This window comes from Mesorhizobium sp. M0139 (assembly GCF_040322455.1).
Lineage (GTDB): Bacteria > Pseudomonadota > Alphaproteobacteria > Rhizobiales > Rhizobiaceae > Mesorhizobium.
In genome coordinates this window covers 53,168-162,978 of record NZ_JAMYTN010000013.1, presented here as the reverse complement: position 1 = coordinate 162,978, position 109,811 = coordinate 53,168, and the positions used below count along the sequence as shown (strand labels likewise).

Below are 109,811 nucleotides of genomic sequence, written 5' to 3'. Positions count from 1 at the left end.
CGCTCCAGCGTCTCGCGTCGGTTGCCGTACTTCGCGATCAATTCCTTGACCTGCTGCGGGGTGATGCCGGCCTTGGTGGCGAAATACTCGACTTCATAATCCTCATCGGCAGAGACGCGGTCCCGATCGCGGAAGTCCGTCTTCGTTTTGTCGTCGGCCATTTGCTTTGCTCCTGGTTGAATGATCAACCGCAACGTGCAGCCGCAGCCTTTTGTTGCAGCGGAGCCCGGATTTCCGAAACGGTCACATGGGAAAACGACCCTCAGTCGCAGGAGGTGCTGGTGTTGCTGTAACTTTGAACGGAACGGTTCTTCTCCTTGACGGTTGTGACGTGAAGGAGATGCCTCATGTTTGAAAGTGTGATGTGGTTGATCGTCGTTGCTGGTGGGCCACTGTTGCTGGCCCTATTGATGGGATACGTTCTTATGACCCGACGCCACCGTGGTCCTGCAGAACGCATGGAAAGCGACCGCGCGACCAAACGGCTCTATCGCCAGGACGAACGTTGATCCTGAGGCTGGCGCAACGTTTGCGCTCACGCTGGCCCGCTGCCTCGCGGTGGCAGGCTTCTTCGTTTTAGGAAGTTAGGAATAACTTAGGAAAGATTTGGCCCTCTCTGAAAATACAGAGGCAATTCAGCACGGTAGCCAAATATCTGGCGGAGGGAGTTTCCGCCTTGCCCCAGTGGCATATCGGTTCAATCAATATAGAATATCATTTAAATTCAGTCCCATAGGCTTATGCAGCGTTTTATGCCATTGCATGCGCCCTCACCGTGTTGCATATTTTTTGGTGGGTCTAATGATGGGTCGTGGAGGTAGGATTGCCGCGCAAAGCTAGAGAGCTTGGGCCGTTGGAGGTCAAGCGCCTTTCGAAACCGGGGCTACATGCCGTTGGCGGCGTGGCGGGTCTGGGATTACAGGTCAAGGATACCGGTGCACGCTCTTGGTTGCTTCGAATCTCCATAGGGCAACGCCGGCGAGAGATTGGTCTTGGTGGATATCCGGATGTCACACTCGCCCAGGCTCGCGAAAAAGCGCGGGAGATGCGTGCAGCGGTTGATCGCGGGGGGGACCCCGCCGAACAAAGGCGGGCAGCCAAGCGTGCCCTGATGTCCGCAGCCGCAAGTGAAATTACCTTCGATGAAGCGGCGCGGCGATGGCATAAGTCGAAGCGCCGTGAATACAGGAACGAAAAGCACGCCGCACAGGTCCTGACGACGATTCTGACTTACGCGTCTCCGGCATTGGGTACTGTACCGGTGGGGTTGATCTCACTTGCGCACATTGTTCAAGTTCTCGAACCCATCTGGGCTGAGAAGACTGAGACGGCCACCAGGCTTCGGGGTCGAATTGAGAACGTTTTATCCTGGGCCACAGTGTCGGGTTTTCGATCCGGAGAGAATCCTGCAAGGTGGAAAGGGAACCTTGATTCAGTACTTCCAAAGCCGAAAATGCTGAGGTCGGTATCGCACCCTTCAGCCCTGCCATTTGATCGAGTTGCAGCGTTTCTTGTTGCTTTGAAGCGGATCGAGGGGATGGGGTCCAAAGCACTCGAATTTGCTATTTTGACAGCTGGCCGGTCGGGCGAGGTGCGCGAAGCGAAGTGGAGCGAATTTGATCTGCAGAAATCTGTCTGGACAGTCCCGGCCGATCGAATGAAGGCGGGGAGGGAACACAGTGTGCCCCTTTCGCGGCAAGCTATGCTTGTTCTCAATGGCATTCCAAGGTTCTTGCATTCGGAGCTCGTTTTCACGGCGCCGCGCGGGGGGGCACTTTCGGACATGACGCTGTCGGCAGTGATGAGGCGGATGGCTGTTGCAGCTGTCCCGCACGGGTTCCGGTCTACGTTTCGCGACTGGGTGGCCGAACGCACTGCATATCAAAGTGATGTAGCTGAGATGGCACTGGCACACAGCATTCGCAACAAGGTTGAGGCAGCCTATCGGCGCGGTGATCTGTTTGAAAAACGCCGGCAGCTTATGCAGGACTGGGCGGATTTTTGTGCGCCGTAGTGTGGGTCGATATGGCATGTTGACTGACGCAATGGAATCGCTTCTCCTAAAGTGCCTCTTGTAGGTCAAACGCATGCGTTGATTGAGATCGAGGAGCAACTTCTGCGCATGACGTGCGGGCAAATGTCGAGGCGAGACCTCGGCAGGGTCCTGCAATCCATGTCGATATTGCCCAAAGAGGTATTCTATTCAGTTCACGACGTTGCGGCGCGCTATCGCATCTCCGTGAATAGCGTTTGGCGATGGGCCTCACATCGCAAAGATTTCCCTAACCCTGTCAAGATCGGACCAGGCTGCACGCGTTGGCGTCTGACCGAACTTGAAGCTTTTGAGAACAGTTCAGGCGCTTGCCCGGCGGCTTCGGCTCGCGCGTCGGACAAGATTGCCAAATGAAGATGCCAAGTTGGAACGCTTCGACAGCAGCAGGTTTGGCCTACACGGCCTCAAATCTTCGGCAGGCAGGGCTCGACCAGACCTCCGTTGACAGCTTCCGTTCTGTTCCCGTCAAAAGCCACGCAGCCTCTGACTGGAACTCGGCAAACCGTACGAGGGTTGCGTGAGTTCGGAACCTACCATCAGGCGTGGGCCACGCACTACGAATTACACAACCGTTCCGAACCATGTCTTTGAAGACCAACGCCTATCGATGGAGGCGCGCTGGCTACTGGGGTATCTCCTTTCAAAACCCGACAACTGGAAGGTTGTCATAGGTGACATTCGCAACAAAGGGGGATGTGGCCGTGGCAAGGCACAGCGGATGGTCAGTGAGCTTGTCGAGCTTGGTTATGCGGTTAGAGAGCAACCTCGTGCCGACGGACGATTTGCTCCCCTTAGCTTGGTCATTTTCGATGAACCTAGGTCTAAGCGAGGCGACGAGACGTCGGAAAGTGTTGCATTCTTACCGCAGCCCGAAAAACGGTCGACGGCAAATCCGTCGACGGAAAATGCGGCACTAGTAAAGACTGATCCTAAAGCAATTACGGATTATCAAAAGAGAGAGCAAAGCCGCGACGACAAGGGAGAATGTGAGCCCCAGGCGGACGATCCGGCGGGGTTCAAAGCACGGGTTACGCATCTCGCCGAAAGCTTGAATTGGCCGCATTGGGCGAAATCGCCCCTGGATTGGACAGTAGCGTGCTTCGCGGAATTGTCAGATACGGAAAGAGCCGAAGCAGAGGCGAAAGCATCTGCCTATCTTGCCCATTGTGGGCGCAAAGCGCTGGCGCTTGGAACGTATTTCAAAGATCGGAAATGGAAGCATCTTCGCACTTCAGCATTATCAGTGGCCAAGGGGTCATCTGTACTAATGGCCCAGCCATTCGGGAGCATTTGGTGCGCGATCAGGCTTTGTTGGCTACTCCTTCCGCCGCAGCAGTTGCCCAAGCCAAGATCTTTCCTTGGGAAGTTGATGGCTGACGACGGTGCAGCCGGACATCGTGAGCGTTTGGCATACCAGGCGCGGCATGGATGGCCGATGGTCAACCGCATGGATGTTCAGGCTGACAACGGCAACGGAACACCCGTTCCCGCAGACATGCCAATGCTGGAAGTCGTTGGTTCATCTCTAGAACAAGTTCGCCCCGGAACGCCGCTCTGGGCTGCCTGGGAGGCTGAACACCAGAGGCGAGGCTGGCCTTGGTTATCGTCCCAAGGCGATCAGCCAGTGGCCTATTTTCCAGCAGGCGGGCCTGTCAGATTGAAGGCTTTCGAGGAAGCCGTGAAAGGGAAACACGAACATTCAGCTCGTTGGGCTGGCGGATAAGGCGATCTGGAAACGCACATCTTTCGCTTGAAGTGAGATAGCAGCCGACGGGCTGGCATCCCCTTGGAATGTTGGGGAGTGCCATCCACGGATGGAGCTCGAGTTTGGTAAAACGGTTGGGAAAAGTTAGGTTGTGAAAAAACTCACCGAGAAGCAGCGGCAGTTTGCCTACGAGTACCTCGTCGATCTGAACGCGACGCAGGCCGCTATCCGGGCCGGCTATTCCGCAAAGCGAGCCGATGTCGAAGGCTGTGATCTGCTCAAGCATGCTGGCGTAAGCGCGTTCATTGAAGAATTAAAACGCCAACGCTCCCAGCGAGTCCAGTTTAGCTCGGACGACCTCCTTGAGAAACTGAGGGACCAGGTGAATGCCGACCTTGGCGATCTCTTCAATCGGGATGGGACAATCAAGCCAATTCATGAATGGCCTACCGTCTGGCGCCAAGGGTCTTGTCCGGGGTATTGAGTCAGAGGAGCGTTACGAGCGCGGTGAAGGTGGCACGAAAGTGCCGGTAGGGCGCATTACTAAGATCAAGTTCGGTGATCGAGCTCGGATCCTTGAGCTCATCGGAAAGCACACCAAGGTGAATGCCTTTGGTGTCAAAGGCGAACACCCGACGGGTGACGCCATTGACCAATTCTTTGCGGAGATAATGGGCAATTCGATACGACCGAAGATCAATTGAAAGCGAGCTCGGATGATCGACTGAACTCGCATCTCTGCATTCCTAGGCTACGCACAGGCGGTGAGGGGGCAGAAATTGGATCCTCGTGGTTCCAGGAAAGGAGGTGTGCATGATCGTTCTTGTGTGTGGAGGGCGCCAATTCGGAGTGCCTCTCGATCACGGGCCAAGTTTACCAAGCGATGTCGATTTGATCAGAGCAGACCAAGACCGGAAATTCTTGTTCCAAGCTCTCGATCGGCTACATCAGGAGCGCGCTATTTCGATAGTCATTCATGGCGATGCTGACGGTGCCGATCGTCTGTCGGGTACGTTGGCCGAAAGCCGGCAAATCCCCGTACGGGCTTTCCCAGCCGATTGGGAAACTCATCGTCGCGCAGCCGGGCCGATCCGAAACAAGCAAATGCTAGACGAAGGCACTCCCGATCTAGTCGTCGCGTTTCCCGGTGGAAGAGGCACGGCCAACATGGTGCTTCAATCAAGAAGTGCCGGTGTTTCGGTCATGGAGGTTGACGCGTCTCATGCGGGCCAGACGGATAGATGATAGGACGCGTAGAAAAGCCGCTTCCGGGACAGGGCATCGGCGAACGCCTTGCGTTGGGCCTGCGGACGCGTGGGATCAGCGCCGCCGCGGCCTGGTTTGGAGTAGGTCTCGACGACGAGCGCAACCGAAGAGGCGAGGAGGTAGTCAGCGCTGCAAATTCCCCCGTCGATGTCCTTGTCATTCCAGCGGATGAAGAAAGCGCTGTGGCCGCGGAGATGCTCGTCTTTCGATCTGCCACGCCCACAACGGCCCGGAAGGGGCAGCTAAGCGGCTGATCGCGCCCCCAGCTCCCGCCGAACCAGGACAAGCGTCGCATCGTCGGGATCGGTCGTGACGGTGAAACCCATGTCGCGCTCGACCTCGATCGCAGCACGATTTTCACGACTCTCGATCGACTCGATCGCTTTGAGGCCGAGTTGTTCGGCATATTTCGCAACATAGGCGAGGAGCTCCCAGCCAACGCCCAGATGCTTGCGATCCTGGCGAATGCAGATCGCGACCTCGCCGCTTCGATCGGCTCGATCGCTTGCCAACGTCGCAACCGCGATGAGCATCCCGTCAATTGAGAATGCTAGAAAATTATGGATATGGGCGTCGTCTGAACGCGTCATGGCGACCAGCCGTTCATGCGAGACTTCCTTCACAGCGCCGAGAAAGCGGAAGCGCAGGTCGTCTGCGGTCACATGGGTGAAGAACTCGACCAGCGTTGGCTCATCATCCGGGCGCGCGCGGCGCACTTCAAAGCGAAAGCCGGTATGGGTGGTCAGTGTGTTGTCCATCGTCATCTGGTCCTTGAACTGAGGCCGGTTTGCGGCGTCATTGTCGTCTCTTGCGCAGGCAGGCGCTTCATTCGCTCATGCAATGGAGCGCGTCGTGTTTGACAATTTCAATGCTGCGCAGGTTGAGCAGCCGGATGACGCCCTTGTCTTTCAGCCGGGTGAACACCCGCGATACGGTCTCGATGGTGAGGCCGAGATAGTCGCCGATGTCCATACGCGACATTGGCAACTCAACCTGCCGCAAGCCGCCCTGCCGCTCCGCCATATCCACGAGGAAAGCGGCTACGCGTTCGATAGCGTTCTGGCGGCCAAGCACCAGGAGGTGCTCCTGCGCCCTCGTCAGGCCCTTGAGCGCCAGGGGCAACAGCTGATGGGACATGTCCGCTCCAGTGCCGATGCGGAAGGCGCGTACCCCGGTGGCGTTGATAGCCTCGGCGAAGAAATGATGCTTCGTGTCGGCTTCGAAGCCGAAAGTCTCTCCGGCGAGGTGGAAGGCGCTGATCTGCCGGCGGCCATCCGCGAGCAGGCGGTAGATGCGCACGGCGCCGAATTCGACCTGGTAGAGAGCGCCGGCCTTCTCACCTTGAGCATAAATCTCCGAACCGGCGGGAAAGAAGTTGACGGGCAGTTGCGGTTCCGAGCCAAAGACCGCTGGCAGGCTCGGCTGAGCAGAATGCGTCGGCAATGAAATTCTGGAAGCGGTGTAAGCGTGCATGGCTGTTTTCCCGGTTGTTCCGTGACACAGCAATCGCGCGAATCCGCGGGTCGCGAAATTCGGTTATATCCCTACGGGAAACTACCTAGTCGCGCGGATTGTTGATCCACATCAAGTGGCCAGGCGCGCCGGTCGCTTAAGACCTCGTTCGCTTTGGGCGACAGCAATAGAGTCGTTTCGAAATCCTTCGTCGAACGGCTGGGTGGACCGCGATGTATCTTGCGCAATTCCTGCTCGGAATGTTTTTGACCTCGGGTATTGTGTGTCTGTGGGCTTACGCGGCAACCGGGTCAATCTGGACCGCGGTAGGCTGGGCGATTATCGACTTTGTAGTTCTGCAGGTCGCATACTTCGCCTTTGTCATACGCCTTGTTTACAAACGCACGACTGCAGACGCTGCAGCAAATTCGGCACCGCCAAGCCACGTTAAGCCATTTCCGCCGCGACGGCATGCACTCTTAGAGCCGCCAGACCGTGTGACTCATCCGCCAACGGCCTTCCCAAATCCAGCCGCGGCTTCAAGAGATCAGGTCCCACAGTCGCGCCGCCATATGCCCTGGTCACGCGCTAGTTGCCGTCATCGAACGGGTAAAAGTGGACTACCTTGAGTGTGACCGGGATGTCGTGGCCCTCGATCAGAACCGTGGCCCACCGGTCCCCCAGATCGTCTTGCCAAGTTTCGGTAACGCGGCACCTCGCGGCCAGATCCATGCCAACCTCGACCTTGTCCGTTCTCTTTGCCATCATTGGTCTCCCGCTCGCATTCGCCTCGACTCTGCGTATCCCTGCTCCCAGTGGGTCAGTTCGAGAGCAGCCGGTTAATCGCCCCTTGCTTCAGCAAGGAGCGGGTCATGCCGCCAAAAGCCCATTCGCGGATACGACTGTGGCCATAGCCGCCCGCGACCACAATATCTGCACCCATCGCCCGGGCGACTTCGGACACGGCTTCGCAAGCGTCCGCTTGGCCGACGTCCAAAACCTCCGATCTTGCCTCGACGCCATGTCTCATCAGGAACCGGATGACGTCCCCGACGCTTTCGCGTGCGTTTCTCAGGTTCTGTTCCTCGATCGTCGCCACAAGGACATGTTGTGCACCGGTCAAAAAGGGCATCGCATCGGTGACCGCGCGCCTCGCCTCGCGGGTATCCTTCCAAGCCACCAGAACATTTTCGGACTTAGGCGGCGCAACCTTGTCAGCCGCAAGCAACACGGGCCGCCCGGCCGACAGTACCAACGTTCCGACATCGACCATCCGGTGACGGTCGCTCGGAACTCCTCGTGCGGGAGCCCCGGTCACGATGAGGTCGGCTGCGCGCGCATGCATCGCCAGCATACATGTTGGATCGCCGACCTCCTCGCGCCAGGAGGCATCGTGTCCGACAACGACACTCAGGAATTCTTCCTTCAGGATCTTCAGGCGATCCTCGATCCCGTTCCGGCGCTGCCGCATAATTTCAGCCGCCGCCGTGTCGCCATCGTCACCAGGAACAAACACATATGCATCAGCCGCCGCAAAACCGATCAGCGTAGCCTCGAAGCGTCGCGCCAACTCCAGCGCGTAGGTCGTTCGCGGCACTGCCGGGGAATCGACATCGAGTTGGACCATGATGGTGTTGAAGGTCATTGTCGTTCCTCCGATGAGCTTTATTGCAGGATCGCCCGAGGTGCGACCTTCCGCCTTGATGCGCATCAAAGCCTGCACATCTTGCCAGTCCCTCAGGCTACATCGTCATGGACCCGTCGCACCGCCGGGATGGTCCGAAGCGAAGCCTGATGCCGGCACCGCTCATGGCACTAGGCGTTCAAGCGGCCTTGAAACGCATCAATCCACGCTCCAACTGGCTTTGAACCAGGTACCGCGTTCGCCCCTGACAATTTCGACGGCGTCATCGAGCTTGCCGATAGCGGCAGGTTTGCCCATTGCTTCAGCGAACTCCGCCGCAGCGCTGACTTTCGGTCCCATGGAGCCGGCGGGAAAATTCCACCCCGACACCTCCTTCGGATCCACGCGCCGGAGCGCCCGAGCAGTCGCCGTTCCGTAATCGACATAGACGGCGTCGACATCGGTCAACAGGAGCAGCATGTCGGCTTTCAATTGGCGGGCGAGCAGTGAGCTTGCCAGATCCTTGTCGATAACTGCTTCCACGCCGAAAAGACTGCCGTCGTCGCGGGCTATCACTGGAACACCACCGCCACCGGTGCAGATGACGATCACGCCGCGCTCGACCAGGAACGAGATCACTGCAGCTTCCAGGATCTCCAGCGGCCTGGGCGACGGCACGACGCGGCGCCATTTGTCGCCATCGGGTGCTATCTGCCAGTCGCGCTCGCTGGCAAGCCTGGTTGCGGTTGCCTCATCGTAGACCGGGCCGATAGGCTTCGTCGGGTGAGCGAAAGCGGGATCGTGTGGATCGACCTTCACCTGTGTCAGCAGGGTCGCAAACAGCCTCTCTTTGAGGAGGTTGCCGAGTTCCTGCTCAATGACGTAGCCGATCATCCCTGCGCTTTCGGCGCCAATCACGTCGAGTGGAAATGTGCGGCCATCCGAGGTTGCAGCTGCCTGCAGGGCCAGAAGTCCCACCTGCGGACCGTTGCCGTGCGTGACGACAATCGAATGCCCTTCGCTGACGAGTTTGGCCAGCACGGACGCAGCGCGTACGATGTTGGCGCGCTGGTTGCCGGCCGTCATCGGTTCTCCACGACGCAGCAGTGCGTTTCCGCCGAGTGCAACGACAATAAGCATCTCAGTTGCCGATCGTTGCCACGAGCAGAGCCTTGATCGTGTGCATCCGATTTTCGGCCTGATCGAAGACGACCGACGCGGCCGACTCGAACACCTCGTCGGTGACCTCCATGCAGTCCATGCCGTATTCCTTCGCTACGAAGGCGCCGATCTCGGTCTCGGTGTCGTGAAATGCCGGCAGGCAATGCATGAATTTGACGTGGGGGTTGCGGGCGGCGGCCATCACTTCGCTCGTAACCCGGTAGGGCGTCAAAAGGCGGATACGTTCGGTCCAGCCGGATTTGTCCTCGCCCATCGACATCCAGACATCAGTGTAGATGAAATCAGCCTCCTGGACGCACCCCGTCACGTCCTCGTCGAGTCGGAAGCGGCCACCGCTGCGCTCCGCCAGGTCGCGGACATGAGCGCAGAATTCCTCATCCGGCCAGAGTTCCTTTGGCGAGGCGATGCGCATGTCGATGCCGACCTTCGCTGCCCCCAACGCCAGCGACCGTGCGACATTGTCCCGGCCCTCGCCAACAAAGGTGACGGTCATGTCCGAAAGATGCTTGTGCGTGAATTCACGCATGGTCATGAGGTCGGCGAGGATCTGCGTCGGATGCGCCTCGTCGGTGAGGCCGTTGTAGACCGGCACGCCGGCATATGTAGCCAGCACTTCGGCCTGGTGCTGGCCAAAGCCGCGAAACTCGATCGCGTCATACATGCGGCCGAGGACGCGAGCGGTGTCCTTCATGGATTCCTTGTGGCCGATATGGCTGCCGGTAGGGCCAAAGTAGGTTACGTGAGCGCCCTGGTCATAGGCCGCCACTTCGAACCCCGTCCGTGTGCGTGTCGAATCCTTCTCGAAGATCAGAGCGATGTTCTTTCTGACAAGACGCGGGATCTCGTGTCCGGCCAGCTTGGCCGCCTTGAGGTCTGCGGCCAGCTTGAGAAGAAAGCGGATTTCTTCGGCGGTGAGGTCATCGAGGGTCAGGACGGAGCGGCCGTGAAGATTGATCGACATCGTATTTCCTTTCGGGTCAAATCGGGTCGCGGGCAATCGGGCAGGTCATGCAGTGACCGCCGCCGCGGCCGCGACTAAGCTCGGCGCCTTCGACCGTGATCACTTCAATTCCGGCACGGCGCAGAAGCGTGTTGGTGTAGACGTTGCGGTCGTAGCCGATGACTACGCCGGGCTCGATTGCCACGACATTGTTGCCGTCATCCCATTGCTCGCGCTCGGTCTCGTAGCTGTCGCCGCCGGTGGCGATGATCCGCAGCGAATTCAGGCCAAGGGCTTCGGCAACCACCGTCGTGAACGGTTTCGTCTCATCGGTGACCTCGACTGCCGCCGCTCCATCGCCCGGCCGCAGCGAGAAGGTACGCAGCCGGTCAACCACCGGCGGATACAATGTGACAAGGTCGCGATCGCAGAAGGTGAATACGGTATCGAGATGCATAAAGCTGCGGTCCCGCGGCATTAGCGCGGCAATCACACGCGTCGCTTCACCCGCCGCGAACAGGCTGCGCGCAAGGCCGCCGACGGCTTGCGGGGTGGTGCGCTCCCCCATACCGACGAGAACCGTTCCACCCCCGATCGGCATGACGTCGCCGCCTTCCAGGCTGGTGCCGGTTCCCAAGTCTGGCGACACGAATGGAATGCCACTGTCGCGAAAGTGGGGATGGAAACGATAGACGGCTTCGACATTGGCAGCTTCCGGACGTCTGGCCGGCCAGTACATGGAATTGACCGACACCGACCCGTAGATCCAGCAGGAACTGTCGCGGGTGAAAAGCTGGTTCGGTAGCGGCGGCAGCACGAAATCCTGGGGGGCGAGCGTCCTTCCCGTCAGGCCTTTGGGTCCGAAAGAAAGCTCGGCGCGGGCAATGCCCCCGACAAGGTAAGATGACAATTGCTCTGACGGCATCTCGTTGAGCCATCCGCGCAGCTCGTCGACCATGTCAAGCCCGACGACGCCGGGATGAACCCGGCGGTCGAGAAGCCAGTCGCGGGCTTTGGTCAGGCTCATCGTCTGAGCCAGGAGTTCCCCGAAGGAATGCACCAACACACCGCGTTCGCGCAACGCATCGACGAAGACATCGTGTTCCTGGCGGGCCCGCTTGACCCACAACACGTCGTCGAAGAGCAGCGCCTTGCAATTTTCCGGTGTCAGCCTGCGCAGGCTGAGATCGGGACGATGAACCATCACTTCACGCAGACGGCCAACTTCGGAGTGAACACCCAGGCTTGTCATCGTGCCGACCCCTTCACAGCGCGCTGACAGCGCCGGTCCACATCTCGTAGACGGCGAGGAGGGCGACTGCGACCAGGGCTGCGGCGAGAGCTGCTTCAACAGGATGGAACACGCGTTGATTGGTTTCCCGGCGAGCCCAAATGTAGAAAATGATGCCGGGCGCATAGAGGATCGCACACATGAACAGGTATGCAGGGCCCGCAGCGTAGACGAGCCACAGCCCGTAGACCGTTGCCAGCAACCCAGCAAATAGCGGACCGACGCGCTGCTCGCCACTCGCGTAGCTCTCTCCCATCAGCGCGAGCTTGGCCGCGTAAGCGCCGGAAAAGATGTAAGGAACCAGGATTGCGGCCGACGCGATGTAGAACAGCGCCTGGTACGTGCTCTGCGCGAAAAGGGTGATCACCAGGAAGGCTTGCACGAGCAGGTTGGTGATCAGAAGCGAGATCGACGGCACGCCGCGGTCGCTTTCGCGGCCGAAGAATTTTGGCATCGTCCCGTCCTTGGCGGCGACATGCGGTATTTCGGCGGCGAGCAGTGTCCAGCTCAGGAAGGCGCCGATCACGGACACGACCAGCGCGATGTTGATCAGGATGGCGCCCCAAGGGCCGACAATCGCCTCCAGGACACCGGCCATCGATGGGTTCTTCAACGCAGCGAGTTCGGGTTGGTTCAGGATGCCAAGCGACAGCAGCGACACCAGGGCGTAGAGCGCGAGACAAGTGAAGAAGCCGAGAACGGTCGCCGTGGCGATGTCCTTGCGGCGCTCGGCGCGACCGGAAAAGACGCTGGCTCCTTCGATGCCGATGAAGACCCACAGGGTCACCAGCATCGTGCTTTTCACCTGCGCGGTGATCGAGCCGAGACTGGCGTTGCCGAGACCGGTGAAGTCGAGAGACCAGACCTGAAGTTTGAAGGCGACGGCAACAACCCCGACGAACAGCACGATCGGAGCGATCTTCGCCACCGTCACAATGAGGTTGATGATCGCCGCTTGCCGGATGCCGGCGAGAACCAGCATGTGGATCAGCCACAGCAGGATCGACGCGCCGAGCACCGCCTGCCAGGTGTTTCCATCGCCGAAGGCGGGAAAGAAATAGGACAGGGCGCTGAACACGATCACAGCGTAGGAAACGTTGCCGACCCAGGCGCTGATCCAGTAACCCCAGGCGCTGTTGAAGCCGATGAAGGGGCCGAAGCCGGCCTTGGCGTAGGCGTAGGGCCCGGCGTCGAGCTCCGGCTTGCGGGTGGCAAGCGACTGATAGACGAAGACCAGCGCCAGCATGCCAACCGCAGTGATGGCCCAGCCAATCAGGATGGCGAGAGGACCGGCACCGGCTGCCATGTTCTGCGGCAGGCTGAACACGCCGGAGCCGACCATGGAACCGATGACCAATGCGGTCAGGGAACCCAGTCGAAGTTTCGTTGGCGCCGCTGTCGCGACTTTCGGAACAGGGATGTTGAAATCAGCCGTAGTCATGATGCTCTCCCAGATTGAGGCTCTGATGGGAGGCAATGAATAGGAAGAACGAGCCGGCAGCTTTGATGCGGGTCAAATGAAAGTTTGATTTCCAAAGGTGAAGTTGAGGGTCCACGCATGAGTGACATCCCAGCGATGTCCTACGAATTGCTCTGGGAAGAGCGGGAACTAATATCGGTAGAAACCTGACGCGCCACGACGCGGAAGAGTTCTTTCCCGTTGCGAAGAGTGCGCGGGCTCGCACTCATACCAAAGCCTATCCGCTGGAACAGGCAAATCGGGCGTTGGACGATCTGAGGCAAGGGAGATTGAGCGGCGCGGCTGTCCTGGTACCGTGATTGACAATCTACGAGGATTATCTGGCCGGTTCTCCCACCGTCCATGAAAGATCGTGATGTACCTTGCCGATCCCGGCAAGCCGCTTCCGTATATGTTTAGTCCGAAAATCGGGTGGATGAAGATAAGCTGGCGACATGGCGATGTATCAGAACTCGGCCCGGCAAGTCAGGCACGCCGACCGTCGATCTAGGCTGGAAAATACCTCCTTGTCTCTAACGTGACAGGTCACTACGCGCGGGCATGTGGACGGAGTTCACGGTCGATCCATAAGTCCGTGAAACACGCAGCGCTTCGGGTGAAGGTCCATCGCATCTTGGTCGCCGTTTGTATCCGCTGTCAGCGTGTTGTCAGCTTGGCTGTTCTAGCCGGGTGCGGCGACCGGGAATGATTCCAAAAACAGCGCTCACGGGGTCGCCGCGAGCGATCAGGAGCATTTAGACATGAAGCCTTTCAAGACCGGACTGGTCCTCGTTCTATTAACAGCCTCGGCACCCGCCTTCGCCAACACGACCGTGAACGTCAAGCTATGGGACAAGGAAGGGTGGTGAACGCCGATGCAAAAATGGGCATGGGCATGCCGGCCAACATGAGCATGGCAACCATGAGGGTCAAGCTGGACAAGACCTTCGTACCCGCAGGCAAGGTGACCTTTCAAGTCCAGAATACCTCCAAGGATACAGTCCACGAGATGATCGTCGTGCCGATCGCCGATGCCAAGAAGACAACCCTGCCATATGTGCCGAATGAAAATCGTGTCAACGAGGATGCGGCGGGCCATCTTGGCGAGGTTTCCGAACTTGATCCGGGCAAGACCGGATCTCTGACGCTCGACCTCAAGCCCGGCAGCTATGCCGTCTTTTGCAATATTCCGGGCCACTTTATGAACGGAATGTGGGCGACAATCCTGGTCAAGTAAGGCGCGCCTTGATGAGACGCCCGTCGCGCCAAGGTGTGGCGGGTTTCTCATTTCGCATGCGTATCCCCGCGTCATCCAAAACTCGCGCGATTTCCGGTTGGCGGCCGCATAAGCTCTGGCTTGTTTGTGGCTCCGGCAAAAGATGCCTTTGAACCGCTGTCCCGGCTTCTGGGTTACCAGCTAAAGCCCACGCTCACCAAGCGTGCGCATTTGTCCGATCCATTTCGCACGGGTCGCATCGTTGCCGCCAGCGACCATGCCGAACAAGGTCTCGTGCACAGGACTGATGCCGACAAAACGCAGAATGCTTCGTTTCATGCCCGCGATGCCGTGTCCGAGGAACCATAGCCGGTAAACAACGGAAGGCATGCCCATCGTAACCACGACGCGCGCAGAACGGCCGCGAAGCAGCGTCTTGGTGAATCCATCGCCCTTGTCCGGGTAGGCAAAAGCCGTTCCCGGCCGCATCACCTGTTCCAGGAATGCCTTGAGCATGGCCGGCATGGTTCCGAGCCATAGCGGGAAGACAAAGACAATGTGCTCGGCCCAAACGATCGATTGGGCGGCGTCCTTGAGGCTGTCGGGCACAGCACCGTGCTCAAACTCCTGCATCGTGCGTAGCATCGGAAAGTCGAGTGCTGCCAGATCGACCCGTCGGACGGCGTGCCCCGCCCTTTCCGCGCCCTCGGCATAGGCGTTGGCAAGACCGCGGCAGAGCCGGTCGGGGGATGGGTCGGGATGGCCGACCACAATCAGGATGCGTCGTGACATGGTCTTCTCCCAGGGAGCTTGGCGTTGCTGTCAGGGCCGCTCGACCCTTGCTACCTGGTAGGTGTGCATGGCGCCGTTGCGCTCGATCGACACATATTCACCGGTCACGAACCGTTCGTCGCCGAGATGGAAGCCGATTTCGTCATCGCGGTCGCCTTCCGCGTAGTCGAAATACCACTGTCCGCCGGGCTTGCGCCTCAGCCGGCCGATCAGATCCTGCTCGCCAGTGCGAAACCGGCGAACACGGCAGGAGGCGCTGTGCGATTTCCACTCTTCCGCATCGATCCGCCCTTCGCCGGTCAATGGAGCCAGCACGTCATAGCCCTCCTCGCGGTTCCCTTCCGGATGGCCTTTCTCGCGCGCGAGCAACAGCCGGACATGGCGGAATTTCGGGGTGAGATCTTTTTGATTGGTCATTGCGAACTCCTTTTCATGGAGTCCCATAGAACGGTGTCAGGGCCTGGCCATTGATCCGCATCAAAGATGGATCGAGAACAACGCTTCTATCCAGGAGCAAGCAACAAAAGGGCGCAGATACCAAGGGTGACGGCGATGAGAGTTGCGACGGCCATTGGCAACCAGAACCTGACCGGCCCGGCAAATACCGCAAGCGACAGGCGACCAATGGCGTTTGCCGCCAGTGCCGCGAGCACGGCCTGGCCCACGGTCTCGACGGAGACGGAATGCTTGACCAGGCGCAGCGCGCCAAGCACCGAAACATCGACATCGAATGCGCCGGCCAGCGCCGAGCTCGCCAGCAAACCGCGCCCACCGAATTGAGCGGCCAGCCCCGCACTCGCGGTCGCGACGATGGCGAAGAGCAAGGCGAAGAGCAGCAACGGGCCCAGTTCGAATGGATTGCGCGCGATCGCGCTGCCTTCACCGTTCCCGCTGTCGCGAGACAGCAGCAACGCGCCGCAGACAGCGAAGGCGAGCGCCGCGGCAATCGCCGGAATGGCGACCGATGCGAGCACGCTTGGCTCGACGATCAGAACCACGGCGCATACGCGGAGCACTGAAACCATTGCAGCCAGGGATGCCGCCCCGGCGAGCGGTAGCGGATTGCTTGCCGATGCGGCATTGCGGGCAAGCGCCAAGGTCACCGCTGTGGAAGAGACGATTGCACCGGTGAGCGAACTGACCAGCAGACCACGCGTGTTGCCCAGTATGCGAACAGCCACGTAGCCGGCGAACGAAATCGAGGCCATCAGCACCGTCAGGAACCAGACCTCCCAGGGATTGAAACCGCCCCATGGGTCCATTGTCCGGTTTGGCAGCAGGGGCAAGATGATTGCCGTCATCACCGCCAGGATCAGCGCCGAGCGCAGTTCGACCCATGTCAGGCGCTTCAGAAGGCCGTGCAGGACTTCTCGGCTGGCCAGGATTGCCGCCAGTGCCGCCCCACCGGCAGCGGCAGCCCGATAATCGCCGGCGACCGAAAGCGCACCAAGCGCAAAAACGCCAAGGCCAGCGATCACGCTGGTGACGCTGAAATCCTCGTCATGGGCAGCCTCACGCGCCTTGTACCAAGCGAAGATTGCCGCAAAGGCGATGAAACCGCCGACCAGTACGGATACTGCGCCGAGTGCGTTGGCGAGTGCGGCGAGCACGCCGCCAAGCAGGCCGGATATGCCGAATGTCCGGATGCCGGCTGTGCGAGTGCGAGCGGGTGCATCCCGCTCCTGCCAGCCACGCTCCAAGCCGACAAGCAGACCTATTGCGAGGGCAAGTCCGAGCCGGGCGATGAGCGGATCCATTGGCCGGCGACGTTCAGGCGGCAACCGTCGGCAGGCGGTCGCGAACCCACCTGACGATCTGGCCTGCCGTCATTGCGCCGGATGTGCGCGCAATCTCGCGTCCGCCATGAAAGAGGATCATGGTCGGGATGGCTCGAATGCCAAACTTCGCCGCAACGGCCTGCTCATTGTCGGAATTGAGTTTGATCAGGCGGACATGCGGCTCAAGTTCATTTGCTGCCGCCTCATAAGCCGGAGCCATCATCTTGCAGGGGCCGCACCATGGTGCCCAGACGTCGACGACAACTGGAAGGCTGCTGCGCCCGATCTGATTATCGAAGATCGCGGCATCGACATCTTCGGGATGTCCCGAAAAAAGCCTGTTCCCGCACTTTCCGCATTTCGCCTCCATGGCATTGCGGCCTAGTGGCAGGCGGTTGACCCCACCGCATTTGCTGCAAACCACCAGATTCTGCTGTGCCATGGCAATTCACCGATCAACTGTTCGTCCACTATGCGCGCCACCGATGGCCATCGCCAAGGCTGCGCAGCGCGTTCAGGATGACCGCCACGTCAATCCCTTCCTGCAGCAGCGCTCCGGCAACCGGGGTAATCTGCCCCATGGCCGCCGCGATCATTGCCAGCCCCGACAGCGCCAGCCCGGCAATGATGCTTTGCAAGGCGATCGATCGCGTTCGCCGTGCAATCCGAACTGCATCGGCGACCGGCTGCAGCCTGTCGGTCAGTACGATGACGTCAGCCGCCTCGGAGGAGGCGGTCGCACCACGTGCGCCCATGGCAATACCGACCGTTGCGGCCGCAAGGGCAGGGGCATCGTTGATGCCGTCGCCGACCATCATCGTCGGTGCCACGGACTTCTCGGCTTCGACCGTCGCGACCTTATCGGCAGGGGTCGCATCGGCGACTATGGCGTCGAGGTTGAGCAACGCGGAAATGCGCTTGGCAGCCACGGCGTCGTCGCCTGTGAGCATGATCATGCGCCCAATGCCAGCGGAGCGCAGCTTGCCGAGTGCATCACGCGCATCAACACGCAGGGCGTCGCCCAACGTGAAAACACCGGCAAGCCGTCCGCCTAGTGCTACAAAAACCCTGAGCACCGGCTCTTCCCGGTATTTCTCCTCGCCGCTTTTCGCCCAGCCGGGCAGCGGCTTGTCGGCGAGCACGAGATCCCGCGACCCCGCGGTGACCGAGATGTTGTCGACCCGGCCCTTCAGGCCCGCACCGCGACGCTCGTGGACATCACGCGGATGCGAAAGCGTCAACTGCTTGCCACGCGCCGCCCGGATAATTGAGTCGGCGAGCACATGGTGCGAGGCCTGTTCCAAAGACGCGAGTAGCCGCAGCAGATTGTCGGGGTCGCGACCGGTCGCCACTTCGATTTCGATGAGCTCAGCTCCGCCGATGGTCAAGGTCCCCGTCTTGTCGAAGATTGCGGTCCGGACTTGTGCAAGCGCCTCCAGAGCCGCGCTGCCTTTCATCAGAACGCAGCTGCGGGCCGCCCGTGACACGCCGCCGATGAAGGCAACGGGCGCAGCAAGGATAAGCGGACAGGGCGTCGCGACGACCAGCACGGCCAATGCTCTAATCGGATCGCCAGACATGTACCAGGCGCCACCGGAGACAAGCAGAGTCGCTGGCAATAGGAGCAGCGCGAAGCGGTCGGCCATGCGGATGAAAGGCGCTTTCACGGTCTGCGCTGCAGCAACCATGCGAACGATCGCTGCGTAGGTGCTCTGCTCGGACTGAGCAGAGGCCCGCATCCTGAAGGTCTCGCCCGCATTGATGGTGCCGCTGCGGAGCATATCGCCCGCTGTCCGCCTTTCCGGCAGCGGTTCTCCGCTCACGGCGGACTCGTCGAGAGAGGCCGAATCATCAAGCAGGATGCCATCGACGGGAAGCAGTTCGCCGGCCCGAACCAATAGCTCGTCGCCCACGGCAACGTCTTCAACGGAGATGGTCTCGGTCTCCAGCTTTGACGTTCGATGGGCGACACGCGGTGACCGGTCGGTCAAGGCCTTGAGGTTGCGTTCCGCGCGGCCGCGGGCAAAATCCTCAAGCACCGTGCCGCCGGCATACATGATTGCCACCACCACGGCCGCCAGGGGTTGTCCGAGCAGAAGCGCGGCGGACATCGATACCAAGGCAATCGCATCGACGCCGAAGCGGCCGATCCAGAAATCACGCAAAATGGAAATCGCGAGAGCTGCCACCACGGGCAAGGTGGCCACCGTCCAGATCATGTCGGCTTCAAAGGGGCCGAGCCTGGTTCGCCAGACCCCTAAACCAATGGCGAGGCCCAGGGTGGCGATGACCAGCAATGTGCGTCGTAGAGTAGACTCGTTCATCCGATGTCTTCCGATCTGGTCGATGCTCGCCAATTTTAGCCACCGCCGACCGGCGCGTCGAACTCGGGCAACAGCTAATCGCGAGAACTGGAGAACGCTTTGATTCAGCGCAATGAACGCCCCAACCCCTCTCGCTTACGCTTCAGCATCAACTGAACCTTCACTCGAACTGAGGAGTTGCTGCTGTGACTTTCAAGACGCTGCTTACGGTTACCGGACCGAACCAGGGGGAGGGCGATCTGAAGCTCGCCGCTGACTTGTGCGAACAAATCGGTGCCCATCTCTCCGTGCTCGTTCTCGAGCTGGCCGCACCGCCCTCGGGTGTTGAATATGGTGCTGTCGTCTCACCGGCCTGGCTGGAGGAGCGTCAGGCCGAGATCAAGAGGCTCAAGAAGAGAATTTCCGACGTCGCTGGCTTTCTCTCCAAAACCGGGGTATCGGCTGATCTGAGCGACGACTATCCCGACACGGGATGGGCGGACGATGTTGTTGGCAGACGTGCCCGCTACGCCGATCTGACCATTCTGGGACCAGATCTGCTGGCAAGCCATGCGCTGAAGGACAAAGTCATCGAGGGCACGCTGTTCTCGTCGGGGAAGCCCATTCTGCTCTTTCCCGATGGCTCGCGCCCGACCCTTAAACCAAAACGCATCCTGGTCGCTTGGGACGCCCGCCTTGAGTCATCGCGCGCCGTCCGCGAGTCGCTCGATATGTTGAAGGGCGCCGAAGAGGTTCACCTCGCTATGGTCGACCCGATCGAGGACGAGTTCCATCACGGTGCGGAGCCGGGGGCAGATGCCGCTGCCTATCTCGCCCGGCATGGCGTGAAGGTTACTGTCGAACGACTGCCGAGCGCGAACCATTCGGTCGCCGACGTGCTTCGCCAGCGTGCCGGCGACATGGCTGCCGAGCTCCTGGTCATGGGCGCCTATGGACACTCCCGGCTGCGCGAGCGGATTTTTGGCGGGGTGACTAAGTCGATGCTTGAGAGCTCGTCAGTGCCTGTGTTGATGGCGCGATAGCAGTTCAACAGGAGAAAAGCCGGCGCAGATTGCGCCGGCCCTTTGCATTCTCGCAAGATCCGATGGGACGACTACTCGCTCGCTTCCCGGCCGGATACCTGTTCGACTAGGATCCGAAAGAAGACGTGCGGTGCACTGTCGGCTGTGGGAGGAGTGACGGGCTTGAGTGCACCAGGTTCCCACCAGTCGGTATGCTTGCTCAACAACGACCAGGCATGGTCCCGCTCAAGCTTGTGGCCGATGTGGTCAGGCAGTTCTTCGTACCGGCCATCGGCAACCACGCTTCTCCATCCTCGGCCCTGGCCATGTTCGTCGACCTGGAGGGACACCAGCGGATTGACTCGCATCCATTCGATCTTCTTGCCCGGCATGGAAAACGCATAAAGATGAGCATCCGAATGGGCGTAGTAGAGGGGCACGACATAAGGCTGCCTGTCCTTCGCGCATGCCAGGCGGCCAACGCGATTGGCCGTCAGAATCTTGGTGCATTCCAAGGCAGAAAGTGTTCGGACCAGCATGAGGTGATCTCCTACGTCTCTGGGTTGTTCCGTGGCATTGATTTCGTGGCGACTTTCGAACCGGCTGCGTGTTGCGCACTGACTTGTTGCCTGTCGGTTTGCGACCGGACAGCCTCGCCCATGGCAGCGACGACATCACCGTCCGAGAGCTGAGGAAACCGGATGTAATGGTAGCTCAGGGCACGGAACTGTCCTGGTTGACTTAGGCAAACCACACGGTCCGCTTCGCGTGCCAGTTCAGCGACCGTCTCTTGCGGCGAAACAGGAACTGCCACGATGATTTCCCTCGGTGACCGGCGCTTGATGGCGCGGATCGCGATTTTCATGGTTGTACCCGTCGCGGCCCCGTCATCGACGATGATCGCGGTCTTTCCCGCGATCGAGATCGGTTTGGTCTTCCCTCGATAGGCAGCGCGCCGGCGTTCGAGTTCTGGACGCTCATTTGCAATCAACACGCGTAGCTCGCCTCGATCGAGCGCATAGGCCTCGACGATCTCCCGGTTCAACACGACCTCCCCGGGGTCGCCATCGACGATTGCTGCAACAGCCAGCTCGGGATTACCTGGGGCGCCGACCTTGCAGACGATAAGCAGATCAAGAGGAGCGTTGAGGATCTTTGCCACTTCCACAGCGACAGGCACGCCGCCACGCGGCAAGGCCAGTATGATGGGGTGATGCAATTGAAGCCTGCCGAGCTCCAGGCCGAGCTTCGCTCCAGCGTCTTCGCGGTCGCGAAACATCGGTCAATTCACCGGCCACAGGTTGCGCAGTGACTTCTTCATCGAGTTCCTGACCTGGACGATCTCACCATGCGAAATGTGACGATCGAGGAGCTTGAATACCGCGTTGATGGCGACGTCGAAGTCGATCTCGTCATCGTAGCCAAAACTGTTCCTGACGCTGAGAATAAAGTCGCGCTTCGTGCGTTCACACGCAGGCGCAGATGGCTTCCAGCCTTCGAAGTAGATGCCACGAACCAGAACAGGCAGCTGCGCTGACAGATCAGCCATCTCCGCTTGAGACAACCAGTCGCGCACCGAGTGCAGAACGCATCGCAGGAGGCGGCAGGAGCTCGGTTCGCTCCAGGAGAGATCGCCGGCAAGCTCCCTGACCCATTGCTGGGCCTGCTGGGCAGCGTGCGTGAAGTCAGCGAAGGATGTGTGAGAATTATGGCCCATGATGAAGCTCCTCAGCAATTTGAAGCTCATTGTGAGGCATCGAGACGCTCTCAGCATTGAGCGGGATCAAATAGCTGAAAGCTGGACTGGCTAGGCATCGGTTTCCCGGCCGGCGGCTTCAGCCGCCCGACTTCGGCACAAGCAGCGGCACAATCCGGTCGCTCTTGGCGACAGTGGGCCGTCCGGCGGAGCCGTAGGGAATGCCCAGCGCATCCCATGTCTCGACCAGCGCGTCCTGCAGTCCCGCAATCAGCGCATCGGTATGGAACGGCGTCGGCGTGATGCGCAGCCGCTCGGTGCCGCGCGGCACGGTCGGATAGTTGATCGGCTGGATGTAGATGCCGTGCACGCCGAGCAGACGGTCGCTGGCCATCTTGCAGAGTTCGGGGTCACCGACCAGCACCGGCACGATGTGTGTCGGCGATTCCATCACCGGCAGGCCGGCTGCAGACAGAACCTCCTTGGTCCGCGACGCCTGGCGCTGTTGCGCATCGCGCTCGGCTTGCGACCGCTTGAGGTGGCGGATGGACGTGGTGGCGGCGGCGGCGATGGCCGGCGGCAGCGCCGTGGTGAAGATGAAGCCCGGCGCATAGGAGCGTACCGCGTCGATGACTGCGCTGTTGCCGGCGATATAGCCGCCCAGCGTGCCGAACGCCTTGGCCAGCGTGCCTTCGATGATGTCGATGCGGTCGGCCAGCCCCTCGCGCTCGGTGATGCCGCCGCCGCGCGGTCCGTACATGCCGACGGCATGGACCTCGTCAATATAGGTCATGGCGTTGTAGCGTTCGGCCAGTTCGACGATCTGCTTGATCGGCGCGATGTCGCCATCCATCGAATAGACGCTCTCGAACACGATCAGCTTGGCGCGTTCGCGGCCCGCCACCTGCAGCAGGCTTTCGAGATGCGCGACGTCGTTGTGGCGGAAAATCTTCTTTTCGGCGCCCGAGCGCCGTACGCCTTCGATCATCGAGGCATGGTTCAACTCGTCCGAAATGATCAGGCAATTGGGCAAAAGCCGCGCAATGGTCGAGATCGAGGCCTCGTTGGAGACGAAGCCGGAGGTGAAGACGAGCGCGGCTTCCTTGTCGTGCAGGTCGGCCAGTTCCAGCTCGAGTTCGACCAACGGGTTCGAGGTGCCGGAAATGTTGCGGGTGCCGCCGGCGCCCGAACCCATCTTGCCGGCCGCGTTCTGGAAAGCGGCAATGACATCGGGGTTCTGGCCCATGCCGAGATAGTCGTTGGAGCACCAGACGGTGATTTCCTCGGCGCGGCCGTTTGAACGCCAGATGGCGCGCGGAAACTTGCCGACAATGCGCTCGAGATCGGCGAAAACCCGGTAGCGCCGCTCGGCGTGGAGCTGGTCGATCGCTTCCTCGAAGAACCGCTGATAGTTCATGTCGCCAATCCCTATTGCTGTCGAGCAATCCGTTGGTGCCGCCACACCATGCCCGCCGCCTGGATTTTCATCCGTGGCCCAAGGACAGTGCGGCGGCCCCTTACCAAGTCTTGTCGTCTGCATGATGATCGCTCTGCGCGCCCGCGTTTGCCCGCGGTGTCTTGCGCCCTCAATCAGCGGCTACGCTCAACTTGGGAGGGTTAATGTAGCTGTTCGCCGGAAAGGCCAACCTTGATCCATGTCAACGTCAGGGAGCCAAGACGCCTTATTGCTTAGTTCGAGATGAAGCGGTGCAACGATCCGCTGCGCAGCACTGAACGCGTGACGCCGCCAAAGGTCATTTCACGGACACGGCTGTGGCCATAGCCACCCAGGACAATCAGATCAGCGGCATTCTCCCTACCAATCTGGAGGAGCAGGTCCGCCGGCTCGGAGAAGTGCGCATCCAAAACTTCCGATCTCGCCTTCACCCCGTGGCGTGCCAGGAAGCGCTCGACGTCCGCAACATCGTCCGGAGGCGCGGCGTTTCCCCTGTTTACGGATACGACCACAACATTTCTGGCCTCGACCAGAAAGGGCATTGCGTCCACGACAGCGCGGCGTGCTTCCCGCGTATCGTTCCATGCTATCAGGATGCTTTCAGCTCTGATCGGGGCAGAGGTTTCCGACGCCACAAGTATCGGGCGGCCGGCTGCAAGAATGAGACTTGCCGGATCCAGCATACGATGATGGTCGACGATCAGGTCAACCGCCGGCGAGCCAGTTAGGATCAGGTCGGCGGCACGCGCATTGAGTGCGAGCTGGCGAGTGGGATGTCCTATTTCTCCGCGCCACGAGGCGCGATTGCTGCCGTTGACCGTGCTCAGGAATTCCTCTCTCAAACAGTTGAGGCGGCCCTCTATCTTCTCCGCCTGACACCACAACGCCTTGGTCGCGGCCTGGTCATCGGTGCCGGTTGGCATGACAAAATGCGGCTCCGCTGCACAGAATCCGATCAGATCGGCATTATGTCGTTGAGCAAGATCCCAAGCCATGGAGATGCGTGGCGCAGCGATGGTGTCCACGTCCAGTTGAACCATGATCGTTTTGAAAGTCATCGCGGTAGCCCCTTTGTGTTCAACCGAGCTAGCCACGAAGAACGGGCAGCGACCTTGATGCGTGTCAAACGCGGGAACGATATCGGCAGGCCCGATAGCATCTGTTGATCCGGATCAACGACTTGGCGACGAACAGTGTTAGCGTCGCATGACGAATACTTTTGTTTGCACCAATCACAATGGAGTGCCGATCATGCTGACCCATCCCCGACCGTCGCAATTCGGCATGCAGCAATCGAGGACGCTGCGGCGAAGACAGTCGCGTAAATCGAAGGGCGCAACCATGAGCAGCAATATGGGCAAAGGGCGTTGCTGGCGGCGGTGGTTTCGATCGGTTTGCGCCCCTGCGGTGGTGTTGGTTGGTTCCGTGCTGCCCGCACAGGCCAACAGCCTGACGGAACGCGGTCATACCTTGGTCGAGTTCAATTGTGCCCGCTGCCACTCCATTGGAAAAACCGATAAAAGCACCCATCCCGACGCACCGGCGTTTCGCACCTTGTCGAAGCGCTATCCGATCGCGGATCTCGAGGAAGCCCTCGCCGAGGGAATTTCGACGGGCCATCCAGACATGCCCGAATGGGTTGCGAGCCCTGACCAGATCGAGGCGATAATCGCTTACATCGGCAGCTTGCAGCAACCGTGATCGAGGTCATAGGCGCAGCGACCGACCGAGCCTGACAGATCGCAGCGCGATCGGAGTTTATCCAGGTCGCTCTGTACCATGTAATCGACCTTGCAGTCTCCATCAGAGCAACTCCAGATGGAGCTAGCGCAACATCCGGTCAGCGGCACGGAAGAACGACCGCGCGTGCGCCACGATCTGGGCCTCCGTAGGATGATCCGCGGGTTCAACACCGAGAATGCGGTCCTTCAAGTGCGCATGGTGGTCGCGGATATGCCTGGCCAGCTCATCCTTTGCCGATCCTGGTCCCACGATCAGCCATTCCTTGGCCGGCTGCAGGGCGTTGACCACATCGTGGTAGAAGGCTTCGTTTTCCGGCGCACGCTTGCCGTCGATGCTGCCTGCCTTGTTATGAGTCTGATGATGCGCCAGCGTAGTGGCAAGCCTCACGCTTTCGGCTGACTCACGATTGAAGAAAAACACCTTGGCTTCGCGATGGTCGAGCCAAGCGACGGCATGTTGGGTCTGCATGTCTTAACGTCCTTGAGTTATTGTTGATGAGCGCAATTGTCGCGCTCGAATGCTTCACGCGGATTGGAACTCCAGCGTTGCCAGGATCGAGCCGGGTTTGATAACGGCATTTGCTGCGGCGACAATCGTCGCGCGGCCACCTGCCGGCGCGACAATCTCGTGAAGCGCGTCTTCGACGCGAACTCGGCTATTCGCTCGCTGGCCTTGATTGTGTCGCCGCTGGCAATGAACCAACGCTCCGGTATATGCCCTCGGGCAACATACTGGACGCCCACAGCGCCCCGTCGACCTTGATGTTCTGCATCGCAATTCTCCTTTGAAATGGAACGATAGACTGCTCGACGGAAGCGTCTTTGATCAAGATCAAGGCAGGGTGCCGTCTTGCGGACAAAAGTTCAGCAATCCTCGAAAATGATCCATGTCAAAGCGCGCTGCGCTGTTTTCCTCAAAGCTAAGACGATGTGGAACCCAATCCTAAGCGCACCGTATGGTCGCGACCTCGAACTCGCCGTCTTCGACGAAGAGGGGACGCATGCACTGGTATTTCCGTGCGTAAGGAGTCGAGAAGGCTGGAAGAACACCACCACCGGCGCCCGTGTTGACATCCGGCCGACGCACTGGCGCGAGTGGGAGTCTGAGAAGGTTCAGGCCAGAACTGGCAATCCTTTAGAAGGTTCTCCCTAGGGTCTGGATTCCACGATCAACGCCATGCGCACAAGATGTGATAGACTGCCGGCGCCCATCTTGCTCATGACATTGGCACGATGGATTTCGACTGTACGCGGGCTGATTCCTAGGTCATAGGCGATCGTCTTGTTCGGCAGACCCGACACGAGCCCGTCGAGGACCTGCCGCTCGCGTTCCGACAAGGTCGACAGACGCCCGCGGATATCGGCTGACTGCGGATGCGCCGCATTGAGCTGATTGCGGTTGGCCAGAGCGGAGTGAATCGCTTCGATCAGCATTTCATCGTCGAATGGCTTCTCGATGAAATCGGAAGCGCCTTCCTTCATCGCTTGCACGGCTAGCGCCACATCGGCGTGGCCAGTCATGACGATGACCGGGATTCTATGCCCGCCTGCTCTGAGCTGGCGCAGGAACTCGATGCCGTCTATGCCCGGCATGCGCACATCGGTAACAATGCAGCCGTCGAGACTGCCCGTCGCCGTCGAGAGGAAAGCTGTGGCCGATTCGTGCAGGCGTACAGCGAAGTCTGCCGTGGCCAGCAGAAAACCGAGCGACTTGCGAACGTCGACGTCGTCGTCGACCACGTGTACCACCAGATCACTCTCGGCCATTTGTGACCTCTTCCTTATCTACGATGCGCAAGGTGAAGCGGAAAGCGGTCCCGCCGGCCGGCATTGCCTCGGCCCATATATGACCACCGTGCGATTCCACGATGGTGCGGCAAATGGAAAGGCCGACACCCATGCCTTGCTTCTTTGTGGTGACAAATGGCTGGAACAGTTGAGCCGAGACCTCCGGCGCGAGACCTGGGCCGGTATCGATCACGCTTACCTCTGCCATCCCATCATCCCGAGCAACGGTTGTGACTTTCAATTCGCGGCGCGGTGCATCCTGCATGGCCTCCACCGCGTTGCGCATCAGGTTGAGCAGAACCTGCTGAATCTGGATGCGGTCGGTCAAGACCAGTTCGGCGGCAGGGTCAAGCTTGTAGCTGACGAGGACATTTGTCTCCCTCGCCCCGACCAGGGCCAGCGATGAGGCTTCCTCAATCAGCGCTGGCAATCGTTCGACCTGACGCTCGCTTTCGCCCCTTGCAACAAAATCCCTGAGATGACGGATGACGTCTCCTGCCCGTAGGGCCTGCTCAGCTGCCTTTTCCACGGCATCCCGCAGCATAGGCGCGTTTTCTTCCGTACTCTTCTCGAGCAGCCGACGACTGCCTTTGAGGTAGTTGGTGATGGCGGTAAGCGGCTGGTTGATCTCATGAGCAAGCGTCGAGGCCATTTCGCCGAGTGCGGTAAACCTCGCCATGTGAAGCAACTCCTGCTGCTGCTCCTGGATTCTCGCTTCCGCCCGGTGGCGTTCAGTCAGGTCGCGGCAAAAGCCGGTAAAGAAGCGTCCGGTTCCAGGATTCATTTCGCCGACGGAAAGCTCCATCGGGAAGGTCGAACCATCCTTGCGCATCCCGGTGACGGTGCGCCCGAGCCCGATAATCCGGCGCTCTCCGGTGGTCAGGTAGCGAAGCAGATAGGCATCATGCTCGTCGCGGTAGGGCGGGGGCATCAGCATTTTCACGTTTTGGCCAATGACCTCACCTGACTGATAGCCAAACAATGTTTCGGCGGCTGTGCTGAACGATTGGATCCCGCCTTGCTCATCGATGACGACCATTGCATCCGGCACTGTTGCCAGGATCGATCGTAAATGGTCCTCACGCAGCCGAAGAGCTGCGTTTGCAAAGGAGAGTTCGCTGACATCCGTGCCTTCGATGAAGATCGCGGTGATACGGCCATCGTCGGACTTGATGGGCTGATAGACGAAATCAAGGATGCGCTCTTCGAGCGGCCCGTCGGCCTTGTTGCGAAGGCCGACCTTTACGCCCTGGCCTCTGTATGGCTCGCCGGTCGTGTAGACCTGGTCCAGATGTCCGAAAAACTCATCTCCTTCGAACTCGGCAAAGGCTTCCCGGACTGTCTTTCCAATCACCTGCCTGTTGCCGATCAACCGCTGGTAGGCGGCATTGGTCAGTTCGAAAACGTGACCCGGCTCGCGCATGAGCGCGATGAAGCCCGGAGCCTGATCGAACATCCGCGACAAGAGGGCTTTCAGTGTCGTCCCACCGGGCGACAAACTGAGCGCTTCGTCTTTGATCACCTGAAATTCCTGGGTTCGAGACGGTGCTACCGGGGCTACCTATCACTTCTCATCGCACAGGCAAAACAGATCGCGACGGCGGTTCCGCAAGAGATTCCGTTGGTAGGCGCAATTGGCGGGTCTTTGACGCGCATCAAGGCACCGGACGCTGACGAATGCGATCCATCACGCAATTGCACCGTTTCATCGAAAGGCATCCGCAATGTCCTACAAGTCAATTATCGTAAACCTCGCCATCGATGGGGCTCCTGCGCCCATTGTTCAGGTTGGGATCGAACTTGCCGAACGATTTGGAGCGCATCTGATCGGCCTGGCGGCCGCTGACGTCCCGCCTCTGGTCGCAACAGGCGACGGCATGGTCTACGAGGGCGAGGTCATGCAGATCCAACGAACGGAAATCGAAAAGCGGCTCGCCGAATTACGTGACGTGTTCGAGACGCTTGTCCCAGCTTCGATCACAAGCGAATGGGGGCAAGCGGTCTGCAGTCCAACCCGCCTGCTCAGTGCAAAAGCGGCCGCGACCGATCTCATCGTCACCGGTGGTGGCGATGGAGACAATGTCTTTCGCGCAGTCGACATTGGCAGCCTAGCACTCGGGACCGGGCGGCCAGTTCTGGTCACTGCCGGCAATATGGAGCATATCCGCGCGAAAACCGTGCTGGTTGCCTGGAAGGATACCAGGGAGGCACGGCGGGCGATAGCCGATGCACTGCCGTTTCTGGCCAAGGCGAACGAGGTTGTCGTCGCCACAATTGACAACAGTCGTGACGAGAGCATTCGTAACAGCCTCGACGATGTCGCCGCCTTTCTTGGGCACCATGGCATCAAGGCGCGAACCGAGTTGATCTCCGGCGAGGCTGATGGCGCCCGGCTGGTGACTTTCGCACGCTCGATTCACGCGGACCTGATCGTTTCGGGCGCCTACGGCCACAGCCGCTTGCGGGAATGGGCGTTTGGCGGCGTCACCCGCACGCTGATCGAAGAGAGCCGCATCAGCCGCTTCCTGTCGTATTGATGACAGGCGAAGCTGACCAGCAATCCGTGCCGCCGGACGGCGCCGCTTATTGGTCGATCGAGACTGATGACCTCCTGCGGAGCCTCGAGACGTCGCCATCGGGGCTTGCCGCCTCCGAGGCCGCATCGCGGCTGGCAAAATTCGGTCGAAACACACCGGCGTCGAAGTCGAGCGCGTCGGCCATGGTCATGTTTGCCCGCCAGTTCCGCAGCCCGCTTGTCCTGATCCTCATTTTCGCAGCCAGCGTGTCGGCTTTCGTCGGTGAGGGCCAGGAGGCTGCGATCATCGGTGCGATAGTGCTGGCAAGCTGCATCCTGAGCTTCACCCAGGAATATGGCGCGTCGCGGGCGACCGAGGCCCTGAAACAGCGTATTTCGCGCAAGGCCATTGTGTTGCGTGACGGCGTCGAGTGTTCGATTGCTGCCGAAGACATCGTGCCGGGCGACGTCATCCGGCTTTCAGCAGGAAACCTCATCCCCGCGGACGGTATCATTCTGGACGCGCGCGATTTCAATGTCAGCGAGGCCCTGCTGACCGGTGAAACCTTTCCCGCGGTGAAGACACCGGGGCGGTCGGGGCCAGAGGCTTCGCTTTCCCAGCGCACCAATGCAGTCTTCACGGGCACATCGGTTCGCAGCGGTACCGCGACTGTGCTTGCCGCGGCGACAGGCGCCCGCACCGAATTCGCATCGATCGCCGCGGCCCTGGAGCGAAAGATCCCCGAAACGGGGTTTGCCCGGGGGATAAGACAGTTCGGCTATCTGATGACCGAGATCATGCTGGCGATTGTCATCCTGGTGTTCTTGGCCAACCTGATGCTGCATCGACCGCTGATTGAATCGCTGCTGTTTTCGCTGGCGCTCGCGGTTGGCCTCACGCCGGAACTCCTTCCGGCCATCATCAGTGTGACGCTGGCTCGAGGGGCTCGCGCGATGGCTGCCAATGGCGTCATCGTGCGCCGTCTCGATGCTATCGAAAATCTGGGCAGCATGGACCTTCTATGCACCGACAAGACCGGCACACTGACGGAAGGCGTCATCCATCTCGACGGTTGGCTCGATGTCGACGGCAATGCGTCAGCCGACATCCTGCTGTGGGCACGTCTCAACGCGACCTTGCAGACCGGATTGAAGAACCCGCTGGACGAGGCGATCGCCGGTGCGCCGGGCGAGGGCGCATCATTGGCTGCCTTCACGAAGGTCGATGAGATCCCCTACGATTTCATCCGCAAGCGTCTATCCGTCATTGTGCGGAGCACCGATGACCTTCTGATCACCAAAGGCGCCGTACAAAATGTCCTCGAAATCTGCGCGTTCGTCCACACAGCCAAGGGGTTGGAACCCCTTGATGCAACGCACCGAGCGGCGATCGACGACAAATTCCGGCGCTGGAGCGCGGACGGCTACCGCGTGCTGGGTGTTGCGATCCGACGATTTGAGAACCGGAAAACGTTCAGCAGGAAAGACGAAATCGATCTCGCCTTCGCGGGCTTCCTGCTTTTCCTCGACCCGCCGAAGAAAGGCGTCAAGGAGACACTTGCAGAGCTCGCCCGTCGCGGCATCGCGGTAAAGGTCATTTCGGGCGACAACCGCTACGTTGCCGCGCATCTTGCCCAGGCGGTCGGCCTGCGAGCCGACAGGATCATGACCGGCGAGGAGCTGTCGAAATTGACCAAGAGCGCGCTTTTTGCAGGCGTGCAGCACACCGATCTTTTCGTCGAGATCGATCCCAACCAGAAGGAGCGCATCGTTCAGGGCTTGCGGAGCAGGGGCCATGTCGTTGGTTACCTTGGCGACGGCATCAATGATGCGCCCGCCCTCCATGAGGCTGACATCGGCATCTCGGTCGACACCGCTGTCGATGTCGCGCGCGAGGCCGCCGATATCATCCTCCTCAAGCAGGATTTGGGCGTGCTGGTGCGCGGCGTCGACGATGGCCGCAAGACATTCGCCAACACGATGAAGTATATTTCAATCACCACCAGTGCCAATTTCGGCAATATGATCAGCATGGCTATCGCCTCGCTTTTCCTGCCTTTCCTGCCGCTTCTGGCAACACAGATCCTGCTCAACAATTTCCTTTCCGACGTTCCTTCTCTCGCCATCGCAGGCGACAACGTGGATCCAGACCAGCTGCACCGGCCGCGCCACTGGGACATCCGTTTCGTGCGGCGGTTCATGATCAGCTTTGGCCTGGTCAGTTCGCTGTTCGATTTCGCCACGTTCGCGTTCCTGCTGTTCGTCGCGCACGCCACGGCGGCTGCCTTCCAGACGGGCTGGTTTGTCGAATCGTTGCTGACAGAGCTTGCGATCGTGCTCATTGTGCGCACGCACAGAGCTTTCTGGACCAGCCGTCCGAGCCCATTGCTCGCCTGGCTTACGTTGGCTGTCGGGGTTGTCGCGATCATCATCCCCTATCTGCCGTTTGCTGCCTGGTTCGGCTTCGTGCCTTTGCCGCTGCCCGTGCTTGCCGGGCTTGTCGCAATCACTGCGCTCTATGTCCTGGCCTCGGAGGCGACCAAGCGCTGGTTCTTCGGGCAAGAGAGCCGCCAGTCGCACCGGAGGAGGGCGGGGCAGCTGATCGACGGAGAGCTCAAGCCTCACGTGGCCTATCCGAGATCATAGGCCATGAGGGAAGGCTTCAAGCGATGATGAAAAGAAGCGCGGGCATTCTGCCCTTTCGCAGATCGATCCATGGGCTGCAGGTGCTGCTTGTCCATCCAGGCGGCCCCTTCTGGCAAAGCCGAGATCTTGGCGCCTGGTCCATCGCCAAGGGCGAGTACGGTGAAGGCGAACTGCCGGAAGCGGCAGCGCGGCGCGAATTCCAGGAAGAGACAGGCTGGGAGCCCAAAGGGATCCTGCTCAATCTGGGAGAGTTGCGCCAGCGAAAGAGCAAACTCATTACTGCTTTCGCGCTGGAAGGCGATTTCGACACCGCGACGTTGCGCAGCAACATGTTTGAGATGGAATGGCCACGACGCAGCGGCCGCGTGCAGTCGTTTCCCGAGGTGGATCGCGGTGAATGGCTGGATCTAGATCTGGGCCGGACAAAACTGCTTGCCGGTCAGCGACCCTTTCTCGACCGCCTTGCCGCTTCGGTTTTGCGCCACACAGCCTGTTGATCGAGATCAACGCCACCTGCCGCCAACATGGCAATAATGGCGAGTAGGCAGGAGTGATCAATATGAGCTTTCTCGATTACCTGATTTCGGTCGACGCCAGAACGGCTCTGATGGGTCGCATGATGCGGACGCTCGGCGTCGACAGACACCTGAAGGTCGTGGCAGACCATGCCGCAGTCACCAATCGGGCGGTGAACCGCTGCCGTGCCTGCGGCCATCAGGACGAATGTATGACCTGGCTCGATGAACACGAGCATGCGAGCGAGCCACCGGACTATTGCCACAACCGTGACCTGATTGCCCGGTTGCAACACGTATCTGGCGAGCGATAGCGGCTCCTACACAGGACACGGCCGCTCGACGGACGTCATCGCTCAATTGCAGCACTGCTGTGAATGATGACAAAACTGATGGATTTAACGCCGACCCCGCTGCGTTTGGCGTGGCGGCGCCGGAGTAACCTGGCGTGACCCGCAAGCAGAAGCGACTGTCTGTGATCATCGGAGGGCTGGCCTTCCTCGGCGCGGCCACCGGGTTGACCTTTTATGCGCTCGGCCAGAAAGCCTCCTATTTCTACATGCCAGCCGAGCTGACCACTGCCAGTGTGCAACCCGGCCAGCGCATCAGGCTGGGCGGTTTGGTCGAGAAAGGCAGTATCACCCGCGGGCAGGGCGCAACCGTCGCGTTCTCGGTCACCGACACGCAAAAATCGGTCAAGGTCACCTATATCGGTATCCTTCCTGATCTGTTCCGTGAGGAGCAGGGCGTCATCACCGAGGGCTCCTTCAATCCGGATGGCGTATTCGTCGCAGACAGCGTTCTGGCGAAGCATGACGAGCGCTATATGCCCAAGGATGTGGCCGACGGACTCAAGGCCAAGGGCGTCTGGCAAGAAAGCAACGGTGAGTAGCCTGGTGATTGTAAAAGTCGCCGCTCAGCGCGACACTAATCGGTCGCAGCCAGTGGCTCGGCCGCCAGCCTGGTTTACACCGATCTCGCGGTGCGTCCGCGACGCACGGTTCCCCAGTTCAGGAAACCAGCAGCACGGACATCGGCCCGGCGCAGAAGAGATTGTCCTTCACCATCTTGACGCCGGCGACGTTTTCCGCGGCGACAATGGCCGCCTGGCGCTGGCGTTCGTCGAATATGGCGCCACTCAGTTCGACCGCGCCATTTTCCACGACGACGCGGATCAAATCGGCATTGGCCCATTTCTGTGCCGAGAACTCCGCGACAATATTCTGCCGGATCTCGTTGTCGCTGACGGTGTTTGACGCCGCGCTTGTCGAAACACGCAACAGCGCGCGGAGCAGATCGGAGCGGGCAATCATGCCAACGACCATTCCGTGCTCGACGATCGGGATGCGTTTGACGCGGTGCTTGGTCATCAGTTCGACGATCTGCTCGATCGACGCGATGGGAGGAGCGGTCAGGACGCTGTCGGTCATAACCTCCTCGACCAACCGTCCATTGGCGAGGACATACTCCTGCGCAAGGCTTCCCGGGCCGACCAGAAATTCCAGCCAGCGTGGGCGCTGGCGCTGCGTGCCCAATTCTCTGCGGCGAAGAAAATCACCTTCACTGACGATCCCCACAAGGGCACCGTCGCTGCGAATGACGGGAAGGCCGCTGATCTTGTTGGTGAGCATCAATCCGGCCGCCTCCGCGATCGATGCGGACGGATCTATTGCGATGACCGGCTTGCTCATAATGGCTTCGGCTTGCATGTCGCTCTCCGGAGTTTCCAATTCTCCGACTTCTTAGAAGTTTGCTGAACGAGGCGCCTTGATCTGAATCATTTTGCCATCGAGGCAAATGGTCCAAAGGTTGGCTCGCAAGTAACGGGCGCGTTCCCGTTAGCCAGCGATCGCGGCCTTGGCGACGTTCACGCCAAGCTCGTAGACAAGCAGTCCACCATAGTAGGCCGTCGCAGTGACCAGAATTGCTCCGCAAATTTCGATTAAAGGTATGGCGATCGTCACAGCCCGAAACTCGCGATTCCGCATCCAAAGCGCGAGCCGCACCAGTCCCCAGATCAGGAAGGCAAAGGCAGTGATACCCCCCAGGCTCTCGTGGATTTCCGCGATATCGCTGCTGAAGCCGGCTGCTTCGGCGTGATCGAGGGCAAGACCGCCGAAGAACCAGGTCCCAATGGCGAACACTCCGGCAGCCAGGGCCACGAAGGTTGAGATCGTGCCGGCGCCCGATTTCCTGGTGACGGCGCTACCGCCGGCCAGCGCCACAAGGTCGATAGCCGCAAGCGTGTAGATCAGAACGATAGGAAAATGAACAAGAATGGGGTGGATGTGCTGAATGGGAACCACGAAAACTCTCCAGAAGTTGGTAGGGACTTGGGATAATGGCCAGCCTTGCAGCGAGCCTTGGTCGATGACATTTGTGCGCGTTATGTGCTGTGACGGGTCACGCACTGCGAGCGAGAGATCTAGTCGTTTTCGTCGGCCTCATCGCCCTGCCGGTCATCACACGCATCGTCATCACCCTTGATGGCTTTCGGAGTGGTGGCGTCCTGCATCGGGATGGCCTGCAGGTCGATCGGGCCGGACTGGTCGACGGACGATGGCGCCCCACACGATCCTTCGTCCGATTCAGCGACCGCCGGCAGGGCAAAGATTGTGAGGCCTGCAAGTGCTGCAAGGACAAGCATGGAATTGCGCATGGTCTGGTATCCTTCTCGGCGCGGCCATGATTGGACGCGATAATGCCTTGATATGGACCCTTCGCTTGCTGCGGGCTGAGGATGATTGACAGCAAATTGAAAGCTTGAACGTGCGACATGCCTTGCCGATGAAAAGCCGGTTGAAGCGTTTGGCGGTGCTGGGTCTCGCTGGATTTGTCCTGGCCATGCCTCTCGCTGCTCGCGCCGATGAGGACGATGACGGCGACCATGACCGGGCGCGCGATTTGTACGAGCACGGCGAAATCAAAGGCCTTGCCGATATACTGGACATTGTCCGCGCCAAAGCTCCCGGCGATGTCGTGGCGGTCGATCTCATCCGCAAGGCCAACAAATGGGTCTACCGGTTCCAGGTCGTCGGTGCCGATGGCCGGCGAAGGACCGTCGACGTCGACGCCGGTGCCGGTGTCATCATGCGCGATGGTGAGGGTGACTGATGAAGATCCTCCTGGCCGAGGATGAGCCCCGTATCGCTGCCGATATCGCGACCGCCCTCAAGGCATCCGGAATGGCCGTCGATATCGTAAAGGATGGTGAAGCTGCCTGGTTCGCAGGCGATGTCGAGAATTATGACGCCGCGATTCTGGATCTCGGATTGCCCAAGCTCGATGGTCTTACGGTCTTGAAGCGCTGGCGGGCCAATGAGCGCAGGTTTCCGGTTCTCATCCTGACCGCCAGAGGCATGTGGACCGAACGCGTCGACGGCATCAATTCCGGTGCTGACGATTATCTTCCCAAGCCCTTTGAAATGGAAGAACTGCTTGCTCGGTTGCGGGCGATCCTGCGTCGCTCGGCGGGGCAGGCGGCACCCGTGTTGAGGTCCGGGCCGTTGCTCTTGGATACGCGCCAGATGCGGATATCGCTGCGCGGTATTCCCGTTTCCCTGTCGCCGCTGGAGTACCGGCTCGTGGCGTTTCTGATGCATCATGCAGGACGGGTGGTGGCGCCGACCGAACTGGCTGAGCATCTTTACGATTCAGGCAACGACCGCGATCCGAACGCGATTGAGGTCATTGTAGCGCGATTGCGACGGAAGCTCGGCAGCGATGTCATCGAGACAAGGCGAGGGTTCGGGTATCTGATGCCCGACGATGCCGCCTGATGGGTAACTCGATCCGCTTCCGGCTGTGGTTGGCGGCAACCATCTCGATTCTTGTCGCACTGGGCATCGCCGGCGCCGGCTTGCGCTATCTGTTCGAATTGCACGTCGAGCGGCGCGTGGTGGGCGAACTGACAGTCGACCTCAACGAGTTGATCGGCGCGACCACCTTCACAAGCGATGGCCGCCTTGTCGTGACGCCGGTGCTGACCGATCCCCGGTTTGCCAATCCACTGTCCGGTTACTACTGGCAGGTGGAGGACATCGCCACCGGCAGCCTCGAGCGTTCGCGATCTTTGTGGGACGCCAAGCTGCTCCTGCCTGCCCGGAGCGCAAGTGGTGGGCTGCGAACGGTGGAGGAGTTCATGGGCCCGGGCGGAGAACTCAGTATCGCGGTCGAGCGTACGGTCATCGATGCCGGAGGTCGATCCTTTCGTGCCATCGTGGCGGAGGATCATCGAACCGTTGAGGCGTCTGTAAGCGAATATGTTCGTGATCTCGCTCCGGCTCTCCTGATGCTCGCTGCAGTTCTCATGGCCGCGTTTTTCATCCAGATCACCATTGGCCTTGCACCGCTGGAGACCTTGCGGGCCGCCGTCGGGAGCGTGATTGCGCAGCGATCAGCGCGGCTCGATGTGGTGGCACCAAGCGAGGTGCAGCCGCTCGCTGAAGAAATCAATCGTCTTCTCGATGCGCAGGAGAAGGCTCTGGCGCGAGCCCGCTCGCGCGCCACCGATCTTGCGCATGGCCTCAAGACGCCGTTGCAAGTTCTGTCGGCAGACATCCGTGCCTTGCGCAAGAAAGGCGAGACGGATCTGGCCGACGAGATCGAGAAGAGCGCTGCAGCGATCCGGCGCCATGTCGAGCGGGAGCTCGCGCGTGCCCGCCTCGCGCCCGGGGTCTCAGGCAAGGCCTCATGCCGCGTATCGGAGGTCGCGGCTGGCGTCATCGCAGTCGTCAGACGTACGCCGAGTGGCAAGCTGCTTACCTTCAGGATGGACATCGCAGAGGACCTGACAGCACCGATCGACGAGGGTGATCTGTCCGAGATCCTCGGCAATCTGGTCGAGAACGCCGCACGCTACGCAAAGTCGTCGATCCGTGTCGACGCATCCACCACCTCGGGCGAGGTGATCGTCGCTGTCGCCGATGATGGCCCAGGTATACCGGATGCCGATCGCGAATCCGCCTTGTCGCGTGGCGTCCAGCTCGACAGCAAGGGCGGCAGCAGCGGCTTAGGCCTGGCCATCGTTTCCGACATCGTCGAAGCTTATGGCGGACGCCTTGCCATGGCCAACGCCGATCCGGGACTGGTCGTGACCATTTCCTTGCCGCGACACAGTTGAGCCTGCTTCAGGCAAAACCCGGGAAGTAGTCGACCTTTATCTTCGAGCGGCGAATGCCCATGGCCAGCAGCTTCTGACGCAGCGCCTTGACCATCGCCTGCGGGCCGGAAATGTAGAAAGTGCGCTCGAGATAGTCGGGTACGGCCAGACGTATCAGGCGCTCGTCAATGTAGCCGGGATACTGCCCGCGCTCGGCACCGCGCGCCACGGCGTGGACCGTCTTGATACCAAGTTCCTGCCTGGCCGCGCCAAGCACGTCGCGATATGCGATGTCCTGCTGTCCCTGCGTTCCGTAGAGGATGACGATCGGTCGCCGCTCTTTGCGATCGAGCAGATATTGCAGCATTGAGCGGAACGGGGTGATGCCGATGCCTCCGGCCAGGAACGCGATCTTGGTTTCACGCCGGGCGGGCAGCGTGAAGCTGCCGGCCAGTTGCGCGGCGTGGATCGTGCCGCCGGGCTTCATGTTCATCAGTTCGCGCTTGAAGGCGCTTGATTGCGGATAGAACTTGACGCCGAGGCGGACCGTTCCCTCCGTCGGCGCCGAGGCGACCGTGAAATAACGGCGGTTGCCGCGATTGTCGGCACGATCGAGGCCAAGCGTCCATTCGAGATACTGGCCGGCCTCAAAGGCGAGCTTGCGCGGTGACCGGAAAACAAAGTCATAGCTGTCGACGGCCGATTGCTCGATGCGTTCCAAAGTCAGCACGAAGCGTCCCTTCGGGCCTGCCGCGTAGGCAAACAGGTTGCCAGCCAGCAGGGCTAGTTCCGGTGTGAAATAGAACGAGCCGATATGGATGTTGGGAGCAAACAGAAAGCCGACAATCGCGGCAAAGGCAATGCGCGGCCAACGCATCGTCGGCGCCGTCAGCGGCTCGGTCAGCATCACAAAGGCAAAGAACAGCATGGGCGACGAACCCAGGGTCTCCGTAAGCGCGGTCCCGTACTGCGACGGATCGCTTGTTGCCAAAATGGTCGCCAGCGCCACGACAACAAAGGTCGACACAAGATCAAGCCGGCGCAGTTTCCGCACAATGAGCATGCCGCCGAAGAGAACAAGCGGAAGCAGCGGCAGGTTGCCGCCAACCCACCAGGTGGCCGGTTGGTCGAGCAGCAGCGCGGACAGCGCCACGCCCAGCGCAGCCGGATTGAAAAGGTGCTTTCGGCCGATGGTGAGAATGAATTTGGACGAAATCGCCCAGACGGCTGCGAATGCCACCGCCGCAATCCCCTTTATGTCAGTGACTGCTACCGGATCGAGAATGAGTGCCAGGATGAGTGCGGTGATATAGACGGACTCGTTGTTCGCCGGCACTGCAAAGACTTGCGCAAAGACCTTGTTGGTGATCCAGCAGGCGGCCAGCGCAAGCGCTGTCGTGAAGGCAAGCGCAATCGGATCATGTGGCACCAGCTTGACGAAGCCGAGCACAAACGCCGCCCCGACCAGCGCCATCAGATAGTAGAGGACCAGCCTGTACATTGTCAGGTGATCGAGGAAACGGTCGATGGTCTTGATCATGGCAGGCAAAGGGCTCCGAACCCGGTCGTCGGCGTAGCGCGGCCATTGGTGTCTATGACATAGCCCTCCATGCCAGGCGTCTGCTCGATGAAGAGAATGCCGTCCCGCCCCATGGCGAAGGCAGCGGTGGCGAAACGATCGGCTTCGAGCACATCGGCGCCGATCACGGTCAGGCTGACGATGTCTTGAATTGGACTGCCAATTGCATGCGGGTTGTAGATGTGTTGACCGCGGACATAGGTGCCGGAGGTCGCGACACCGCGGCCACGGGGATAGACGATCTTTACGATCTCGTGGCCGTTGAAGGGATTGCGGATGCCGACGCTCCAGTCCTGGCCCGAGCCATTCCTGCCGCCGGACTGGACGTCGCCTCCCGCCTCGATGAAGAAATCGCTGATACCGGCTCGCTGAACGATGGCTGCCGCGTTGCGGATGGCCCAGCCCTTGACGATGCCGGAAGGATCGAGCGAACCGTCGGGCTTGCGAATGTCGAAGTAGCCGTCCGTCTCGTCTTTCGTCTGCCGTGCGAGAGCAAACACTTCGGTCATCTCGCCGCTCCACTCGACGACGGGAATGTCGCCGCGGTTGATGGCTGTGATCTCGCTGTCGGCCCGGTATGTGCTGAAGCGCAGGTCGATATGCTCGAAATAGCCGAAGGCCGTGTCGATCAGCTCCCCGTTCGACGCGCCGCCGACATCGACCGTGATGGGCATGCCCATCAAAATCCGCGTTTCGCGCATGGACCTACGACGACGCTTGCTTCAGCGCGCCGCGAAGCGACTGGATGAAAGCCCTGCTGGTCAGCGTCGCTCCCGAAATAATGTCGACATTGGCGCTCTGTGCGCTGATCGCTTCGTCGCGCAGCATGGGCAGCGCCTGCCTGTTGATGCTGACGGAGGTGCGGCGGTCGGATGGATATTTCAGCACTTTCAGCGCTGTAAGCTGCCCGCCTTGTACGAGGGCCTGAATCTGGATGATGCCGTAGTAGGCATCGGCCGTGGGGCCGGTGTAGACGCCATCGGCATAGCCCTGTGCGGCGAGCTTCATGCCCACCCGGACGACACGTGCTGGTGCTTCCGGATATGCCGGCCTCGGCTGCGCGACTGGTATGTAGACGGGCGTTACGGCGAATGAAGGCGCTGACGACGCAGTATCTGTGACAGCCGGCGTCACTGGCTGCGCCGGCGGCATTGGTAACGGTTGTGGTGCCACTGGAACCACTGTCTGCTTGACTGGATCATTTGACCGTTCGGCGGGCGCTGCTATGCCAGCCGTCGTTTCCCTGGCGACCGGGAACCTTGTTCTGAACTGGGGTGAGGGCGCCGGCAAGGTCCGAAGCACCGGCGAAGCAGCAGCGGATGCCGGCTCTGTTGGCTGCACGGAAGGCGCTTCGGCTGCGTTGGCCGGCAGCGCTTCGCCAAGCATATCGTTCGCCGGTTCCTTGCCGGCCTGATCCCAGACATAAGCGCCAGAGGCGGCGATCACGAAAAGTGACAAGGCAATCTGTTTCATCGGAATTTTGTTTCCACGTTGAATCTCGCACGGCGATCCGTCTGGCCCGCTTCGGATGCAATATCCCACGACCAAGCTGACAACTGGCTGTCAGCCGAAGTCGAGCTGCGAGGGGCCCGTGAAAGCTCAAGGGAGGCGGCAAATTGACTTGTCCTGGATCAAGGTTGTCGCATAAGCAGCGTGGTAGGAAGGTTCTCTCAAGCGAGGTACTGCCTGTGACTGTTGCCAACGAGCCGACCGGATACTCCGGAACCCAGATAGTGCTGCATTGGACTATCGCAGTGCTGATCGTCCTTCAGCTTTTAATTGGCGAGGACATCAAGCCGGCTTACCGGGCATTCTCGCGCGGCACCGAGCCGGCAGCTGACGACATCTTCAACGCGAACCTTCATGTCTATGTCGGTTTGGCCGTTCTGGTGCTGGCCATCTGGCGGTTTGCGGTCCGTCTGCGGCATGGTGTACCGGCGGCGCCGCCCGAAGAAAGCGTCTGGCTGAAACGGATTGCCGCGGCCGCCCATTTCCTGCTGTATCTTTTCATTTTCGGGATGCCGATCACTGGGGCGCTGGCATGGTTCTTCAGCTTTCGAGCGATGGGTGAGATACACGAACTCGCCAAGCCGGTGATCATCATTGTCGTCGGCCTCCATGCCGTAGCGGCGCTGTGGCAACATTTCTATGTGAAATCGGATGTGCTGGTGAGGATGCTGCGACCCGCCGGACGGCGCGCGCCGTGATGTCATGAGCCGCCTGCACAGTGAAAACCATCTTGTATCGCGCATCGGCTGGCTGCGCGCCGCCGTGCTTGGCGCCAATGACGGCATCGTGTCGACGGCCAGCTTGATCGTGGGCGTCGCGGCGGCCAATGCAGCGGCCGCCAACGTTCTGGTGGCCGGCGTCGCCGGGTTGGTCGCCGGTGCGATGTCGATGGCGGCCGGCGAATATGTCTCGGTCAGTTCGCAGTCCGATACCGAGCGAGCCGACATCGACCGTGAGCGAGGCGAGTTGGCAACGCAGCCAGACTTCGAGCGACAGGAACTTGCAGACATCTATGTCAAGCGTGGTGTGGAGCAAACGCTCGCATTGCAGGTCGCCACCCAGTTGATGGCGAAGGATGCGCTTGGCGCCCACGCGCGCGACGAACTCGGCATTTCGGAAGTGACGACGGCGCGACCAATCCAGGCGGCGCTGGCTTCGGCGGCGGCATTTTCGGTTGGCGCGGCCATGCCGTTGTCAATGGTGTTCGTTTCACCAGCCGCGTGGCTTGCCGCAACCGTGTCTGTTGCCTCGCTCCTGTTCCTGGCGGTTCTCGGGGCCATTGGAGCCAAGGCGGGCGGCGCCAAGGTGTTGAGGGCAACTGTTCGCGTCACCTTCTGGGGAGCGCTGGCCATGGCGCTGACCGCCGGCATTGGCGCCGCGGTTGGTACCGCCATCTGATCCGCTTGTCCGGCGTTGATCTCTGTCGATGACCGAACACTTGTTCCTCGCGCAAAACAGTCCTGCTCAGAGAGCGGTTCAGCGCATTTGCTGTGAAGTTGCGTAAGCGCAACGAAGGCAGTCCGAGCCGGATTTATGAAGAGGGCTTCGCAAATCGCGGAGACGTCATCATGAAACAGCGCAGTTCGATCAAACCCGATACGGTCGTCGACGAAATCATGAGGAAATGGCCGGCAACGGTCGCTGTGGTGCTGAGACACAAGATGCTCTGCGTCGGCTGTCCGATAGGCACTTTCCATACGGTGACTGAGGCATGCCGTGAACATCAAGTCGATGAGGGCGACTTTCTCGTCGAACTCGAATTGGCCATTCGAGGAGAACGATGACGATCAGTCTTTTACCCGGTTCTCGGCCAGAACCACAAGGCGATGCGCATCTTTGACCGTGACTCTCTGGCGCCCGCTGACAATTATTCCGTTCTCTTCCCATTTGCTGAGGAGCCGGCTGACGGTGTGCAGCGTCGTTCCCGTCATCTCCGCAATGTCCTGCCTCGAAATCGGGAAGTCGATCTCTATGCCACTGTCGGTCTTTCGGCCGGTCTGGTTAGCCAGTCGCAGCAGCGCATGCGCAACCCGCTGCTCCACCTGTTCCGTGGACATCTCCACCACCCGCGTCTGCGTCTCCTGCAGCCTGCTTCCAACCGTCCTGTAGGTGGCTGCCCCAAACACGGGGAAGCGTCTCGACAGATCAGGCCATAGGGCGTTGGGCCAAGCCAGTACCACGCAGTCCACCGCCGCGATTGCGCTGGCGGGATAGGTCGTCCGGCCAAGGGCTGCGGCGACGCCAAAGATCTCGCCTTCGCTGATGTACCTGGCGATGACCTGCTGTCCATCCGGCGTGGTGCGGAAGACGCGTATGTGGCCAGAGATCAACACGAAGAACGAATGGGCCTCGGTTTCCTGCTCGAAGATCGCGGAGTCCTTGGCATAGCGTGACGATCTCGCGCTTTGGAGAAGCTCGCTCTGCTCGTCAGGGGTCAGTCCCTGGAAGAGCGGCAGCTTCGATATCAGCGATCGATCCAGCAGAACCAAGCGGATTTCCCCACGCCCCAGCGTTCAGGTCAGACCTTTCTTATCCCGAGTTTGCGCCAGCGCAAATTGTCTCGGGCCGCATCAAGCTAAATGGCATGGAACGGCGCAACGCCGCGAAGACGAAACAAAGGACAAATCGATGAAACTCACCATCCTCGCTGCCGCAATCTCCCTCTTGGCGCTCGCAAGCGGCGCAAGCGCTGAAGAGCATGTGGTGCAAATGCTCAACAAGGGCGAAAAAGGCGCAATGGTTTTCCAGCCGGCCTTCGTCCAGGCGGCACCCGGCGACACCGTCAAGTTCGTGCCGACCGACAAGACACACGACGCCGAGTCGATCAAGGGCATGCTTCCGGATGGCGCTGAGCCTTTCAAGGGCAAGCCCAGCGAGGAAATTACCGTCACGGTGACAAAGGAGGGCGTCTACGGCGTCAAATGCGCGCCCCACTACGGCATGGGGATGGTCGCACTGATCGTTGTCGGCAAGCCGGTCAATCTCGATTCCGCCAAGGCGGTCAAGCATCCTGGGAAGGCAAAAACGGTGTTCGCCGACCTGTTCACCCAGGTTCCTGCGAACTGACAGCAATCGATACAGGCATGCCTGCCGCAAAAAGGGCGGGCACGGGCCGGACGGACCGAGGGCGGCGGTTCATCCGGCCCTGTTCATTTGAGGATACAGTCATGGGGATTCCACGCCTGCAGGCCTACGCCGGGCCTGCATTTCTTTCCTACGGGTTCAGGCCCTTCTTTCTCCTCGGGTCGCTGTATGCTGCGCTCTCCATTCTGCTTTGGCTGCCGATGTATGCCGGCGAACTCGATGCCCACAGTGCGTTCGTTCCCGTCGACTGGCACATTCACGAGATGCTGTTCGGCTATCTGCCGGCGATCGTTACCGGGTTCCTGCTGACAGCCATCCCGAACTGGACCGGCCGGCTGCCCGTGCAAGGCCTGCCCCTGCTGGCGTTGGTGGTCCTGTGGCTTGCCGGCCGTGCCGCTGTCTTCGTCTCGGCGGATATCGGCTGGGTAGCGGCAGCCGTGATCGACGGTTCATTTCTGCTTGCTGTCGCAGCCGCTGCGGCACGCGAAATCATCGCAGGGCGGAACTGGCGCAATCTCAAGGTGCTGCTGCCGCTCGCCGTCCTGGCGTGCGCCAACGGTGCGTTCCATATCGAGGCCCACCTTCAAGGCACATCTGACATCAGTCGCAGGCTCGGCATGGCTGCGGCGATCATGTTCATCTCGCTGATCGGGGGGCGCATCATTCCAAGCTTCACCCGCAACTGGCTCGTCCGCGAAAATCCTGGGCGGCTGCCTGCGCCGTTCGATCGTTTTGACGTCGCCTCGATAGCCATCTCAGCCATTGCGCTGGCTGCTTGGACGCTCGCTCCCGACCACGAAGTGTCGGCAACGCTCGTGGCCGTCGCGGCAGTCTGCCAGGCATGGCGTCTGTCGCGTTGGGCTGGCGAACGCACGTTGCGGGATCCGCTGGTGCTGGTTCTGCATCTTGCCTACGCCTTCGTGCCGATCGGTCTTGCCCTGGTATCGGCGTCGATCTTCTTTCCCGATGCCGTGCCGGCGGCGGCAGGACTTCACGCGCTCGGGACTGGCGCGGTGGGCTCAATGACGCTTGCCGTGATGACCCGCGCGACGCTTGGGCATACCGGGCAAAAGCTCAAGGCTGGGAAAGGCGCCTCGTTCATCTTCGTGACCGTCCTTTTGGCGGGATCATTGAGAATCCTGGCCGCCTTTGTGCCCTATGGCGTGGTGATCGACATGGCCGGCACCGCATGGGTGGCGGCATTCGCAAGCTTCATCCTGATCTACGGAACCGCGTTGATGACGCCAAAGGCACAGTGAGGCGACGGGAGTGCAGGCGAAACACGATGGAGCGGACGCTGCTGTTTTTTCAGGCAATGCCGAGGTAGCCGAGGAAACGGTTCGCCCATCCTCGATGGTCCCGGACCAGCCTGAATCCAAGATTGTCGGGAGGTGTGCCAACGGCGCAGCCACCGCTTTTCCCGTCGCCGACGAAGTTCGACATGTACGCCCTGTGAAGCCCTTCAAGGACGTGGACGCCGCAATTGTCGACCGAACTCACGACATCGGTCCCGTCCGCAGCCAACGTGGTGCGGACATAGCAGGTCGAAGTCCACTCCCAGACGTTGCCGGAAAAGTCGGCGAGGCCTAAGGAATTCACACCAAAGGAGCCACGGCTCCTGGGCAAGGGGTCCGGTTTGCGATTGAGGTCCACCTCGGCCTTGTAGCTGGTGAGCCAACGCCTGGCGGGATTGTTGGTATCGTTTTCGACACCCTCAAATTCCCCTGCAAACCGCTCGGCCGCGGCAAACGCCCACTCCTCATCGGATGGCAGCCGCCAGTCGTCGCCTATCGCCTTCGAATACCATTGGGCGTAGGCATTGGCGTCGAGATAGCTCACTCCGGTAGCGGGAGCATCGGGCGCGATCGCGTGCGTCTCCTGTGCCGGCTGACAGCCGCCAGCCGCCACACAGCTCGCATAGTCTGACGCGCTGACCTGATAGGTCATGATTTCGATAGGTTTATTGAACTGTCGGCTGAGCCGCGGATTTGCTTGCGGGCGCCCATTCCTCAGGAACTCGCCCGGCAGGGGATATGTGATCGAACCGGGGACCAGGGTAACTGTCGTGGCGGCAGGGTAGGACTGTCGATGTCCGTTCCGGCCGATGGCAGACAAGCCCATCGGAACCGATGCAGCCGCCATGGCGACCGAGACAACCTTGACGATGAGAGGTGACATGGCTTTTGTCCATGCCCGGACAGCGACGCTGTCCGGGCAAATTGGAGTGCCGTCAGTTGGTGGCGATGGGTTTAGGCGCCTCGACCTGCGTCATCAGGTCGTCATCCCATTCGCCCTCCACCATGAAGTGAGCGGTCGCCCCGAGTTCCACAGCTTCGATCAGATTGTGGTTGACGTAAGCGTAGACACCGGGCTGCAGGAACGTATAGAGCGCCGAGCCTGCCGAGCCGCCGCGGATGAACCAGGTTTCCAGATCCTTGGCCGGCGGATTGGCGAATTTTCCTTGTTCCCAGACATAGTCACCGTGTCCACCGATGAGATGCGGCCGCGTATCGCGGTTGGCCTGCGAATGGACGATCAACACGGTCTCGCCGACCTTCGCCTTCATGGCGTTGTCGCCGGTCAGCGAACCGGCCCTGCCGTTGAACACCACATGCGTCGGGATCAGCCCGCGCATGACCTTGACGATGTCGTCGTAGCCGTCGCCTGCCGATTCATAGCTCTTGTAATTGCCCTTCTCATCGCGCGGAATATAGAAGTCGCTCTCGCCGATATAGAAGATCTTGTCGTATTTGACCGGCTCGCCCTTGTCGTTCCTGAGCCCGTCGCGCGGCAGCACCATGATGGCGCCATTCATGCCGGAGACGACGTGCCACGGGATCATCGGTCCGCCGGGAGCACAGTGATAGACGAAAGTTCCCGTTCGGGTTGCCTTGAAGCGCAGCGTCACCTGTTCGCCGGGATTGATCAAGGTGAGGGCGCCGCCGCCCAGCGCACCCGTCGCTGCGTGAAAATCGATGTTGTGGGCTAGCGAGTTGGTGTCGGGATTGATGAGCGTCAGCTCGACATAATCGTCTTGGTGGACGACCATCAGCGGGCCCGGGATCGAGCCGTTATAAGTCATTGCATTGAGCTGCGTCCCGTCGGCGTCGATGACCATCGGTTTCTCCTCGATCGTGATGGTGAATTCGACGATCTTCGGACCGCCTTTGGCGATCTGGTCGTGCGGATGCACAAAAGGCGGTGCCACGAGCTTGACCTTGTCGCGGGGAAGTCCTCGAATGTCTGCTTTCGTCACCGTTGCCGACAGTGCGGGCAGTGCCGCCACGGCGGCAGCGCCAATCGCTGCTCCGAAGAGGGCTTCGCGTCGCGTGATCATATCAATCTCCTATCTCAACCGTTGCGGATGAGCAGAAGCTAACTGACCTGACGCAGCGTTTCTTTGCGCTGGCGCAAATTGGTGAGTGTTAATTGGAGCAACAAACAGCCTCGACTGCGGCAATCTTGTGCGTCAAGAATGGTCGAGCAAGTCCCGCTCGGTTTCGAGCTTGGCGATGGACGGGCGTCTTCGCTGCCGACAGCGTGCTCGCCAACCATGACGGGCGCTATACGCTGGAGGAACTCGCCGACAGCCTCATGTCTAAGTGATGTGGGAAGGGAGCAGAACCCCAAGGGACGCTGCTTGGCGTCCCCGCTTTTTTCCGCAGCTATGAAACCATCACCGAGAGCGGATCTGTACGGAGGAAGAGGCTGTCCTTGACTTGTCCGACGCCGGCAACGTTCTCCGCCGCAACGATCGCGGCTTTCCGTTGACGCTCGTCGACAATCGCCCCGGTCAGTTCGACGACGCCGTCGCTGACCCTTACATCAATCAAGTCACCGCCGCCCCACGATTGTCCCTGCAGCTCGGCAAGTACGGCCTTGCGGATCAGGTCGTCATCGGGTGGCGTGGTGCCCTGTTTCGGCATGGCGCGGATCAGGACAGGCAGCAAATCAGTTCGCGTGATGATGCCGACGACCCTGTCCCGATCGACAATCGGCACATTGTTGATGCGGTGTTGCATCATCAAGTTGACAATCTGTGCAATTGAGGCGCCTGGAGACGCCGAAATGACGGCTGTGGTCATCACCTCATGGATGATCCGTCCGTTCGAGCGCGCATAGTCTTCGGCGACTGTGCCCGGGCCAAGATCAAACTCCAGCCAGCGCGGACGCACACGCTGGGTCCCAAGTTCTTCTCGGCGCAAGAAGTCGCTTTTGCTTACAATTCCAACGAGGGCACCGTCGCTGTCGGTTACCGGGAGGCAGCTGACTTTGTTTGAAAGCATGAGCTCGGCCGCTTCGGCGATCGTCGCGTTCGCATCCGTCGTGATGACTGCTTTCGTCATGATGGCTTCGGCTAGCATCCTTACCCTCCTGATCTTACGTCGGCCGACGATGGGACATCCCGACCCGCAGCGCTTTGATCTGAGTCACTTGGAGCGAGGAGCATTCTCCGCGCCGTCGTCGCGGTCGATTAGAATGCGCTCCGCAGCGCCATCGAGATCATCGTACTGGCCGCTTCTCAACGCCCACAGGAACCCGCCCAGGCCTAGCGCGCCAAGGAAGAGGGCGACCGGGATGAGGTAGGCAAGGGTCGTCATGAGGATCGCGAGAATTCGTTGACGCCGGATCCTCTGGAGGTCCGAACCACTTTCGCCGGCGAACCTGGCATGGAACGCCGCAAACGCATTGCATTGCCAATGACAAGCAGCGATGACGCCGACATGGCAATCGCCGCTATCAATGGCGTGACGTGCCCGAGAATGGCGATCGGCACGGCGACAGCATTGTAGACGATGGCGATCGCGATGTTCTGGCGGATCAGGTTTCCCGCGTTGCGCGAAACGTCCAGCGCCAGCGGAACCGCCATGAGGCTTTCGCGCAGGAAAACGAAGTCGGCTGCATTGCGGCCAATGTCGGCGGCGGTGGCCGGTGCGATCGAGACATGGGCCGCGCTCAGCGCCGGCGTGTCATTGAGGCCATCGCCGACCATCAAGACCTTATGTCCATCGCGTCTAAGGGACTCGATGCGTTCAACCTTGCCGGATGGCAGCAGACACGGAACGAAGTCGCCGACACCCAGCATTTTCGCAACATCCTGGCAGGCATGGGCGGTATCGCCTGACAGCATTTCCACCGCTATTCCAGCGTCGTTCAATTGCTGGACGGCAGCCCTGGCGTCGGCACGCAGCGCATCCTCGAAGGCGACGGTAGCAACAATCAGCCCATTCCTGGTCAAAACCGTTCCGCCATAGCCATGCTTGCCTTCGCCACCGGTCCGGGCTTTCCATCCCGCCCATCCGCGCCGACCCAGTCGCCAGGTGGTCCCGGCGTGGGTGGCTTCGATTCCGAACCCTGCATGCTCGCTGACGGTATCGAATGTGAGTTGCCCGCTAGAAGTGGCAAAACCGGAGATGGCCTTTGAAAACGGATGACGCGAATGTGCGGCCATGGTGGCCGCAATCATCAACATTGCCGGATCGATCGAGGCCGCGTTGACGAGCCGGGGCTGTCCGAGCGTGAGCGTGCCGGTCTTGTCGAACACAGCCGTATCGACCGTAGCCAGGCGCTCCATGGCCGACCCATCCTTGACCATGATGCCGTGGTCGAACAGGCGCCGCGCCGCGACCACCTGGACGATCGGCACGGCGAGGCCGAGCGCACATGGGCATGTGATGATCAGAACGGCAATAGCGATGGTGATCGCCCGGTGCCAGTCGCCAGTCACCGCCATCCAGCCTAGGAATGTCGCGAAGGCGGTGAGATGAACCACCGGGGCATAGAGCGCTGAAACACGATCGGCGATCCGGCGATAGTGGGCGCGACCGCCCTCCGCGGCTTCCATCAGCCGAACCATTTCTGCCAGGAACGAATCCTTCGCGGCGGCTGTGGCCTCGATCGTCAGCGGACCGGTAAGGTTGAGCACGCCGGCCTGCACAGTATCTTCTGGCGCCACGCTTCTGGGCGTGCTCTCGCCGGAGACCAGGGAGCAGTCGACGTCGGATGTCCCGCGCGCAATCCTGCCGTCGACAGGGATTCTTTCGCCGGCTGCAATAAGCAACTGCATCCCTGGTTCGATCTCGCCAACCGGCAAATAGTCGCGTGCGCCGTCGCCGCGCAACACCATGGCGCCGCGCGCGGCCAACTGCGACAGACTCTTCACCGCGGTGCGGGCGCGCTCGCGCATCACGTGATCGAGCGTGCGGCCGATCAACAGGAAGAACAGCAGCGATACCGACGCGTCGAAATAGGCGTGGTCGCCATGGGTGATCGTCTCATAGAGGCTCATGGCGTAGGCCAGCGACACGCCGACAGCGATCGGCACGTCCATATTCATGCGGCCGTGGCGCAGCGCAGTCCACGCCGACTTGAAGAAGATACCGCCGGCGAAGGCAAGGGCGGGAATGGCGATCAGCGCGGAGACCCAGTGGAACAGGTCGCGGGTGGCGCCCTCGGCGCCGGACCAGACCGACACCGAGAGCAGCATGATGTTGCCCGCCGCAAAGCCGGCAACGGCGACGGCGCGGATGAGCTCCGATAACGTCCTGTCCTTCGCATCGGTGTCGGCTTCGAACAGATGTGCCTGGTAGCCCAGGCGCCCGAGCACTGCGACCAATGGTGGAACCTCATCGCCGCGCCACTGGACCGAGACCCGCTTCGTTGAAAGGTTGACGCGGGCGGCCTGGACGTGATTGAGCTTTCCCAACGCGGTCTCGATCATCTGGATGCAGGCGCCGCAGTGAACCGTCGGTACCGACAGGTCGGTCTGATGAAGGTCATCGCCCAGCGACCGGCTCGCCAGCCTGACCTCCTGGCTTGACGGCAGGACCGAAGCGGGGCTGACCAGATCCAGCGCCATTTCAGCGCCCGGCGCGCAGCAGCTCATTTCAGCACCCCTTGGGAAATCATGACCCTGCGCACGTCGCGATAAGGTTTTGCCAGGCCGGCATCGGCGTCTATTTCGATGATCCAGACACCATCCCTTGGCACGTGTTGTGCTGCAAACTCCTGGCCAGAGACCAGGGCGAGCGTGACGGACTCATCCTCTTTCTCGTAAGCCGGATGGCGAAACAGCACCTTCACGCCATGCAGGGAAACCGGTTTGCCCGCGGCGTCGATGATGCGATAGCGGACTTCGCCCCATGCGATGGTCAACTGGCCGGTCCAGCCAAGCGCTGCCTGCGCACGGCCTTCCTCGGCCTTCTTGTTGAATTGCTGGCTCGCCACATAGGTATTTTCGACGACAAGGCCGGTCCAGCTTGTGTTGGCAAGCGTCGCCATCGTGAGATTGACCGCGATGACCACGCCGAAAAAGGCAAGGACGGTGGCCAACATGTGCCTGCCGGTGAACTCGCGGGGTTTTCGCGTGGTGGCGTTCATCTGGCGATCTCCGGCGCATTGAAGGTGGCGGTGTATTCGTTGGACTCGAAGCTGACCTTGTCTTCGACGCGGAATGTGAAGGTCTGCGCCTGGCGATTAATCTGATCGGCGGGCAGGCGCACGAAAACCTTCAGCATCTTCAGCCGGTCGGGTTCGACCTGGACCGCAAAGGAGCGATCGGCGGGGAGGTCGACGCCAACGATGCTCATCTCCGCGCCTGGCAAACCCCCGAGGGTGACGATAATCGTTCTCGGTTCGGGGATCATGTTCAAGAGCTTGACGGTATAGCCATTGCGGATCGAGCCGTCCGAGAGCGTCACGAATTGCGGGTTGCGGTCGTGCAGGACATTGATTTCGAGCCGGTCGCGCGTCAGCAGCGAAAAGAGCAGGCCCAGCCCGATCAGCGACCACATGGCCATGTAGACATAGGTTCGTGGCCGAAAGATCTTGTGGATATGGAAATGCGCCACCCTGTCCGAAAACACGCCGTCATCCGTCCTGACCAGCGACGGATCGACCGAGCTGGCGCCGCCGGCGGTGGCCAGCATCATGTTGGCGTTGTAGTCGGAGAGCGTCGCGTAGGAGATCAGTCCTCGCTCCTTGCCGAGTTTATCCATGACGCCGTCGCAGGCATCGATGCAGAGCGCGCAGGTGATGCATTCGAGTTGCTGACCGTCGCGTATGTCGATCCCCATCGGACAGACGGCGACACAGGCATTGCAGTCGACGCAATCGCCGACGGGATGCCCTGCGGCAAGAACCTTCTTGGCGTGACGGGTGCGCGGTTCGCCGCGCCAGTCATTGTAGGTGACGGTGAGCGAGCTCTCGTCGAGCATGGCTGCCTGGATGCGCGGCCAAGGGCACATATAGGTGCAGACCTGTTCGCGCATCAGCCCGCCAAACGTGTAGGTCGTCGCCGTCAGAACCGCGACGGTGATGTAGGCGACAGGCGCTGCCGTGCCGGTGAAGAGTTCGCCGACCAGCGTCGGCGCATCGGCGAAATAGAAGATCCATGCGCCACCAGTCGCTGCGGCTATGACCAGCCAGATGACGTGTTTCGATGCCCGCAGCACGAGCTTGCGGGTGGTCCATGGACCGGCATCGAGCCGCATGCGCGCGTTGCGGTCGCCCTCGATCGCGCGCTCGACGACCAGGAACAGATCGACCCATACGGTCTGTGGGCATGTGTAGCCACACCATGCACGGCCGACGGTTGACGTGATCAGGAAAAGACCGACGCCGGCCATGACCAGAAGGCCGGCGACATAGTAGAATTCCTGGGGCCATATCTCGATGAAGAAGAAATAGAAGCGCCGGTTGGCGACATCAAGCAGCACCGCCTGGTCGGGGGCAAACGGACCCCGATCCCAGCGCAGCCACGGCGTCAGATAGTAGATGCCCAGCGTGATCGCCATCACGATCCATTTAAATCGGCGAAAGCTGCCCGAGGCCCGCTTCGGGAAGATCTTCCTGCGCGCGGCATACATTGGCTGGCGCACCTTGGCGGAGTTGACCGCCTCAGCCTCGAGCCGTTCTACCTGCGTATTGTCCAGCACTGGTTTCTCCCGTCGCGCAACTCGTGATTTCGCCGGGGTAAATGTCCTGGCTGGTGCAGTCAGGTCAGCGAAATGCAGCGTGGATCGGATTGTGCCGCCGACCGGATGGCGCCGCGTTGATGCAGGTCAATCGCCGGGTACACGCAAACAGATCGAGGCCCGGCAGAGCCGGGCCTCGTCGCTTGGACGGTGAAGGGCAGGGAATAGGCCCCCGTTCCTATTCCCCACCGCCAAGCGAATGCACGTAAACCGCAAGTTCCTTGACCCTGGTTTCGCCCAGGCGCGCGCCCCAGGCCGGCATCACGCCCTGTTTCGGTGCGGTTACCTGGGCGGCGATGGCGGCTTCGCCCGATCCGTAGAGCCAGATGGCGTCGGTCAGATCAGGAGCGCCGAGTTCCTTGTTGCCCTTTGCATTGTCGCCATGACAGGCCACGCAGTTTTCGGCAAAGACCTTGGCGCCGGGCGCCACCAACACCTGATCGCTGACGGTTTGGGACAGGCTGGCAATATAGGCGCTGACCTGTTTGATCTGATCGGCAGTGATGATGTCGCCAAAGGCCGGCATTTCGGACAGGCGCGTATCCGGATCGGAGGCGAAGCGAATGCCATGTGTAACCGTCTGCTGGATCTGGTCCGCCTTGCCGCCCCACAGCCAGTCGTCGTCGTTGAGGTTGGGGAAGCCCTTGGAGCCCTGGGCGCCGGAGCCATGGCACTGGACGCAGTTGAGCTTGAACGCGGCACCGCCGGCGGCGACGGCGAATTCGCGCAGCGTGTCGTCCGCCGCGATCTCCGAAACACTTTTCGCTTCTATCGCGGCGACATATTTGCCCTTGGCTGCTTCAGCCTTGGACAACTCGTTCCCGACATCGCTGCGGCTGGAATAGCCGAGCACACCCTTGGTCGCCGTGTGCAGCAGAGGCCATGCCGGATAGACGATCGTGTACCCGATCGCCCAGACTATGGTGATGTAGAACGTCCAGACCCACCAGCGCGGAAGCGGGTTGTTGAGCTCCCGGATGCCGTCCCACTCATGACCGGTGGTTGAAACACCAGAGATTTCATCGATGTGCTCCTCGCTCATGATCACTCGTCCTCAAGGGGAATCCGGGCAGCTTCGTCGGCCAGCTTGCGGCTGCCGGGGCGCAGGGCAAAGATGATTGCGCCGACAAAAAACAGCGCCATGGCGACCAGACCCCAGCTGTCAGCGAACTCCCGCATCAAATTGTAATCCATGGACAAACCTCCTCAGCGGTAGCCGGCTGCTTCGTCGTAGTTCTTGAAATCGACCAACGTGCCGAGCATCTGGAGATAGGCGACCAGCGCGTCCATCTCGGTGACCTGTTGCGGGTTGCCGTCGAAGTCGCCGATCTTAGCCTTGGGGTAGCGGGCCTCGAGGCCGGATGTGTCGGCGTTGGGATCAGCCTGCGCCATCAAATCGGCATTGGCGTTAGCGATCATGTCGTCGGAGTAGGGGACGCCGACGCGCCTGTTGGCGACCAGATGCGTCGAGAAGTCCTTCACCGCGATCGGCTTGTCCTTCAGGAAGGCATAGCTCGGCATGATCGATTCCGGCACCACGGACCGTGGATCTGTCAGGTGATCCACGTGCCACAGGTTGGAATAGCGGTCGCCGACGCGGGCGAGATCAGGTCCGGTGCGCTTCGATCCCCACTGGAAGGGGTGGTCGTACATCGACTCGGCCGCCAGGCTGTAGTGGCCGTAGCGCTCGACCTCGTCGCGGAACGGGCGGATCATCTGGCTGTGGCAGAGGTAGCAGCCCTCGCGGACATAGATGTTTCGACCAGCAAGTTCGAGCGGCGAGTAAGGCCGCATGCCTTCCACCTTCTCGATCGTATTATCGAGATAGAAGAGCGGTGCGATCTCGACGATACCGCCCACGGTGACCACGAGAAGCGAACCGATGAGCAGAAGCGTGGCATTCTTCTCGATCAGCGCGTGTTTGTCCATCAAGCCCATTGTCTGGCTCCTTATTCGGCAGGCTGCAGGACGGGCAGGGCGCCCGGCATAGGTTCTTCTTCGCGCTGGTAGCCGAGGATGGTCATGGCGATGTTCCAGGCCATGAGCAGGGCGCCGGCCAGATACATGGCGCCGCCGATGGCACGCATGATGTAGTAAGGATGCATGGCTGCCACGGTTTCGGCGAAGGAGTAGACCAGGAAGCCCTGTTCGTCGTATTCGCGCCACATCAGGCCCTGCATGATGCCGGACACCCACATCACCGCGGCGTAGACGACGATGCCGAGCGTCGCCAGCCAGAAATGCCAGGTGACGAGCCTGAGCGAATAGAGGCGTTCACGGTTCCAGAGTCTCGGCACCATGAAGTAGATTGCGCCAAACGAGATCATGCCGACCCAGCCGAGTGCGCCGGAATGGACGTGGCCAATGGTCCAGTCGGTATAATGCGACAGCGAGTTGACCGTCTTGATCGACATCATCGGGCCTTCGAAGGTCGACATGCCGTAGAAGGCGATGGCTATCACCATCATGCGGATGATGGGATCGGTGCGCAGCTTGTCCCAGGCGCCCGACAGCGTCATCAGGCCGTTGATCATGCCGCCCCATGACGGCATCCACAGCATGATCGAGAACACCATGCCGAGCGTCTGCGCCCAATCGGGCAGGGCGGTGTAGTGCAGGTGATGGGGCCCGGCCCAGATGTAGAGGAAGATGATTGCCCAGAAATGGACGATCGACAGGCGGTAGGAATAGACCGGCCGGTTGGCCTGCTTGGGTACGAAATAATACATCATGCCGAGGAAGCCGGCTGTGAGGAAGAACCCGACGGCATTGTGGCCGTACCACCATTGCGTCAGGGCGTCCTGAACTCCGGAAAATGCAGAATAGCTCTTGGAGCCGAGAAAGGAGGCCGGCATCGATAGGTTGTTGATCACATGCAGCATCGCGATGGTCACGATGAAGGAAAGGTAGAACCAGTTGGCGACGTAGATGTGCGGTTCCTTGCGCTTCAGGATGGTGCCCAGAAACAGGATCAGGTAGGCGACCCAGACGATGGTCAGCCAGATGTCGACATACCATTCGGGTTCCGCATATTCGCGGCTCTCGGTGATGCCGAGCAGATAACCGGTCGCGGCCATGACGATGAAGAGCTGGTAGCCCCAGAACACGAACCAGGCGAGATCGCCACCGAACAGCCGGGCGCGGCATGTGCGTTGGACGACATAGAGAGACGTGCAAAGCAACGCGTTGCCGCCGAAGGCGAAGACGACGCCCGAGGTGTGCAGAGGCCGCAAGCGGCCGAAGTTGAACCAGGGCTGGATGTTGAGATCGGGATAGGCAAGCTGCAGCGCGATGACCACCCCGACCAGCATGCCAACCACACCCCAGAACATGGTGGCGATGGCGCCGTAGCGGATTGGACCATCCATGTAGGCGGACGGGTCGATCGGAGCGGCAGCTTCGAAACTCGTGTTGCGGAGGAGGATGGCGACAAAACCGAGCAGCACAAGAAACAGCACCCACATATGCTGCCGGAAGGGCTCGTCCACTCCGAAACCGGCGGCCACCAGGGCGGCAAAGGTAAAAAGGGCCAAAGCGAAGACTTGCGTGCCGAACTTCATGACCTGTCCCCGACTTCGGATTCCTGTGCGCGGACGTCAATCCGCCTGACACCAATCCAGCAGTCACGCGGCTGGCGCCTTGATCCATGTCAAAGCCATTTGATTTTGGATTGGGCAGCGTTGGATTTGCAAAGGATCGGGAGGCTGTCATTGAACAGGGAGAGGGAGCTGCGATCGTCGCTGTTCGAAACGAGCCGCGACAGATCGATGCCGATAGTTCGATCTGGCAGAGAAGCAGTCCCGGTTGCGCTCATGAAACGTGCGCATCTGGAAAAGCTGCAGCTCTGCGATGCCTTGGAAAAAATAGCCGACACCCTGCCCAGGGTCGATAGCCTGGCATGCCTGGCTGCGGCAAACGCGATCGTTCCGCTGTTGCGCAACATTCATCAATATGAGGAGACGGTGATCTTTCCGGCCTACGAGGCTGTTTTGACCGGCAGGGATGCCAACCTTGCTTCAACTCGTCGACTGCGCGCCGAACACGTGGAGGATGAATGCTTTGCCGGCGAAGTGACTGAAAATCTGTTAGCGATCGGCCATGGCGAGAGTGTTGAGAATGCCGAGGCTGTCGGCTTCATGCTGCGCGGCTTCTTCGAAAGCTTGCGCCGGCATATCGCCTTCGAACGCGAGCACGTCTTGCCGATGATCGGGGTCGATGGCGGTTAGGCGCCGGAGCGGCGTTCCAGCCGGCCCATGTTGTCCACCGTCACGTGCCGATTATTGTCGATCCGGATCACGCTGTCTGTTCGCAGCCTGGTCAGTTGGCGGCTGACCGTCTCGATCGTCAAGCCGAGAAAATCGGCGATATCGGCGCGGGTCAAAGGCAGGTCGAAGGTCGTCGACTGCGCCGCCGGGTCCAGCGTGGGATCGATGTTCCTGGCGATCATCAGGAGAAAGCTCGCCACCTTTTCCGAAGCACTCTTGCGCCCGAGCGTCACCATCCAGTCGCGGGCTTCGTCGAGTTCGTTGAGCGCTTGTTTGAGCAGACGATGCTCGATTTCCGGAGATTCCTTCATCATCCGCTCGATGGCGGCCTTTGGAAACGAACACACGGAAACCGCGGTTGCGGCTTCAGCGTTGATCGCGCTTTCCACCTTGAAGGGCCTGCCCAGAAAATCGGGGGCGAACTGGAGGCCGACAATCTGCTGGCGTCCGTCCGAAAGGCTCTTGGTCAGCTTCACAACGCCGGAAAGCACGTTCGAATAGCTGTCGACGGTCTCGGCGTCGCCAATCAGTTCTGTGCCCGGTTCAATTGTATGCCTCGATGAGGTTTTGGCCAGGCTTACCAATTGGTCGGGATCGAGCGCACCGCAAACGCCGCGGTGCCGTGCCTCGCAAGACTGGCAAAGCACTGGAATGCTGGAACTGTGAACGTCTTGGCGCACGGTCATCTTCATCGTCCGAGAGATTCCATCTGTCCAGAAGGTAGCATTGGCGCACAAAAGAACCTTGCGGCAGTTTGTCCGTGGGCGGCCTTGACCGAAATCAAGGCCGCTCGCGCCCAATGTGATCAGTGTCGCGCCATGCAAAGGGGATCGGATAGCGACATGCGGCCAGAATTAGTTGCCAGGCTCGGTGAGAACGTTCCACGCTACACCAGCTATCCGACCGCGCCGCATTTCCATCCAGGCGTTGATGCTGCCGTTTGTGGTGGCTGGCTGCAAGCGCTCAACGAGGGCGACGAAATCTCGCTCTATCTGCACATCCCATACTGCGACAAGCTTTGCTGGTTTTGTGCCTGCCATACCAAGCAGACACGCCATTACGAACCGGTGACGATCTATCTCCGCTCACTGCATGCCGAGATCGCTACCGTCGCCGGTCTTGTTGCAGGCAAAGGCCGTGTGCGTGCCGTCCATTTCGGCGGTGGTTCGCCGACGATGCTCAAGCCCGAAGATATGGTGGCGATGGGAACCGCCCTGCGCAAGAGCTTCGGCTTTCTTCCCAGCGCCACGATCAGCGTTGAAATCGAACCCAACGATATCGACGATGCCCGCCTCGATGCGCTTGCCGAAATCGGCATGACCCGTGCGAGCCTCGGCGTCCAGGATTTCGATCCGAAGGTGCAGAAGGCGATCAACCGCGAGCAGAGCTTCCTGCGGACCAAGACTGTCGTCGACGGCGTTCGTTCGCGCGGCGTCGAATCGGTCAATCTGGACCTGCTCTACGGTCTGCCGCACCAGACCAGGGAAAGCGTCGCTTCCACGGTTACGCAGGCACTGACCCTGGAACCGGATCGGATCGCACTGTTTGGCTATGCGCATGTACCGTGGTTCAAGAAACATCAGACGATGATCGACGAGGCCTGGTTGCCGGGTCCCGCGGAGCGATTTGCCCAGTCGCAACTGGCAGCACGGGCGATCGTGGACCAGGGATACGAGGCAATCGGGCTCGACCATTTCGCCAAACCGGGCGACGCGTTGGCGCTTGCGGCCCGCGCCGGGACTTTGCACCGGAACTTTCAGGGCTACACGGACGATTGCTGCGAAACCTTGATCGGGCTCGGCCCGTCATCCATTAGCCAGTTTCGGCAAGGCTATGCGCAGAACATGCCTTCAACCAGCGAATATAGACGCATGGTTGATGACGGTGGACTGGCCGCTGTTCGGGGTATCGCCCTTTCCGCCGACGACCGCGTTCGCGGCTGGATCATCGAGCGGCTGATGTGTGATTTCGCCTTCTCGGCGATCGAGCTGGTGGAGCGCTTTGGCGAAGCCGGCCAAAGTCTTCTCGGCAAGGCAAGTGCGACAGCCCTTCATGATCCTGCGCGGTTGCTCGAGCTCGATGGCGACAGTTTCGTCGTGCCGGCGGAAAGTCGGCCCTTTGTCAGAAGCATCGCGGCAAAGTTCGACAAGTATTTCGAAACCGGCAAAGCCAGGCATTCGGCGGCGGTCTGAGCATTGGCTCCTGTCAGAAATGTTCGCCGGCCTTGAACGGGCCAATGCGGGTGCCTGCCGCGATCAGATAGGCGGTCGACCAGCCAATCAGAAGAAATCCGTTCACGCCTTCAAGCGCCGCCAGGACACGCCATGCGTGGGCCGGCACGATGTCGCCGTAGCCAACCGTCGAGAAGGTGATGGTGGAAAAGTACAGGGCGGTTTCGAAGTCGGCGAAGATATCCAGCAACCGGTATAGTCCTGCCCAGAGCCACACCTCCGCTGTCATAACGGCAAAGAGCCCCATGACCACGCTGATCATCGCAATGATGCGGCTGCGGCGCCCGTGCATGCGAAACCGGGCGACCAGGTGTCCCATCGCATGGGTAACGGCGATCAGACCAAATGTGTGTATGAGAACGGTCAGGCTTATGGCGATGGTGCCGATGAGCAGATTAAGGATCATGCGCTGACCGTACCGATGATCATCGTTGTTTTCATTGTGCAGGATCAAGTTCGATAAACCGATCTGTGGATTCTTCAGGCACGTACCGGCGAGGGGAGTATGTGATCGTCAATTAACGGCACACCAAGCGAGCACCGGGCACGCACTCGAGCTCTATCGAGCTCGATCAGCTCCCAACGGGTGTCAAAAGTGCTATTCAAAAACCAAAATGCTGCTGCTGATTTTATGGTGGGTCCAATGGTCGGTCTGGAACAAAATCAGAATTAAGCTGTTGTTTCAAAAAGATAATGTCAGAGAAATGGCGGAGGGAGTGGGATTCGAACCCACGGTGGGCTTGCACCCACGCCGGTTTTCAAGACCGGTGCCTTAAACCGCTCGGCCATCCCTCCATCGTGATTTTTCAATCATTCAGGAACATCAACCGACCCAGTGAACGACAGTTGGTATCGAATGATACCTATGCTTCCGGACCAGCTTGCGGTTCATTTCTCTAGAGCGTTGCCCAGCGCCAAGTCAACCATCGGCGCTGCCATGGATAATAGGGGGTGGCGTTCGGTGCCCGAACGGAGCTGCGAGCCCGTTTCTTTCGAGCGCAAGGGCTCTAATTGCGATCCTTGCTGCCGACCTGCACCAGTTGCAGAAGGCCCAGCACGACAAGTGCGAGCACAGTTGCCAAAGCCGCGATCTGCCAGAACCCGAGCCCAACCGCCAGGCCTATGGCGCCTGCCAGCCACATGCCCGCCCCGGTGGTAAGCCCTTGAACCTCGCCCTTGGAGAAGAAGATCAAGCCCGCGGCCAGAAATGCCACGCCGGCAGTCGTGGCTTCGATCAAGCGGATAGGATCAATGGCGATTTCCTGACCATCGAAGACGTGAAGATGAGTAATCTCGATCGTGAGGATAGCAATTAGAGCCGTCGCAACACAGACCAGGATGTGTGTCCTCAATCCGGCCGGTCGGTTACGCCATTCGCGTTCGATCCCAACGATGGAGCCAAGGACGGCCGCGAGCAAAAGCCTGGCTGAAATTACGGAAAAGGGCAGCCACGTCTGTTGCCCGAAACGTTCAATGAATTCATCCATGAGGCGCAGAACGTATCTCGGGTCGGTCGGTTCCAGGCAGCCGCGCTTCATGCCGTAGATTCACATTCAGGCTCCAAGGGCCTGGGGCTAGGTCTCGGATGCCTCTCCACAGGCCCGACCGACCCAAGAACTCCGCCACATTCCTGCCCGGTTCCGGACACAATCGATTAATACGCTGATAAACAATTCCTGCGCACAAGGGATGGGGATTGGCGCGTCGCAGGCATTGCTCATCTGGCTCCGCCGAAATTCTAGAAGCGGCGCCTGTGTCGAGACGGTAGGGGACATCGGAAAACATGCAGACCACGACGCATCGGCGTCTTCGTCGCGCTCCTGCTTTGGTGTTGTGCGCTCTTTCGGCTGCGTTGCTGGCCGCGTGCGCGTCGCCGCAGTCCGAGCCGAAAGCCATGGTCTACAAGAAGCCTCGCTCGAAGGAATATTTTGCCGAGACCGAATACGGTGTGAAGGCCAGCCCGCGCGTTCAGTACATGCGGCGCGGCGGCGGCCGCGACCAGTTGGGCAAGCCCTATCAGGTGCGCGGCAAGTGGTATTACCCCAAGGAAGACAAGCGCTACGCCAAGGTCGGTCTCGCCTCCTGGTATGGCGATGCCTTCCACGGTCGTCTCACAGCCAATGGCGAAGTCTACGACATGACCCATCTGACGGCGGCGCATCCGACCATGCCGCTGCCAAGCTACGCCCGTGTCACGAACACCGAGACCGGAAGCTCGGTCATCGTGCGCGTCAACGACCGCGGCCCCTATCATGAGGGACGCATCATCGATGTCTCGGAACGCGCCGCGCAAATGCTCGACTATGCCAAGGTCGGCACGGCCAGGGTCAAAGTGGAATATATCGGCCGCGCGCCGCTCGACGGCGACGACGACCAATATCTGGTCGCCTCCTATCGCCCGGGCAACAACCGCCCGGACCAGTCCGATGGCTTGCCGACCGGCGTCATGGTGGCGATGAACGGACCTTCGCCGAGCCTATCTGTTGGCGCACCACCTGCCGTAGTGCCGTTTCCTGGTCAGTTGACGAATTCCGACACACAGCCAGTGATGTCGATGCAGGCACCGGCCTCAAGCGATGTGACGCTGCCTGAATTCGGGCCGATCGTGCCTCAGCGCCCGGAATCGCCCTTTGCCATGGCTTCGCTCTCCTATGCGGATGAGCGCGTACAGCGCGCCGACGTCTTTGCAGCGCTTGACGGCCAGGGCATGTCGCCAGCCGACATCCTGCAATCGTGGAAGAAATCCAACCCGCAGGCATCGCCTGCCGTTTCCGACTATGTCGCCGCCGGCTCCTTCGACGATGCTGCCGAGGCAAAGCGGGTGGCTGCGGCTCTCGAACCGTTCGGCAGGACCGAAATCCAGAGCACCGAACTCGACGGCAATGACTGGTACGCGGTCAATCTCTATCCGGATGGCCATGGCAATGTCGACGACCTCTTGCGCGCGGCATGGTCGCATGGCGCGCCGGACGCGCTGGCTGTGCGCAACTGACCAACAAAGGCACGCCGGTTTTGTCATTGCGCGGTTGATCCGCCGGGAAGAAGCCTGATAGCGTTGCGGCAAGTTTCTGCCGGCTAACAGTCGAGCCTCTTCATGCGATTTCGCCTTTTCCACCCTTTTGCCGGGCTTTTTGGCCTTGGCTTCTTGCTTGCCGCGCTGGTTCCGGCCAACGCGCAGCTTTTTGAGACCAAGGCCACGCAGGCATTCATGATCGATGCCGAGACAGGCACGGTGCTGTTTTCCAAGGATGCAGATCAACCGATCCCGCCGGCCTCGATGGCCAAGCTGATGACCATGGAGATGGTCTTCAACGCCATCAAGTCGAAGCGCATGAGCCTCGACGACACCTTCGTGGTTTCGGAAAATGCCTGGCGCAAGGGCGGTGCGCCTTCGGGAACGTCGACCATGTTTGCCAAGCTCAAATCGGCGATCCGGGTCGAGGATCTGATCCAGGGGGTCACCATACAGGCCGCCAATGACGGCTGCATGGTGCTGGCCGAAGGCATGGCCGGTTCGGAAGAGAATTTCGCGGCGCAGATGAACGATCGCGCCCGCAAGATCGGGCTCGCGAAATCGACATTCGTCAATTCGACTGGCCTGCCGGCCGACGGCCAGCAGACGACGGTGCGCGAACTGGCGCAGCTTGGCCTGCATATATGGCGCGAATATCCGGATCTCTATCTCTATTACGGCCGGGCCGATTTCACCTGGAACAAGATCTCGCAAAAGAACCGCAACCCGTTGCTGGCCATGGGCATCGGTGCCGATGGGCTGGCGGTCGGGTCGAGTGAGGCGGGCGGTTTCGGCATCGTCGGCTCGGTCAGCCATGACGGGACCAGGGTGTTCGCGGCGATGAGCGGATTGGCCAATGATCGCGAGCGCGCCGAGGAAGCGCGCAAGCTGCTCGAATGGGGCGTCCGCTCCTTCGAGAAGACCGAGATTTTCGCCAGCAACGAAGTGGTCGGCGAGGCACAGGTGTTCGGCGGCGCCAAATCCAGCGTAGCGCTGAAGGCAAAGGCGCCGATCGACGTCCTGCTGCCGATCGCCAACCGCGACAAGCTGACCGCCAGGATCGTCTATCAGGGGCCGGTATCGGCGCCGGTGGAGGAGGGGCAACCCGTCGGCGCGCTGCGCGTCTGGATCGGCGATACGCTGAGCCAGGAAACGCCGCTTTTCGCCGCCGAATCGGTCGGCGTCGGCACACTGCCGCAACGCGCGTTTGATGCCGCCAGGGAACTGGCCGTAGGCTGGCTGCGTTGAGTTCCTGCGGCGTGGACCTTTTCTCGGGCGCGGACTAAGACACCAGCGCAAAGCAGGACAAAGGCCTTTCGATTGGCAAGCGGATTTTTCATCACCTTCGAAGGCGGCGAGGGCGCCGGCAAGTCGACGCAGATCGAACGGCTGGCCCAGAAGATGCGCGCCAAGAAATACGATGTCCTCCTCACCCGCGAACCCGGGGGGTCACCCGGCGCCGAGGCGGTCAGGCACGTGCTCCTGTCCGGCGCCGCCGAGCCTTTCGGGCCGAAGATGGAGGCGCTGCTGTTTGCCGCCGCGCGCTCCGACCATGTCGAGCAGGTCATCCGGCCGGCGGTGGAGCGCGGCTCCATCGTGCTTTGCGACCGTTTCCTGGATTCGTCGCGCGTCTATCAGGGCGTCACCGGCGGCCTCGATCCGGCTTTCATGGAAGCTCTGGAGGAGGTCGCCATCAACGGCATGATGCCGGACATGACGCTGATCCTTGACATTGACCCCGCCGAGGGCTTGCGGCGCGCCGCCGCGCGGCGTGGCGCCGAGGACGGTCCGGACCGCTTCGAAAAGGAGACGCTGGACATCCACCAGCGCCGCCGTGACGCCTTCCTGGCGATCGCAACCGCCGAGCCGGACCGCTGCATCGTGATCGACGCGTCGGCGCCTCCCGCTACGGTGGAGGATGTCATCACCGCGGTGGTGTTCGCCGCACTTGAGGCGAGGGCGCCCGCTCGCAACCGACAGGCGGCGCCCGCATGATCTTCGAACGCATCGCTCCCGAGCAGCACGACACGCTGGACGGTGTACCGGAGCCGTCCGAGACGCTGCGCCTGGTCGGCCATGAGCAGGCGGCCGCGATGCTCGCTGCCGCCTATCGCTCGGGAAAACTGCCGCATGCGGTGATCTTTGCCGGGCCGATCGGCATCGGCAAGGCGACGCTTGCCTTTCACCTGGCGCACCATCTGTTGAAGCATCCGGCCTTCGACCAGGCGCCGGATGTGTTTGCCGTTCCCGATCCGGCCTCATCGCTGTTTCGCCAGATCGCCACCGGGGCGCATCCCGGCGTGCTGCATCTGACCAGGCCGCTGAACGACAAGACCAAGAGCTTCAAGACGGTCGTCACCGTCGACGAGATCCGCAAGGTCAACCGCTTCCTGTCGCTGACCTCGCATGACGGCAGCTACCGGGTGGTGATCGTCGATCCGGCCGACGACATGAACACCAACGCCGCCAATGCCTTGCTGAAGAACCTCGAGGAGCCGCCGAGCCGCACGCTGTTCATCCTCATCGTGCATGCGCCGGGCAGCCTTTTGCCGACCATCCGCTCGCGCTGCCAGATGGTGCGGCTGACGCCGCTCGATGCCGGCAGCCTGATGAGCGTTCTGGAAACCGTCGAGCCGCCGCCACCTTCCGATCCTGCCGCGCGCGCGGCACTGGCGGAACGGGCAGGGGGCAGCGCCCGCAATGCGATCCTTCTGACCCAATATGGCGGGCTGGAGATTGCCGGCACGCTCGACGCCCTGGTCACGTCGGGCAGGAGCGACATCGCCGGCGCCTATCGCCTTGCCGAGGCCGTCGCCGGCCGCGACCAGGCGATCCAGTTCGACATCTTCAACCGCCGCGCGCTCGATCTGCTCTCCACCGGCGCCAGTGAAGCCGCGCTGGCTGGGGATCTCGCGCGGGCGAAAACGCTGTCCGACACTTGGCACGAGGCGCTGAACGCCATATCTGAGACCGATACCTACAATCTTGACAAGAAGCAGCACGCCTTGACCATGATCGACCGCCTGAATTCCGCAATGCGAATGTGACCGGTTTCGGCATTGGGGCGGGATGGCAATCGCCGTCTCGATGCGATATCCACCGCTCACATTCATTCGGCCATTCATGACGGTTAATTCATGTCACGCGACACATTCTACATCACAACACCGATTTTCTATCCGAACGGCAAGCCGCATATCGGCCACGCCTATACAGTCATTGCAACCGACGCGCTGGCCCGCTTCCAGCGCCTGGACGGCAAGGACGTGCTCTTCCTCACCGGCACCGACGAACATGGCCTCAAGATGCAGCAGACGGCCGAGAAGGAAGGCATAACGCCACTCGCGCTTGCCGACCGCAACTCGGCGATCTTCCGTTCGATGACAGAGGTCCTGGGCGGCTCGAATGATGACTACATCCGCACGACGGAACCACGCCACTACGAGTCGTGCCAGGCGATCTGGAAGGCTATGGCGGCCAATGGCGACATCTATCTTGACCGCTATAGCGGCTGGTATTCGGTCCGCCAGGAAGCCTATTTCGAAGAGAGCGAAACCACGCTCGGCGACGACGGCGTGCGCCGCGAGCCACTTGGCTCGCCGGTCGAATGGAATGAGGAGGAAAGCTACTTCTTCAGGCTTTCCGCCTATCAGGACAAATTGCTTGCGCTGTACGAAAGCCAGCCCGATTTCGTCGGTCCGGCCGAGCGTCGCAACGAGGTGATGAGCTTCGTCAGGTCCGGCCTCAAGGATATCTCGATCTCGCGCACGACCTTCAATTGGGGCGTGCCGGTGCCGGGCGACGACAAGCATGTGATGTATGTCTGGGTCGATGCCCTGACCAACTACATCACCGCTGCCGGCTATCCCGACACCAAGGCCGAGCAATGGCGCTACTGGCCGGCCACGCACATTATCGGCAAGGACATCGTCCGCTTCCATGCCGTCTACTGGCCGGCTTTCCTGATGTCGGCCGGCATCGAACTGCCGAAGCGCGTCTTCGCGCATGGCTTCCTGTTCAACCGCGGCGAGAAAATGTCGAAGTCGGTCGGCAATGTCGTAGACCCCTTCACCATGGTCGAGCACTACGGCCTCGACCAGGTGCGCTATTTCTTCTTGCGTGAGGTGCCATTCGGCCAGGACGGCAGCTACAGCCATGACGCGATCGTCAACCGCACCAATGCCGATCTCGCCAACGGTCTCGGCAATCTGGCGCAGCGCTCGCTGTCGATGATCGCCAAGAACTGCGGCGGCGTGGTGCCGCATCGCGGCGAGCTGACCGAAGCCGACAGCGCGATCCTCGACCAGGCGGTGGAAGCGCTGGGTACCGCGCGCCAGGCGATGGCGGAACAGGGCATCCATCTCGCGTTGGCGGCGATCTTCGGCGTTGTGGCGGAAGCGGATCGCTACTTCGCCTCGCAGGCACCCTGGGCGCTGAAGAAGACCGATCCGGCGCGCATGGAAACGGTGCTGTGGACGACCGCCGAACTGGTGCGGCGCGTGGCATTGCTGTGCCAGCCCTACATTCCGGGGTCGGCCGGCAAGCTGCTCGATCTGCTGGCGGTGCCGGCGGACACGCGCGACTTCGCGCATGTCCATGCCGACTATGCGCTGGTGCCCGGCACGGCGCTGCCCGCGCCGGAGGGCGTGTTTCCGCGTTATGTCGAAAACCCTGAGGCGAGCGCCTGATGCTCGTCGACAGCCATTGCCATCTCGAGTTTCCGGATTTCACCGAGGAGCGGGCGGCCATCGTCGCCCGCGCCAAGGCTGCCGGTATAGGTCACATGGTGACCATCTCGACACGCGTGAAGCGGTTTGCGCAAGTGCTTGAGATTGCCGAGAGTTTCGACGAAATCTATTGCTCGGTCGGCACTCATCCTCACAATGCCGGCGAAGAGCTGGATGTGACGGCTGAGGACCTTGTGCGCCTGTCCGCGCACCCGAAGGTGGTGGCGATCGGCGAGGCCGGGCTCGACTATTTTTACGACAAGGCGCCACGCGATGCGCAGGCGCAGGGCTTTCGTACTCACATAGCGGCCGCGCGCGAGACCGGCTTGCCGCTGGTGATCCATTCGCGCGATGCCGATGACGACATGGCTGCCATCCTCGAAGACGAAACAGGGAAGGGCGCCTTCCCCTTCATCCTGCATTGTTTTTCGTCGGGGCGACGGCTGGCCGACGTGGGCGTCAAGCTTGGTGGCTATGTGTCCTTCTCGGGCATACTGACCTTCAAGAACTCAGCCGATTTACGCGCCATCGCAGCCGATGTGCCGCATGACCGGCTGCTGGTCGAGACCGACGCACCGTATCTGGCGCCGGTGCCGTTCCGCGGCAAACGCAACGAGCCGGCCTATGTCGCGCATACAGCCAAGGTGCTGGCGGAGACGGTCGGCGTTGGCGAAGCCGAGATCGCGACGCTGACGACGGCGAACTTCTTCCGGCTGTTCGGCAAGATGCCGCGGCCCGCCGGGCTCTGACGCATGAGCGACCGGCTGCGCCTCACCATCCTCGGCTGCGGCTCGTCACCTGGCACGCCGCGCATCACCGGCGATTGGGGCAATTGCGACCCGGCCAATCCGAAAAACCGGCGTACACGCTCAGCCGCGCTCGTCGAGCGGATAGCAGCCAACGGCGCCAGAACCACGGTCGTCATCGACACCGGGCCTGATTTCCGTGAGCAGATGCTGATGGCGGCCGTCCGGCGCATCGACGCCGTCGTCTATACGCATCCGCACGCCGACCACATCCACGGCATCGACGATCTGCGCGGCTACGTGCTGGAGCAGCGCCATTTGATCGATGTCCATGCCGACCAGCCGACCATGCTCAGGCTGCGCGAAGCGTTCGGCTATTGCTTCGAGACGCCGTTTGGCAGTTCCTATCCGCCGATCGTCAGGCCGCACATCATCGATCACGCAAGGGCGGTGACGATCGAAGGCGAGGGCGGTGCCCTCACCCTCGAGCCGCTGCCGCAGATCCATGGCGACATCATTTCGCTCGGCTTCCGCATCGGCGGGCTGGCCTACTGCCCCGATATAAGCGACTTCCCGGATGCCACCGCCGAGCGGCTGCGCGGCCTGGAAATGCTGGTCATCGATGCCTTGCAGTACCATACCCATCCCAGTCATCTGTCGCTCGTTCAGGCGCTTGGCTGGATTGAAAAACTGGCGCCGAAACAGGCCGTGCTGACGCATATGCATGTGCCGCTCGACTATGCCACGGTGAAGGCCGAGGTGCCGGCCAACGTCACTCCGGCCTATGACGGCATGGTGATCGAAATTCCTTTATGAGACAGCATGATACGAGCAGATCTTTATAAGGACGTTCGGTTCTTCGGCGCGAAGATCAACAGCGTTCCAATCCGCTCATAGCCCATGCGGGGATAAAGCAGCGCTCCGGCACGCGTCGCCAACAGCATCGAGCACCGCGACCCATGCGCTTTGTCGTCATGCAGCATTTTGGCCATCAGCGCCTGGCCGATGCCTCGACGCCGGTGCGAAGGCTCGACAAACATTGCCGAGCACCATGTGGCGCCGACGGCGTCTATGCTGCGCACACGCCCGACGATGGCGTCGCCATCGAGCGCCACATACTGGCGAAACGGCGCATCGTCGCCGAGTTGATCGTCTGGAAGTGGCCGCCTGCGTATGACCTTTCCCAGTTGTGCAGCGCGTTCAGCCGTCCTCACGCGTTCGATAGAGACGATTGCTGGCGGGTCTGGAATTTGGCGCAGCGACTGGATGAAAAAGCCTTCCGTCCGCAGCAGCCGGTAGCCGAGCGCCTTGTAGGCCGTTCGCGTTGGTTCGTCCGGGCCGTCATTCGCGATCACGACCGAAACGGCAAAGCCCGGCCGCGCATGCTGCCGCACGATGGCATCGGCTTCCTCGGCGGCGACGTCATGGACGATCCATTCTTCGCCACGGTAGTCGCGTGCATTCTTGCGCTCGGCATCGCGCATCAGCCACAAGGGTCCGACGCGGCTGGCTTCGTATGGAAAGGTGCGGCTCTTGTCGGTGCTGAAGCCGTGCACGAACACTTCGATCGCCGCTTCGATGTCACGCTTTCCTGTCGTCATCGACACAGCGTAGCGTTGGCCAACGGCTCATGCCAAGTCATCTGATGCTGGCCTCCGATCCAGCCAGCATCTTGAATCACAAAACCACTCTCACGCTTCTGTCAAAATCTGAAACGCTCTATGAAAGTCCGCGTCCTTTCCCAGCTGCGGCCTGATGCATAAGTTCCATAATCTATCTTATGCGACTTTCATATGTGGCTGCTGCTTCCATTAGCGGCGTGCCAATATACGCCCTGCTGACTGAGATGCAGGCCGGCGCTCACTGGGCGGTCACCATCCCACCATCCCATGGTTGCGATACAACGCATGATTTGCCGACAACGTCCCAACGGGTACCCTCAGGGGCATCCATCTGCCAGCGATCTGGCCTGCTGACGCGCGGTTCGTATAGCTTCCCCGAATGCAATCGTTCCCCGAGGTCATCACTCACAACTACGATCCCCGTCGAGGACCGTGCAGAAATATTTGCGAGCTGTCCGAAGAGCAGGCAGAACGGGTTCTTGACGAGATCAGAGCGTCTGGGCTGCGCGCTATCAAAGCAAACTACTTGGAGAGGCGACGATTAACGGAGGAATGGCTCATTCGAGAACGGCGCCGACTGCTTGGGCCCACGAAGCTAGAGCGTCCGGTCTATTTCTTAGCTTGGCGACTTTGCCGACGGCAAAGACCCGTCACGGCCAAGCTCACTCGTTATGCGACTGCGAGAGTTCCCACCGGAGACGCTCACTTTCACCTATCCAGACAGCATGGCAAGTCTTCCGATCGCGACGCGTGACGATCTTCGCCCCCAACGAAAGCGATACCACGGGCAAGTGTTTACTCTTGGTGAGATCGAAGCCGTCGTGGCCGAATTTGGGATGCCCGGTGAGCGCTGGAAGACCGATCCAACGATGAAGTATGACAAGTTCATCGAGGTGCAGGTATGGGATGATCGCCTCATTAACGAGCGGCTGCTTCAGGTCGATTCCCCCCTCTCCCCTTAGCGATTGGGATGGCGCCTTTCGCAAAGGCCTCGACTTCCTGCTCGACGGGCTGGCACCAGGATAACGAACAGGAGCGTCATCCCGAGAAGCTTTCCAGGAGGCCGCTGAAGGCTGCTGCGATTGCAACAAGATGGAAGACGCCAAGGGCCAGCCATCTGGAGCCGCCGGCGCCCGCAACAAATGCCCCATAGGCAGGAAACTGCAGCGCAGCCAATCCGATGGAAAGGCCGGTGATCGTTGTGTTGGTCAACAGCGTTGCCAGCATGGGGACCGGATAGAGAAGTCGCGCCAGCCCATAGTCGCCATGCCCGGCTCCGGCCGAATAGAGCGCCAGGAAAAAGGCGACGGGCGTGATGCCGAGGCCGACAAGGAACCCTGCCCGCGAGGAGAATTTTGGCGACGTCATCTGGCCATGGCCATGGCAGCGGACGGGTCGCGGTCGTCAGGCGCGAGCTTGGACGAAGTGACAAGCAGCTTCTCCTGATCGGCCCGCGACTTCGGCTCGATCGCGATTTGCAGCAGAGGCCAGGGCGCGGCAGACTTTTCTATCATGACGCCATGGTTGCAGATCGATCCGATGACCGCAACGGAGGGGTCTACGCCCGGCCGGCCGCCCTGCCCGTCCCTTTCGCTTCCTGACTGTGGACGCGCGCCAGGAAATCGCGCACCAGCGGAAGTGCCTCATCGAAATGCGTTTCGAGCAACCAGTGGCCGGCGCCATCGATCAGATGAAGCTCCGCTTCCCGCAAATCGCGCTGGTAGGCATGCGCCGATTGTGCCGGCATGTAACCATCCTCGGGGCCCCAGACGATGAGCGTTTGCGGTTGGTGCTCGCGCAGATAGCTCTGATAGCGCGGGAACCAGCCGAGGTTCGCCTCCAGCTTCTCCATCAGGCCGACCGCGAGCCGCCGGCGGATCGGCGTGTCCATCAAAGGCCAGTGGAGTTTCCAAAGATCGGGAGGCACGCGCTCGGCTACAGCGTAATCCACCTCTCCGACAAACTCGTGCCGGAAGCCCTTCTCGCTTACCGCCTCTTCCAACGGCCGGTGCTTTTCGGGCGTCTTTTCCTTCCAATAGGCTTTTATCCCAGCGTATTTCGGCCCGAGAACATCCTGGTATATATCGCCGTTCTGGATGATGAGTGCCGCGATGCGCTCGGGATGTGCGATGGCGTGGCGCAGTCCGATCTGAGAGCCATAATCGTGCAGCCAGAGCGCATAGCGCGACGTGCCGAGCGCATCGGCGAAAGCTGTCAGAAACCCGGCATAGGCATCGAAATCATAGCCAAAGTCCGACATTTCGGGCGTGCCGCTGTAGCCAAAGCCGGGAAAGTCCGGCGCGAATGTATGCCAGCGATCGGCAAGTGCCGGCATCAACCGTCGGAATTGATAGGACGAGCACGGATAGCCGTGCGGCAGGAGAAGGACGGGAGCATCAGGCGGGCCGTCTTCGCGATAGAAGATGCTGTTTCCGTCAATGTCGATCCGGCGATGTTGCAATTATACCTCCTTGCTCAAAGCTTGCCCGCCACTTTGTTTACGGCGCTCGGGCAAGAAGGTTCCCTTGAAGTCAGGGCGTGACGGCTTCCGGCTCTCCATTGCCCGACAGGATCTGCAGCGTTCCGCGCGTGGCGTTGCGGAACGCATCGTCGAAACTGACGCCACGTACCTGCCAGCGATACTCCTTATCCTTGAAGCTGAGCCGCCAGTCGCCGACCCAGCCCAGCGCTTCCTGGCGCCATACCAAAGTGCCGGCAAGCAGGGCGTCCCCATCCAGCGTGTTGGCCACGTCGGCGAGCGCGACGTCGGACGGCCGAGGCAACTCCAGCGGCAAACCGGTCCGGTGCGCCGCGTCCGCCAGCGCAACGCGCATATCCGCCGCAAGCTCGCCGCCGCCATCGCGCACCAGCGTGAAGCCGTCGCCTTTCATCGGCCTTACATCCAGCAGTGCGACCATTTTTGGCCGCGGCACCGCCCACGGTTTGCGCCCGAGCGACGCCAGCAAGGCATCGATCTTGTCCGGGTCGAAATCGGCGGTGATGTAATGCGGCCGGTCGTGGGTGCCCTGCTCGTCATGCGGCGGGCGGTTGTTGAGCAGGTCGCGGTAGCCGACACCAGTGACATAGTCGGCCGCGTGCCGGCTCATGTCCGCAACACGCGGGTCGCCGATCAGCCGCGGGTCGCCGGAAACCTTGACCAGCACCTCTTCAAGGCACGGCGCCAGGCCCCAGGCCCGGTTCTCCTCGCCAGTGCCGCTGGTCACCGATTGCGCGCGGTAGAGGCTGGCGCGGTCGATGTCGGCGGCAGCGACCGGAAAGACAATCAGCACAGCCAGCGCCGCTGCCACAAAGCCCAATTTCAAGCATCCAGGCACCCGCCGACCCTCCCGAACGGTCCGGAACATCCGTTGGAGCCATACTCCTGATCATCAGGGAATTTCAAGGTACCGCCCATCAAGGCGTATCGCCGACGATGCGCCGGTGTACGCCGTCCAGGCTCTCGGTGAGCGCCTCGAACATGTTTCGCGCCGTGAGTTCGCGAAGAACCTGTTCGTTGATGCCGCCGCGCGTCGCATAGTCCTGCGCCAGATGCATGAAGTCGGCATCCGGCGACATATCAGGAGCGCATCCCAAGGCTTTGAAAAGCGAGGCGATGTAATCGCGCCCCTTCCCTTCCTCCACGCCATTCCTCTTGAGCCAGCTGTTAATCGTATCGAGATATCTAAAGTAGCTGGCATAGGTTGCGGTGGCCACGCTCAACGCGTTGAATTCGGCTGGGTTCTCGACCTCGATCACTTTCCCCAGATTGCCGAACAAGGCAGCGACAGTGGCATCCGGCGGGCAGATGATCGTTGCCCCCAGCCGGTGGGCGATCATCGGCATGGGCAGCGCTTTCGTCACCTGGTGCGCGGGTGCGGTCAAGCGGGCAATCTCCTCGCGCGGCAGCGTGGCGATCAAGCTGATGAGGTGATGCTCGCGCCGAAACCGCAAACCCGGCAGGACGTCATGCGCAATTTGCGGCCGGACAGCCAGCATGACCAGGTCGCATTGATCGAGAACCGCCTGATTGTCATCAGCGATACGCACATCCGGATAACGGGCTGCCAGCTCTGCGGCGATCTCTTCATTGCGCGGCGACAGCAGCACGGAGACGGAGTTATCCGCGACGGATTTGAGCCCGCTGACAATGGCCGCTGTAAGGGCACCCGTGCCGATGAAGCCAAGTTTCATCGCGCCTGTCTCTGGTTCATCGGTCACAGCGGCGCATGCTCGAGCCGTACCTGATAGCTCAGCACGCGCTTTTCACCGGGCGCGATCAGCATCACGCCCGGCTTGTCCGCGAACTCGCCATCGAAATCCACGGGGCTGGCAAGCCCGTGCCAGGGTTCGATGCACAGGAACGGAGCGCCGCCCGGCTTCGACCAGATGCCCAATTCCTTAAAACCCTGCCACGACATCTCGATCGCCGCACCGTTCGCGGCGGCATAGCGCACGCTGGTGCTGGCCGGCCGGTCGAGGATCACGGCGTCTGCCTCGAACAGCTGTTCGGAAAGCGCCAGCGTTTTGCCTTCGATAGGCGTCGGCCGCGGTGCAGCCAGCACCAGGCCATCCTTCAGCCGGCGGATCGGCGCCGGCTCGTCCTGGGCAAAGGTCAGGTGGTAGTCTGTCTTGGCGAGCCCCGGCTGCAATGGCCAATTGAAAGCCGGATGTGCACCGATGGAGGCTGGCAGCGTCTCGTCGCCGGTGTTGGCAATCTCGAAGCTCACACCAAGTTCGCGACGCTCGAGGGTGTAGGTGATGGCAAGGCGAAAGGCGAACGGATAGCGCGTGCGTGTATCGGCATCGTCGGTCAACACCAGCGTGCAGGATCGGGGGCTCGCGTCAGCCCACACAAATGGCTTGTCGCGGGCAAATCCGTGCTGCGTCAGGGGATAGACCCGGCCCCGATGGCGAAGCTGGTCCCCCTTCAGCCGGCCGACGATCGGAAACAGCACCGGCGAATGCCGCCGCCATTCCGGCCCGGCCTGCCACAAAAACTCCAGACCCTCGGCATTGCGCAAGGAGACGAGCTCGGCCCCCTGCCCGACAATGGTTGCCGAGATGCCGTCGCCCTGAAGCGTCACTTGTTCCATGCGTTCTCGCGGAAAGCTGCGTGCGAGCGGCAGGTTAGCAAAAGCCCGCATGGACTCAAGGGCGCAGCGACATCGCGCTGATAGAGGAGCGATGTCTCCACGCCAAAACGACAGTGGCCGGAGATTCTCCTCCGGCCACTGCGAGATCGAGATTGTTGCCTTGCTACGGTTCGACTATTCGCGTTCGCCGGTGAAGTTCAGCAGCAGCTGGAAGATGTTGACGAAGTTCAGGTAGAGCGACAGCGCGCCGAAGACGGCGAGCTTCTGCTGCGATTCCGCGTCGAAATTCTCAGCATACTGTTCCTTGATCGTCTGCGTGTCCCAGGCGGTCAGGCCAACGAACACCGCGATGCCGATCACCGAAATGGCGAACTGCAGCGCGGTCGAGCCGAGGAAGATGTTGACGACGCTGGCGATCACCACGCCGATCAGACCCATGATCAGGAACGACGAGAACTGGGTCAGGTCGCGCTTGGTCGTGTAGCCGTAGAGGCTGGTGGCGCCGAACATGGTGGCGGTGATGAAGAAGGTGCGCGCGATGCTGGTGCCGGTGAAGACCAGGAACACCGAAGCCAGCGACAGGCCCATCACCGCGCAGAAGGCCCAGAACATCAACTGGGCGCTCGCCGCCGACATCGTCTGCATCTTGAACGAAAACAACAGCACGAAGGCGAGCGGCGCCAGCATCACCACCCATTTCAGCGGGCTGGAAAAGATCGGCACGTAGAGGGCCGGCGTCGAGGACACCACCATGGCAACGATGCCGGTGACGACGAGGCCGATGCCCATATAATTGTAGACGCGCAGCATGTGGCTGCGCAGGCCCTCGTCATAGACGGCGCCGGCGCGCGCGCCAGTGCCCATGCGGTATCCGAGGTCAGGGGTATTCATTGCGGGTTCTCCTTATGTGGTCTCAGTAAAGCGTCTTGATCAGTAAAGTGTCCTGATCAGTAAAGTGTCTTGGCAAGCGTCTCGACGGTGCGGTCGAGGTCGTGGACATCGCTGCGCGCGACGACCGCGTACGCGACCTCGCCGATCTGGAAATAGGCAGAGGAGATGTCGCCGGAGGGCGCGATGGCAGGCTTGACCACGTCGAAGGTTCCGGGCCGGATCGCAAACAGCGAGACCAGCCCCATATCCTTCGTCTCCAGCGCCACCTCGACGCTCGGCCCGAAGCGCGACGGATAGATCTGGACGTCGCGGACCTTCCAGTCCTTGGGCAGCGATGGCATGACGATTGCGGTGGCGGCGCGGATTTCGTCGCCATTGTAGTTGGGCGCCTCCAGCTGCGAGGGCATCGCCTCGCGCATGAGCGTCGTCTTGTGCGCCCGGATCGCTTCTTCGACATAGGCGGGCGGCGGCGGCGAAGCCACGACCTTGGTCACCAGCAGCGGCCCGAAGAGGCCGTTCGCCAGCCAGCCGGCAGCGACAAAGATGGCGACCGCGGCCGCCCGCTGCAGCACGGCGAAGACGCGGCGACTGGCCAGCCCCCTGCCCAGCCGGCGCGCGACTTCAGTCGTCGCCGGCCGCGCCATGCCTGTGGAAGCAGCCAGCGCCAGGCGCAGTTCGTCGCGCGTCCTCAAGTCGGACATCACCCGCGCCGCAGCCTCCGGACGAGCCGACAGGAACGCCTCGACCTCGATGCGGCGCGCGACATCCAGCTGGTCGTCGACATAGGCGTCGAGATCGGTATCGGTCACCGGGTCCCGCAACAGGTCGGTCATGATGGGTCTCCCACGATCCTCAGATGGCTTTTGGCCGGCGAAGGTGCAGCGTTTTCCATCTCGCGCAGTGCTGCGCGCGCCCTGCCGATACGCGACATCAGCGTGCCCAGCGGCACCCCGCTGGCGTCGGCGGCCTGCTGGTAGGAAAGGCCCTCGATGGCGACCAGATGCAGCGCCGAACGCTGCTCCTCCGGCAGACTGAAAAAGGCCTCGCGCACCTGCGCCAGTCGCACGGAATGTTCCTGCGGCGCCGGCGTGCTGGCATCGGTGAGATAGCCGGCCTGCTCGACACGCGCTGATTCCGACCGGCGCGAGCGCATCTTGTCGATGAAAGCGTTGTGGACGATCGACAGCAACCATGCCCGCAGATTGCCGCCCGAGCGGAATGTGTCGCGCCGCTCGTAGGCGCGCACCAGCGCATCGTGCACCAGATCCTCGGCGTCAGTGCCGTCGCGCGTCAGCGAGCGTGCGTAGCGCCTGAGCGAACCCAGCTGTCCGACAATATCGAAGCGTGGCATCGACCGTTTCATGCCCCGTTTACGAAACAGGCGGGGATCTTAATCCATCGCCACCAAAACTTTTTTGCGTCGCCACAATAGGCATCATGCAATCAGAAGTCCGCTGCGCACTTACCCATCTCCCGTGCGGCAGATGTTTGCTTTATGGATGAAGTCTAGCCTTATCCGTCTGTCCCAGGAGCAAAAGATGGCCAATGGTAGTCGTGTAACGGGTTTTGCAGCGTTGCCGATCGTCGGCAGGGTGTTCATCATCTTTGGCATTGTCGGACTGATCGCTTCCGGCGTGCTGGCCATCGTCGAGATGTACGGCCCTCGTACCGCTTCGGCGACAGGCAGGATTGTCGCCGCCGAATACAATCCCCGCATCGAGTTCTCGACCGCCGACGGCACCGTCATCCGCTTCAACAATGCCGTCCACAGCTCGTTCTGGGGTGATGGCGACAGCGTCCCTGTCGCTTACGACCCAACCAATCCGCAAAATGCCTCCGTCGACAGCTTCGCCGGACGCTGGTTCCTTGCCGGGCTGGCCGGCATGCTCGGCGGTTTCTCCCTGCTGACCGGCATCGGTCTCGCCGTGATTGGACGGGTGCTTATCCGGCGGATTGGAATGAACTCGTCGCCATAGCCGCCGACCCCTGCCGTACAGACAAAGCTTGGCGTAACGGTCCAGTACGCTAGCGGACTGGCGCAGATGGAAGCACTGGCGAAACGCGGCCGCTTTGCGTATTACTCCGCCGCCATTGGAGCCGTATTGATGTTCGAGACCCTGCAACCTGCCCCGGCCGACAAGATCATCGCCTTGATCGGCCTCTATCGCGCCGATCCGCGCCCCGGCAAGATCGATCTCGGCGTCGGCGTCTACAAGGACCGCGACGGCAGGACGCCGGTCATGCGCGCCCTGCGCGAGGCCGAGAAGCGGTTGCTGCAGGACCAGGACACCAAGACCTATCTCGGCCTTGCCGGCGACACCGGCTTCAACACGGCGATGGTCAAGCTGGCCTTCGGCCCCGCTGCCGACATGACGCGCATCCGCGCCGCGCAAGCGCCTGGCGGTTCCGGCGCGCTGCGGCTGGTGGCGGAGCTGTTGAAGCGGACCCGCCCCGACGCAACCGTCTGGCTGTCGGACCCGACATGGCCGAACCACCCGCCGGTGATGCGCGGGGCCGGCCTCAAGGTGCGCGATTATCCCTATTTCGATGCCGTTTCGGGCGCGGTGCGCTTCCACGAGATGCTGGCAACGCTTGGCGCAGCCGAGCCCGGCGATATCGTGCTGCTGCATGGCTGCTGCCATAACCCGACCGGCGCCAATCTCGATATCGCGCAATGGGCCAGCGTCACCGATCTTGTCGTCGAGCGCGGGCTGTTGCCCTTTGTCGACATTGCCTATCAGGGCTTTGGCGAAGGCCTGGACGCCGATGCGGCCGGCTTGCGCCTTCTCGCGGGCAAGGTGCCTGAAATGGTCGTTGCCTCGAGCTGCTCGAAGAACTTTGCCGTCTACCGCGACCGCGTCGGCGCGGCGATGATCCTGGCGAAGGATGGTGCGCAAGCCGATGTGGCGATGAGCCAGATGCTGGCGGCGGCGCGCGCCATGTATTCGATGCCGCCGGACCATGGCGCCGCCGCCGTGCGCATGGTGCTGGAAGATGATGGCCTTCGCGCCGACTGGGAGGCGGAGCTGGAGGAGATGCGGCTGCGCATGCTGAGGCTGCGCGTCCAGTTCGCCGACGCGCTGCGCCGGCAGTCCAACTCCGACCGCTTCGACTTCATCGCCAGCCATCGCGGCATGTTTTCCAGGCTTGGCCTGACCGAGGCGCAAGTCGAGCGGCTGCGTGCCGAGTATGGCGTCTACATGGTCGGCGACAGCCGCATCAACGTCGCCGGCCTGCCCGAGGACGGCATGGATGACCTCGCCAAGGCGGTTGTGTCGGTACTCGGCTGAAGCTCGCTGTGGACAATCTCCCCTCTCCGGCTGACGCCGTTGGCCGCACGACAGGCAGCGGGATAGCATTCGCCGCATGAAACCTTCGCGCGACATTTCCCGGCTGATCGAGATCATGGCGGCGCTCAGGGCGCCGAAGACCGGTTGTCCCTGGGACATCGAACAGGATTTCTCGACCATCGCGCCCTATACGATCGAGGAAGCCTATGAGGTGGCCGACGCCATTGCGCGCGGCGATCTCGACGATCTGCGCGACGAATTAGGCGATCTCCTGCTGCAGGTCGTCTACCACGCGCAGATGGCTGAGGAAGCCGGCGATTTTGCCTTCGGTGATGTGGTCGAGGCCATCACCACCAAGATGATCCGGCGCCATCCGCATGTCTTCGGCGACGAGAAGGCGCGCAACGCCGGCATGGCAAAGGGCATGTGGGAAAAGATCAAGGCTGAGGAAAAAGCCGAAAAGCGAAGTGCGCGCCTCGCCCGCGGCCTCGACCCCGAAGACCATGGCAAGGGTTTCCTGGACAGCGTGCCCGTCGCCCTGCCCGCTTTGACTCGTGCGCTGAAGCTGCAGGAAAAGGCAGCGCGTGTCGGTTTCGACTGGAGCGAGGCAGCACCCATCCTCGACAAGATCGAGGAAGAGATCGGCGAGCTGCGCGAGGCACTGGCTAAGGGCGAAACGGCTGAGATCAAGGACGAATTCGGCGACATGCTGTTTGCCGTCGTCAATCTGGGGCGTCACCTCAAGCTCGATTCGGAAGCGGCGCTTAGCGGCACCAACGAAAAGTTCCGCTCGCGCTTCCACTATGTCGAGCGCGCGATCGATGCATCGGGAAGCACGCTCGAAAAAGCCACGCTGGACGAGATGGAAGTGCTCTGGCAGCAGGCCAAGGGCGTGAAATAATCAGGCTTACTGCCTGTTTTTGCGGTGCAATCGGCTTTCGATCTCTTGCCGGGCGGTGTGCGTGGCCTTGAGTGCGATGGTCGCGCTGCCATCCTCATTGTCTACCCGCGAAACGACGTCGCCATTGCGGTATAGCCAGTCGACAAGGCCGAACTGCGGCGGTTCGATCGTCACCGTCAATTCCTCGAGTTCGCCCGACATCCTGGTCTCGATCAGCGCCTTCAGCGCATCGATGCCTTCGCCGGTGACCGCCGAGATGGCGATCGGCGGCGCCTTGTTGGCGTCAGTGCCGTCGGCGAGCAGGCGCTCCCGGTTGCCGTCGTCGAGAAGGTCGACCTTGTTCCACACCTCGATGACCCGGTTCGCATCGCCAGCGTCGACACCGAGATCGGCAAGGATGCGCTCGACGTCCTCGGCCTGGGCGGCCGTATCCGGATCTGAGATATCACGCAAATGGATGACCAGATCGGCCTCGACGACCTCTTCCAGCGTGGCGCGGAAGGCGGCGACCAGATGCGTCGGCAGGTCCGAAATGAAGCCGACTGTGTCCGACAGGATGATCGGCGTGCCGTGCGGCAGGCGCACGCGGCGCAGCGTCGGGTCGAGCGTTGCAAACAGCATGTCTTCGGCCAGCACGTCGGCCCCGGTCAGCCGGTTGAACAGCGTCGACTTTCCGGCATTGGTGTAGCCGACAATCGCCACCACCGGGAACGGCACCTTCTTGCGCTTGGCGCGGTGCAGGTCGCGGGTGCGGCGCACCGTTTCCAGCTCATGCTTGAGCTTGATGATTTTTTCCTGCAGCTGCCGCCGGTCCGACTCGATCTGGGTTTCGCCGGGGCCGCCGAGGAAGCCGGCTCCGCCGCGCTGGCGTTCAAGGTGGGTCCAGCTCCGCACCAGACGGCCCTTCTGGTAGTTGAGATGGGCAAGTTCGACCTGCAGCGTGCCCTCCTTGGTCCGCGCGCGCTCGCCAAAAATCTCCAGGATCAATCCGGTGCGGTCGAGCACCTTGGCATTCATTTCTTTTTCGAGATTGCGCTGCTGCACCGGCGTCAGCGGATGGTCGACGATGACCACCTCCGCGTGACCCTCTTTGACGATCTCGGCGAATTCCGCGACCTTGCCGCTGCCGAGCAAGGTTGCCGGGCGTGGATCGTTGACGGTGACCACCGCCGTGTGGATCAGATCCAGGTTGATGGCGCGGGCAAGGCCGACCGCTTCGTCGTGGCGCGCATCCGCCGAACGCGTCAGCCGTGGACGGTTCGTTTCGTCATCGTTGCGCTGATGCCGGGTAAGCACCGGCACAATGACAACCGCCCGGGTCGGACCTGTGGCTTCCGTCCCGGAATTATGTGCTGGTTTCCCGCGGACGCCGCGGTCCGCGTCTTTTTCACGTGCCAATCAGGCGCCCTGGCTTTCCTCGCCATCGAACATCTGAACCGGCTGGCTCGGCATGATCGTGGAAATGGCATGCTTGTAGACGAGCTGGGAGTGGCCGTCACGGCGCAGCAGAACACAAAAATTGTCGAAGGAAGTGACCACGCCGGTCAGCTTGACGCCGTTGATGAGAAAGATGGTGAGTGGATTTTTGCTCTTGCGAACAGAATTCAGGAACAGGTCCTGAAGGTTTTGCGATCGTTCCGCCATTGTTCTTGTCTTTCGCCGATCCCCTTCGGTTTGCAGGCTAATGCGCCAAATTAGCGGGCACATGTCAAGCTTGCAAACACCCCCTTGCCGTCAGTAACGACAAGCAGAACGAGATATATTGATGTGCAGTCCGTCTGTGCGGTTATCAGGCTGGACTTTTTTCCGCAACGTCAAAAAAGGCTTGCCGCAATGAAAGTGTTATCGAACCGGGGTGCCCATTGGCGACCGCGGCACCGTCGATTGCCACGACCGGCATGGCGATTGTCGTTGCCGAACTGATGAAAGCTTCTCGCGCAGCCTTGGCTTCAGTGACTGAAAAACCGCGCTCCTCGATCGTCAACCCGAGCTTTGCCGCCACTTCGAACATGGTCGTGCGGGTGATGCCGCGCAGGATGCCATGCTCCGCCGGCCGGGTGACCAGAACGCCGTCCCTTGTAACGATCCAGGCGTTGGACGAGCCGCCCTCCTTGACGTTGCCATCGGTGTCGACGAACCAGGCCTCCTGGGCGCCGGCCTCCTTGGCCTTCTGCTTGGCCAGTACGTTGGGCAGCAGGCCGGTGCTCTTGATGTCGACCCGGTCCCAACGGTTTTCCGGCACGGTGATGACCTTGATGCCCGCCTCGGCTCGCTTGGCGGCCGCCGCCGGGTCGGCCTTTCTGGCCGTAATCACTAGCGATGACGGTGTATCGGCGGGGAAAACGAAGTCGCGGCTGGCAACACCGCGCGTAACCTGGACATAGACCAGGCCGTTGACGACGTGGTTGCGCCGGACGATTTCGCGCAGAAGAAGCGGCAGCACACCCTTGGTGACCGGCCAGTCGATCGACAATTCGCTAAGGGAGCGGCTCAGCCGGGCAAGATGGCGCGGCATGTCGACGATAAAGCCCTGCGCCACCTCGCAGACCTCGTAGACGCCGTCGGCGAATTGATAGCCGCGATCCTCGATATGCACGGCAGCGTCGGCATGGGCGACATAGCGCCCGTTCACATAGGTAATGCGCGGCATGGGTGATCCCTCAGAAAAGTCCCGGTTTTTCTATGCGATTCCGCCGCTGCCGTAACCGGCAATTGAATGGGCCACAGCCCGCTGGACCAACAACAACGGGGGGTCAGACCCCCAGCGACTTCAGTTTCCGGTGCAGCGCCGAGCGCTCCATGCCGATGAATTCCGCCGTCTTCGAGATGTTGCCGCCGAAACGGTTGATCTGGGCGATCAGATAGTCCTTCTCGAACTGTTCGCGCGCCTCGCGCAGCGGCAGCGCCATGATGTGCTGGTCGGACTGGTTCGGCGTGCGCGGCATGACATCGCCGATCTCCGACGGCAACAGGTCGGCGGTGATCGGCGCATCGATATCGTCGCCACGCGCCAGGATCATCAGCCGTTCGACATTGTTGCGCAGCTGGCGGACATTGCCCGGCCAGTTGTGCGCCTGCAGCACGGCAAGCGCATCGTCGCCGATGCGGCGCGGCTTGATACCGGCCTGGCGCGCGATCTGCTTCATGAAATTGTCGACGAGGTAGGGAATGTCCTCGCGTCGCTCGGCCAGTCCCGGCACCATGACCGGAACCACCGCCAGGCGGTGATAGAGGTCTTCGCGAAAACGGCCGTCGGCGATCATCGCCTCCAGGTTCTGCGAGGTCGAGGAGATGATGCGGACGTCGACCTTGACCCGCTTGGTGCCGCCGACCCGCTCGAACTGCTGTTCGACCAGCACGCGCAAAATCTTGTTCTGCGTCTCGCGCGGCATGTCGGCCACTTCGTCGATGTAGAGAATGCCGCGGTGCGCCTCTTCAAGCGCGCCGACCTTGCGCTCGGTGCCGTTCGATTCGGTGCCGAACAGCTCGATCTCCATGCGCTCGGGCGTGATGTTGGCCGCGCTCAGCGTCACGAACGGCGCGCCCTTGCGCGTCGACAGCGTGTGGATGGCGCGCGCGGCGAGCTCCTTGCCCGAACCGGACGGACCGATGATCATGACGCGGCTGTTGGTCGGCGCAACGCGCTCGATGGTCTGGCGCAGCTGGCTCATCGCCGACGACATGCCGATCAAGTCGAAAGTTTCGCCGCTGCGCTGCTTGAGGTCGGAGACCTCGCGCCGTAATTTCGAGGTTTCGAGCGCCCGCTCGGCGATCAGGATCAGCCTGTCGGCCTTGAACGGCTTCTCGATGAAATCATAGGCGCCGCGGCGGATGGCCGACACCGCTGTCTCGATATTGCCGTGGCCGGAGATCATCACCACCGGCAGGCTCGGATGCATCGTCTTGATCTCGTCGAGCAGCGCCAGCCCGTCGAGGCGCGAGCCCTGCAACCAGATGTCGAGGAAAATCAGCCGCGGCGCCCGGTCGGCGATTGCCGCGAGCGCGCTGTCGGCATCGAATGCCGTGCGGGTTTCATGCCCTTCGTCGCTCAATATGCCCGCGACGAGTTCACGGATGTCTTCCTCGTCATCGACGATGAGAATATCAGACGCCATTACCGACCTTTTCAGTTTCTCGTTCGTGTTCCGTTTCGCCTTGACCGCGTGGCGGCGCGGTTGCGGCAGCTGGCGGCAGGATGATCGAGATCATCGCGCCGCGTCCACCGTGGAAATCCGCGGGCGCATCGTGCAATTCGAGCCGCCCGCCATGGTCCTCCACGATCTTCTTGACGATGGCGAGACCGAGCCCGGTGCCCTTCTCGCGCGTCGTCATGTAGGGCTCGAGCAGCCTTTGGCGGTTCTCGCGCGGCAAGCCTTTGCCATTGTCGATGACGTCGATTCTGATCGCGCCATTCTGCCGGGCAGCTTGAATCCGGATTATGCCGTGCGAACCGTCCTTTTGTTCCAGCCCGTCAATCGCCTCGGCCGCGTTCTTGATGACGTTGCCGAAAGCCTGCGCCATCAATCGGCTATCGAACGTGCCCTTGAGCGGCTCGTTGCCGAACACGCGTTCGAAAGCAATGTCGGCGCGGCTGACTTCGACCAGGAACGACGCCTCGCGCAGCGATTCACGCAGATCGATGGCTTTCATCTCGGGCTTGGGCATGCGGGCGAAAGCCGAGAACTCGTCGACCATGCGGCCGATATCCTCGACCTGCCGGATGATCGTGTCGGTGCACTGGTCGAAAATCTCGCGGTCCTCGGTGATGACCTTGCCGAAGCGTCGCTTGATGCGCTCGGCCGAGAGCTGGATCGGCGTCAGCGGGTTCTTGATTTCATGTGCGATACGCCGCGCCACATCCGCCCAGGCCGACGAGCGCTGTGCCTGGACCAGATCGGTGATGTCGTCGACAGTCACGACGTAGGATTTCTCCTCCTCGCCGTCGTCGCCGGCCTCGATGGTGATCTGCACGTTGAAGGTACGCTCGGCGCCGGTGCGATAGAAGGTGACCTGCTCGCGATAGACCGGCTTGCCGGATTTGCGGCCGATCTCGAAGACACGGCCGACATGCGGTAGCACGGCGGACAGGTTCTGCCCCAGCGCCGCCGTGGCCGATATGGCCAGCATCGTTTCGGCCGATTTGTTGACGATGGAGACGATGCCGTAGGGATCGACGCCGATGACGCCGGCGGTGACGCCGGCCAGCACCGCTTCCGAGAAACGACGCCGTTCGTCGATCAAATCCTTGGCCGACAGGATCTCGTTGCGCTGCGATTTAAGCTCCAGCAGCATCTTGTTGAACGTATCGCCAAGCGAGGCGACATCGCCGTCGGAAGGCCGTACCGGCACGGCGACATCGAGATTGCCGGTCGCAACCTCGTCAGCCGCGCCGATGAGCTGACGGATGGGCCGCACCAGACGGTCGGCCACCGCTATGCCGGTCCAGATGGCCGACAGGATGATGATCAGCGTCAGCGACAGATAGGGCAGCGCGAACGCCACCTGCGACGTCCGCCTGTTGTCTTCCAGGCCGCGATATTCGGCGGTGTTGGACTGGACGATCGCCCTCGCCTTGATCACTTCGGGGTCGACCAGGCGATTGGTGTAGAGGTAGAGGCCTTCGATCTCCCGCAGCTTGATGATGGCGCCCATGATGTTGCGCGTCTTCGGCTCGATCAGCACCGGCTTGCCGTCGGCCGCACTTGCCACCGCGCCCTCAGGCGGTGCCGGCATGGCGAAGTCCGCATCGGTCTGGGCACTCACGACAAAGGAGCCGTCTTCCCTGACCAGCGCCGCATGCACCAGGCTTCTGCCGACGGCTTCCTTGTTCATCAGGTCGAGAAAGCCGGTTCGATCGAGGCCGTAAAGCGTGCGCGAGGCGTCGAGATCGTAGGCCATCGACAGCGTCGTGCCCTGAAGATTGCGAGCGTTTTCCTGCACATAGGCGTCGGCGATCGACAGCGACGAGTTGACGATCGCCTTGGTGCGGATCTCGAACCAGCGGTCGAGGCCGATATCGAGCGTGATCGACGCGATGATGGCCACCATGATGGCGGGGATGGCCGCGACCAGCGCAAACATCGTCACGATGCGCACATGCAGCCGCGAAGCCGCCTTGCCGTGCCGGCGCGCCATGGTGATGCGATGCACCTCTCGGCCGACCAGGGCGATCAGCGCCAGCACAAATAAGGCATTGGCCGCAATCAGCGTCAGCGTTGTGTTTGCGTCTGGCGTGATCGGCGTGGCGCCGACAAGAATCGCAAACGAGATTGCCGCCGTAACCAGCGCGCCGGCAATTGCCACAACGCCAGGCAACGCAAGCAGCCGCCGTCCATCCCTCTGGCCGGGTCTGCTGAAAAGCGGTTCGTTTGATGTGAGAGCTTGCGAAGCCATGTCGCCGTCTAAGAGCCAGTGATTGCGTCGGATGTATGCAACGCATTGTGGCGATTATGCAACAAGTGTGGCCGTGACGGAAATCTTTCGGCCGCCGATCCCCTGAAAAGGGGACGACCTCGCGTCACTTCGGGCGCCAGGCGCTCATGATCTCGACGATTTGTAGACGTTGACGCCCAGCTCGCGAATCTTCTTGCGCAGCGTGTTGCGATTCAAGCCGAGCAATTCGGCCGCCTTGATCTGGTTGCCGCGCGTTGCCGTCATGGAAGCGAGCACCAGCGGATATTCGACCTCGGACAAGATGCGCTGATAGAGACCTGCCGGCGGCAACTCACCGGCGAAAGAGGCAAAATAGCGCTGCAGGAAGTGCTCCACCGCCTGGCCGATGGATAGATCGTCCGGGATCAAACTGCCGCCGCCGGGAACGACCGGTCTTTCGCCTGTCTTCAGCTCGGCTTCAATGATCTCGGCTGATATTTCGTCCTGCGAATAGAGCGCCGCAAGCCGGCGCACCAGGTTTTCCAACTCGCGCACGTTTCCCGGCCACGGATAGCGCTTCATCAATTCGATGCCGCCGGTCGAAATTCGCTTGGTCTGCAAGCCTTCGCTGGCGCCGATCTTGAAGAAATGCCGCACCAGATCGGGAATGTCTTCCGATCTCTCACGCAAACCCGGCAGCCGAAGCGGCACGACATTCAGGCGATAGAACAGATCCTCGCGGAAAAGCCCCTGGTTGATCAGCGTGCGCAGATCCTTGTTGGTGGCGGCGACGATGCGCACATCGGTCTTGATCGGGGTGCGCCCGCCGACCGTTGTGTATTCGCCCTGCTGCAGCACGCGCAGCAGCCGCGTCTGCGCCTCCATCGGCATGTCGCCGATCTCGTCGAGGAAAAGCGTGCCGCCCTCGGCCTGCTCGAAGCGGCCGGTCGAGCGGTTCTGTGCGCCGGTGAAGGCGCCCTTCTCGTGGCCGAACAGCTCCGATTCGATCAAATCGCGCGGGATCGCCGCCATGTTGATGGCGACGAACGGACCGCCGCGGCGACGGCCATATTCGTGCAACGCGCGCGCCACCAATTCCTTGCCGGTGCCGGACTCGCCCGAGATCATCACCGTCAGGTCGGTCTGCATCATGCGCGCCAGCATGCGGTAGATGTCCTGCATGGCGGCCGACCGGCCGACCAGCGGCATCGCGTCAGGCTGTTCTTCCGGTCGCGTATCGATCTTCGGTCGGCGCGGCTCTGACAGTGCCCGGTTGACGATGTTGAGCAGTTCGGTCAGGTCGAACGGCTTCGGCAGATACTCGTAAGCACCTGTTTCGGAAGCACGGATCGCCGTCATGAAAGTGTTTTGCGCGCTCATCACGATGACCGGCAGCTCGGGCCGCGCCTTCTTGATGCGCGGCAGCATGTCGAAGGCGTTCTCGTCCGGCATGACAACGTCGGTGATCACCAGATCGCCCTCGCCCGCCGCCACCCAGCGCCACAGCGTCGAGGCGTTGGAGGTCACGCGCACCTCATGGCCGACGCGCGACAGCGCCTGATTGAGCACGGTGCGGATGGCCGCATCGTCGTCGGCGACGAGAATATTGCCGCGAACCGTCATTTGCGGTCTCCTTCGCCTTCATCATCGGCAGTGTCGATGGGTGTTTCTTTCCAGGCCGGCATCAGGATTCGGAAGGTGGTGCCGCGCGGCGTCGAATCGCATTCGATGATGCCGCCATGCTCGCCGACGATTTTCGCCACCAGCGCCAGGCCGAGCCCCGACCCGTTCGGCTTGGTGGTGATGAACGGATCGAACAGGATCGGCAGAATGTCTTCCGAAACGCCGGACCCATTGTCGCGCACGCAGAATTCAAGCGGTAGCGACACGCGGTCCTGGGTTCCGGGAACGGAAACGCGGATGCCCGGCCTGAACGCGGTCGACAGCACGATCTCGCCCTGCGGGTCGCCGCCGATCGCCTCGGCAGCGTTCTTGACCAGGTTGAGAAACACCTGGATCAGTTGGTCGCGGTTGGCGAAAACCGGAGGCAATGATGGATCATAGTCCTCCAATATCCTGATTCTCTTGGCAAAACCGTTCTTCGCGATTGCCTTCACATGGTCCAGCACGACATGGATGTTGACAGGATAGCGGTCAATCGGCCGCTCGTCGGAAAACACTTCCATGCGGTCGACGAGGGAGACGATACGATCGGTCTCGTCGGTGATGAGGCGGGTCAGCGCGCGATCCTCGTCGGACGCCGAGAGTTCGAGCAGCTGTGCGGCGCCACGTATGCCGGACAGCGGGTTCTTGATCTCATGTGCCAGCATGGCGGCAAGGCCGGTGACCGAACGCGCGGCACCCCTGTGTGTCATCTGCCGGTCGATCTTGTCGGCCATCGAGCGTTCCTGGAACATCACCACGATCGAGCCTGGGAATTCCGGCACCGGCGCGACATAGAGATCGACGACCTTCTCGATGCCGAGACGCGGCGACGACACGTCGACACGGTATTCGTTGACCGGCGCACGGCGCTCGCGCACCTGGTCGACCAGTTGCAACAGCGGGCTGCCGAACGGGATCAGCTTGGACAGTGTGTTGCGTGCCAGCATGTTGGCGCTGGAGCGGAAGAAGTCTTCCGCGTCGGCATTGGCGTAGGTGATGAACCCATCGGGATCGACCATGATCACCGGACGGCGGATGGTGTTGAGCACGATATGGGCAGCATTTGCCATCTCGGTGCCCGGTGCAGCAGGCGCGTTCATGCAGCGCTCCGCATGGATGCGGCCTCGCCCCCGCCGGAAAACACCTCACGCAGCACGGCCATGACGCGGGCGGGCTCGAACGAGGTGAGGATGGCTTTGCGCCCTTCATTGGTGACGCCCACAGCGTGGCGATCGAGATACCAGCCGAGATGCTTGCGCGCCTGGCGCAAGCCACTTTCGACGCCGTAAAGCGTCAGCATGTCTTCGTAGTGGGAAACGATGTAGTCCGCCATGGCTTGCGGGCTTTCCGGCACGCCGGAGGGCGCGTTGCCCGCAGCCGTTGCCGCGATGTGGCCCGCCGTCCATGGCGCGCCATAATGCGCGCGGCCGATCATCACCGCGTCGGCGCCCGACTGTTCAAGGATTTCGGCGGCCTCCGCGGGCGAGCCCACATCGCCATTGGCGACGACCGGGATCGAGACGACGTCCTTGATGCGGGCGATGGCGCCCCAATCGGCCTTGCCTTGATAAAACTGGCAGCGCGTGCGCCCATGCACGGTCACCATTTTAACACCGGCCTCTTCGGCGCGGCGCGCCAAGACGGGTGCATTGAGCGCATTGTCGTCCCAGCCGAGCCGCATCTTGACCGTGACCGGCACCTGGACCGCGCCGATCACCGCTTCGATCAGCGACAGCGCGTGGTCGAGATCGCGCATCAGCGCCGAGCCGGCATAGCCGCCGGTCACCTTCTTGGCCGGGCAGCCCATATTGATGTCGATGATGTCGGCGCCCTCGCCGGCAGCGATGCGCGCGCCCTCGGCCATGTGCTCGGCCTCGCGGCCGGCAAGCTGGACCATATGGACGGGCAGCCCGGAATGACGGATGCGCAGGTCGCAGCCGGCCCTGCCCTTGGCAAGCTCGCCGCTCGCCACCATTTCCGACACGACCAGGCCCGCGCCATGCGCGTAGGCGCGCTGCCGGAACGGCTCGTCCGTTATTCCCGACATGGGCGCGAGGAAGACGCGGTTGCGGATCGTCACGCCGCCAATGTCGAGCGGCGAAGCCAATTTTGTCACTTCAGGCATGCACAAAAACCAAGCATATCGGATTGCTGCACATTCTCTAGCCATAAGAAAGGCATTGTGCAACGCGCAATGACGTCACATTGCGGCGCATTTGGGAAAATGCTGGCCTTCGCCATAAGCCGCGACTAAGCCTCTCGGCATGACAGACGCAAGCGAAAAACCGGCCGAGGCGACGACCGACAAGGTCGGCGTGGTCATCGTTGCAGCCGGCCGCGGCGCGCGCGCCGGACAGGCCGACGGGCCGAAGCAATATCAGCGCGTCGGTGGCCGTGCCGTCATCGCGCGCACGCTGGAGACATTCCTGGCGCATCCCGAAATTGGTCCCGTCGTCGTCGCCATCCATGCCGATGACCGCGCGCTTTTCGACAAGGCAGCCGGCCTGTATGCCGAGCGGGTTACCGCCGTGGTCGGTGGCGAGTCGCGCCAGGCCTCGGTCCGGCTCGGCCTGCTGGCGCTGAGGGATCGTACGCCCGGCCGTGTCCTTGTCCATGACGCGGTGCGGCCGTTTGTCGACGCGGCCCTGATCGACCGCACCATTGCGGCCATTGGCGAGCGCCAGGGCGCGCTGCCCGCTTTGCCCGTCGCCGATACGCTGAAGCGCGAGTCGGCGACCGGCATGATCGAGGAGACGGTGCCAAGGGCCGGCCTTCATGCCGCGCAGACGCCGCAAGGCTTTCCGTTCTGGCCGTTGCTCGCCGCGCACGAAAAGGCCCATCATCTCGGCAAGACAGATTTTACCGACGATGCCGCGATCGCCGAATGGGCGCATATTCCGGTGAAAATCATTCAGGGGTCGCCGGACAATGTCAAACTGACCTGGGCAAGGGATTTTGCGATGGCGGATCAGCGGCTTACTGGCGAGCGTTTTCCAGACATTCGCACCGGCAATGGCTATGACGTGCACGCCTTCGAGGCCGGCGACCATGTCACTCTGTGCGGCGTCGCCATTCCGCACGGCAAGAAGCTTTCCGGCCATTCGGATGCCGATGTCGGCCTGCACGCGCTGACCGATGCGCTGCTCGCCACTTGCGGCGCCGGCGACATCGGCACGCATTTCCCGCCTTCCGATCCGCAATGGAAGGGCGCGGCGTCAAAGATCTTCGTCGAGCATGCGGCCAGGTTGGTGCGCGAACGCGGCGGCCGCATCGCCAATGCCGACATCACGCTGATCTGCGAGGCGCCGCGCGTCGGCCCGCATCGCGAGGCGATGACCAACGCGTTGTCGGCAATGCTGGGCATTTCCAGCGATCGCATCTCGATCAAGGCGACGACCAACGAAAAGCTCGGCTTTGTCGGCCGCGAGGAAGGCATCGCCGCCATTGCCACCGCCAGTGTCGTCTTCCCCGGGGAGGTTCCCGCATGAACAACAGCGACCTCGCCAATGCCCTGCTCCAGGTCTGCCAGCAACGCGGCATCATGCTGGCGACGGCCGAGAGCTGCACCGGCGGCATGATCATCTCGGCACTGACCGACATTGCCGGCTCGTCCGCTGTCGTCGATCGCGGCCTCATCACCTATTCCGATGAAGCAAAGATGGAGATGCTCGGCGTCTCGCCCGCCACACTCGAGGCGCATGGCGCCGTCTCGCGCGAAACGGTTCTGGAGATGGCGGAGGGCGCTCTGGCGCGCTCGCGCGCCGGGCTGGCGCTTGCCGTCACAGGCATTGCCGGCCCAGGCGGCGGTTCGCCGGAAAAACCGGTCGGCCTCGTCTGGTTCGGAGTTGCCCTAAGAGGTGGGCCGGTGGCTGCCGAGCTCAATATGTTTGCCGACAATGGCCGCGACTTCATCCGCCGTGAGACCGTCAAGCATGCGCTGGAGATCGGCCTGCGCGCGCTCGGCGACACTCATGAGATGGGCGTCGTTCCGTAGATGACGTCCGCACGTTTTTCGAAGGCTTCGGAAAACATGCGGAAGGCGCGATCGAACATGGTGCCCATCAACACGCCGAGGATACGGCTCTTGAACTCGTAGTCGATGAAGAAGCGAACGTTGCAGCCGCCGCCGTCGGCCGGCTCGAAGCGCCAGATATTGCTGAGATATTTGAACGGCCCATCGATGTATTTGACGTCGATTGTGTTCTCGTCCGGCTTCAGCAGCACCTGCGTCGTAAAGGTCTCGCGGATCGCCTTGTAGCCGATGCTCATATCGGCGAGGAGAATGGTGCGGCGATCACGCTCCTTGCGAGAGCGCACCGTCAGCGCCTCGCACAGCGGCAGAAATTCAGGATAGGCCTCGATATCGGCGACCAGCGCAAACATCTGCTCCGGCGTGTGGGCAACGCGGCGTGTGGCTTCGAATTTCGGCATTGAAGCAGGATCTAACTGGCTTTTTTGAACTGCGCCTCACGCGCCGCCCGCAGCCTGGCGAAATCGTCACCGGCATGATGCGAGGAGCGCGTCAGCGGGCTCGACGCCACCAGCAGGAAACCCTTGGTCTTGCCGATCGTCGCGAAGGAGTTGAACTCCTCCGGCGTGACGAAGCGGATCACCGGGTGGTGTTTCTTCGACGGCTGCAGATACTGGCCAATGGTCATGAAGTCGACATTGGCCGAGCGCAGGTCGTCCATCAGTTGCAGGATCTCGTTGCGCTCTTCGCCGAGGCCGACCATGATGCCGGACTTCGTGAAGATCGACGGGTCGAGCTCCTTGACCCGCTGCAACAGCCGGATCGAGTGGAAATAGCGAGCACCCGGCCGCACCGTCAGGTAGTTCGACGGCACGGTTTCGAGATTGTGGTTGAAGACATCGGGCTTGGCCGCCACGACGATCTCCAGCGCGCCCTCCTTGCGCAGGAAATCGGGCGTCAGGATTTCGATCGTGGTCAAGGGCGTCGCTGCTCGGATCGCCCGGATAACCTCGGCGAAATGCTGCGCGCCGCCATCGGCGAGATCGTCGCGGTCGACCGAGGTGATGACGACATGGGTCAGCCCCATCTGCTTGACGGCATGCGCGACACGCGCCGGCTCATCGGCATCGAGCGCGGTGGGAATGCCGGTGGCGACATTGCAGAAGGCGCAAGCGCGCGTGCAGATCTCGCCCATGATCATGAAGGTGGCGTGCTTCTTTTCCCAGCACTCGCCGATATTGGGGCAGCCGGCCTCTTCGCACACGGTGACCAGCTTGTGCGACTTCACGATCTCGCGCGTTTCGGCATAGCCCTTCGACATCGGCGCCTTGACGCGGATCCAGTCGGGTTTGCGCAGCACGTCCTGATCAGGCTTGTGCGCCTTCTCGGGGTGCCGCAGGCGCGGCGCGTTGGCGATCGTGTCGAGAACAGTGACCATCTCAAACCTGACTTGTTGGCGTCTGCCCGTCGGCATTCGCCCTTCTGGCGTCATCTAGGACTTTTCGGTGCAAAGAAAAAGGCTGCGGCGGCGCATGCCGCCACAGCCTTTTTCGCATAGCGGGGATCCGGAGCAATTCCAGGAAAAGTGTGACACGGTTTTCCGTCCGGAATTGCGTCAGAAGAACGAGATAAAACGGCGAGCCGTTTTATCGGCGAATGAGCCGCCCGGCAAAGATCAGCAGGCAGGCGCCGATGAAGCCGGTGATCAGGTAGGCGAGCCAGCCGACTCCGAAGGGTTCGATGTTGAGCGCCCTGAGAATTGCGTTCAGCACCACCGCGCCGACAATGCCCATAATGATGTTCATCAAGACGCCGGTATTGCTCTTCATGACCATCTCGGCCAGCCACCCGGCCAAACCGCCGATGATGATGGCCGCAATCCAGCCCACGCCATTCACGTCCATATGCCAACTCCTCCAGTGTCAGGTGAAAATGCATCCGGAAACGAACTGTCTTGCCGTAAGGTTCCTCCGGCGCATGTGTCTGAGTCTCGCGGCACCAATTTATCACGCGTTGAGCGCACGGCCATAGGCATCAAGCACGCTTTCCTTCATCATCTCCGACAGCGTCGGATGCGGGAAGATGGTGTGCATCAGTTCTTCCTCGGTGGTCTCCAGGTTCATCGCCACGACAAAGCCCTGGATCAGCTCCGTCACCTCGGCGCCGACCATATGCGCGCCGAGCAGCTGGCCGGTCTTCTTGTCGAAAATGGTCTTGATGAAGCCCTGGTCCTCGCCAAGCGCGATCGCCTTGCCGTTGGCGCCGAACTGGAAACGGCCGACGCGGATGTCCTTGCCTTCCGCCTTGGCCTTGGCTTCGGTGAGCCCGACCGAGGCGACCTGCGGGTTGCAATAGGTGCAGCCCGGGATCTTCAGCTTGTCTGTCGCATGCACGCCGGGGAAACTGGCGATCTTCTCGATGCAGACCACGCCCTCATGCTCAGCCTTGTGAGCCAGCATAGGCGGCCCGGCGACATCGCCGATGGCGTAGATGCCGGGCACATTGGTCTTGCCGTAACCGTCAATGACGACACAGCCGCGATCCGTCTTCACGCCGAGCGTCTCGAGGCCGAGATTCTCGATATTGCCTTGCACGCCGACGGCCGAGATCATGCGGTCGGCGGTGATCTTCTCGACCTTGCCGTCCTTCATCTCGACATGTGCGGTAACCGAGTTGGTGCCCTTCTCGACCTTGGTCACCTTGGCCTCGAGGATGATTTTCATGCCCTGCTTCTCGAACTGCTTCTGCGCGAATTTCGAGACCTCGGCATCCTCGACCGGCATCACCTCCGGCAAAAGCTCGACCACCGTCACCTCGGCGCCCATGGTGCGGTAGAAGGAGGCGAACTCGATGCCGATGGCGCCCGAACCCATGACCAGCAGCGATTTCGGCATCTCCTTCGGCACCATCGCTTCAAAATAGGTCCAGATCAGCTTGCCGTCCGGCTCGATGCCGGGCAGCGCGCGCGGCCGGGCGCCGGTGGCGAGAATGATGTGCTTGGCGGTATAGGTCCCCTCGCCCTTGACGCCCTTCGGCACCGGCGGCTGCGGCTCCATCGGCTTCTTCGCCGTCTTGGAGACGACGATTTCACCTGGCATTGAAAGCTTGGCCTCGCCCCAGATGACGTCGACCTTGTTCTTCTTCATCAGGAAGGCGACGCCGCCATTGAGCCTCAACGACACTTTGCGCGAGCGGTCGACGACAGCGGCCGTGTCGGCGCTGACCTTGCCGCCTTCGAGCTTCAGGCCGTAGTCCTTCAGATGGTCGGAATAGTGCATGATCTCGGCCGAGCGCAGTAGCGCCTTGGTCGGGATGCAGCCCCAGTTGAGGCAGATGCCGCCGAGATGCTCGCGCTCGACGATGGCAGTCTTGAAGCCGAGCTGGGCGGAGCGCACCGCCGTGACATAGCCGCCGGGGCCTGAGCCGATGATGATCACGTCGTAGGATTCAGCCACGGGGTTTCTCCCTGATTTTTCTCTAGAGTTCCAGCATCACGCGCACCAATGGCGCCAGCGCCTGGCCGATATTTCGCGTGTTTTCGGCATCGAGATGGACGCCGTCGATCGGTGTGGTCTCGGCCACCGTGCCGGCATCGAAAAAGCCGCAGCCGGCCTCGTCGGCGAGCGCGGAATATTGCGGCGCCAGCCGCTTCGAGGCCTCGTCGCCGCCGGCAAACATTTCCTTGAATTCGGCATTGTCCGTGCGGCTGACCGCTGGTGGCGCGACGATCAGGATTTGCGGCGCGGCCCAGTCGAACGGATAATCGTGGCCGCGCACGATGTCGATCAGCCGCTGCACGCCCTGCTTGGCCGCGACCGGATTGCCGTGGATCCAGGGCTTCATGTCGTTGGCGCCGAGCATGATGATGATCAGGTCGAGCGGCGCATGGCTGGTCAGGATCGTCGGCAGCACCTTGGCGCCATTGCGGTCGGCACCAGCCAGGTGATCGTCGAAAGCCGTGGTGCGGCCGTTCAGACCTTCGGCAATGACTTCGATATCGTCGTCGCCCAACGCCGCCTTGAGCACGCTCGGCCAGCGATCTTCCAGCGCATGACGCCCGAGGCTCGCCGCGTCATAGCCCCAGGTCAGGGAATCGCCGTAGCAGAGGATCGTCTTCATGCACCCGCACCCGCCTCCGCCCTAAGCCCGCGCCGCACGCGCCATCCCACGAACAGCCACTGCACGATAACCGTGGCGATGCTTGGCAAAAACAGACCGGCGACAACGGGGAGATCGCCCGACCACTGGGCTTTGCCAGGCGGCTGCGAGAAGGTCCAGGCAATCAGCCCGATTCCGGCCAGCACGAACAACGAAACCCCAACAAGCCCCGTCAGGTTTATCGCCCTTTGCGGGTTTGGCACGAACTGCGCGATGAAAAACGCCACGGTCGCAACGATGGTGACCAGCGCCGAAACCATGAAGACCAGGATGTATTCGGAATTCGCATTGGTGACGATTGCCAGCCACAGCGCCACCAGCCCGCCGGCCAGGCCGGAAAGGATCAGGGCGAAAAGGCTGGTGACGAATTTCCGCACAGCCTTTTTCCTTCCTAGACCAGCATGCCCATCGGATTTTCGATCATGCGCTTGAAGGCGACCAGAAGTTCGGCGCCGAGCGCACCGTCGACGGCGCGGTGATCGGTCGACAGCGTCACCGACATGATATTGGCGATTTTGATCTCGCCATTCTTGACCACCGGCCGCTGCTCGCCCGCACCCACCGCCAGGATCGTCGCATGCGGCGGGTTGATGACGGCGGCAAAGTCCTTGATGCCGAACATGCCGAGATTGGAGACAGCCGTCGTGCCGCCTTGATATTCCTCAGGCTTCAGCTTGCGGCTGCGGGCACGGCTCGCCAGATCCTTCATCTCGTTGGAGATAGTGGACAGCGTCTTTTCGTCGGCGTGGCGGATGATCGGCGTGATCAGGCCGCCGGGGATTGACACGGCAACGCCGACATCGGCGTGCTTGTGCTTGACCATGGCGCTTTCGGTCCACGATGCATTGGCATCCGGCACCGCCATCAGCGCCATCGCCATCGCCTTGATCACCATGTCGTTGACCGAGAGTTTGTAGACGGGAGCCTCGCCCTTGTCGGTCTTCTTCGTCGGAGCAGCCGCATTGATCTGTGTGCGCAGCGCCAGCAGCGCATCGAGCTCGCAGTCGAGCGTCAGGTAGAAATGCGGGATGGTTGTCTTGGCCTCGACCAGGCGGCGCGCAATGGTCTTGCGCATATTGTCGTGCGGGACGAGCTCATAGGACCCTTCGGCAAACAGCTTCAGCACCTGTTCGTCCGACATCGCCTTGGGTGCCGCAGCCGGAGCCGCAGGTGCCGGAGCGCCGGCAGGTGCGGCCTTCGCGGCCGGTGCAGCCTTGGCGCCACCGCCGGCAATCGCCGCCTCGACATCGGCCTTGACGACACGGCCATGCGGGCCGGTGCCGGTTACGGCGGACACATCGACGCCTGCATCCTTGGCGATGCGACGAGCCAGCGGCGAAGCGAAGGTGCGCTCGCCTGACGATTGGCTGATCTCCCCCCTTGTGGGGGAGATGGCCGGCAGGCCAGAGGGGGGCGCGACAGACTGAGAGGTCGGCGGGGCAGCGCCCCCCTCTGTCGACTTCGTCGACATCTCCCCCACGGGTGGGGAGATTGACGCCTTATCCTGTTTGGCATCGGCTTTCGCGGGCGCGGCATCGCCGCCGCCCTTTGCCGCTGCACCTGCATCCTCGCCTTCGCCGGCGAGAATGGCGATCAGCGCATTGACCTTCACGCCTTCGGTGCCGGCCGGAACGACCAGCTTGGCGACCGTGCCCTCATCGACGGCCTCGACTTCCATCGTCGCCTTGTCGGTCTCGATCTCGGCGATCACGTCGCCCGGCGAAACCTTGTCGCCTTCCTTGACCAGCCATTTGGAAAGATTGCCCTCTTCCATCGTGGGCGACAGCGCCGGCATGGTGATGTTGATTGGCATGATGTCCTCCCGACCGGCTCAGCGATACGTGACGGCTTTGACCGCCTCGATGACCTCGCCGACATTGGGCAAGGCCAGCTTTTCGAGGTTCGCCGCATAGGGCATCGGCACGTCCTTGCCGGCGATGGTGATGACCGGCGCATCGAGGAAGTCGAAGGCGCGCTGCGAAACCTGGTTGGCGATGTGGTCGCCGACCGAACTTTGCGGGAAACCTTCTTCGACCACGATCAAGCGGTTGGTCTTCTTCACCGAGGGAATGACGGTGTCGAGGTCGAGCGGACGGATGGTCCTGAGATCGATGATCTCGGCATCGATGCCCATGCCGCGCAGCTCGGCTTCCGCCTTGATGGCATAGGTCATGCCGATGCCGAACGAGACGATGGTGACGTCCTTGCCCTGCTTGTGAATGCGCGCCTTGCCGATCGGCAGCACGAAATCATCGAGCTTCGGCACGTCGAAGGACTGGCCGTAGAGGATTTCGTTTTCAAGGAAGATGACCGGGTTCGGATCGCGGATCGCCGCCTTGAGCAGGCCCTTGGCGTCGGCAGCCGTGTACGGCATCACGACCTTCAGGCCGGGAATATGGCTGTACCAGGCGGCATAGCACTGCGAATGCTGGGCGCCGACGCGGGCGGCCGCACCGTTCGGTCCGCGGAACACGATCGGTGCGCCCATCTGGCCGCCCGACATATAGAGCGTCTTGGCCGCGGAGTTGATGATCTGGTCGATCGCCTGCATGGCGAAGTTGAAGGTCATGAATTCGACGATCGGCTTCAGGCCGGCCATTGCCGCACCGACGCCGACGCCGGCAAAGCCATGCTCGGTGATCGGCGTGTCGACCACGCGGCGCGGCCCGAATTCCTGCAGCAGGCCTTGCGTGATCTTGTAGGCGCCCTGGTATTCCGCGACCTCCTCGCCCATGACGAAGACATCGCCGTCGCGGCGCATTTCCTCGGCCATGGCATCGCGCAAGGCCTCGCGCACCGTGGTCGAGATCATCTCGGTGCCGGCGGGAATATCCGGATCGGCGGCAGGTTTGGCTGCCGGAGCGGCGGGAACTGCCTTCGGAGCCTCGCCGGCATCCTGGGGAGCCGCCTTTGAGCCTTCCTCGGCTGCATCGGTCCGCTGACCGCCAGCGGAAACGGCATCCTGGGTTGAGGCAGGCTGGCCGCTCTTTTCGACATCGCCTGCACTTTCGCCGTCCTGCAGCAACACGGCGATCACCGCATTGACCTTGACGCCTTCGGTGCCGGCGGGAACCACGATCTTGCCGATCGTGCCTTCATCGACGGCCTCGACTTCCATCGTCGCCTTGTCGGTTTCGATCTCGGCGATGACATCACCGGCGACGACCTTGTCGCCCTCGTTCTTCAACCACTTGGAAAGATTGCCCTCTTCCATGGTCGGCGAGAGAGCGGGCATGAGAATTTCGATCGGCATGTCCTTGCCCTCCCGTTACAATACGATGTCGGTCCAGAGCTCGGACGGATCCGGCTCTGCGTCGTGCTGGGCAAATTCGGCGGCGTCGGCGACGATGTCGCGGACTTCCTTGTCGATGTTCTTGAGCTCGTCCTCGGTCGCCCACTTCTTGGCCGTCAGCCGCGCCTTGACCTGCTCGATCGGATCATGATCCGAGCGCATCTTCTGCACTTCTTCCTTGGAGCGGTATTTCGCGGGATCCGACATCGAGTGACCGCGATAGCGATAGGTCTGCATCTCGAGGATGATCGGACCGTTGCCGGCACGGCACCATTCGGTCGCTTGATCGCCGGCGGATTTGACCGCACGCACATCCATGCCGTCGACCTGAATGCCGGGAATCTTGAACGAGGCGCCGCGATGCGAAAAATTGGTTTCGGCCGACGAGCGCGACACCGAAGTGCCCATGGCGTAGCGGTTGTTCTCGATGATGTAGATCACCGGCAGCTTCCACAGCGAGGCCATGTTGAAGCTTTCATAGACCTGACCCTGATTGGCAGCGCCATCGCCGAAATATGTCAGCGACACATTGTTGTTGTCGCGGTAGCGGTTGGCGAAGGCGAGACCGGTGCCGAGCGAGACCTGCGCGCCGACAATGCCGTGGCCGCCGTAAAAATGCTTCTCCTTGGAGAACATGTGCATGGAGCCGCCCTTGCCCCTCGACAGGCCACCACGGCGCCCGGTCAGCTCGGCCATGACGCCGCGCGGGGAAAGCTCCATCGCCAGCATGTGGCCATGATCGCGATAGGCGGTGATCATCTGGTCGCCGTTGATCAGCGACATCTTCATGCCGGTGACGACCGCTTCCTGGCCGATATAGAGGTGGCAGAAGCCGCCGATAAAGCCCATGCCGTAGAGCTGGCCGGCCTTTTCCTCGAAGCGACGGATAAGCAGCATGTGCCGGTAGGCGGCAAGCTCCTCGTCCTTGGTGAAGTCGGCCGGCTTGGGGGCGGAAAGCCCCGTTGATTTGGCGGATGTCGATTTAACGGATTTGGCAGGCGCTTTTTTGGCGGCGGTGGCCATGCATCACTCCCTGTTGGCGTCTCTTTGCGGACACTAAAGCAGACCATGTCTGCTCCGGGGAGGATCAGCTCCTCCCCACCGATTGGAAGGAAGCTAACATGCGAGACCGCGTTTCGCCATGCAGAAAAACGCATGGCTGGCATGCGCCTAAACGCCCAGAATCATTAGAGATAACAGCGATTAACCGAAATTCGGTTATTTCGAATTGGCCGGCAGCATGATGGTGATTTCATCGGGCTGGGACAGATTGAGCGCCCGGCGTGCCTGCTCGTCGAGCATATCCTTTTCAAGCGTGCCCTCATGCATCAGCTGGACGCGCCGCTCCAGATCGATCCGGCGCGCCTTGATGGCATCGTACTTGGCCTGCAATTCGATGGTCTGCGCTTCGAGCTGATATTTGGAATTGATGCCGAACTCGCCATGATAGGCATGGAAGCCGAAATAGGCCAGGAACGCCACGCAAAGCGACGGGATGATCAGCCGGCCGGTGTTTCTCTGCTTGTGCTGGCGTGTCCACATGGTCGCAATCCTTTGACCGCCATTGTCGCTCGATTGTGCTTAATGGACGGTTACGGACAGGTGCATTAGCCAGCGGCCGCAACGAAAAAGGGCGGGAAAATCCCGCCCTTCCATCGTTTTCGCCAGTTCGGCAGAATTTAGGCTTTGACCACCGACTTGCCAGCGTAGCGCGCCTGCTTGCCGAGCTCTTCCTCGATGCGGATCAGCTGGTTGTACTTGGCCATGCGATCCGAGCGCGACAGCGAACCGGTCTTGATCTGCCCGCAATTGGTGGCGACGGCGAGGTCGGCGATGGTCGAATCCTCGGTTTCGCCCGAACGGTGCGACATGACTGCGGTGTAGCCTGCCTTATGCGCGGTCTCGACAGCGTCGAGCGTTTCGGTAAGCGAGCCGATCTGGTTGACCTTGACCAGGATCGAATTGGCGACACCCATGCGGATGCCGTCGCGCAGCCGCGCCGTGTTGGTGACGAAGAGGTCGTCGCCAACCAGCTGCGTCTTGTTGCCGATCAAATCGGTCAGGTACTTCCAGCCCTCCCAGTCGTCCTCGGCCAGGCCGTCCTCGATCGAGATGATCGGATAGTCGGCGGCGAGCTTGGCCAGGTACTTGGCCTGCGCCTTCGGATCGCGGGTCTTCTTCTCGCCCTCATAGACGTAATTGCCGTCCTTGAAGAATTCGGTCGCCGCACAGTCGAGACCGAGCGCGATCTCTTCGCCCGGCTTGAAGCCGGCCTTCTCGATTGATTCCATGATGAAATCGAGCGCCACCGGCGCACTCTTCAGATTGGGCGCGAAGCCGCCTTCGTCGCCGACATTGGTGTTGTGGCCGGCATCCTTGAGCTTCTTGCGCAGCGTGTGGAAGATTTCCGAGCCCCAGCGCACGCCTTCGCGCAAAGTCGGCGCGCCGACCGGCAGGATCATGAATTCCTGGAAATCGATCGGATTGTCGGCATGCGCTCCGCCATTGATGATGTTCATCATGGGCACCGGCAGCAAATGCGCCTTGGTGCCGCCGACATAGCGGTAGAGTGGCAGGCCGGCGGCTTCCGCTGCTGCCTTGGCGACCGCCAGCGAAACGCCGAGAATGGCGTTGGCGCCGAGCCGGCTCTTGTTGGGCGTGCCGTCGAGCTCGATCATGGTCTGGTCGATGTGGATCTGGTTCTCGGCTTCCATGCCGCCGATCGCCTCGAACAGCTCGCCATTGACGGCCTCGACCGCCTTGAGCACGCCCTTGCCGAGATAGCGGGCGCCACCGTCGCGCAGTTCGACGGCCTCATGCGCGCCGGTCGACGCGCCCGACGGCACGGCGGCGCGGCCCATTGAGCCGTCTTCGAGAACGACGTCGACCTCGACGGTCGGATTTCCACGGCTGTCCAGGATTTCACGCCCGACAATGTCGATGATGGCGGTCATTGCGATGTCCCCGATTGATCGATTGAAAGCGTCGCGCCCCTCTTAGCCAAAGTGCCGCAAAAGGCAATCAGGAATGGCATGAAATAAGGTGACGGTCGCCCCATGCGCTCAGGCCGTGGGGCATGGGCGACGCCATCTGAACGCAAACAGCCCGCCCTGACGTCATATGTCTGGCGCCGCATGGGGCGGCTGCCCCTCCCCTTTTATCGCGGCAATGCCTTATCACGAAATACCAGGCGGCGCACAAACTCCAGCCGATGCTTCAAAAGTGGCTACCGCCAACGTGACAGACTTCACAATGCAGAGAATTCGAAGATGTTAGGGTCACATCTACAACGCGAACTATTTGGCGACCACAGTGAAATGAACAAGCTTGAACTCTTTGGGGAGGCGGCAATGGCAGCGATTTCAGGTACTGGCTGGGAACTTCTTATTAGCCGCAAAGTCGAGCATGTGAGGGGCACCAGACGCAGGACGGTTGGGACCTATAAAGTCTTTCACAACGGCACGGCAGTAACGGGTCTATCGGGGTTCGTGTGTGAATCTCGCGGCCCAGGCGACAATTCCAAAGAAGACAATGGCAGGCGCATCGAGCCCGGAACCTATCCACTGGCGACACAGGCCGGGGGCAAATATGTGACGATCGGATACACTGGCGGCAAGACGCCACCCAAACCTGGACTCGAACTGCTGAAGACCAACAAGCGCACCGAAATCCTGATCCATCCGGGCGTCAATTTCCTGTCCAGCGTCGGATGCATCAACCCAACGAAGAAGGTGAGCGGTCCGCTTTCCGACATGGATTTCACGGAGAGCCGAACCCGAGTAATCGCCCTCATCGACGATCTGAAAACCTTTGCCGGCGGTGGCTTTCCGAAAAGCAACGGCACGCGAATTCCCGATGCTTCGGTGGTCGTCGAAGGCGAACCGGTGCTGTCGACCGAGAGTGTCGAGAGCGTGCTCGAAGCGGTTGAGGGCGATCCGAACAAGGGTTTGCCAGCAGCGGTCTTCCAGAAATTCGCGCCGAGACCGGCAAGCGGTTCCAAGCGAACAATCTATGACGGTTACATCGGCGCCTTTACCTCCGACAAAGGCCTCAAGACACTTGGCGATCATGGGGTGTGCAACAACTATGATCGGCTGATGCATTTCTTCGCTCAAGCGGCGATGGAAACCGGTGGCTTCACCCTCATTCGGGAATCCCTGACCTACACGACCGTGGCGGCAATCCGGAACGCATGGAGGTCGCGAGCCGCGGGCAAGACCGATCAGTGGATCGAGGACAACCTGCTGCGCAAGCCGCAAGCCCTGGGCGACTGGGCCTATGGCGGCCGCATGGGCAATGTGAAAGGAACGCTGGACGGCTTCAATTTCCGCGGCGGCGGCACGTTCCAGACCACCGGGCGCGACGCGTACACGGCCAAGGGCAAGCTCGCCAAGGTCGACCTCGCCAATCATCCTGAACTGATCGAGGATCCGCAGATTTCGCTGCTCGCAGCTTGCGCCGAATGGAAAGGGTCAGGCTGCAATGCCTTTGCCGATGCCGGCCTGATCAAAAAGATCTCGCGCGCGATCAACGTCGGCAACGCCAATTCCACCACGCCGGCCAATGGCGAAGCGGATCGGATCGCCTGGCATGAAAAGGTTTTCAAGGCGGTGAAGAATGCCGGACTCCTCGGCTGAGCATGCCTCGGATCACGTTCGACAACACCACGTCATTATAATTCAGAGATAACAATCTATGTGTCGATTAGGATGGTGATGCGCGGGGCGAAACAGGAGGAGTTTCGCCATGTCCGAGTTGAGCGGTATCGTGAGTTTGTTCCTGATCGCGGCGGCGTTCCTGACGTCGTGCGATACGCAGCAGCCGCCAAAGGCGGCGACGCAGCTGTCCACGCTTTACGCAGCAGAATAGAAACTGTCGGGTTACACTGAAGGCCCCCGTTTCGGAATTTCGGGGGCCTTTTCACGTCAGGCGTCAGCGCAGCTGATCATGCCAATACGGCGTGACCTTGTAGTAATCATAGGAAGCATCACGTGCGGCCTCGCCATCGGCGCCGGCCAGTTCATTGATCGAATAGGCGGGTGCTGCCTTCAGCTGCTCCTTCGAGAACGGCACGACATAGCCGCCCTTGTCCTCGTCATAGTCGAGGCTCGCCCACGGAATGGCGTGATACTTCTCGCCAATGCCGAGAAATCCACCGAACCCGATCACCGCGAACATGATGCCGTTCGACGTCTTGTCGAGCATGATGTCCTCGATGCTGCCGATGCTCGTGCCTTCGGTGTTGTAGACCGACGTGCCGATGACGCGCGAAGCGGCGATGGCTTCGGTGTGGCCTGTCTGGGTGGTCATGGCTGCTGCTCCTCATGTCGTTGATCGATACTTTGACAATGAGGTGCGCGGGCGAAAGTTCCCGTTTTTTCGAGCGGCGGGCGGTTACTCCGCGAGGATGAACGTCACCTTCATGTTGACGCGATACGCCGCGATCCTGCCGTCCTCGACGACGATCTTCTGGTCCTGGATCCAAGCGCCTTCGACGTTCTTCAGGGTTTTGGATGCCCGCTCAATCCCCTTCTCGATGGCGTCCTGAAAGCTCTTTTTCGACGACGACGTGATTTCGGTGACGCGGGCGACGGACATTGCTTCCTCCTGCCAAGACGCTCATTTGCAGCAGCGAGCCTACAGCCGGCTTATGCCTTCCACAAGCAGGGCAGCGCGCGCGCCATAGCCGAAACCATCAGCCTCGGTTCAGGTCAGCAGCATTCTTGGCGATGCGGTCGAATGCCATCAGTCTTTCGAGCAGCGCCGGCATGTCCTTCAGCGGCAGCATGTTGGGCCCGTCGGAGGAGGTCGAATTGTCGGGATCCTGGTGGGTCTCTATGAACACGCCGGCGACGCCGACGGCAACGGCAGCCCGCGCCAGCGTCTCGACAAAGCGGCGCTCGCCACCGGAGGAACCGCCCTGCCCGCCCGGCTGCTGCACCGAATGGGTGGCGTCGAAAATCACCGGCGCGCCGATCTCTGCCATCACAGGCAAAGCCCGCATGTCCGACACCAGCGTGTTGTAGCCGAAAGACGCGCCGCGCTCGGTGGTCAGCACATTGAGGTTGCCCGAACCGGTGATCTTGGCCACCACGTTCTTCATATCCCAAGGCGCCAGGAATTGCCCCTTCTTGACGTTGATCACCTTGCCGGTCTTGGCGGCGGCGACCAGCATGTCGGTCTGGCGCGACAGGAAGGCCGGAATCTGCAGCACATCGACATGGTGTGCGACGATCGCGCACTGCTCCTCGGTGTGGACATCGGTCAGAATGGGAACCGAAAATTCCTTGCGCAACTCGTCGAACACCGGAAGCGCCGCGTCCATGCCGGCGCCGCGCGTTGCCGACAGCGAGGTGCGGTTGGCCTTGTCGTAGCTGGTCTTGTAGACGAGGCCGATGCCGAGCTTGCCGGTCAGTTCCTTCAGCGCGCCGGCCATGTCGAAAGCGTGCTGGCGCGATTCGAACTGGCACGGGCCGGCGATCAACGCCAAGGGCCCGCTATTGTCGAAGACGACGTTGCCGACGGTTACCGACGAATTCGGCGCCAGCGAATTGGGCCATTGCGGCTTGCTCATGGGGTCTCCCGGAAGATGAAAGCCGCGCCCTGTCCGGATGCCGGCTGCACGACGATTTCGTTGCCCGCTATATCGTGCCCGACGGCGTTGTCTGCAAGCAGCCTCGCGACAGCGCCGACACTGCGGACTGAAAAGACAATCGCGGCGAAGCGAACTCTTGTCGGCGCACCGGCCGGAATGTCGAAGCGCGCGGTGAAAGCCGCAGGATCCAGAACGGTCAGATGCGCATTCGGCAGGTCGAAGACCGCGCTGCTCTGCTGCTCCGAGCCAACCACTGTCGAGATCAGGCTGATCTGTGTGGAAGGCGCGTCGCTGACCGCGACGATTTCGGCAATGCCGGTCACGCCGTTGGCATGGGCCTGCAGTGCCGAACGGTCGATTTGAGGGGCGTTGATCCGCTCGCAAGCGAACAGAAAGGCGTCCGTCGTCTCGGCGCCGGCGGCGAAAGCCAGTTTGAACGAGGCCATGTCGCTCTTTCCGGCCGTGTCGGTGAAGGCGCGGGAAAAGCTCAGCACGTCTCCCGCCGACAGGCCGGCTTTGATAAAGCGCGCATGGTCCGCATCGGCATCATCGGTGGCCAGCACCACGGCGGAAAAGCCCTCATCGCCCAGGCTGGCGCGATAGAGCCGGTCGCGGGCGACAAAGACATTGCCGCCGGCGATCGCACTCGCTGCCACCTGTTCATTCCCAACCGCCAGCGGTTCGAGATAGGTGCCGTCGGCAAGGAAGACGCAGCAATTTTCGGTGCCGAAGGGATGAACGCCGGTTGGCGCGACGATGAAGCCAAGCGATGTCAGCCGCGCCCGCGCCACGGCGAGGCTCGCCGTCGGCAGCACCAGATGGTCAAGCGGATGGGTCGTGCTGGTCATGCCGGCGCGGTGTGCATCATTCCCGAAATTGGTTCAAGGCCTCTTGCCGGCCCGATCAGGCCGTCGCCACGATATCGGCCGAATAGCGCAATTCGCGCAAGGGTTTGACCCGGCTGGTCGTCTCGGCATAGAGCGGGTGCGCCTTGTATGCGGCAAGCGCGGCATCGTCCTCGAACTCGGCATAGACGACCACGTCGATCGCATCCGACAGCGGATCGACCTTGGTGTTGAGCGTCACCTCGAAGAGGCTTGAATGCGGGATCTTGCCCAGTGTGAGCAAGCCCGTGCGCACGGCCTCGACATCGTCCTTGCGCCGCGCGCTGAAGAAAACGATATGCCGGATCACGCCTGCCTCCACGTTCGATTTGCGGCATGTTTTGTGTGAGCGGGACCGTCGCGTCAACCGCCACGATGTCGCGCCCGGCAATGCCGGCAGGCGACTTTGCAGAGGCGCAAAAAGCTAGGCTTTGCCGGTGACGTAGCGCACGACGCGCGACATCTCCCTGACCGTCGTGTCGAGATAGCGGCCCTGATTGTAGAGGCCGTCCCAGATCAGGAAAAAGGCGATGGCGACGATGACGATGACATAACGCATGGCTGAAACTAACGTATGTGGCTGTTCGTAACCATAGCGATTTCGCCGAGGGCCGCGCTCTCCCGCGGATTCTGGCCTCAGGCCGGCAAGCTGGGCCAGCGCCGCACGAAGCTTGCCTCTTGAAGTTTCGGCCAATGCCATGGAAGATTGTGGCGAAAATTCACGCGGGCAGCGGCATTCGCGCCTGGCGAATGAAAAGTGGAGGATGTGGGGGCCGGCAGATCTTGCGCCGCCCCGCGGAAGTCCAGGGGGGTGTGAGATGGCTGTCAGGGAATACAAAGGCATCGGCGACGCCATCAGGCTGGACGAACTCAATTTCGCCGAGATGGTCAAGGGCCTGCCGGCCAAGGCGCGCATGGTGCTGTCGGCGGCGATGAAATTGCCGCGCGGTTCGCTGAAGGTGAGGATGCCGGATGGCCGGGCGGTGCTTGTCGGCGGCAATGGACCCGGGCCGGATGCCGAACTGGTGTTGAAGAACTGGCGCCTGCCCGGCCGTGCCTTTTCCGGCGGCACCATCGGCGTTGCCGAATCCTACATGGACGGCGACTGGGAAAGCCCTGATGTAACCAGCTTCCTCGAATTGTTCGTCGTCAACTCGGCCGTTGGCGAACGCATTGCCGGCGGCGCCAGCTGGCTCATCAACACGGTCCAGCGCATCCGCCACTGGTTCAACGAAAACACCCGCACAGGCTCGAAGCGCAACATCTCGGCGCATTACGATCTCGGCAACGCCTTCTACAAGCAATGGCTCGATCCCAGCATGACCTATTCGTCGGCGCTCTATGCGACCGGCGCCAACGACCTGGAAAGCGCTCAGGCCGCCAAATACCGCGCGCTGGCCAAGGATACGGGTATCGGCAAGAAGGACCATGTGCTCGAGATCGGCTGCGGCTGGGGCGGTTTTGCCGAATTTGCCGCGCGCGAGATCGGCTGCCGCGTCACCGGCCTGACCATCAGCCGCGAACAGCACGATTTCGCCAAGGCGCGCATCCAGAAGGCGGGACTGTCTGACAAGGTCGACATCAAGCTGCAGGATTACCGAGACGAAACGGGCACTTACGACCGCATCGCCTCGATCGAGATGTTCGAGGCGGTCGGCGAAAAATATTGGCCGGTATTTTTCGGCAAGATGAAGGCATGCCTGAGGCCCGGCGGCACCGCCGGCCTGCAGATCATCACCATCAACGAGGCCGCCTACGACACCTATCGGGCGCGGCCGGATTTCATCCAGCGCTATGTCTTCCCAGGCGGCATGCTGCCGACGCCGTCGATCCTGAAGACGCTGGGCAGCGACCATGGCCTTGCCCATCTGCGCGAGCGCGTCTTTCCGGACGACTATGCCCGCACGCTTGCCGAATGGCGCAACCGCTTCTGGGCGTCGTGGGAAAAGATCGTCCCGCTCGGCTTCGACGACCGCTTCAAGAAGCTTTGGGAATTTTATCTCCACTATTGCGAAGCCGGCTTTAGAGCCAGCTACATCGACGTGCGCCAAGTGGTCTACAAAGCCTGATCCGAAGCGTGATTGAGCGGGCGTATGCCCGCTCGTTTTCCCTGTTAGCTGCACGTTGCCTCAAAGCAGGATGCGATACTTCGCAAACCCGGATTCGCCCTCGCCGGCCGGCTCGATCTTGAGCGATTTCACCCCAGATATGAAATCCTTCGCTTTGGGGCCGGTCTCGAACACGACGCTGGTGCCGGGCAGCGGCGTGAACGACCAATTGTCGTCGGCCGAGGGGTTGATCGTGCCTTCGCTGACGACGTAGCGCACGATCACGTCGCGGTTGGTGTCCGGCGCCTCGTAGATGATCTTCGAGGCATTGATGTCGGGGAAATTGCCGCCACCGCCGGCGCGGTAATTGTTGGTGGCGACGACGAATTTCGCTGCCGGATCAATAGGCTTGCCGTCGAAGCTGAGGCCGACGATGCGGTTCGAGCCGGCATTGGCGACGCCACCCTTGGCATCGTATTTTGGCGGCTGCGACAGGTCTATTCCGTAGCTGACGCCATCGATCACATCGAAATTGTAGGACGGGAATTCGGTGTCGATGAGCGCCTGGTCGGCCTTGCCCGGCTCGATCTTCCTGAAAATGCCGGCCGACATTTCCAGCCATTCCTTCACTTGCGCGCCGGTGATTTCGACGGCGCGCACCGTGTTCGGATAGAGATAGAGGTCGGCGACGTTCTTGATGGCGATGTCGCCCACCGGCACGTCGGTATAGTAGTCGGCGCCGTTGCGCCCGCCGGCCTTGAAGGGTGCTGCCGCCGACAGCAGCGGCACATCCTTCCACTGCGTGCTTTTTAATATGTCCTTGAGGTACCAGCTCTGCGCCTGGTTGACGATCTGCACCGACGGATCGTCGGCGACCAGCGCGAAATAGGAATAGAGCGGCGCCGAGGTCTTGCCGACCGGTCGGCGGACATAGGCAAGTGTCGCCTCATGGTCCGCCTTGAGCGCATCGACGACGCGCTGGTCGTCCGCCACCGTCGGCTTGTTTGCCTTGTCGACGCGCTCGTAGATCGGCCTTGCCTCAGATGTGGCCGAGGCTACGCGCCATTTCGATCCGTCCCGTTCCAGAAGCAGATCGATCAGTCCCATATGCGAGCCCCAGAAACCGCCCGTGTCGTTGGCTTTGTCTGCGTAGTAGTCGTAAGGCAGCACATTCACATGGATGTCGGTGGTCTCCATGATCCTCAGATGCGCCTGATTGGCCTGCGCGCGGGCGGAAAACGGATGGAGCATGATCAGCGCCCCGCTGGCGGCCGTACCGGCAAGAAAACTACGGCGGGAGACGGGGTAATTGAGATGCGGCATTGGTTTTCCTTCCCAGCGACGTGACAAGATCCCAGC

At 61.3% G+C, this 109,811-nt stretch carries 119 protein-coding genes, 1 tRNA gene and 1 pseudogene (1 of these 121 cut by a window edge); 42 read left to right on the top strand and 79 right to left on the bottom strand.

All coding sequences use genetic code 11. From position 1 onward, the window contains the following. A protein-coding gene (locus tag NKJ58_RS22905; protein ID WP_352519932.1) for a DUF3606 domain-containing protein crosses the window boundary here: on the bottom strand, nucleotides 1-161 show its 5' portion. The gene continues 31 nt to the left of window position 1, outside the view; only the first 161 of its 192 coding nucleotides appear in the window; it begins with the start codon at nucleotides 159-161; the stop codon falls past the left edge of the window. Nucleotides 162-347: 186 nt separating this feature from the next. On the opposite strand from NKJ58_RS22905, the gene NKJ58_RS22900 reads away from it, so the two are divergent. The 6 genes from NKJ58_RS22900 to NKJ58_RS22875 all read left to right on the top strand — a co-directional run bounded on the left by NKJ58_RS22900 (nucleotide 348) and on the right by NKJ58_RS22875 (nucleotide 5,278). After that, nucleotides 348-509 (top strand): hypothetical protein, encoded by a 162-nt coding sequence (locus tag NKJ58_RS22900; RefSeq protein ID WP_352519933.1) that lies wholly within the window; start codon nucleotides 348-350, stop codon nucleotides 507-509. A gap of 314 nt (nucleotides 510-823) precedes the next feature. After that, on the top strand, nucleotides 824-2,014 hold the full coding sequence (locus tag NKJ58_RS22895; RefSeq protein WP_352519934.1) for a tyrosine-type recombinase/integrase: 1,191 nt from the start codon (nucleotides 824-826) through the stop codon (nucleotides 2,012-2,014). A 556-nt stretch (nucleotides 2,015-2,570) separates the two neighbouring features. Next, on the top strand, nucleotides 2,571-3,776 hold the full coding sequence (locus NKJ58_RS22890) for a helix-turn-helix domain-containing protein (RefSeq protein ID WP_352519935.1): 1,206 nt from the start codon (nucleotides 2,571-2,573) through the stop codon (nucleotides 3,774-3,776). Nucleotides 3,777-3,909: 133 nt separating this feature from the next. Next, a complete protein-coding gene (locus NKJ58_RS22885) occupies nucleotides 3,910-4,242 on the top strand; it encodes a terminase small subunit (RefSeq protein ID WP_352853863.1) in 333 nt (110 codons plus the stop codon). 329 nt (nucleotides 4,243-4,571) lie between these two features. Beyond that, the gene (locus NKJ58_RS22880) at nucleotides 4,572-5,003 is read left to right on the top strand and encodes a DUF2493 domain-containing protein (protein ID WP_352812796.1); all 432 of its coding nucleotides are present in this window, start codon (nucleotides 4,572-4,574) and stop codon (nucleotides 5,001-5,003) included. Beyond that, complete coding sequence (locus tag NKJ58_RS22875; protein WP_352853861.1) at nucleotides 5,000-5,278, top strand: hypothetical protein; 279 nt, start codon at nucleotides 5,000-5,002, stop codon at nucleotides 5,276-5,278. The genes NKJ58_RS22880 and NKJ58_RS22875 overlap by 4 nt, the downstream gene beginning before the upstream one ends. Here the strand turns inward: NKJ58_RS22875 and NKJ58_RS22870 are convergent. Both NKJ58_RS22870 and NKJ58_RS22865 read right to left on the bottom strand, forming a co-directional pair. Next, nucleotides 5,267-5,782 carry a GNAT family N-acetyltransferase gene (locus tag NKJ58_RS22870; protein WP_023829821.1) on the bottom strand — a complete coding sequence of 172 codons (516 nt, stop codon included), beginning with the start codon at nucleotides 5,780-5,782 and terminating at the stop codon, nucleotides 5,267-5,269. The genes NKJ58_RS22875 and NKJ58_RS22870 overlap by 12 nt on opposite strands. A 67-nt stretch (nucleotides 5,783-5,849) precedes the next feature. Beyond that, nucleotides 5,850-6,497, bottom strand: coding sequence for a helix-turn-helix domain-containing protein (locus tag NKJ58_RS22865; RefSeq protein ID WP_023829820.1), 648 nt, complete (start codon nucleotides 6,495-6,497; stop codon nucleotides 5,850-5,852). A gap of 212 nt (nucleotides 6,498-6,709) precedes the next feature. Here NKJ58_RS22865 and NKJ58_RS31515 point away from each other — a divergent pair, with 212 nt between their 5' ends. After that, on the top strand, nucleotides 6,710-7,105 hold the full coding sequence (locus NKJ58_RS31515) for an exopolysaccharide production repressor protein (protein WP_502902330.1): 396 nt from the start codon (nucleotides 6,710-6,712) through the stop codon (nucleotides 7,103-7,105). Here the strand turns inward: NKJ58_RS31515 and NKJ58_RS22860 are convergent. The 6 genes from NKJ58_RS22860 to arcD all read right to left on the bottom strand — a co-directional run bounded on the left by NKJ58_RS22860 (nucleotide 7,065) and on the right by arcD (nucleotide 12,954). Next, nucleotides 7,065-7,241: a hypothetical protein gene (locus tag NKJ58_RS22860; protein ID WP_023829819.1), complete on the bottom strand. Its 177-nt coding sequence runs from the start codon at nucleotides 7,239-7,241 to the stop codon at nucleotides 7,065-7,067. The genes NKJ58_RS31515 and NKJ58_RS22860 overlap by 41 nt on opposite strands. 55 nt (nucleotides 7,242-7,296) lie before the next feature. Then, complete coding sequence (locus tag NKJ58_RS22855) at nucleotides 7,297-8,187, bottom strand: putative universal stress family protein (RefSeq protein WP_352519936.1); 891 nt, start codon at nucleotides 8,185-8,187, stop codon at nucleotides 7,297-7,299. Nucleotides 8,188-8,319: 132 nt separating this feature from the next. Then, a complete protein-coding gene (arcC, locus tag NKJ58_RS22850) occupies nucleotides 8,320-9,240 on the bottom strand; it encodes a carbamate kinase (RefSeq protein WP_023829817.1) in 921 nt (306 codons plus the stop codon). A gap of 1 nt (nucleotide 9,241) precedes the next feature. Beyond that, entirely contained in the window at nucleotides 9,242-10,243 is a 1,002-nt protein-coding gene (argF, locus tag NKJ58_RS22845) for an ornithine carbamoyltransferase (protein ID WP_023835091.1), read from the bottom strand. Between the two features lie 16 nt (nucleotides 10,244-10,259). Further along, nucleotides 10,260-11,474, bottom strand: a complete 1,215-nt coding sequence (locus tag NKJ58_RS22840) for an arginine deiminase (RefSeq protein ID WP_352812798.1) — start codon at nucleotides 11,472-11,474, stop codon at nucleotides 10,260-10,262. Nucleotides 11,475-11,487: 13 nt separating this feature from the next. Then, entirely contained in the window at nucleotides 11,488-12,954 is a 1,467-nt protein-coding gene (arcD, locus tag NKJ58_RS22835; RefSeq protein ID WP_352534821.1) for an arginine-ornithine antiporter, read from the bottom strand. Between the two features lie 108 nt (nucleotides 12,955-13,062). Here arcD and NKJ58_RS22830 point away from each other — a divergent pair. Together NKJ58_RS22830 and NKJ58_RS22825 are read left to right on the top strand one after the other, a co-directional pair. Beyond that, a pseudogene (locus NKJ58_RS22830) lies at nucleotides 13,063-13,292 on the top strand (alcohol dehydrogenase); the annotation flags it as partial. Nucleotides 13,293-13,837: 545 nt separating this feature from the next. Then, nucleotides 13,838-14,209, top strand: a complete 372-nt coding sequence (locus tag NKJ58_RS22825; protein WP_352812799.1) for a plastocyanin/azurin family copper-binding protein — start codon at nucleotides 13,838-13,840, stop codon at nucleotides 14,207-14,209. Between the two features lie 180 nt (nucleotides 14,210-14,389). On the opposite strand, the gene NKJ58_RS22820 is transcribed toward NKJ58_RS22825, so the two are convergent. The 5 genes from NKJ58_RS22820 to NKJ58_RS22800 form a co-directional block, all read right to left on the bottom strand. Continuing rightward, a complete protein-coding gene (locus NKJ58_RS22820; protein ID WP_352812800.1) occupies nucleotides 14,390-14,980 on the bottom strand; it encodes an NAD(P)H-dependent oxidoreductase in 591 nt (196 codons plus the stop codon). Nucleotides 14,981-15,010: 30 nt separating this feature from the next. Next, nucleotides 15,011-15,397, bottom strand: a complete 387-nt coding sequence (locus tag NKJ58_RS22815) for a hypothetical protein (protein ID WP_352519940.1) — start codon at nucleotides 15,395-15,397, stop codon at nucleotides 15,011-15,013. 86 nt (nucleotides 15,398-15,483) lie between these two features. Continuing rightward, nucleotides 15,484-16,737 carry an MgtC/SapB family protein gene (locus tag NKJ58_RS22810; protein ID WP_352534823.1) on the bottom strand — a complete coding sequence of 418 codons (1,254 nt, stop codon included), beginning with the start codon at nucleotides 16,735-16,737 and terminating at the stop codon, nucleotides 15,484-15,486. A gap of 13 nt (nucleotides 16,738-16,750) precedes the next feature. Then, on the bottom strand, nucleotides 16,751-17,200 hold the full coding sequence (gene trxC / locus NKJ58_RS22805; RefSeq protein ID WP_352519942.1) for a thioredoxin TrxC: 450 nt from the start codon (nucleotides 17,198-17,200) through the stop codon (nucleotides 16,751-16,753). A 28-nt stretch (nucleotides 17,201-17,228) separates the two neighbouring features. Further along, the gene (locus tag NKJ58_RS22800; protein ID WP_352519943.1) at nucleotides 17,229-19,082 is read right to left on the bottom strand and encodes a heavy metal translocating P-type ATPase; all 1,854 of its coding nucleotides are present in this window, start codon (nucleotides 19,080-19,082) and stop codon (nucleotides 17,229-17,231) included. Nucleotides 19,083-19,267: 185 nt separating this feature from the next. Between NKJ58_RS22800 and NKJ58_RS22795 the strand changes: the two genes are divergently transcribed. Further along, nucleotides 19,268-20,104 carry a universal stress protein gene (locus tag NKJ58_RS22795; protein ID WP_023835095.1) on the top strand — a complete coding sequence of 279 codons (837 nt, stop codon included), beginning with the start codon at nucleotides 19,268-19,270 and terminating at the stop codon, nucleotides 20,102-20,104. Between the two features lie 71 nt (nucleotides 20,105-20,175). Here the strand turns inward: NKJ58_RS22795 and NKJ58_RS22790 are convergent, their stop codons facing one another. The 5 genes from NKJ58_RS22790 to NKJ58_RS22770 all read right to left on the bottom strand — a co-directional run bounded on the left by NKJ58_RS22790 (nucleotide 20,176) and on the right by NKJ58_RS22770 (nucleotide 24,293). Further along, nucleotides 20,176-20,622 (bottom strand): pyridoxamine 5'-phosphate oxidase family protein, encoded by a 447-nt coding sequence (locus NKJ58_RS22790; RefSeq protein WP_023829806.1) that lies wholly within the window; start codon nucleotides 20,620-20,622, stop codon nucleotides 20,176-20,178. A gap of 11 nt (nucleotides 20,623-20,633) precedes the next feature. Next, the gene (locus NKJ58_RS22785) at nucleotides 20,634-21,362 is read right to left on the bottom strand and encodes a phosphoribosyltransferase (RefSeq protein ID WP_352519945.1); all 729 of its coding nucleotides are present in this window, start codon (nucleotides 21,360-21,362) and stop codon (nucleotides 20,634-20,636) included. 3 nt (nucleotides 21,363-21,365) lie between these two features. Beyond that, nucleotides 21,366-21,818 (bottom strand): DUF2267 domain-containing protein, encoded by a 453-nt coding sequence (locus NKJ58_RS22780; protein ID WP_352758217.1) that lies wholly within the window; start codon nucleotides 21,816-21,818, stop codon nucleotides 21,366-21,368. A 100-nt stretch (nucleotides 21,819-21,918) separates the two neighbouring features. Further along, a complete protein-coding gene (gene hemA, locus NKJ58_RS22775; RefSeq protein WP_023711399.1) occupies nucleotides 21,919-23,196 on the bottom strand; it encodes a 5-aminolevulinate synthase in 1,278 nt (425 codons plus the stop codon). Between the two features lie 272 nt (nucleotides 23,197-23,468). Then, a complete protein-coding gene (locus NKJ58_RS22770; RefSeq protein WP_352853858.1) occupies nucleotides 23,469-24,293 on the bottom strand; it encodes a universal stress protein in 825 nt (274 codons plus the stop codon). A 295-nt stretch (nucleotides 24,294-24,588) separates the two neighbouring features. On the opposite strand from NKJ58_RS22770, the gene NKJ58_RS22765 reads away from it, so the two are divergent. After that, nucleotides 24,589-24,936, top strand: a complete 348-nt coding sequence (locus tag NKJ58_RS22765; RefSeq protein WP_031203596.1) for a c-type cytochrome — start codon at nucleotides 24,589-24,591, stop codon at nucleotides 24,934-24,936. A gap of 123 nt (nucleotides 24,937-25,059) precedes the next feature. Here NKJ58_RS22765 and NKJ58_RS22760 read toward each other — a convergent pair whose 3' ends face one another. The 3 genes from NKJ58_RS22760 to NKJ58_RS22750 form a co-directional block, all read right to left on the bottom strand. After that, nucleotides 25,060-25,446 (bottom strand): hypothetical protein, encoded by a 387-nt coding sequence (locus NKJ58_RS22760; RefSeq protein WP_023830175.1) that lies wholly within the window; start codon nucleotides 25,444-25,446, stop codon nucleotides 25,060-25,062. Between the two features lie 680 nt (nucleotides 25,447-26,126). Next, the gene (fixJ, locus tag NKJ58_RS22755) at nucleotides 26,127-26,744 is read right to left on the bottom strand and encodes a response regulator FixJ (RefSeq protein ID WP_023830176.1); all 618 of its coding nucleotides are present in this window, start codon (nucleotides 26,742-26,744) and stop codon (nucleotides 26,127-26,129) included. Then, a complete protein-coding gene (locus tag NKJ58_RS22750) occupies nucleotides 26,731-28,287 on the bottom strand; it encodes a PAS domain S-box protein (protein ID WP_023830177.1) in 1,557 nt (518 codons plus the stop codon). Before NKJ58_RS22750 ends, fixJ begins: the two co-directional genes overlap by 14 nt. Nucleotides 28,288-28,489: 202 nt before the next feature. Between NKJ58_RS22750 and NKJ58_RS22745 the strand changes: the two genes are divergently transcribed. The 5 genes from NKJ58_RS22745 to ccmE all read left to right on the top strand — a co-directional run bounded on the left by NKJ58_RS22745 (nucleotide 28,490) and on the right by ccmE (nucleotide 33,333). Then, entirely contained in the window at nucleotides 28,490-29,302 is an 813-nt protein-coding gene (locus tag NKJ58_RS22745) for a universal stress protein (protein WP_023830178.1), read from the top strand. After that, nucleotides 29,302-31,926, top strand: a complete 2,625-nt coding sequence (mgtA, locus tag NKJ58_RS22740) for a magnesium-translocating P-type ATPase (protein WP_352853855.1) — start codon at nucleotides 29,302-29,304, stop codon at nucleotides 31,924-31,926. Before NKJ58_RS22745 ends, mgtA begins: the two co-directional genes overlap by 1 nt. Before the next feature lie 23 nt (nucleotides 31,927-31,949). Further along, nucleotides 31,950-32,423: an NUDIX hydrolase gene (locus NKJ58_RS22735; protein ID WP_023830180.1), complete on the top strand. Its 474-nt coding sequence runs from the start codon at nucleotides 31,950-31,952 to the stop codon at nucleotides 32,421-32,423. Nucleotides 32,424-32,485: 62 nt separating this feature from the next. Continuing rightward, the gene (locus tag NKJ58_RS22730) at nucleotides 32,486-32,755 is read left to right on the top strand and encodes a DUF6455 family protein (RefSeq protein WP_023830181.1); all 270 of its coding nucleotides are present in this window, start codon (nucleotides 32,486-32,488) and stop codon (nucleotides 32,753-32,755) included. Between the two features lie 134 nt (nucleotides 32,756-32,889). Next, nucleotides 32,890-33,333, top strand: a complete 444-nt coding sequence (ccmE, locus tag NKJ58_RS22725) for a cytochrome c maturation protein CcmE (RefSeq protein ID WP_023830182.1) — start codon at nucleotides 32,890-32,892, stop codon at nucleotides 33,331-33,333. Between the two features lie 118 nt (nucleotides 33,334-33,451). Here ccmE and NKJ58_RS22720 read toward each other — a convergent pair whose 3' ends face one another. The 3 genes from NKJ58_RS22720 to NKJ58_RS22710 all read right to left on the bottom strand — a co-directional run bounded on the left by NKJ58_RS22720 (nucleotide 33,452) and on the right by NKJ58_RS22710 (nucleotide 35,100). Beyond that, a complete protein-coding gene (locus NKJ58_RS22720) occupies nucleotides 33,452-34,150 on the bottom strand; it encodes a CBS domain-containing protein (protein ID WP_023830183.1) in 699 nt (232 codons plus the stop codon). Nucleotides 34,151-34,279: 129 nt separating this feature from the next. Next, a complete protein-coding gene (locus NKJ58_RS22715) occupies nucleotides 34,280-34,747 on the bottom strand; it encodes a DUF2231 domain-containing protein (RefSeq protein ID WP_023830184.1) in 468 nt (155 codons plus the stop codon). A 119-nt stretch (nucleotides 34,748-34,866) separates the two neighbouring features. After that, a complete protein-coding gene (locus NKJ58_RS22710) occupies nucleotides 34,867-35,100 on the bottom strand; it encodes a hypothetical protein (RefSeq protein ID WP_023830185.1) in 234 nt (77 codons plus the stop codon). Nucleotides 35,101-35,285: 185 nt separating this feature from the next. Here NKJ58_RS22710 and NKJ58_RS22705 point away from each other — a divergent pair, with 185 nt between their 5' ends. Genes NKJ58_RS22705 through NKJ58_RS22695 form a run of 3 tightly spaced genes read left to right on the top strand, consistent with a single transcriptional unit; the run spans nucleotide 35,286 to nucleotide 37,563 of the window. Further along, complete coding sequence (locus NKJ58_RS22705; RefSeq protein WP_245270427.1) at nucleotides 35,286-35,555, top strand: PepSY domain-containing protein; 270 nt, start codon at nucleotides 35,286-35,288, stop codon at nucleotides 35,553-35,555. Next, on the top strand, nucleotides 35,555-36,220 hold the full coding sequence (locus tag NKJ58_RS22700; protein WP_023830187.1) for a response regulator transcription factor: 666 nt from the start codon (nucleotides 35,555-35,557) through the stop codon (nucleotides 36,218-36,220). The genes NKJ58_RS22705 and NKJ58_RS22700 overlap by 1 nt, the downstream gene beginning before the upstream one ends. A gap of 29 nt (nucleotides 36,221-36,249) precedes the next feature. Then, nucleotides 36,250-37,563, top strand: coding sequence for a sensor histidine kinase (locus NKJ58_RS22695; RefSeq protein WP_352853851.1), 1,314 nt, complete (start codon nucleotides 36,250-36,252; stop codon nucleotides 37,561-37,563). A gap of 7 nt (nucleotides 37,564-37,570) precedes the next feature. Here NKJ58_RS22695 and NKJ58_RS22690 read toward each other — a convergent pair whose 3' ends face one another. The 3 genes from NKJ58_RS22690 to NKJ58_RS22680 are packed head-to-tail and all read right to left on the bottom strand — an operon-like array spanning nucleotide 37,571 to nucleotide 40,129. Further along, a complete protein-coding gene (locus tag NKJ58_RS22690) occupies nucleotides 37,571-39,082 on the bottom strand; it encodes an RnfABCDGE type electron transport complex subunit D (RefSeq protein WP_352812880.1) in 1,512 nt (503 codons plus the stop codon). Then, nucleotides 39,079-39,795, bottom strand: coding sequence for an FAD:protein FMN transferase (locus NKJ58_RS22685; RefSeq protein ID WP_352519471.1), 717 nt, complete (start codon nucleotides 39,793-39,795; stop codon nucleotides 39,079-39,081). The genes NKJ58_RS22690 and NKJ58_RS22685 overlap by 4 nt, the downstream gene beginning before the upstream one ends. Nucleotides 39,796-39,826: 31 nt before the next feature. Then, entirely contained in the window at nucleotides 39,827-40,129 is a 303-nt protein-coding gene (locus NKJ58_RS22680; protein ID WP_023830191.1) for an FMN-binding protein, read from the bottom strand. A gap of 680 nt (nucleotides 40,130-40,809) precedes the next feature. Between NKJ58_RS22680 and NKJ58_RS22675 the strand changes: the two genes are divergently transcribed. The 3 genes from NKJ58_RS22675 (at nucleotide 40,810) to NKJ58_RS22665 (ending at nucleotide 42,414) form a co-directional block, all read left to right on the top strand. Then, nucleotides 40,810-41,328 carry a cytochrome b gene (locus NKJ58_RS22675; RefSeq protein WP_031203602.1) on the top strand — a complete coding sequence of 173 codons (519 nt, stop codon included), beginning with the start codon at nucleotides 40,810-40,812 and terminating at the stop codon, nucleotides 41,326-41,328. A 4-nt stretch (nucleotides 41,329-41,332) separates the two neighbouring features. Beyond that, nucleotides 41,333-42,028, top strand: a complete 696-nt coding sequence (locus NKJ58_RS22670; protein ID WP_352519469.1) for a VIT1/CCC1 transporter family protein — start codon at nucleotides 41,333-41,335, stop codon at nucleotides 42,026-42,028. 170 nt (nucleotides 42,029-42,198) lie between these two features. Beyond that, nucleotides 42,199-42,414: a DUF1858 domain-containing protein gene (locus NKJ58_RS22665; protein ID WP_023689273.1), complete on the top strand. Its 216-nt coding sequence runs from the start codon at nucleotides 42,199-42,201 to the stop codon at nucleotides 42,412-42,414. Between the two features lie 3 nt (nucleotides 42,415-42,417). On the opposite strand, the gene NKJ58_RS22660 is transcribed toward NKJ58_RS22665, so the two are convergent. Further along, on the bottom strand, nucleotides 42,418-43,119 hold the full coding sequence (locus tag NKJ58_RS22660) for a Crp/Fnr family transcriptional regulator (RefSeq protein ID WP_023830196.1): 702 nt from the start codon (nucleotides 43,117-43,119) through the stop codon (nucleotides 42,418-42,420). A gap of 139 nt (nucleotides 43,120-43,258) precedes the next feature. Between NKJ58_RS22660 and NKJ58_RS22655 the strand changes: the two genes are divergently transcribed. Then, nucleotides 43,259-43,696 (top strand): pseudoazurin, encoded by a 438-nt coding sequence (locus NKJ58_RS22655; RefSeq protein WP_023835434.1) that lies wholly within the window; start codon nucleotides 43,259-43,261, stop codon nucleotides 43,694-43,696. 101 nt (nucleotides 43,697-43,797) lie between these two features. Then, nucleotides 43,798-44,973 (top strand): NnrS family protein, encoded by a 1,176-nt coding sequence (locus NKJ58_RS22650; RefSeq protein WP_023689270.1) that lies wholly within the window; start codon nucleotides 43,798-43,800, stop codon nucleotides 44,971-44,973. Nucleotides 44,974-45,022: 49 nt separating this feature from the next. Here the strand turns inward: NKJ58_RS22650 and NKJ58_RS22645 are convergent, their stop codons facing one another. From NKJ58_RS22645 to ccoN, 11 genes are all read right to left on the bottom strand, one after another. Next, complete coding sequence (locus NKJ58_RS22645; protein ID WP_023689269.1) at nucleotides 45,023-45,892, bottom strand: SUMF1/EgtB/PvdO family nonheme iron enzyme; 870 nt, start codon at nucleotides 45,890-45,892, stop codon at nucleotides 45,023-45,025. 52 nt (nucleotides 45,893-45,944) lie between these two features. Continuing rightward, nucleotides 45,945-47,051, bottom strand: a complete 1,107-nt coding sequence (nirK, locus tag NKJ58_RS22640; RefSeq protein ID WP_023689268.1) for a copper-containing nitrite reductase — start codon at nucleotides 47,049-47,051, stop codon at nucleotides 45,945-45,947. 328 nt (nucleotides 47,052-47,379) lie between these two features. After that, nucleotides 47,380-48,078: a CBS domain-containing protein gene (locus NKJ58_RS22635; RefSeq protein ID WP_023689267.1), complete on the bottom strand. Its 699-nt coding sequence runs from the start codon at nucleotides 48,076-48,078 to the stop codon at nucleotides 47,380-47,382. A 66-nt stretch (nucleotides 48,079-48,144) separates the two neighbouring features. Beyond that, nucleotides 48,145-48,315 (bottom strand): cbb3-type cytochrome oxidase assembly protein CcoS, encoded by a 171-nt coding sequence (gene ccoS, locus NKJ58_RS22630; RefSeq protein ID WP_023835431.1) that lies wholly within the window; start codon nucleotides 48,313-48,315, stop codon nucleotides 48,145-48,147. After that, nucleotides 48,312-50,600, bottom strand: coding sequence for a heavy metal translocating P-type ATPase (locus NKJ58_RS22625; RefSeq protein WP_352519468.1), 2,289 nt, complete (start codon nucleotides 50,598-50,600; stop codon nucleotides 48,312-48,314). The genes ccoS and NKJ58_RS22625 overlap by 4 nt, the downstream gene beginning before the upstream one ends. Beyond that, complete coding sequence (locus NKJ58_RS22620; RefSeq protein WP_023685548.1) at nucleotides 50,597-51,094, bottom strand: FixH family protein; 498 nt, start codon at nucleotides 51,092-51,094, stop codon at nucleotides 50,597-50,599. Before NKJ58_RS22620 ends, NKJ58_RS22625 begins: the two co-directional genes overlap by 4 nt. Beyond that, nucleotides 51,091-52,650 (bottom strand): cytochrome c oxidase accessory protein CcoG, encoded by a 1,560-nt coding sequence (ccoG, locus tag NKJ58_RS22615; protein WP_352519467.1) that lies wholly within the window; start codon nucleotides 52,648-52,650, stop codon nucleotides 51,091-51,093. The genes NKJ58_RS22620 and ccoG overlap by 4 nt, the downstream gene beginning before the upstream one ends. Before the next feature lie 217 nt (nucleotides 52,651-52,867). Further along, on the bottom strand, nucleotides 52,868-53,731 hold the full coding sequence (ccoP, locus tag NKJ58_RS22610; RefSeq protein WP_352519466.1) for a cytochrome-c oxidase, cbb3-type subunit III: 864 nt from the start codon (nucleotides 53,729-53,731) through the stop codon (nucleotides 52,868-52,870). Nucleotides 53,732-53,733: 2 nt separating this feature from the next. Continuing rightward, the gene (locus NKJ58_RS22605; RefSeq protein ID WP_023673929.1) at nucleotides 53,734-53,883 is read right to left on the bottom strand and encodes a CcoQ/FixQ family Cbb3-type cytochrome c oxidase assembly chaperone; all 150 of its coding nucleotides are present in this window, start codon (nucleotides 53,881-53,883) and stop codon (nucleotides 53,734-53,736) included. 12 nt (nucleotides 53,884-53,895) lie between these two features. Continuing rightward, the gene (ccoO, locus tag NKJ58_RS22600; RefSeq protein ID WP_031215651.1) at nucleotides 53,896-54,627 is read right to left on the bottom strand and encodes a cytochrome-c oxidase, cbb3-type subunit II; all 732 of its coding nucleotides are present in this window, start codon (nucleotides 54,625-54,627) and stop codon (nucleotides 53,896-53,898) included. 11 nt (nucleotides 54,628-54,638) lie between these two features. Then, complete coding sequence (gene ccoN, locus NKJ58_RS22595; RefSeq protein ID WP_286456209.1) at nucleotides 54,639-56,249, bottom strand: cytochrome-c oxidase, cbb3-type subunit I; 1,611 nt, start codon at nucleotides 56,247-56,249, stop codon at nucleotides 54,639-54,641. Nucleotides 56,250-56,501: 252 nt separating this feature from the next. On the opposite strand from ccoN, the gene NKJ58_RS22590 reads away from it, so the two are divergent. After that, entirely contained in the window at nucleotides 56,502-56,915 is a 414-nt protein-coding gene (locus NKJ58_RS22590; protein WP_023686750.1) for a hemerythrin domain-containing protein, read from the top strand. On the opposite strand, the gene NKJ58_RS22585 is transcribed toward NKJ58_RS22590, so the two are convergent. Continuing rightward, nucleotides 56,912-57,640: a Crp/Fnr family transcriptional regulator gene (locus NKJ58_RS22585; RefSeq protein ID WP_352519485.1), complete on the bottom strand. Its 729-nt coding sequence runs from the start codon at nucleotides 57,638-57,640 to the stop codon at nucleotides 56,912-56,914. The two genes, NKJ58_RS22590 and NKJ58_RS22585, sit on opposite strands and share 4 nt — an antisense overlap. A 156-nt stretch (nucleotides 57,641-57,796) precedes the next feature. Here NKJ58_RS22585 and hemN point away from each other — a divergent pair, with 156 nt between their 5' ends. After that, nucleotides 57,797-59,146, top strand: a complete 1,350-nt coding sequence (gene hemN, locus NKJ58_RS22580; RefSeq protein ID WP_352519465.1) for an oxygen-independent coproporphyrinogen III oxidase — start codon at nucleotides 57,797-57,799, stop codon at nucleotides 59,144-59,146. Between the two features lie 13 nt (nucleotides 59,147-59,159). Here hemN and NKJ58_RS22575 read toward each other — a convergent pair whose 3' ends face one another. The 3 genes from NKJ58_RS22575 to NKJ58_RS22565 all read right to left on the bottom strand — a co-directional run bounded on the left by NKJ58_RS22575 (nucleotide 59,160) and on the right by NKJ58_RS22565 (nucleotide 60,723). After that, nucleotides 59,160-59,639 carry a potassium channel family protein gene (locus NKJ58_RS22575; RefSeq protein WP_352519464.1) on the bottom strand — a complete coding sequence of 160 codons (480 nt, stop codon included), beginning with the start codon at nucleotides 59,637-59,639 and terminating at the stop codon, nucleotides 59,160-59,162. A gap of 251 nt (nucleotides 59,640-59,890) precedes the next feature. Further along, a tRNA-Ser gene (locus NKJ58_RS22570) sits at nucleotides 59,891-59,980 on the bottom strand. A gap of 212 nt (nucleotides 59,981-60,192) precedes the next feature. Beyond that, nucleotides 60,193-60,723, bottom strand: a complete 531-nt coding sequence (locus NKJ58_RS22565) for an MgtC/SapB family protein (RefSeq protein WP_488377180.1) — start codon at nucleotides 60,721-60,723, stop codon at nucleotides 60,193-60,195. A 245-nt stretch (nucleotides 60,724-60,968) separates the two neighbouring features. Here NKJ58_RS22565 and NKJ58_RS22560 point away from each other — a divergent pair, with 245 nt between their 5' ends. From NKJ58_RS22560 to NKJ58_RS22530, 7 genes are all read left to right on the top strand, one after another. After that, the gene (locus NKJ58_RS22560; protein ID WP_352853838.1) at nucleotides 60,969-62,177 is read left to right on the top strand and encodes a septal ring lytic transglycosylase RlpA family protein; all 1,209 of its coding nucleotides are present in this window, start codon (nucleotides 60,969-60,971) and stop codon (nucleotides 62,175-62,177) included. 102 nt (nucleotides 62,178-62,279) lie between these two features. Beyond that, entirely contained in the window at nucleotides 62,280-63,446 is a 1,167-nt protein-coding gene (locus NKJ58_RS22555; protein WP_023805221.1) for a D-alanyl-D-alanine carboxypeptidase family protein, read from the top strand. A gap of 72 nt (nucleotides 63,447-63,518) precedes the next feature. Then, nucleotides 63,519-64,193 carry a dTMP kinase gene (gene tmk, locus NKJ58_RS22550; RefSeq protein ID WP_023701723.1) on the top strand — a complete coding sequence of 225 codons (675 nt, stop codon included), beginning with the start codon at nucleotides 63,519-63,521 and terminating at the stop codon, nucleotides 64,191-64,193. Further along, nucleotides 64,190-65,245, top strand: a complete 1,056-nt coding sequence (locus tag NKJ58_RS22545) for a DNA polymerase III subunit delta' (protein ID WP_023745049.1) — start codon at nucleotides 64,190-64,192, stop codon at nucleotides 65,243-65,245. Before tmk ends, NKJ58_RS22545 begins: the two co-directional genes overlap by 4 nt. A 90-nt stretch (nucleotides 65,246-65,335) precedes the next feature. Further along, a complete protein-coding gene (gene metG, locus NKJ58_RS22540) occupies nucleotides 65,336-66,886 on the top strand; it encodes a methionine--tRNA ligase (RefSeq protein ID WP_023824940.1) in 1,551 nt (516 codons plus the stop codon). Further along, nucleotides 66,886-67,674: a TatD family hydrolase gene (locus NKJ58_RS22535; protein WP_023805223.1), complete on the top strand. Its 789-nt coding sequence runs from the start codon at nucleotides 66,886-66,888 to the stop codon at nucleotides 67,672-67,674. Before metG ends, NKJ58_RS22535 begins: the two co-directional genes overlap by 1 nt. Before the next feature lie 3 nt (nucleotides 67,675-67,677). Further along, a complete protein-coding gene (locus NKJ58_RS22530) occupies nucleotides 67,678-68,487 on the top strand; it encodes an MBL fold metallo-hydrolase (RefSeq protein ID WP_023805224.1) in 810 nt (269 codons plus the stop codon). 23 nt (nucleotides 68,488-68,510) lie between these two features. Here the strand turns inward: NKJ58_RS22530 and NKJ58_RS22525 are convergent, their stop codons facing one another. Continuing rightward, the gene (locus NKJ58_RS22525; protein ID WP_023736650.1) at nucleotides 68,511-69,272 is read right to left on the bottom strand and encodes a GNAT family N-acetyltransferase; all 762 of its coding nucleotides are present in this window, start codon (nucleotides 69,270-69,272) and stop codon (nucleotides 68,511-68,513) included. 746 nt (nucleotides 69,273-70,018) lie between these two features. On the opposite strand from NKJ58_RS22525, the gene NKJ58_RS22520 reads away from it, so the two are divergent. Next, complete coding sequence (locus tag NKJ58_RS22520; protein WP_023805225.1) at nucleotides 70,019-70,255, top strand: hypothetical protein; 237 nt, start codon at nucleotides 70,019-70,021, stop codon at nucleotides 70,253-70,255. 76 nt (nucleotides 70,256-70,331) lie between these two features. Here the strand turns inward: NKJ58_RS22520 and NKJ58_RS22515 are convergent, their stop codons facing one another. The 8 genes from NKJ58_RS22515 to NKJ58_RS22480 all read right to left on the bottom strand — a co-directional run bounded on the left by NKJ58_RS22515 (nucleotide 70,332) and on the right by NKJ58_RS22480 (nucleotide 76,640). Continuing rightward, nucleotides 70,332-70,661: a hypothetical protein gene (locus NKJ58_RS22515; RefSeq protein ID WP_023696110.1), complete on the bottom strand. Its 330-nt coding sequence runs from the start codon at nucleotides 70,659-70,661 to the stop codon at nucleotides 70,332-70,334. Nucleotides 70,662-70,851: 190 nt separating this feature from the next. After that, a complete protein-coding gene (locus tag NKJ58_RS22510) occupies nucleotides 70,852-71,754 on the bottom strand; it encodes an alpha/beta fold hydrolase (protein WP_023682543.1) in 903 nt (300 codons plus the stop codon). 70 nt (nucleotides 71,755-71,824) lie between these two features. Then, nucleotides 71,825-72,601: a DUF8605 domain-containing protein gene (locus NKJ58_RS22505; protein ID WP_245261307.1), complete on the bottom strand. Its 777-nt coding sequence runs from the start codon at nucleotides 72,599-72,601 to the stop codon at nucleotides 71,825-71,827. 106 nt (nucleotides 72,602-72,707) lie between these two features. After that, on the bottom strand, nucleotides 72,708-73,484 hold the full coding sequence (locus tag NKJ58_RS22500) for a pyrroline-5-carboxylate reductase (protein WP_023668939.1): 777 nt from the start codon (nucleotides 73,482-73,484) through the stop codon (nucleotides 72,708-72,710). Between the two features lie 23 nt (nucleotides 73,485-73,507). Then, nucleotides 73,508-74,386, bottom strand: coding sequence for an aldose 1-epimerase family protein (locus NKJ58_RS22495; protein ID WP_023668938.1), 879 nt, complete (start codon nucleotides 74,384-74,386; stop codon nucleotides 73,508-73,510). 174 nt (nucleotides 74,387-74,560) lie between these two features. Continuing rightward, nucleotides 74,561-75,277 carry a Bax inhibitor-1/YccA family protein gene (locus NKJ58_RS22490; protein ID WP_023668937.1) on the bottom strand — a complete coding sequence of 239 codons (717 nt, stop codon included), beginning with the start codon at nucleotides 75,275-75,277 and terminating at the stop codon, nucleotides 74,561-74,563. A gap of 56 nt (nucleotides 75,278-75,333) precedes the next feature. After that, a complete protein-coding gene (locus NKJ58_RS22485) occupies nucleotides 75,334-76,110 on the bottom strand; it encodes an anti-sigma factor family protein (RefSeq protein WP_023816031.1) in 777 nt (258 codons plus the stop codon). Continuing rightward, nucleotides 76,107-76,640 (bottom strand): sigma-70 family RNA polymerase sigma factor, encoded by a 534-nt coding sequence (locus NKJ58_RS22480; RefSeq protein WP_023668935.1) that lies wholly within the window; start codon nucleotides 76,638-76,640, stop codon nucleotides 76,107-76,109. Before NKJ58_RS22480 ends, NKJ58_RS22485 begins: the two co-directional genes overlap by 4 nt. Before the next feature lie 175 nt (nucleotides 76,641-76,815). On the opposite strand from NKJ58_RS22480, the gene NKJ58_RS22475 reads away from it, so the two are divergent. The 3 genes from NKJ58_RS22475 to mazG all read left to right on the top strand — a co-directional run bounded on the left by NKJ58_RS22475 (nucleotide 76,816) and on the right by mazG (nucleotide 79,468). Further along, the gene (locus NKJ58_RS22475) at nucleotides 76,816-77,253 is read left to right on the top strand and encodes a DUF3592 domain-containing protein (protein ID WP_196814917.1); all 438 of its coding nucleotides are present in this window, start codon (nucleotides 76,816-76,818) and stop codon (nucleotides 77,251-77,253) included. 129 nt (nucleotides 77,254-77,382) lie between these two features. Next, a complete protein-coding gene (locus tag NKJ58_RS22470; RefSeq protein ID WP_023816029.1) occupies nucleotides 77,383-78,567 on the top strand; it encodes an amino acid aminotransferase in 1,185 nt (394 codons plus the stop codon). Nucleotides 78,568-78,643: 76 nt separating this feature from the next. Continuing rightward, a complete protein-coding gene (mazG, locus tag NKJ58_RS22465; protein WP_023691283.1) occupies nucleotides 78,644-79,468 on the top strand; it encodes a nucleoside triphosphate pyrophosphohydrolase in 825 nt (274 codons plus the stop codon). A gap of 6 nt (nucleotides 79,469-79,474) precedes the next feature. Here mazG and hflX read toward each other — a convergent pair whose 3' ends face one another. The 8 genes from hflX to dusB all read right to left on the bottom strand — a co-directional run bounded on the left by hflX (nucleotide 79,475) and on the right by dusB (nucleotide 89,630). Beyond that, a complete protein-coding gene (gene hflX, locus NKJ58_RS22460; protein ID WP_023708495.1) occupies nucleotides 79,475-80,866 on the bottom strand; it encodes a GTPase HflX in 1,392 nt (463 codons plus the stop codon). Further along, nucleotides 80,867-81,112, bottom strand: coding sequence for an RNA chaperone Hfq (gene hfq, locus NKJ58_RS22455; RefSeq protein WP_006202172.1), 246 nt, complete (start codon nucleotides 81,110-81,112; stop codon nucleotides 80,867-80,869). A gap of 145 nt (nucleotides 81,113-81,257) precedes the next feature. Then, entirely contained in the window at nucleotides 81,258-82,118 is an 861-nt protein-coding gene (locus NKJ58_RS22450; RefSeq protein ID WP_023701734.1) for a D-amino-acid transaminase, read from the bottom strand. A gap of 103 nt (nucleotides 82,119-82,221) precedes the next feature. After that, a complete protein-coding gene (ntrX, locus tag NKJ58_RS22445; RefSeq protein WP_023668929.1) occupies nucleotides 82,222-83,583 on the bottom strand; it encodes a nitrogen assimilation response regulator NtrX in 1,362 nt (453 codons plus the stop codon). After that, a complete protein-coding gene (locus NKJ58_RS22440; protein ID WP_023688460.1) occupies nucleotides 83,573-85,861 on the bottom strand; it encodes a sensor histidine kinase NtrY-like in 2,289 nt (762 codons plus the stop codon). Before NKJ58_RS22440 ends, ntrX begins: the two co-directional genes overlap by 11 nt. Before the next feature lie 144 nt (nucleotides 85,862-86,005). Continuing rightward, nucleotides 86,006-87,463 carry a nitrogen regulation protein NR(I) gene (gene ntrC, locus NKJ58_RS22435; protein WP_023682548.1) on the bottom strand — a complete coding sequence of 486 codons (1,458 nt, stop codon included), beginning with the start codon at nucleotides 87,461-87,463 and terminating at the stop codon, nucleotides 86,006-86,008. Next, the gene (locus NKJ58_RS22430; protein WP_023688458.1) at nucleotides 87,460-88,605 is read right to left on the bottom strand and encodes a two-component system sensor histidine kinase NtrB; all 1,146 of its coding nucleotides are present in this window, start codon (nucleotides 88,603-88,605) and stop codon (nucleotides 87,460-87,462) included. Before NKJ58_RS22430 ends, ntrC begins: the two co-directional genes overlap by 4 nt. Next, a complete protein-coding gene (dusB, locus tag NKJ58_RS22425; RefSeq protein WP_023752289.1) occupies nucleotides 88,602-89,630 on the bottom strand; it encodes a tRNA dihydrouridine synthase DusB in 1,029 nt (342 codons plus the stop codon). The genes NKJ58_RS22430 and dusB overlap by 4 nt, the downstream gene beginning before the upstream one ends. A gap of 139 nt (nucleotides 89,631-89,769) precedes the next feature. On the opposite strand from dusB, the gene NKJ58_RS22420 reads away from it, so the two are divergent. Together NKJ58_RS22420 and NKJ58_RS22415 are read left to right on the top strand one after the other, a co-directional pair. Then, a complete protein-coding gene (locus tag NKJ58_RS22420; protein ID WP_352519461.1) occupies nucleotides 89,770-90,993 on the top strand; it encodes a bifunctional 2-C-methyl-D-erythritol 4-phosphate cytidylyltransferase/2-C-methyl-D-erythritol 2,4-cyclodiphosphate synthase in 1,224 nt (407 codons plus the stop codon). Beyond that, on the top strand, nucleotides 90,990-91,499 hold the full coding sequence (locus tag NKJ58_RS22415; protein ID WP_023696095.1) for a CinA family protein: 510 nt from the start codon (nucleotides 90,990-90,992) through the stop codon (nucleotides 91,497-91,499). Before NKJ58_RS22420 ends, NKJ58_RS22415 begins: the two co-directional genes overlap by 4 nt. Here the strand turns inward: NKJ58_RS22415 and NKJ58_RS22410 are convergent. The 11 genes from NKJ58_RS22410 to eno form a co-directional block, all read right to left on the bottom strand. Then, nucleotides 91,475-91,936 (bottom strand): type II toxin-antitoxin system RatA family toxin, encoded by a 462-nt coding sequence (locus tag NKJ58_RS22410; protein ID WP_023748665.1) that lies wholly within the window; start codon nucleotides 91,934-91,936, stop codon nucleotides 91,475-91,477. The genes NKJ58_RS22415 and NKJ58_RS22410 overlap by 25 nt on opposite strands. Before the next feature lie 11 nt (nucleotides 91,937-91,947). Next, a complete protein-coding gene (gene lipA / locus NKJ58_RS22405) occupies nucleotides 91,948-92,913 on the bottom strand; it encodes a lipoyl synthase (RefSeq protein ID WP_023748666.1) in 966 nt (321 codons plus the stop codon). Between the two features lie 208 nt (nucleotides 92,914-93,121). Next, entirely contained in the window at nucleotides 93,122-93,379 is a 258-nt protein-coding gene (locus tag NKJ58_RS22400) for a GlsB/YeaQ/YmgE family stress response membrane protein (RefSeq protein ID WP_023668920.1), read from the bottom strand. 102 nt (nucleotides 93,380-93,481) lie between these two features. Continuing rightward, the gene (lpdA, locus tag NKJ58_RS22395) at nucleotides 93,482-94,930 is read right to left on the bottom strand and encodes a dihydrolipoyl dehydrogenase (RefSeq protein WP_023748667.1); all 1,449 of its coding nucleotides are present in this window, start codon (nucleotides 94,928-94,930) and stop codon (nucleotides 93,482-93,484) included. Nucleotides 94,931-94,952: 22 nt separating this feature from the next. Beyond that, nucleotides 94,953-95,594, bottom strand: a complete 642-nt coding sequence (locus tag NKJ58_RS22390; protein ID WP_023755213.1) for an SGNH/GDSL hydrolase family protein — start codon at nucleotides 95,592-95,594, stop codon at nucleotides 94,953-94,955. Continuing rightward, nucleotides 95,591-96,010: a hypothetical protein gene (locus NKJ58_RS22385; protein ID WP_023668917.1), complete on the bottom strand. Its 420-nt coding sequence runs from the start codon at nucleotides 96,008-96,010 to the stop codon at nucleotides 95,591-95,593. Before NKJ58_RS22385 ends, NKJ58_RS22390 begins: the two co-directional genes overlap by 4 nt. 14 nt (nucleotides 96,011-96,024) lie before the next feature. Next, nucleotides 96,025-97,446 carry a pyruvate dehydrogenase complex dihydrolipoamide acetyltransferase gene (locus NKJ58_RS22380; protein ID WP_023668916.1) on the bottom strand — a complete coding sequence of 474 codons (1,422 nt, stop codon included), beginning with the start codon at nucleotides 97,444-97,446 and terminating at the stop codon, nucleotides 96,025-96,027. Nucleotides 97,447-97,464: 18 nt separating this feature from the next. Further along, nucleotides 97,465-98,886: a pyruvate dehydrogenase complex E1 component subunit beta gene (locus tag NKJ58_RS22375; protein WP_352519460.1), complete on the bottom strand. Its 1,422-nt coding sequence runs from the start codon at nucleotides 98,884-98,886 to the stop codon at nucleotides 97,465-97,467. 15 nt (nucleotides 98,887-98,901) lie between these two features. Continuing rightward, nucleotides 98,902-99,948 (bottom strand): pyruvate dehydrogenase (acetyl-transferring) E1 component subunit alpha, encoded by a 1,047-nt coding sequence (gene pdhA, locus NKJ58_RS22370; protein WP_023682559.1) that lies wholly within the window; start codon nucleotides 99,946-99,948, stop codon nucleotides 98,902-98,904. A gap of 195 nt (nucleotides 99,949-100,143) precedes the next feature. Further along, on the bottom strand, nucleotides 100,144-100,467 hold the full coding sequence (locus tag NKJ58_RS22365; protein ID WP_023682560.1) for an FtsB family cell division protein: 324 nt from the start codon (nucleotides 100,465-100,467) through the stop codon (nucleotides 100,144-100,146). Between the two features lie 137 nt (nucleotides 100,468-100,604). Continuing rightward, nucleotides 100,605-101,879 carry a phosphopyruvate hydratase gene (gene eno / locus NKJ58_RS22360; protein WP_023682561.1) on the bottom strand — a complete coding sequence of 425 codons (1,275 nt, stop codon included), beginning with the start codon at nucleotides 101,877-101,879 and terminating at the stop codon, nucleotides 100,605-100,607. A 102-nt stretch (nucleotides 101,880-101,981) separates the two neighbouring features. Between eno and NKJ58_RS22355 the strand changes: the two genes are divergently transcribed. Together NKJ58_RS22355 and NKJ58_RS22350 are read left to right on the top strand one after the other, a co-directional pair. Next, entirely contained in the window at nucleotides 101,982-103,562 is a 1,581-nt protein-coding gene (locus tag NKJ58_RS22355; protein WP_352812884.1) for a glycoside hydrolase family 19 protein, read from the top strand. A 109-nt stretch (nucleotides 103,563-103,671) separates the two neighbouring features. Next, nucleotides 103,672-103,794, top strand: coding sequence for a hypothetical protein (locus NKJ58_RS22350; RefSeq protein WP_023688444.1), 123 nt, complete (start codon nucleotides 103,672-103,674; stop codon nucleotides 103,792-103,794). A gap of 63 nt (nucleotides 103,795-103,857) precedes the next feature. Here NKJ58_RS22350 and NKJ58_RS22345 read toward each other — a convergent pair whose 3' ends face one another. The 6 genes from NKJ58_RS22345 to NKJ58_RS22320 form a co-directional block, all read right to left on the bottom strand. Next, nucleotides 103,858-104,235, bottom strand: a complete 378-nt coding sequence (locus tag NKJ58_RS22345; RefSeq protein ID WP_352519458.1) for a PRC-barrel domain-containing protein — start codon at nucleotides 104,233-104,235, stop codon at nucleotides 103,858-103,860. Nucleotides 104,236-104,319: 84 nt separating this feature from the next. Beyond that, nucleotides 104,320-104,523 (bottom strand): dodecin family protein, encoded by a 204-nt coding sequence (locus NKJ58_RS22340; RefSeq protein WP_023668908.1) that lies wholly within the window; start codon nucleotides 104,521-104,523, stop codon nucleotides 104,320-104,322. A gap of 97 nt (nucleotides 104,524-104,620) precedes the next feature. Next, nucleotides 104,621-105,499, bottom strand: coding sequence for a 3-deoxy-8-phosphooctulonate synthase (kdsA, locus tag NKJ58_RS22335; protein ID WP_031244139.1), 879 nt, complete (start codon nucleotides 105,497-105,499; stop codon nucleotides 104,621-104,623). Next, nucleotides 105,496-106,368 carry a VOC family protein gene (locus NKJ58_RS22330; protein WP_023752296.1) on the bottom strand — a complete coding sequence of 291 codons (873 nt, stop codon included), beginning with the start codon at nucleotides 106,366-106,368 and terminating at the stop codon, nucleotides 105,496-105,498. The genes kdsA and NKJ58_RS22330 overlap by 4 nt, the downstream gene beginning before the upstream one ends. Before the next feature lie 55 nt (nucleotides 106,369-106,423). Then, entirely contained in the window at nucleotides 106,424-106,714 is a 291-nt protein-coding gene (locus NKJ58_RS22325) for a Dabb family protein (protein ID WP_023696086.1), read from the bottom strand. Between the two features lie 114 nt (nucleotides 106,715-106,828). After that, on the bottom strand, nucleotides 106,829-106,963 hold the full coding sequence (locus NKJ58_RS22320; protein ID WP_023688440.1) for a hypothetical protein: 135 nt from the start codon (nucleotides 106,961-106,963) through the stop codon (nucleotides 106,829-106,831). 259 nt (nucleotides 106,964-107,222) lie between these two features. Between NKJ58_RS22320 and NKJ58_RS22315 the strand changes: the two genes are divergently transcribed. Then, nucleotides 107,223-108,473, top strand: a complete 1,251-nt coding sequence (locus tag NKJ58_RS22315) for an SAM-dependent methyltransferase (RefSeq protein WP_023743028.1) — start codon at nucleotides 107,223-107,225, stop codon at nucleotides 108,471-108,473. 60 nt (nucleotides 108,474-108,533) lie between these two features. Here NKJ58_RS22315 and NKJ58_RS22310 read toward each other — a convergent pair whose 3' ends face one another. After that, the gene (locus NKJ58_RS22310) at nucleotides 108,534-109,775 is read right to left on the bottom strand and encodes a 5'-nucleotidase C-terminal domain-containing protein (RefSeq protein WP_352853828.1); all 1,242 of its coding nucleotides are present in this window, start codon (nucleotides 109,773-109,775) and stop codon (nucleotides 108,534-108,536) included. Nucleotides 109,776-109,811: the final 36 nt, after the last annotated feature.

Bases quoted from the DNA above. Each gene is read 5' to 3' on its own strand.
- NKJ58_RS22900 (WP_352519933.1), top strand. From the start codon at position 348: ATGTTTGAAAGTGTGATGTGGTTGATCGTCGTTGCTGGTGGGCCACTG.
- NKJ58_RS22880 (WP_352812796.1), top strand. From the start codon at position 4,572: ATGATCGTTCTTGTGTGTGGAGGGCGCCAATTCGGAGTGCCTCTCGAT.
- NKJ58_RS22875 (WP_352853861.1), top strand. From the start codon at position 5,000: ATGATAGGACGCGTAGAAAAGCCGCTTCCGGGACAGGGCATCGGCGAA.
- NKJ58_RS22870 (WP_023829821.1), bottom strand. From the start codon at position 5,782: ATGGACAACACACTGACCACCCATACCGGCTTTCGCTTTGAAGTGCGC.
- NKJ58_RS22865 (WP_023829820.1), bottom strand. From the start codon at position 6,497: ATGCACGCTTACACCGCTTCCAGAATTTCATTGCCGACGCATTCTGCT.
- NKJ58_RS31515 (WP_502902330.1), top strand. From the start codon at position 6,710: ATGTATCTTGCGCAATTCCTGCTCGGAATGTTTTTGACCTCGGGTATT.
- NKJ58_RS22860 (WP_023829819.1), bottom strand. From the start codon at position 7,241: ATGGCAAAGAGAACGGACAAGGTCGAGGTTGGCATGGATCTGGCCGCG.
- NKJ58_RS22855 (WP_352519936.1), bottom strand. From the start codon at position 8,187: ATGCGCATCAAGGCGGAAGGTCGCACCTCGGGCGATCCTGCAATAAAG.
- arcC (WP_023829817.1), bottom strand. From the start codon at position 9,240: ATGCTTATTGTCGTTGCACTCGGCGGAAACGCACTGCTGCGTCGTGGA.
- argF (WP_023835091.1), bottom strand. From the start codon at position 10,243: ATGTCGATCAATCTTCACGGCCGCTCCGTCCTGACCCTCGATGACCTC.
- NKJ58_RS22840 (WP_352812798.1), bottom strand. From the start codon at position 11,474: ATGACAAGCCTGGGTGTTCACTCCGAAGTTGGCCGTCTGCGTGAAGTG.
- arcD (WP_352534821.1), bottom strand. From the start codon at position 12,954: ATGACTACGGCTGATTTCAACATCCCTGTTCCGAAAGTCGCGACAGCG.
- NKJ58_RS22820 (WP_352812800.1), bottom strand. From the start codon at position 14,980: ATGTCACGACGCATCCTGATTGTGGTCGGCCATCCCGACCCATCCCCC.
- NKJ58_RS22815 (WP_352519940.1), bottom strand. From the start codon at position 15,397: ATGACCAATCAAAAAGATCTCACCCCGAAATTCCGCCATGTCCGGCTG.
- NKJ58_RS22810 (WP_352534823.1), bottom strand. From the start codon at position 16,737: ATGGATCCGCTCATCGCCCGGCTCGGACTTGCCCTCGCAATAGGTCTG.
- trxC (WP_352519942.1), bottom strand. From the start codon at position 17,200: ATGGCACAGCAGAATCTGGTGGTTTGCAGCAAATGCGGTGGGGTCAAC.
- NKJ58_RS22800 (WP_352519943.1), bottom strand. From the start codon at position 19,082: ATGAACGAGTCTACTCTACGACGCACATTGCTGGTCATCGCCACCCTG.
- NKJ58_RS22790 (WP_023829806.1), bottom strand. From the start codon at position 20,622: ATGCTGGTCCGAACACTTTCTGCCTTGGAATGCACCAAGATTCTGACG.
- NKJ58_RS22785 (WP_352519945.1), bottom strand. From the start codon at position 21,362: ATGTTTCGCGACCGCGAAGACGCTGGAGCGAAGCTCGGCCTGGAGCTC.
- hemA (WP_023711399.1), bottom strand. From the start codon at position 23,196: ATGAACTATCAGCGGTTCTTCGAGGAAGCGATCGACCAGCTCCACGCC.
- NKJ58_RS22770 (WP_352853858.1), bottom strand. From the start codon at position 24,293: ATGACTTTCAAAACGATCATGGTTCAACTGGACGTGGACACCATCGCT.
- NKJ58_RS22765 (WP_031203596.1), top strand. From the start codon at position 24,589: ATGGGCAAAGGGCGTTGCTGGCGGCGGTGGTTTCGATCGGTTTGCGCC.
- NKJ58_RS22760 (WP_023830175.1), bottom strand. From the start codon at position 25,446: ATGCAGACCCAACATGCCGTCGCTTGGCTCGACCATCGCGAAGCCAAG.
- fixJ (WP_023830176.1), bottom strand. From the start codon at position 26,744: ATGGCCGAGAGTGATCTGGTGGTACACGTGGTCGACGACGACGTCGAC.
- NKJ58_RS22745 (WP_023830178.1), top strand. From the start codon at position 28,490: ATGTCCTACAAGTCAATTATCGTAAACCTCGCCATCGATGGGGCTCCT.
- mgtA (WP_352853855.1), top strand. From the start codon at position 29,302: ATGACAGGCGAAGCTGACCAGCAATCCGTGCCGCCGGACGGCGCCGCT.
- NKJ58_RS22735 (WP_023830180.1), top strand. From the start codon at position 31,950: ATGATGAAAAGAAGCGCGGGCATTCTGCCCTTTCGCAGATCGATCCAT.
- NKJ58_RS22730 (WP_023830181.1), top strand. From the start codon at position 32,486: ATGAGCTTTCTCGATTACCTGATTTCGGTCGACGCCAGAACGGCTCTG.
- NKJ58_RS22720 (WP_023830183.1), bottom strand. From the start codon at position 34,150: ATGCAAGCCGAAGCCATTATGAGCAAGCCGGTCATCGCAATAGATCCG.
- NKJ58_RS22710 (WP_023830185.1), bottom strand. From the start codon at position 35,100: ATGCGCAATTCCATGCTTGTCCTTGCAGCACTTGCAGGCCTCACAATC.
- NKJ58_RS22705 (WP_245270427.1), top strand. From the start codon at position 35,286: ATGCCTCTCGCTGCTCGCGCCGATGAGGACGATGACGGCGACCATGAC.
- NKJ58_RS22700 (WP_023830187.1), top strand. From the start codon at position 35,555: ATGAAGATCCTCCTGGCCGAGGATGAGCCCCGTATCGCTGCCGATATC.
- NKJ58_RS22690 (WP_352812880.1), bottom strand. From the start codon at position 39,082: ATGATCAAGACCATCGACCGTTTCCTCGATCACCTGACAATGTACAGG.
- NKJ58_RS22685 (WP_352519471.1), bottom strand. From the start codon at position 39,795: ATGCCCATCACGGTCGATGTCGGCGGCGCGTCGAACGGGGAGCTGATC.
- NKJ58_RS22680 (WP_023830191.1), bottom strand. From the start codon at position 40,129: ATGAAGCTCGCCGCACAGGGCTATGCCGATGGCGTCTACACCGGCCCC.
- NKJ58_RS22670 (WP_352519469.1), top strand. From the start codon at position 41,333: ATGAGCCGCCTGCACAGTGAAAACCATCTTGTATCGCGCATCGGCTGG.
- NKJ58_RS22665 (WP_023689273.1), top strand. From the start codon at position 42,199: ATGAAACAGCGCAGTTCGATCAAACCCGATACGGTCGTCGACGAAATC.
- NKJ58_RS22655 (WP_023835434.1), top strand. From the start codon at position 43,259: ATGAAACTCACCATCCTCGCTGCCGCAATCTCCCTCTTGGCGCTCGCA.
- NKJ58_RS22650 (WP_023689270.1), top strand. From the start codon at position 43,798: ATGGGGATTCCACGCCTGCAGGCCTACGCCGGGCCTGCATTTCTTTCC.
- NKJ58_RS22645 (WP_023689269.1), bottom strand. From the start codon at position 45,892: ATGTCACCTCTCATCGTCAAGGTTGTCTCGGTCGCCATGGCGGCTGCA.
- nirK (WP_023689268.1), bottom strand. From the start codon at position 47,051: ATGATCACGCGACGCGAAGCCCTCTTCGGAGCAGCGATTGGCGCTGCC.
- NKJ58_RS22635 (WP_023689267.1), bottom strand. From the start codon at position 48,078: ATGCTAGCCGAAGCCATCATGACGAAAGCAGTCATCACGACGGATGCG.
- ccoS (WP_023835431.1), bottom strand. From the start codon at position 48,315: ATGACGACCCTTGCCTACCTCATCCCGGTCGCCCTCTTCCTTGGCGCG.
- NKJ58_RS22625 (WP_352519468.1), bottom strand. From the start codon at position 50,600: ATGAGCTGCTGCGCGCCGGGCGCTGAAATGGCGCTGGATCTGGTCAGC.
- NKJ58_RS22620 (WP_023685548.1), bottom strand. From the start codon at position 51,094: ATGAACGCCACCACGCGAAAACCCCGCGAGTTCACCGGCAGGCACATG.
- ccoP (WP_352519466.1), bottom strand. From the start codon at position 53,731: ATGAGCGAGGAGCACATCGATGAAATCTCTGGTGTTTCAACCACCGGT.
- NKJ58_RS22605 (WP_023673929.1), bottom strand. From the start codon at position 53,883: ATGGATTACAATTTGATGCGGGAGTTCGCTGACAGCTGGGGTCTGGTC.
- ccoO (WP_031215651.1), bottom strand. From the start codon at position 54,627: ATGGGCTTGATGGACAAACACGCGCTGATCGAGAAGAATGCCACGCTT.
- ccoN (WP_286456209.1), bottom strand. From the start codon at position 56,249: ATGAAGTTCGGCACGCAAGTCTTCGCTTTGGCCCTTTTTACCTTTGCC.
- NKJ58_RS22590 (WP_023686750.1), top strand. From the start codon at position 56,502: ATGAAACGTGCGCATCTGGAAAAGCTGCAGCTCTGCGATGCCTTGGAA.
- NKJ58_RS22585 (WP_352519485.1), bottom strand. From the start codon at position 57,640: ATGACCGTGCGCCAAGACGTTCACAGTTCCAGCATTCCAGTGCTTTGC.
- hemN (WP_352519465.1), top strand. From the start codon at position 57,797: ATGCGGCCAGAATTAGTTGCCAGGCTCGGTGAGAACGTTCCACGCTAC.
- NKJ58_RS22565 (WP_488377180.1), bottom strand. From the start codon at position 60,723: ATGAAGCGCGGCTGCCTGGAACCGACCGACCCGAGATACGTTCTGCGC.
- NKJ58_RS22560 (WP_352853838.1), top strand. From the start codon at position 60,969: ATGCAGACCACGACGCATCGGCGTCTTCGTCGCGCTCCTGCTTTGGTG.
- NKJ58_RS22555 (WP_023805221.1), top strand. From the start codon at position 62,280: ATGCGATTTCGCCTTTTCCACCCTTTTGCCGGGCTTTTTGGCCTTGGC.
- NKJ58_RS22545 (WP_023745049.1), top strand. From the start codon at position 64,190: ATGATCTTCGAACGCATCGCTCCCGAGCAGCACGACACGCTGGACGGT.
- metG (WP_023824940.1), top strand. From the start codon at position 65,336: ATGTCACGCGACACATTCTACATCACAACACCGATTTTCTATCCGAAC.
- NKJ58_RS22535 (WP_023805223.1), top strand. From the start codon at position 66,886: ATGCTCGTCGACAGCCATTGCCATCTCGAGTTTCCGGATTTCACCGAG.
- NKJ58_RS22530 (WP_023805224.1), top strand. From the start codon at position 67,678: ATGAGCGACCGGCTGCGCCTCACCATCCTCGGCTGCGGCTCGTCACCT.
- NKJ58_RS22525 (WP_023736650.1), bottom strand. From the start codon at position 69,272: ATGACGACAGGAAAGCGTGACATCGAAGCGGCGATCGAAGTGTTCGTG.
- NKJ58_RS22520 (WP_023805225.1), top strand. From the start codon at position 70,019: ATGGCAAGTCTTCCGATCGCGACGCGTGACGATCTTCGCCCCCAACGA.
- NKJ58_RS22515 (WP_023696110.1), bottom strand. From the start codon at position 70,661: ATGACGTCGCCAAAATTCTCCTCGCGGGCAGGGTTCCTTGTCGGCCTC.
- NKJ58_RS22500 (WP_023668939.1), bottom strand. From the start codon at position 73,484: ATGAAACTTGGCTTCATCGGCACGGGTGCCCTTACAGCGGCCATTGTC.
- NKJ58_RS22495 (WP_023668938.1), bottom strand. From the start codon at position 74,386: ATGGAACAAGTGACGCTTCAGGGCGACGGCATCTCGGCAACCATTGTC.
- NKJ58_RS22490 (WP_023668937.1), bottom strand. From the start codon at position 75,277: ATGAATACCCCTGACCTCGGATACCGCATGGGCACTGGCGCGCGCGCC.
- NKJ58_RS22485 (WP_023816031.1), bottom strand. From the start codon at position 76,110: ATGACCGACCTGTTGCGGGACCCGGTGACCGATACCGATCTCGACGCC.
- NKJ58_RS22480 (WP_023668935.1), bottom strand. From the start codon at position 76,640: ATGAAACGGTCGATGCCACGCTTCGATATTGTCGGACAGCTGGGTTCG.
- NKJ58_RS22475 (WP_196814917.1), top strand. From the start codon at position 76,816: ATGGCCAATGGTAGTCGTGTAACGGGTTTTGCAGCGTTGCCGATCGTC.
- NKJ58_RS22470 (WP_023816029.1), top strand. From the start codon at position 77,383: ATGTTCGAGACCCTGCAACCTGCCCCGGCCGACAAGATCATCGCCTTG.
- mazG (WP_023691283.1), top strand. From the start codon at position 78,644: ATGAAACCTTCGCGCGACATTTCCCGGCTGATCGAGATCATGGCGGCG.
- hfq (WP_006202172.1), bottom strand. From the start codon at position 81,112: ATGGCGGAACGATCGCAAAACCTTCAGGACCTGTTCCTGAATTCTGTT.
- NKJ58_RS22450 (WP_023701734.1), bottom strand. From the start codon at position 82,118: ATGCCGCGCATTACCTATGTGAACGGGCGCTATGTCGCCCATGCCGAC.
- ntrX (WP_023668929.1), bottom strand. From the start codon at position 83,583: ATGGCGTCTGATATTCTCATCGTCGATGACGAGGAAGACATCCGTGAA.
- NKJ58_RS22440 (WP_023688460.1), bottom strand. From the start codon at position 85,861: ATGGCTTCGCAAGCTCTCACATCAAACGAACCGCTTTTCAGCAGACCC.
- ntrC (WP_023682548.1), bottom strand. From the start codon at position 87,463: ATGACGGTTCGCGGCAATATTCTCGTCGCCGACGACGATGCGGCCATC.
- NKJ58_RS22430 (WP_023688458.1), bottom strand. From the start codon at position 88,605: ATGAACGCGCCTGCTGCACCGGGCACCGAGATGGCAAATGCTGCCCAT.
- dusB (WP_023752289.1), bottom strand. From the start codon at position 89,630: ATGCCTGAAGTGACAAAATTGGCTTCGCCGCTCGACATTGGCGGCGTG.
- NKJ58_RS22420 (WP_352519461.1), top strand. From the start codon at position 89,770: ATGACAGACGCAAGCGAAAAACCGGCCGAGGCGACGACCGACAAGGTC.
- NKJ58_RS22415 (WP_023696095.1), top strand. From the start codon at position 90,990: ATGAACAACAGCGACCTCGCCAATGCCCTGCTCCAGGTCTGCCAGCAA.
- NKJ58_RS22410 (WP_023748665.1), bottom strand. From the start codon at position 91,936: ATGCCGAAATTCGAAGCCACACGCCGCGTTGCCCACACGCCGGAGCAG.
- lipA (WP_023748666.1), bottom strand. From the start codon at position 92,913: ATGGTCACTGTTCTCGACACGATCGCCAACGCGCCGCGCCTGCGGCAC.
- NKJ58_RS22400 (WP_023668920.1), bottom strand. From the start codon at position 93,379: ATGGACGTGAATGGCGTGGGCTGGATTGCGGCCATCATCATCGGCGGT.
- NKJ58_RS22390 (WP_023755213.1), bottom strand. From the start codon at position 95,594: ATGAAGACGATCCTCTGCTACGGCGATTCCCTGACCTGGGGCTATGAC.
- NKJ58_RS22380 (WP_023668916.1), bottom strand. From the start codon at position 97,446: ATGCCAATCAACATCACCATGCCGGCGCTGTCGCCCACGATGGAAGAG.
- NKJ58_RS22375 (WP_352519460.1), bottom strand. From the start codon at position 98,886: ATGCCGATCGAAATTCTCATGCCCGCTCTCTCGCCGACCATGGAAGAG.
- pdhA (WP_023682559.1), bottom strand. From the start codon at position 99,948: ATGGCCACCGCCGCCAAAAAAGCGCCTGCCAAATCCGTTAAATCGACA.
- NKJ58_RS22365 (WP_023682560.1), bottom strand. From the start codon at position 100,467: ATGTGGACACGCCAGCACAAGCAGAGAAACACCGGCCGGCTGATCATC.
- eno (WP_023682561.1), bottom strand. From the start codon at position 101,879: ATGACCGCCATCATCGACATTGTCGGGCGTGAAATCCTGGACAGCCGT.
- NKJ58_RS22355 (WP_352812884.1), top strand. From the start codon at position 101,982: ATGCGCTCAGGCCGTGGGGCATGGGCGACGCCATCTGAACGCAAACAG.
- NKJ58_RS22350 (WP_023688444.1), top strand. From the start codon at position 103,672: ATGTCCGAGTTGAGCGGTATCGTGAGTTTGTTCCTGATCGCGGCGGCG.
- NKJ58_RS22345 (WP_352519458.1), bottom strand. From the start codon at position 104,235: ATGACCACCCAGACAGGCCACACCGAAGCCATCGCCGCTTCGCGCGTC.
- NKJ58_RS22340 (WP_023668908.1), bottom strand. From the start codon at position 104,523: ATGTCCGTCGCCCGCGTCACCGAAATCACGTCGTCGTCGAAAAAGAGC.
- kdsA (WP_031244139.1), bottom strand. From the start codon at position 105,499: ATGAGCAAGCCGCAATGGCCCAATTCGCTGGCGCCGAATTCGTCGGTA.
- NKJ58_RS22330 (WP_023752296.1), bottom strand. From the start codon at position 106,368: ATGACCAGCACGACCCATCCGCTTGACCATCTGGTGCTGCCGACGGCG.
- NKJ58_RS22320 (WP_023688440.1), bottom strand. From the start codon at position 106,963: ATGCGTTATGTCATCGTCATCGTCGCCATCGCCTTTTTCCTGATCTGG.
- NKJ58_RS22315 (WP_023743028.1), top strand. From the start codon at position 107,223: ATGGCTGTCAGGGAATACAAAGGCATCGGCGACGCCATCAGGCTGGAC.
- NKJ58_RS22310 (WP_352853828.1), bottom strand. From the start codon at position 109,775: ATGCCGCATCTCAATTACCCCGTCTCCCGCCGTAGTTTTCTTGCCGGT.